We start from the raw sequence: 114898 nt of genomic DNA, 5'->3' as shown, positions 1-114898 counted from the left end.
CCTTCTCATCTATGCGTGGTGCATCCTGCTCGCCCTCGGCGCGACGGTCATCAACCAGGTCACCGTCGAGGCGCGCATCTTCATCTTCATCCTCCTTCTCGTCTGCTCCGCCGCGTTTGCTATGCGCCTGCATCTGTTTGAACCGGTGCTGCGCCACCATTACAATCCTAAGACGCACACCGACGAGCTCGTAACCCCGGACGACCCCGCCTTCCAGGAGGAGGAAGAGGCCGAGGAGCGCCAGCGCGCCGAGCATCGCGAGGAGATCCGCGAGGAAATCCACCGCATCCACACGCACCTTCACGACGACCAGTAGGGGCCCTCCCCCGGCCGTCAGACAAAGACAAGGAGCACGAACATGCCCAACGAACGCAGCTACGAGACCGCTTTGCGCCGCAGCAACGAGATCGCTGCCGACCTCGAGAAGAACCCGAGTGCCTATCGCATGCTCACCGGCGACCGTCCCACCGGCCGCCTTCACCTCGGCCATTACTTTGGTACCATCAAGCGCCGCGTCGAGCTGCAGAACATGGGCGTCAACACCGCTGTGCTCATTGCCGACTACCAGGTCATCACCGACCGCGACACCACCGAGCACATCCAAGACAACGTCTACAACATGGTTATGGACTATCTTGCCTGCGGCATCGACCCCAAGAAGACCATGATCTACGCGCACTCTGCGGTCCCGGCGTGCAACCAGCTCATGCTCCCCTTCCTCTCGCTCGTCTCTGAGGCGGAGCTCCAGCGCAACCCCACCGTCAAGGCGGAGATGGAGGCCTCGGGCCACGAGCTCACGGGCCTTCTGCTCACCTACCCGGTGCACCAGGCGTGCGACATCCTCTTCTGCAAGGGCAACGTCGTGCCGGTCGGCCGCGACCAGCTGCCGCACATCGAGCTCACCCGCCTTATCGCCCGCAAGTTCAACAACCGCTACGGCACGGTCTTCCCCGAGGTTGACGCCCTGCTTTCCGACACGCCGCTTCTGCCCGGCCTCGACGGCCGCAAGATGAGCAAGTCCTACGGCAACGCCATCTCCATCTCCATGACGGCCGAGGAGACCGCCAAGCGCATCAAGAAGAGCCAGACCGACCCCGAGCGCATGATCACCTTCGATCCCGAGGCGCGCCCCGGCGTGTCCGGCCTCCTCTCTACTGCTGCCATCTGCACCGGCCGCAGCGAAGTCGAGATTGCCGAGGAGATTGGCATGAGCGGCGCCGGCGCGCTCAAGAAGTACGTGACCGAGGCGGTCAACAGCTACTTTGAGCCCATCCGCGAGCGCCGTCGTCGCTTTGAACAGGACCTCGACTACGTCAAGGACGTCCTCCACGAGGGCAACCGCCGCGCCAACGAGATTGCCGAGGCAACGCTTAACGAGGTGCGCGAGGCCATGGGCATGGTGTACTAGCGCGCGCATCGCGTCGCCCGCCTGTCCTTGCGCGGCGATTTGCGCCGCCGCCGACGTTCTTTTCGAGCCCCACGAGATAGGAGAGCCATGTACCGCCTTATCGCCAGCGATATGGACGAGACCTTCCTCGGTGCCGGGCACCGCCTGCCCGAGGCCAACGTGCGCGCCCTTGCGCGCATGCGCGAGCTCGGCGTGCTCTTTGTGCCGTGCTCGGGCCGCCCCTACCAATCCATCGTGGCAAGCTTCTCGGGCGTGGACCCCGAGCTCATGCGCGACACCTATGTGATCTCCTACAACGGCGGCTTCGTCAACCGCTTCGACGAGGACGAGCCGATCATCTCCACCACGCTCGACCGCACCATCGCAGAGGGCATCTACTCCTTCGCCCTCGAACGCCGCCAGTGCGTGCACGCCTACACGCCGAGCGGGCGTATCCTCATCCAGTTTGCGCCCGAGTTTGAGCGCCAGAAGGTCGAGGGCATCGCCGGTGTGGAGTTTATCGACGATAGCTGGAGCGACCTTAGTTTTGCAGGCGACGAGCCCATCGTGAAGATGATTCTCATGGACCCCGACTTCTCCGTCGCAAAGCGCCTGGGCGCCGAGCTCGGCGAGCGCTTCGCGGGGGCTCCCCTCGACATCACCTACTCCTCCAACCGCTACGTCGAGTGCATGCCCGCCGGCGTGGACAAGGGCACGGGGCTTGCGCATCTTGCCCGCGTCCTCGGCATCGACATGGCCGACACCATCGGCGTCGGCGACTCAGCAAACGACCTCGCCATGATCCAGGCGGCGGGGCTCGGTGTGGGCGTGGCCAACGTCACCGACGACGTGCGCCCCTGGTGCGACCTCGTCCTCGATACCGATTGCGAGGCAGGCGCTTTCGAGGAGCTCGTGAGGCGCGTAATCGAGCCGGAGCACGCATAATCACAACAAGGTAACCGCAGGTTATCCATATTCCCTTAACTGCTTGTTGAACGGCGGTCATCCCAAGTGGACGGCCGCCGTTTTGCCTGGGACCTTTGATAGACTTGCCCGCGGTGCATCCGCACCATAGACACGAAACAGAAAGGTACCCCATGCTCAAGCGTTCACCCAAGATCGTGCTCGGCGCCATCGCGGCGTCCGCCCTTCTCACCGCCGGCCTCTCGCTCGGCACCCCCGCCACCGCCTTCGCCGCCGAGGGCGTCTGCACCATGGCGACCACCGCCGCGCTCAACCTCCGCGCCGACGCCTCCATGCAGGGCAAGGTTGTTGCCGTTATGCCCCAGGGCACCTCGGTCGAGGTCTACGGCATGAGCCGTGACGGCTGGTACCACGTCAACTACAACGGCACCGAGGGCTATTGCTACTACCGCTGGCTCAACTTCGAGGGCACGGCCGAGAGCACCGTCCACGACGGCAAGCAGACCGAGATGTTTGCCATCTGCCCGCTAAACGTCCGCAGCGAGGCCGATATGCACGGCAAGGTCATCGGCGTTCTCAACACCGATGAGGCCGTGGCGGTCACCCACAAGGAGAACCATTGGTTCCGCGTCGAGTACAAGGGCCAGACCGGCTACTGCTACGGCGAGTACCTCTCCTTCACCAAGGGCGGCTACGACGACCCCAACGACACCGCCGGTAAGAACGTCATGAACGACGAGGCATCCGACCCGGGCGACACCGTGGGCAAGAATGTCATGAACGATGAGGTTGCCGGCGGCACCTCGAGCACCATGAACAAGCTCACCACCACCGCTCCCCTTAACGTGCGCGCCGAGCCGCGCAACAGCGGTCGCCGCATCGGCGTGCTCGCCAAGGACACACAGGTGAGCCCACTCGACCAGTCCGCCGACGGCTGGGTGCTCATCGACTACAACGGCACCCAAGGTTGGGTCTACTCCGGCTACCTGAACTAACCGACACAGGCGCACCTATAACAACGAAAAGGCCCGTCGCATCTGCGGCGGGCCTTTTCGTATGCACCGTTGATCGCACAGAGGGGAGCGATGCGATATCAACTGGACAAGGGAGGTTCTTTCATCGCCTGGTACCCGCCCTGTCGTTGAGTTAACTTTAGCAAACTCTCTGTATGGGAGACGCTCGCCAGTGCGATTCACATCCTCTCCATAAGTTAGCCTTGGTTTACCTTATTACGGCATCAGGTAGGCGCCCGCCATGGCGATGGCGGACATGATTACGAGAAACCCGAGGGCAAAGGGCAGCACCGCTCCCAGAAGCTCGGCGTCCTTACCGCGCACGCGCACCGCGGCAAGCCCGATGGCGAGCGTTTGGGGCGAGAGCATCTTGCCCGCGGCCACACCGAGTGAGTTGAGCGCGACCGTCCAGACCTCGTTCATGCCAAGAGCGGCCGCGGCCTCGGCCTGAACCTGTCCAAACAGCATGCCCGAGCTTGTACCCGAGCCGGTAACGAAGGTACCCACCATGCCGATCCATGGCGCAAGCACCGGGTAAAGGCCACCGGCGACGGCGATACAAAACGCCGAGATGTCCGAGATCATACCGGCGTACCCCATGACCTTTGCGCAACCGAGCACCGAGAGCATGGTGGCCACCGTCGGCATCATCTGCCGGACCGTCGCCACAAGGACCTCCGCCATAACGCTCAGGGTCGCACCCTGGATACGGCCCCCTATAAGGGCGGCGATAAAGATCAGCACGCCCGGCGTGTTGACCCAGCTGAAGGAAAGCGTGCCCGGGTCTGCCCCGTTGTAGACGGTAACCGTCGAAGAGAGCGGGGCGAGGGCGGCGTTCACGGGCGCAACGAGCTTGGAGGTGCTCAGCAAAAGCACGAAGATCAGAATGAAGCACGACCAGGCGCGCAGGGCGGCTGCCAGTGTGAGCGCGGTCTCCCCTCCCGCGCCATCCGCTGATACAGCCTCGGTTTTCGGCGCGGCAAGCTGCATGCGATACGCCGCATCGAGTGTACCCGACTTCTCCGCACGCCGTGCGAGGGCGGCGGTCACGCCGAGCGAGCAGATGCTGCCCACCACGACGGTAAGCTCCGGGCCGACGAACGCGGCCACAAGGAGCGCCGGCACGGTGAAGGACACACCGGCTGCGAGCGCCACCAGCGAAACGCCGCGGAAGCGCGCGGCAAGCGACGGGGTGCCCGCATCGGGCTCCGCACCCTTGCCTGCAACGGCAACGATAAGAAACGGCGCGACGATAAAGAAGGGGGCAAGCTGGATCATCTGCGTGAATGCGAGCGAAGAAGCATCGAGCCCCACCAGGTCGGCAAGCGAGACCGTGGGGATGCCGATGGAGCCGTAGGGCGTGGGCACGCCGTTGGCGAGAAGGCACATGAGCACGGCGGGAAGGGGCGCGTAGCCGAGCGCGGCGAGCATGCCCGCAGGTATTGCCACCGCGGTGCCAAAGCCCGCCATTCCCTCCATAAAGCCGCCAAAGCACCAGGCAACGAGCAGTGCGAGGATGCGCCGGTCGCTTGAGATGGAGGTGATCATACGCGAGATGGTGTCCATGGCACCCGTGCGCACGCACAGGTTATAGGTGAAGACCGCCGCGATAATGACCACGACGATGGGCCAAAGCGCCATGAGAAAACCCTCGAGAGCCGCCGTGGCAACGTTATCCACGGGAAGGCCCCACCATGTCGCTGCCAGAAGGCATGCTATGACAAGCGACCCGGCAGCCGCGCGCCAAGCCGGCCATTTGAGCACGAGCAAGACGGCCACGAGCCAAAGAATCGGCGCGAGCGCAAGGATAAAGGACAGGACATCCATATAAGCTCCCAGATGAGAAGAGGCAAAAGACACCAGAAGGATACCGCACAATGACACCCGGGGGTGCGCCGCAGATTAGCCGGCAGATACTCCCGCTCGTTGTGCGGCTGGGCGCCTTATCGGTACCATCGCCTGCCCAATCGGTACAATCAAGATACCGTTTGGCACAATCGAGCGCGTATGAGGTGGAGCATATGGATCGCGAAGGGTTTTTCGAGCGCGTGTATACGATGGTGGAGCAGATTCCCCGCGGCATGGTCGCTACCTACGGCCAGATTGCGCGCCTCATCGGAGAACCGCGTCGCGCACGCTACGTAGGCTTTGCCCTGCACGCCAACCCGCGGCCGGGTATCGTCCCCTGCCATCGCGTCGTCTTCGCAGACGGAAGCCTCTGCGAGGGCTTTGCTTTCGGTGGCATCGATGTTCAGCGAGGCCTTCTTGAGGAGGAGGGCGTCCGCTTCACGCCCGCGGGCAAGGTCGACCTTGCCACTTGCCGCTGGCCGGCAGGCATCTGAGCGGAGGCTGTAAAGGACAGGGTGAAACCCTGTTGTCCCGATCGGCTCACGAGAGGCATGGCCTCTCTCCCCCGGGTATAATGTCGCGAAATTGCGAAACCTCATCCAAGGAGCAGTGCGACCTTGAATCCTTTGTCCAACATCCGTAAGCGCATCGCAGGCGACGCACCCTCTCGGAAGCGAGAGCAACGCTCTGCCGGCAACGGGCGTAGAAGCGCTGCGAACGCACCAGCGCGCCCGCGCCGCCGCGACGAGGCGCCCTACCTCGCCCGTCTTGCCAACCAATGGTGGACGCGCCTGCTTGAGTCCGTCTACCAGGGCTCGCTCAGCGAGCAGGAGGAGCTCTACGAGTCGCATAGCACCCGGCGCGACTACGTCTGGAACACCGTGGGCACGTCCGTCTGGGGCCTCACGTTCCCCTTCCTCACCGTGGTTGCCACGCAGCTCGCCGGCGTCGAGGAGGCGGGCATGTTCTCGATGGCCTTCATCGTGGGCACCCTCCTTATGATCGCTACCTACTACGGCGTGCGCAACTTCCAGGTCTCAGACCTCGACGAGGCGTGCGCCTTCTCCTCCTACCAGATTCACCGCTGGCTGGTGGCGATACTCGCGGGCGTGGCAGGTGTTGCCTACGTTTCCCTTCGCGGCTACGACGGCTACATGGCAACCATCTGCCTCGGCGTGTTCATCTACAAGCTCATCGACGGCGTGGCCGACGTCTACGAGGGCAGGCTCCAGCAGGCCGACAAACTCTACCTCGCCGGCATCTCGCAAACCGTGCGCTCCGCCGCTACGGTGGGCGCCTTCGCCCTCGCCCTCTTTGTGACGCGCAACCTCGGCGTGGCCTCGGTTGTGATGGCCATCGTCGCGGTGGCGAGCTTTGCGCTTCTTACCGCCCCGCTCGCCCTACTCGAGACCGAGAAGTCGCGGCCGCCGCACACCGACGAGGTCACACTCCTCTTCCGCCAGTGCTTCCCCCTGTTCTGCGCGCTTTTCCTCTTCAACCTCATCGAGAGCATCCCCAAGTTCGTGATGGAAGGCGCTCTTGCCTACGAGAACCAGCTCTACTTCAACGCTCTCTACTTCCCCGCGCAGGGAATCCTCCTCACGGTGGGCGCACTTTACAAGCCTCAGCTCCTGCGCCTGACGAGCATCTGGGCGAGCCCACGCCGGCGGCGTCGCTTCAATCTCATCGTCGCCGCAGTGATGGGCGTAATCGCCCTCATCACCATTGTCATGGCCCTCTTCATGCAGGGGCTGGGACTTCCTGTCATGAGCGTGCTCTACGGCGTGGACTTTGGGCGCTTTGCCGTGCTCGCGACCCTCATGGTCATCGCCGGCGGCGTGACGGCAGCCATCGACTTTCTCTACGCGGTGATCACTATCCTGCGCCGGCAGGAGGGCGTGATGAAACTCTATCTCATCGCAACGGCGGCCTCGCTCGCGCTCTCGCTTGTGCTCGTGAACCTCATCGGCCTCACCGGAGCCGTGGCGAGCTATCTTGGCACCATGGTGCTTCTGCTCGTGCTTCTTGTGCTCGAGTACATCCGCATCCAGCACGCCATCGCACGGGACCGCAACCCGTTTCTCGACCGCTAAGCGCGCGGCAGCAGCATGCCGGCGCGCTACTCGCCGCTCTTGATGGTTGCGTAAAACATCTCGCCGTCGTCGAGACGCATGACGCCCACGCGGCCCTGGCCCGCGCCCGCCGCGGCGGAGCAGTCGATGTCGATGCGGTCGGCCACGCCTCCCGTCGCCTCGCGGGCGCCCACATGCACGATGCGCCCCAGGCCCTCGGCGGTAACGCCGTCTGAATCGGGCAGGTCCGCATAGCGCGCGATGTAGATCGACGGCGTATGACCCGCCACCACCACAGGACCGCTCCCGTCCGCTCCGACAAGCCCGGTGGGCGCGCCCCAAAACTCAGCCCTCGTCCACAGGAGCGTCTCGGGGTCCTGCTGCTCCATCATCGCGCGCAGGACCTCCTCCGTGGCGGCAGCGGCGCCGGCGCCATCTGACACGTCCACCCCCGCGGTCGCCAGATAGGCGCGTGCCTCCAGCGCATCGATCCCGGCGTGAACGAGGATCCAGGTGCGCTCGTCGGTATGGACGATATCGAACAACGGCAGGGAGCCGATCCAGTCCAGCGTGTCGATAAACTCCTCGTGCGGAAGGCTATCGAGACCCGTCGCCGTGGTAAGGCCGCCGTTCAGCGACCAGGTGAAGCTGTCGAAATCCCCCGTCTCGTTGAGAACGTCGAGCAGCATGCGCTCGTGATTGCCCATAAGGACACGCGCGTTGGGAAGGCTTCTCACCAGTTTGACCACACCCATGGGGTCCGGCCCGCGATCGGTCATGTCGCCCAGCACATAGATGGTGTCGTCTGTCGAGGGCGACGCAAGCTCGAGCGCCTGGTCGAGTGCGCGTACGTGCCCGTGCGCATCAGAGGTAACAAAGATCGCCATGGGGCCTCCTTCCCATCCCCTCCATTATAAAGGCGCCCGCGCCGCATCGCTTGCGTTCTTATGGGGGTTGCGTTTCCGCCGCGTTAATCTGACTGCATTGGTCGGGATTGCGCGGCACCTGCGCATGCGCGCCGTCTACTATGCTATGGTACGACCCACAGCGTTTGACTTTAGGCGCGACCCCGCGGGGCAGCGCAAAGCGATTCAAGGAGCATCCGATATGGCGCGCGTTTACAACTTCTCCGCCGGCCCCTCGACACTTCCCGAAAGCATCCTCACCGAGGTTCAAGACGAGCTTCTCGACTACCGCGGTGCGGGCATGTCGGTCCTGGAGATGAGCCATCGCTCCGCCGCCTACACCGACATCATCGAGGATGCCGAGGCAACGCTTCGCCGCCTTATGGCTATCCCCGACAACTACCGCGTGCTCTTCCTCCAGGGCGGGGCTACCCTCCAGTTTGCCGGCATCCCCATGAACCTCATGCGTCGCGGGCGCGCGGGGTATCTGGTGACGGGGCTCTTCTCGCGCCTCGCCAAGGAAGAGGCCGAAAAGTACGGCGAGATCGAGGTGCTCGCCACGAGCGAGGCGAACGGCCACGACCGCATCCCCGACCTCGCACCGGTTGCCGAGCGCTGCCGCGAGACGGAACTCGACTACGTCTACATCTGCCAGAACAACACGATCTACGGCACGCAGTTCCACGAACTGCCTGATACCGGTGAGACGCCGCTTGTTGCCGACGTGTCGAGCTGCTTTCTAATGGAGCCCATCGACGTGAGCCGCTACGGGCTCATCTATGCCGGAGCGCAAAAGAACGGCGGCGTTGCGGGCGTGACCGTCATCATCGTGCGCGACGACCTTGTTGGCGACGGCCCTGCCAAGGCGTACTGCCCCTCTTATATGAGCTACCGGCGCCAGGCGGATGCGCGCTCGATGATGAACACGCCCAACACCTTTGGCATCTACCTCTCGGGCAAGGTCTTCCGCTGGGCGGAGGCCGAGGGCGGCCTTGCGGCGCTCGAGGCGCGCAACCGCAAGAAGGCGGCCATCCTCTACGACCTGCTCAACAAAAGCCACGTCTTCCGCTCGCACGCCGAGCCCGCGTCCCGCTCTATCGCCAACGTGACCTTCCGCTGTGCCACGACCGAGCTCGACGAGGCGTTCATCGCGGGCGCACGCGAACGCGGCATCGAGGGCGTGCGCGCCCACCGCTCCACGGGCGGCATGCGCGCGAGCATCTACAACGCCGTCACTCTTGAAGCCGTGGAGGCGCTCGCCGCCTACATGCGCGACTTTGAGAACGACCATCGATAGGAGATATCCATGCGCCACATCAAGACGATCGACGACATCACCAAAGACGGCGACGTCGAGTTCGGTGAGGGCTACGACTTTGTGGAGGACGCCGCCGACGCCGACGCCATTCTCATGCGCTCGACCGACCTGCACGGCTACGACCTGCCCGCCGGCATCCGCGCCATCGCGCGCTGCGGCGCGGGCGTCAACAACATTCCCATCGAGGAGTACGCTCGCCGCGGCGTGGTGGTGTTCAACTCGCCGGGCGCCAACGCCAACGCCGTCAAAGAGATGGTCCTCTGCATGATGATCCTCTCCAGCCGCGGCATCGTCCAGTCGATGCAGTGGGTGCGCGACAACGCCTGCGACCCCGACATCATGGCTGATGCCGAGAAGGCCAAGAAGGCCTTCGTCGGCCGCGAGCTCGCCGGCAAGCGCGTGGGTGTCATCGGCCTCGGCAACGTGGGCTCCAAAGTCGCCAACGCCTGCGTCAACCTCGGCATGGACGTCTATGGCTACGACCCCTTCATCTCCGTCGAGCACGCCTGGGAGCTCTCGCGCGACGTGCAGCGCGTGGGAACCCTGGAGGACCTCTGCCGCGGGTGCGACTATCTAACACTGCACGTACCCTCCAAGGCGGACACCATCGGCATGATCGGCGCCGAGCAACTCGCGCTTCTCGCCCCCGGGGCCATCCTCATCAACTTTGCGCGCGAGACCATCATTGACGAGGACGCGGTGGACACCGCGCTCCACAAGGGCGGGCTCGCGTGGTTTGCCACCGACTTTGCCACGCCCAAGACGGTGCTCATGCCCAACACCTTTATCACCACGCACTCCGGCGCCGGCACCGGCGAGGCGGAGGCGCTTTGCGCCGATATGGCCATCTCTGAGCTCAAGGACTACCTCGAAAACGGCAATATCGCCCACTCGGTCAACTACCCCGCCTGCTCGATGGGCAAGGCGCGCGCCGCAAGCCGCGTCGCCTGCCTGCACGCCAACGTGCCCAACATGATCGGTCAGATCACCGCCGTGCTCGCCAAGGACAACGCAAACGTGCAGCGCATGGTCAACGAGAGCGCCGGTGAGAACGCCTACACCATGTTCGATACCGACGAGCACCTCGACCAATCGACCATCGACGCCCTGAAGAAGATTCCCGCCGTCTACCGCGTGCGCGTAATCAAGTAAGGCAACGCGTAAGGCGCCGCGCAAGTAGCTGCTCTGCGCGCAAAGCGCCGGGCAGGGGTGGGTCATCGCCGCGTAAGGGATTGCGGCAAGGGACACAAGACCGCCGGCGCCACCTGCGCGGACGGTACAATAGGCGTACATGGGCCGGTGCGCCCCTGCACCGGCTCCACCATGCTGAAAGGATCACCATGAAGGTTTTGCCGTTCCCCTGCATCCGCCCGGTGCCCGAGCGGGCAGCCGAGGTGGCCGCGCTCCCCTACGACGTCTTCGACCGCGCCGAGGCTGCCGCCTACGTGGCCAACCACCCGTTGTCGTTTCTTGCTATCGACCGCCCCGAGACGCAGTTCGCCCCCGACGCGGACATGTACGCGCCCGAGGTCTACGCCCGTGGCGCCGAGCTTTTGCACGAGCGCATTGATGAAGGCGTCTACCAGGCAGACCCATCGATGAGCTACTACCTCTACGAGCTCACGCAAAACGGGCGCACACAGACGGGCGTCGTCGCCATCTGCTCGGTTGACGAATACGACAGCGGCATCATCAAGAAGCACGAGAACACGCGCGCCGAGAAGGAGCGCGACCGTATCGAGCATATCCGCGCGCTTGGCTGTCAGACCGGCCCCATCTTTCTCACCTACCGCGACGAGCCGGTGCTCTCGTTTATCCTCGCGCAGGTGAAGACCGGTCAGGCCCTGTACGACTTTACCGATGCGGAGGGTGTGCACCAACGCGTCTGGGAAGTGCGCCGCCCCGAGAGCGTTGAGGCCATACGCGAGATGTTCGCCCGCGTACCCTGCGCGTATATCGCCGACGGGCACCACCGCACCGCCTCCGCCATGCGCGTGGCGCACGAGATGCGCGCCGCTGCGCAGGAGGCGGGCACCTACACCGGCAAGGAGCCCTTCAACTACTTCCTGTCCGTCCTCTTCCCGGCAAGCGAGCTCACGATCCTCCCCTACAACCGTGTTGTGTCCGACCGCGCCGGCCTGAGCGTAGACGAGCTCATCGCCCGCATCCACGAGGCTGGTTTTACCGTTGAGCCATCGTCCGAGCCGGTCGAATCCACCGAGGTTGGCGTGATGGGCCTCTTCACGGCAGGGTCTTGGTACCGTCTCTCGTTCACGCCCGAACTCGCCTCTGCCGTTGCGCAGGCGGGACCGGTCGAGTCTCTGGACGTGTCGGTTCTGCAGGACCGCGTGCTCGGCCCCATCCTCGGCATCGGCGACCCGCGCGAGGACGCCCGCATCTCCTTTGTCGGCGGCATCCGCGGCACCGCCGAGCTTGAGCGCCGCGCAGGCGCAGACGGCGTTGCGTTCTCGATGTGCGCCACGACGATCGACCAGCTCCTCGCCGTGGCGGACGCCGGCCTTCTGATGCCGCCCAAGTCGACCTGGTTTGAACCCAAGCTGCGCAGCGGCCTTTTCATCCACCGCATCGCGCGCTGAGCCTCTAGGCTGCGCAGTTGCGCGCTTAGTTGCGCGGGTGCGCGCCAAGCTGCATCAAGTTTGAGACAAAGCAGTGGGCCCGGGATTGCCTCCCGGGCCCACTTTGTTGCGCCCCAGGCAAAAGTCGAGGTGGTGAACCCGCTTCTTAGTTTCATGCAAAAAGTGAGGTAGTGAACCCGCGAGGCGAATCTTGCAAGAATTGAGGTAGTGAACCCGATAATGCGTGATTTAGCACCTTTCTAGGCACCGGGTTCACTACTTCGATTTTTGCAGGCTCTCTACCAGTGCTTCTTCCAGTGGGTTTGCCCCCGTATTCATTACCGGGTTCACTACCTCATTTTTTGCAAAAAACGTAACAAGGGTTCACTACCTCAGTTTTTGCATGAAGCGCGGCGCCGGGGCCTCGAAGCGCGCAAGGCGGCTGGGCACAAACGAGCGCGCCGCTTTGTCTAGCGCCCAAAACAAGAAAACGGATCGGTCGAAAAGGGCCGGTCCTAAGACCGGCCCCGCAAAGGATCCTCTAACGCGCACGAATCAGCAGGCTACGCCACACCCTGGTTGGCGCTCTCGATGGCGGTGTTGGTGGACTGCACCGCGGTGTCGAGCGCCTCGTCCACATCGCCGCCGTTGAAGACAGACTGCAGCGCCGTCTGGAGGTCGGTGCGCAGCTGCGGAAGCTGCGAGCAAAGCGGGCCCGCGGTGATGTTATTCACCTTAGAGCTGCGCAGCTGCTCGGCGGAAACCTGGAGCTGCGGGTACTCGCCATACACCGCCGAGAGGGTCTCGGTCTCGTAGGCACCGTTGGAAATCGGGAAGTAGCCGGTGTCGCCCGCCCAGGTTGCCTGGACGTCCGGAGAGGTCGCGTAGGCGCAGAACTCCATCACGCCGCGTGCAACGTCCTCGGAAAGGCCGTCGGCGATGCAGAGGGCGCCGCCACCCGCGTAGATGCCCATAGCCTCAGTCCCCTCCTCGACCGGCAGAAAGCCGATGCTCACGTTGAACGAGCAAGCGTCGATGATCTGGCGCGCGGAGGCAGAGGTGTCGATGTAGATGGCGCACTGCTGCTGCGAGAAGCCGCTGATGGCGTCGTCGCCCGAGCTAAACGGGCTGAACTGCCCGGCGTCGTTCAGGGACTTGACCCAGTTGAAGATCACCGCCATCTGATCGCGGTAGGCGACCTCGGTGCAGCGCTCCTTGCGACCGTTCTCGTTGTTGACCACGTAGCCGCCCATGTTGGTGACCATCTGGTCGAGGGCATAGCCGTACGCGTAGAGGCCGACGGGCGTGACGTCACTCGATGCGGCAATGGCCTCGGCCGCAGCGGTGAGACCCTCGAACGTGGTCGGCAGCTCGGTCACGCCGGCAGCGTCGAGAACGTCCTGGTTGTAGTAGACGACCGGGCAGGAGCAGTTGAACGGCATGGCGTACATCGCGCCGTCGTAGGTGTAGAAGTTCACGGCCTGCTCGAGGAGGTCGGAATCGTCAAAGCTCTGGGCGGAAATGAGCTCGGAGACATTGGCAACGAGCCCGGAGTCGATCATGGCCTGGAGGTTCTGCTCGCCGATCTGCACAATCGCCGGTGCGCCCGCGCCGTTTGCCATGTTGAAGAAGCTACCGGTGGACTCGTCGTAGCTGCCCTGGTACTCGGAGCGCACCTCGAACTCGTCAGACTGCGCGTTGAAACCGTCGACGACCTTCTGAAGGGCGTCGCCGCGGCTGCCGTCCATGGAGTTCCAGAAGAGGATTACGGTCTTGCCGTCCTCGGTGGTCTCGGCGGCGGCGCCACCGCCACCGGAGCAACCGGCAAGGGCGGTGCCGGCGATGCCGAGGCCGGCGAGGGTCAGAAACGAGCGGCGGGTAAGGTTCTGCTGAATCATGGGGTTTCCTTTCGTGTTACCAACAATTGGGGTCCAAACCGGACTATCTACCGTGCGTATACGCACCGGGTAGCAAAAACGAGGCGCTGCACACCCGATAGCGGGCTCCGGGCGCAGCGAACGAGGCGCCGCAGGGCGCGGGGCAACGAGCCGCGCGACGCCGAGCGGACAGGCGCTACTTGAGCGCGCCCTTGGTCATGCCCTCCTGCAGGCGCTTCTGGCCAAAGAAGATGAGCAGGAGCGTGGGGATGGACGTGATCACGGCGCCGGCAGCCATCATGCCAAAGTCGGAGAGACCCTCGGAGCTGTTTAAGGTACGCAGGCCAATCTGCACCGTACGCGCCGTGTTGTTGGTGGTGGAGACGAGCGGCCACAGGTAGGCGTTCCACGTCACCAGGAAGAAGTAGATTGCAAGCGTCACCGTGGTGTTCATGACCATGGGCACCACCACACGGACGAAGAACTGGAAGCGGGAAAGCCCCGCCACGTCCGCTGCCTCCTTGAGCTCGGAGGGAATCTGCATCATGTTCTGCCGGTAGAGGAAGATGCCAAACGTGGTGGCCACGCCGGGCAGGATAAGACCAGCGTAGGTGTCGATGAGACCCATGGCGCGAATGGTCTGAAAGTTCGTGACCACGAGGACCTCGGCGGGAATCATCATGGTCGCCATGATGACGAGGAAGATGATGCGCTTACCGCCAAAGGGGATGAACACGAGCGCATAGGCAGCGAGCATGGAGAAGAGGATCTGCAGCGCCGTGCCGGCCACGCCCACGACCACGGAGTTGACGATGAACTGGGCGAAGGGCTGCGCCTCGAAGGCGTTCACGTAGTTGTCGAGAAACAGCGACGTGGGGATAAAGACGCCGTTGATGATGTCCTCGAGCGGGGTGAACGACAGCGAGATGGAAAACAGGATGGGAAAGCCAATCGCCACGGCAGCGATGGTCAAGACCGCGTAGGTCGCAACGAGCCCGGACTTACTCGTGCGCAGACCGGAGCCCGCCACACGACCGGACGATTTCTTGGAGAAGGGCATCATTGGTAGGTCACCTTGTCCTCGGTAAGCTTGGTCTGGATGTAGGAGATAACAAAGATCACCGCAAAGAGGATCACGCCTTGGGCGGACGCCGACCCGATGCGGAAGTTCACGAACGCATCGCGGTAGAGACGGTAGATGAGCAGCACCGTGGCGTTGTTGGGTCCGCCTTGCGTGAGCATGTCGATAAGGCCGAAGGACTGGAACGCACCGATGACGGTGATGGTCAGCACAAAGAACAGCGACGGCGAGATGAGCGGCACCGTGACCCGGCGGAGGCGATACCAGAACCCGCCGCCCACGATCTCGACGCTCTCGTAATACGAATCGTCGATGCTCTTGATCGCCCCGAGCAGGATGAGATAGGCCATGCCGATGTTCATCCAGATGGAGATGATCGAGACCGAGAGGAGCGCGACATTCTGGTCGATGAGCCAGCCGACGCCCTCGCCACCAAAGAACTCGATGATGCGGTTGAGTACGCCGGAGTTGGCGTTGAAGAGCAGATTCCAGAAGACGGCGGCCGCGGCGACCGAAATGCCCATCGTGGCCGAGAAGATCGTGCGGAAGACCCCCATGCCGGGCAGGTCCTGCGCAGTGAGCACGGCGAGCAAAAGCGCGATCACGATGGTCGCCGGTACCGTTAGGAGCACGTAGACGAGCGTATTGACAATCGCCTGGGTGTAGAGCGGATCGGTGAGGAGGGTGACAAAGTTATCGATGCCGATAAACTGCGTGAGGCCGCCCGCCGGCGTGGTGGCAAAAAGGCTCGTTATGATGGTGCGGCCGAACGGGTAGATGACAAAGATCGCAAAGATGGCGACCGAGGGGAGCAGGTACACCCAGCCGGCGAGGGTTCTTCGCTCGCCGGGCGCCTCGCGGGGCGGAACGGCCGTCGCAGCGGGCACGGCCTTGGGGGCGACAGAATGTTTAGACATGGCAGCCCCCTACTCCGCCGCTGCGGGCGCGGCCTCGATATGCGCCGCCGCAGCGGCGCCCGCGGCAGACGTGCTGCGCACACCGAGCTCGTCCAAGTCCTCGGCGGCGCGCAGGAGCGAACCGGTGTTCACGTCAAAGAAGTGCGCGTAGCGCGGGTCCAGGCTCACATGGAGCGTGGCGCCATCGGCGATGCGGTGCTGACCCTGCCAGCGAGCGGTAAAGAGGGTTCCCGCGACATCGAAGAAGATGAGGGTCTCGTTGCCCATCATCTCGGAGCTCACCACGGTGACCTCCGTGTCATGCACGCTCGTCGCCGTCGCCGGATACACCTGCTCGGGCCTAAAGCCGATCTTCCAGCGCTGCCCCATGGGAAGCTTTGCCCGGTCCGCCTCGGAGAGCGGGACCGTGAGGCCGCCGTTGAGAACCAAGCCTTCGGGCGCCACCTCGGCAACCGCCATATTCATCTGCGGCGTGCCGATGAAGGTCGCCACGAACTCGTTCGCCGGGTGGTTGTAGAGCTCGAGCGGCGTGCCCAGCTGCTGGATGCGCCCGGCCGAGAGCACCGCGATGCGGTCTCCCATGGTCATCGCCTCAACCTGGTCGTGCGTGACGTAGATGACCGTGAGGCCGAGCTGCTGCTGGAGACGGCGGATCTCAACGCGCATGGACGCACGGAGCTTAGCGTCGAGGTTGGAGAGCGGTTCGTCCATAAGGCAGAGCGGCGCGTGGCTGCAGACGCTGCGGGCGAGGGCCACGCGCTGGCGCTGACCGCCCGACAGCGCACGGGGCTTGCGGTCGAGGTAGTCGGTGAGGCCGAGTATCTCGGCAGCTTCGGCAAGGCGCTGCTCCTGCTCGGCCTTCGGCACCTTCTTGACGTCGAGACCGAAGAGGATGTTGTCGCGGACCGTGAGGTGCGGGTAGAGCGCGTAGCTCTGAAACACCATGGTGAGGTTGCGCTCGCGCGGCAGCATCTCGTTGGCGAGCTCGCCGTCCATGATGAGCTCACCGGAGGAAACGCCCTCGAGGCCGGCGATGATGCGCAGAAGCGTCGACTTGCCGCAGCCGGAGGGCCCGACGAGGATAAAGAACTCGCCCTCCTCTATCTCGAGGTTGATGCCCCCGAGCACCTCGGTCTTGCCGTCGTAGCTCTTCTTAAGGTCCTTGCATACGATTTTTGCCATTACCTAACTCCTTGCGAATGTGGGACGCCGCTGCGTGCGCCCGCTACGCCCGACGAGCGGGACTGAAACCGTAGAAATGCAGCGTGTTGAGGTCGTCCTCGCGGTCCGAGCCATGCTGGCCGTGGCCGTTGTCGGCAATGTGCACGCCGTGGTCGGGAAGCCACGCCACCAGGCGATCGTGAGCCGCCCAGGCGGCATCCGCAACGGAAGCAAGCTCGTCGAAAGCGGCGATGTGGCGGCGGAGCGCCTCGAGCGCGGGCTTGGACTCGGGATAGGTCGCGTGCATCACGTCGTCGAACTGCTGGTTATAGACCACGATGACATCGTGCTCGTCCGCCTCGATGAGCTCCTTGGCACGCTCGTTCACCTCTCCGTCGTAAGGCAGGATGTGCCGGTCGATGGCGCGATCGGAGAACAGGATGTCAAAACTCGAATCGGCGACGGCAACGAGCGCCACGCGCTTGCCGGCACGCACGAACGCATCGAAAAGGGAGTCCTGCGCAAGGACGTGCTTGTCGTAACACTCGATGCCGTGCACGTGCGGTGTGACGCCGGTAAACATGGTCCCAAAGCAGACGGGCGTGACCGAGGGAAGGACGGTGCGCACCGGCAGGGCGAGCGGCGCATGCGCAAGTACGGGCGCGTACCACGAGGTGTAGCGCTGATAGAGCCACATCGCCACCGCATCGGGGCAGAAGATAAGCGCGCGCTCGGCGCGATCGATACCCGAGGCGGTCATGAGGGCGTGCGGCAACGGGTAAGCTTCAGCGGCGGCCGCAGGCGCCTCGACACCCATGAGCGCCGCGATGGTGCCGGCGACCTGCGTCATTGAGCAGTCGTTGAGCATGATGCGATTCTCCTTTCACGGATTCGAACACTCGCCATGGTGAGGCTCGCGTGTCATACATCCGTAAAAGGTGCGTCATCGGTTGCCGGGAAACGGTAAGGGTTGCGCATGCGCCGAAGAGGGCAAAGCACGGGCAGCAGGACCGGTTTTCCTAGGCGAGCAGCGGAAAAGCAGCCGTAAGCAAACCGTAAAGAGCGCCGTGTCCCATGCACCCGGCGCCTTGCTTTATGTGCCTGGCACCGCGCCCCATGTGCTTGGCGCCACGTTTCATGCAAAAATCGAAGTAGTGAACCCGGGTAGTGAACCCGAGAAAGAACTCGCGAAAGAAGCGCAGATAGAAGGCCTGCAATAATTGAGGTAGTGAACCCGACGTCAAGAAAGGCGCCGAATCGCGCATTTTGGGGTTCACTACCTCAATTATTGCAAGATTCGCCTCGCGGGTTCACTACTTCGATTCTTGCATGAGGTGCCTCGCGGGTTCATTACCTCGGATTTTGCCTCGTGAAACAGCCAGCGTAAGACTGCGCTCGCCTAGAAGCCAACAAGCCCGAGCGCAAAGCCGCTCGCCACACCGACCGCAAGCAGCAGAAGAAGGATGACGAGGTTCTCGCGCGCGCTTCTGTTCGTACGGAACAGGACGAGAAAACCAGTCCCCGCGCCCACAAGCGTGCCGGCGATCATCGCGTTGAAGGAAAGCACGCCTTCGAGATAGAGCTGCGTTACGACCACACTCGCCGCGCAGTTGGGGATGAGGCCCACGAGCGCAGAGGCGATAACGGCAAGCGCCTCGTTACCGGCGAGAAACGCCGCGAGCGCGGGCTCGCCGACAGTCTCGAGCACCGCAACGAGCAACAGGGTAACGGCGTAGATGAAGATGGTCACCTGAACCGTATGGGAAAGGGCGCTACGCACGATAGCGAGTGCGCCGCCGTGATGATGGTGGTGCTCGTGCAACCCCTCCCCACCCTCATGGTCATGCGCATGCGCAGCCGTCGCAGAAACGGGGCGCGCATCGTCACCGGGCTCGAAGGAGGCGCGATCGGCGCCGTTCGGCTCCGCATCCTCACAGCCGCAGTGGTCGCGCTCGCAAAGACGGTGGATGTGGCCAGCGCCCTCCCCCGCCTCAGAAAGCTCGTCAATCAGATCGGGCGCGCCTGAGGAGGCCCCCGCCGCCTGTCCGAGCACCCCGCGGCGAAGCGCCTCGTGGGCGCGGGCGTTCTTGCGAAGCGCACGCAAACACGCGTCCACAGCAAGGCCAACCACCGCTGCGATAACGGCTTTCACGAGCAGAATCTGCACGACCGTAGCTGCATCTACCTGCTCGGCAACAAGCAGAGGAAGCATCTCGTCGGAAGTGGAGAGAAACACCGCCGCAAGCGTGCCCAGCGTGATGACGCGACCGGCGTAGAGCGTAGCACCCATGGCGGAAAAACCGCATTGCGGAACAATCCCCAGAACAGCACCGATGACCGGCCCCGCCGCGCCGGCGCGGCGCACCAGGGCACCAGCGCGGTCGCCCGCCATATGCTCGAGCGCCTCGAGGACGAGGTAGGTGATAAAGAGAAACGGCACCAACGAGAGCGTGTCCTCGATGCTGTGAAATACGATGTGCTCGATGAGCTCCATAGGAAGAAATCTCCTATCATGGTTGGATGTGTGGGGTTCATACCCTTCTTGCCGCGAGCGGTTGCACTGTGTGGCGGCGAAGGTATGGTACTACACGAGTTTCATATAGCAAACAATTCGCACGCCGCGCACACAGGACGCGCGACGCGCCGAGAGGAGAGATCCCTTGAAGGTCCAGGACGCACTCGACTACGCCAACTCCTATTACTTTCCCGAGCTCATCTTTGGCAGCGGCTACGAGGTCGTCGAGGCCGAGCGCCTGAAGGGCGAGGACGCCATGAAGACACTTGATACCGAGTGGCGCGCCGCCGAGGAGGAGCCCTTCTCCTATGACCTCGTGCGCGAACTCGGAGACCGCAACCGCGCCGTGTGCGACGCCATCGGCGAGTCGCGTCTGCGCAACCTCTCGAGCGGCTTTCTCTCGCGCGCTTTGTCAGATGAGGACCTCTGTGCGGGCATCGGCGCCCTGCAGAAGCGCTCCGCCGCCTCCGTCGCCCGCGAGGTGCGCGGCGACCGCAACGCCTATGCCGTAGCCTACGTGCGCAAACCCATCAAGGGTTGCGTGCTCGGCATCGATATCGAGACCACCGGCACCGCCCCCGAGCGCGGCTACATCTTAAACGTCGGCTGGGAGCTCATGGACCTCACGAGCGACGCCGTCCCGCGCGACGGCGAGGCGGAGTTCTTTGGCATTCCCGAGGACCCCTACAAGACCGCGGGCGTGCCCCTCGAGCACATCCACCACATCACGTGGGCGGACATCGAGGGCAAGACACCCTTCCGTGAGAGCAAAAAGCTCCAGGCAAAGCTTCTGCGCCTTATGAAGCGCTACCCCGTTATGGCACACAACGCCGCTTTTGAGGACTCGTGGTTCATGCTTCACCTCGACGGGTATGCCGAGGCGCGCCGCGCCGGTAAGATCGTGGTCGTCGACTCGCGCGACATCTGCCGAAAGCTCGACAGCGAGGTATCTTCGCTGCCCCGCGAGTCCGCCCCGGCGAGCCTCGAGAACTGGGCGCGCCGCCGCGGCACCCTCTCTCAGGACGAGGCGGAGCGCCATCTTGGTCTTGACGACACCGACCTTATGCTGCGTACCGTCCAAGCGGAGTTCAACCTCAAGAGCATGTTCGCAAAATAGCAGGCAGCGTGTGCGCTCATTGCACCGCAGCGGCGTTAGGGGGAGATAGTATGGCCGAGAGACGGACTCCGAGCACGCAAGGCGGAGGCACGCGCCCCCACATGAGGCGCGCCCCGGGAGCGGCGCCCTCCGCAAATCGCCACGCCGCCACCGCGCGGCGCAGCCCGAGTTCCGCAGCGCGCACGCAACCCCGGTGCGCTACAGCAAGTAGCGCCTCACGCGTGCAGGCACGGCGCCGCGCACCGCAGGCATCGGCACGGCGATCGTCGCGCGCCACCTGGCTTTTCGCGCTCGGCGCGCTCGCCCTCGCGGGAATCGCCCTCTGGGGTGTTATCTCTCTTGCGGGCGCCATCGTGGGCGGTATCACCAGCGCCGTCACCCCGAGCGCCGGCGACAGCGCCATCATCGAGGACTCCGCAGCAACAACAAGCGACATCGTCATCGGCCTCAACGGCGACGCCGATACCTTTGTGCTCGCCGGTGAGAACTACCTCGAGGCGGGCGCGCACGCCACCGACCCCGTCCACGGCATCTTGAACGATGCAATAGAGGTCACGGGCGACGTCGACGCATCGCGCGCGGGCGACTACACCGTCACCTACTCCGTTGCCGACCCCGACGGCGGCACGGCCACGGCCGAGCGCCACGTGCACGTGGTGGACGAGATGGACACCATGCAAACGGGCGTCCCTGTCCTCATGTACCACTACGTCTATACGCAAGACGCCCCGCCCGAGAACCTGAACGGCAACTACCTGCTCGACACCAAGCTTGCCGAGCAGCTGGCCTACCTCACCGAGAACGACTTCTACTTCCCCTCCTACCAGGAGGTCCGTGCCTACCTTGAGGGCACGCACAGCCTGCCCGCAAAAAGCATCGTGCTCACCTTTGACGATGGCGAGGCGGGCTTCCTCTCGCGCGGCATCGAGCTTCTGGAGGAGTACAAGGTCCCCGCGACCTCGTTCATCATCGCAAGCGAGGCAGACGCCGCGGATCGCGTCGTGGCGAACGCAAGCCCGTACGTGAGCTTCCAGTCGCATTCCTACAACATGCACCGCGCAGGCGGCACCATCGGCCACGGCGGCATCGTCTCTGCGCTCAGCCGAGAGGAGATTGCAGACGACCTCAAGCAGGCGCAGGCGGTGGTCGGCACGAGCGAGGCGCTCGCCTACCCCTATGGCGATGTGACCGATGACGCGCGCGCCGCTGTGGATGACGCGGGCATCCTCTGCGCCTTCACGACCGAGAACCGCTGGGCAGAGCCGGGTGACGACGTGCGGTCGCTCCCGCGCGTGCGCATCTCGGGCGAGTACACGATCGACGGCTACAAGTCCCTCGTGACAGAGTAGCCAACGCTCAATTGGGGACGGGTTCGTTTTGTGCACGTGACGCACAAAACGAACCCGTCCCCAATTGAGCGCACAAAACGACCCCGTCCCCAAACGCCACACGCGGCACGTGAAAACAAACGGTTACGGACCGCGCGTCTCACATGCGGGAGCGCGGCCTTTTGTTAGCATCTCCCCCATCGCACGAGTCCGACCGAACAAAGGAACCACCATGTCGATGAAGTTCAAGCGCCTGCTTCCCATCCCCAAGGACATCCGCGAGGAGATGCCGCTCTCCCCGGAGATAACGGCCAAGAAGGCCGCGTTCGACGCCGAGGTAGCGCGCATCTTCACCGGCGAGGACCCGCGCAAGGTCCTCATCATCGGCCCGTGCTCGGCAGATCGCGAGGACTCGGTTCTCGACTACATGGAGCGCCTCGCCGCCATCGCTGAGGAGGTGCGCGAGAAGATCGTTATCATCCCGCGCGTCTACACCAACAAGCCCCGCACCAAGGGCACGGGCTACAAGGGGCTTCTGCACAACCCCGACCCCGAGGCGCCGGACGATCTGCTCGAGGGCGTGAAAGCCATCCGCCGCATGCACCTGCGCGTCATCGAGGAGACGGGCATGTTCACCGCCGACGAGATGCTCTACCCCACCAACTTTCAGTACCTCATCGACCTTCTGTCCTACGTTGCCGTGGGTGCGCGCTCGGTCGAGAACCAGGAGCACCGCCTCGTCGCCTCCGGCGTGTCGGTACCTGTCGGCATGAAGAACCCCACCGCTGGATCCACGAGCGTCATGCTGAACTCCATCTACGCCGCCCAGGCGGAGCAGGCGTTCATCTACCGCAACTGGGAGGTCGAGACGCCGGGCAACCCGCTCACCCATGCGGTGCTCCGCGGCTACATCGGCCTCGACGGGCGTACCTACCCCAACTACCACTACGAGCATCTCGAGCGACTCGCCCAAAACTACACGGCGGACAAGTACGCCAACCCCGCCGTTATCGTGGACTGCAACCACGACAACTCCGGCAAGCGCCCGCTCGAGCAGCTTCGCATCTGCAAGGAGGTGCTCGACTCCTGCCGCCGCAACGATGCGATTCGAGGCCTGGTGAAGGGCTTTATGGTGGAGAGCTACCTCGAGGACGGCAACCAGGCGGTCGATGGCGGCGTCTGGGGCAAGTCGATCACCGACCCGTGCCTCGGTTGGGCAAAGACCGCGCAGCTCATCCTGGACCTCGCCGACCGCGCTTAAGACACGCCCGACCGCTCGGACATCAAGGCACTACCTGCGGCCTCGTCGCCATCGCCCAGCGCGATGCCGGCGAGGCCGCGCTCGGTAAGCGCACAGGCAAGCGAAACGACCTCGTCGATAGCGCGCGCATCACCGTCTTCCAGCCAGTCGCGCATGAGCGCGAGCATACCGCCCAGAACGAAGGCGAGGGCGGGCTCGCGGATATCGTCTGCGATGATGCCCGCAATGAGGCCGCGGTCCACGATCTGGCGCTCAAAGGGCGCGCGCAGGCGTTCGTAAAGCACCTCGGTGGGAACGTGCTCGAAAAATCCGCGCTCGCGCGCCATGTTCGCACTGAGGTTGCCCGCAAGCGCGTGGAAGAAGGCGCGCAGCATCTCGGGAGCGGCGTCGGTGCGGCCGTTCGCGGCGCAGGTACGCTCCACCTCATCGAGCACGCGCGCGGCAAAGTCCCAGGCGATAGCGTCCAACAACCCGGAGATGCTCCCATAGTGCTGATAAAACGTCTTACGGTCGACGTCTGCGCGCTGCGCGATTGCGCTCACGGTAATCTTGTCGAGCGGGCGCTCGGCAAGCAGCTGCTCAAACGCTTGGACAATGGCACGACGACTCCGCACCACGCGCCGGTCCTGCCTTATGGCGCCCCCTGCATCTGCACTCATCCGCATATCGCGTTCCTTTGTCCCATAATCCCCAAGTGGGGTCACTCCATTGCATAGACACCGTTAATTATTCCACAAGTGTTGTTTAATCTCTCTTTGGGTATTATCGCTGCCGAATCCTCATGAGAAGGGCAGCATCGTGCAAACCGTCTTCCATATCTTTCTGCGGGACCTCAAACGCATCCTCACAAATCCTGTCGCCATCGTCATCACCCTTGGGGTCTGCATCATCCCCTCGCTCTATGCGTGGACGAACATCCTCGCCAACTGGGACCCCTACGAGAACACCGCGACGGTGCCTATAGCCGTCGTCATTACGGACGAGGGGGCGGACGTCCCGGGGATGGGCGAGATGAACGCCGGCGCGATGGTGCGCGACCGCTTGAAGGAGAACCACCAACTCGGTTGGACCTTCGTAGATGATGAGGAAACAGCCAAGTACGACCTTTCAGCCGGGAAGTACTACGCCGCCTTTATCATCCCGCGCGACTTCACCCAGCGCCTCGCAGGCGTGCTTGAGGGCACGCCGGAGCCCGCGCACATCGACTACCTGGTCAACGAGAAGCTCAACGCCGTCGCGCCCAAGGTAACCGACACGGGCGCCACCACGCTTGAGAATGAGATCGCAAGCCAGTTTGTCTCCGTGGCGGGCGGCGCGGTGACCGAAAAACTCAAAGGGGCAGTCAACACGGCAGCTGACGAGGCGGACGACGCCAGGGGAACGGTCGAGCAGAGCCTCACGCAGAGCGCCTCGCTGCTGCGCGACCTTGCGGGCACGCTCGACAAGACCTCTGACACCATCGGAGCCTCACGCACGGCGGTCGCAGCGGCACGCGAAACAACGGGCGAGCTCGCCGGCACCGCATCCAACCTCAAAACCACGCTCTCAGGCGCCCTCGACGATCTGGGCCAAACCCGCTCCGCCGTACAAAGCACCGCGGGCTCACTCGCCGCGGCGCTCGGGAACGGCTCGGCGGCCATCGCGCGCATCTCGTCGACCGCTGCCTATGACATAGGCGAGCTTGCCGGAGACGCGGGTGCGGCGCAAGGGCAGGTTGACCGCGCTCTCGCGGAGCTTCGCGGCACGCTTACCACCCTCGAGAACCTGCTGCAGGCGCTCAAGAACGCCCGCGACGACGTGAAGGCGGCGGGCGCGGGCACCCAGGGAGGCCTCGGCGAGAAACTCGATGCGAGCATCGCCCAGCTGGACACCTTTATCAATACGCTTAAGGGCGAACTCGACCGACTCCAGGGCATCTCGGATAACCTCAAGGAGTCCGCCGACAGCGTGCGCGACCTTTCTACCACGGTCTCGGACGCCATCGGCACCGCGACCTCTGAGCTCGCTGGTTTGCAATCGAGCCTGCTTACCGACACGGCGCCCGCGCTCGCCTCCGGGCTTGACGCCTTTGCCGATGCGGGCGGCGACGTCGCAGGCGCGGCGGAGACGGTCTCCGCCCTGCTTTCCCAGGCGAACGGCACGCTCGAGGTGCTCGACGGGATGCTCGACGAGGCCAGCGGTGCGGTGGGCACCACCTCGGAGACGGTGGAAAGCGCTGCAGACGATATGGACCGGCTCGCCGCAGAGCTCGCCGCGCTCGGGTCGGTTCGAGACGCCGACGCCGTCGCGGACATCCTCAAGCTCGACCCTGCGACGGTGGGCACCTATGCCTCCTCACCTGTCAAGATGGCCGATGAGGCGGTCTTCCCCGTTGCTAACTACGGCTCCGGCGTCGCCCCCTTCTACACCAACCTCGCGCTTTGGGTCGGAGGGTTCGTACTCGTTGCAATCTACAAGCTCGAGGTGGACCCTGAGGGCATAGGGGTCATCGCCCCTTGGCAGAGCTTTCTCGGCAGGTGGCTTCTGCTCGCCGCACTCGGCCAGGTGCAGGCGCTCATCTGCTGCATCGGCGACATCGTACTCGGCATCCAATGCGTAGCGCCTGCTGCGTTTGTCTTTGCGGGCATGGTGGCGTCCGCTGTCTACGTGCTGTTCGTCTACGCCCTCGCGGTTGCGTTCAAGCACATCGGCAAGGCGCTCGCCGTGCTTATCGTGGTGCTCCAGATCCCCGGAGCATCCGGACTCTACCCCATTCAGATGCAACCCGGCTTTTTCCGCGCGCTCGGACCGTTGCTGCCCTTCACGTACGGCATCAACGCCATGCGCGAGGCGGTCGCCGGCTTCTACGACGGCTACTACCTCAAAAACCTCGCTATGTTGCTCGTCTTCATCATCCCCTCCGCAATCATTGGCATCGGCATCCGCCGCTACCTCCTCTCCGTAAACACCCTCTTTGACCGGCGCCTCGCCGCAACCGACCTCATGGTGGCAGAGCGCGAGGCCGCGGGCGCCGCCACAGCGCGCCCCATCGTCCTCGCCCGCGCGCTCCTCTCCTCCCCCGACCGCAGAAGCGCCGTACTCGCACGCACCCGACGGTTCCGCACAAGCTATCCCACACTCGTGCGCCGCGGACTTGTCGCGCTCGTTGCCGTTCCCCTAGCGCTCCTCGGCCTGCTGTTCATCCTGCCGGCTAAGTTTGCCCTCCTCATGTGCTGGATCGTCTCGCTCGTGGCGCTCTCGACCTACCTCATCGTTATCGAGTACCTAAAGGACCGCGCTGACGCCGTCGTCGCCGTCGCAGATAGTGAGAGAACACATGCCTTGGGTGCACACGCCCGGAAGGGAGGCGATGCTCGATGAAGGCCATTTGGCGCATCATCCGCCACGACGCACGCCAGGCGTCGCAAAACGCCATCATGCTCGTAGTTGTAATCGGCATGATCGTGGTGCCGTCGTTTTACGCCTGGTTCAACATCGCGGGGAGCTGGGACCCGTACGGCAACACGAAGAACCTCGAGGTCGCCGTCGCCAACAACGACCGCGGCTATGAGGGCGAGCTCGTACCGGTAAAGCTCGACTTGGGAGACCGCATCGTGGACCGGCTGCGCGCCTCAGAGAATATCGGGTATGTCACCACCACGGAGGAGGATGCGCGCGAGGGCGTGCGGTCGGGCGCCTACTACGCCGCCCTCATCATCCCCGAGGATTTCTCCGAGCGGCTGCTCACCGGCTTTTCCGCCGGCGCGGACGCCGCCGAGGTCACCTTCCTGCAGAACCAGAAGGCGAACGCCATCGCCGAGATTGTGACGGACAAGGCGGCAAACGCCGTGCGCGCCGACATCGACCAGAGCTTTGCCGCCGCCGTGACCGATGTGGGCGCGGGCGCACTCGACGAGCTTTCGAGCGCACTCGACGATAACGAGGTCGCCTCGGTCGCGGGCAGCCTCGACCAGGCCGTGGTGAGCGCTGGGGCGGCCCTGCGCGGCGCCGCGGGAGACGCCCGCTCCTATGCGGGGCTGCTCTCGTCCTGCGCGCAGCTGCTCGGCTCAGGCGGGGATGCGCTCGATGCCGCCGGAGACCCCGCCCTTACCGCCGCGCAGGCGCTCGACGGCACCGCAGCGGGCGTGCGCGACGTTGCGGACGCGCTCGCAGGCGCATCGAGCGCACTTGACGACGCCCTCGATGCCGGATCGTCTGCCATGGGCGACGTGTCCGCTGCCATCGATCGTGCCTTTACCGCCGCAGGTGCCCAGACAAAGGACCTCACCAGCGCGCTTACCCAGGCAAAGGCTATCGTGGACGAGGAGGCGGCGCAGGTGGGCGAGCTCTCCTCAGCACTCGACGCGCAAATCGCGCTTGCCCGCGAGCTTGCGGGCAAGGCGGAGGCGGGAAGCGCGCTTGCCGGCGCACTCAACCGCGTTGTGGGCGACCTCGAGAGCGTGAAGGCGCGCGTCGAGGGACTTAGCACCGAGCTCAGCGAGCTCTCCGGCACGCTCGAAAAGACCGCAGGCGACCTCGCGCAGGGGGCGACAGACGCGAGCACGGCGCACGAGGAGCTCGACGGCCTTGTCAGCGATGCCGCAGGCGGGCTCTCCGCACTCAGAGGCACGGCGACCCAAAACGCCATCTCATCCTTAGACGCCCTCGCCGCCGAGATCGACCGCGGAGCCACCGATGCGCAGACCCTCGCACAAAGCCTGAGCGCAACACTTGACGCTGTAGACAACGCCGCCACGTCTGCGTCCGATGCCGTCGCGGATGGCTCGAGCACGCTCACAAGCACGGCAGACGCCCTTGAGGCGGCGGCAGCGCAGCTGGACGAGCTACACGGACGCCTCTCGGACGCTCTTGCCTCTGAGGACGTCTCCCAAATCCGCCAGATCCTCTCCGCCGGACCGAGCAAGCTCGCCGCCTTCATGGCGTCCCCGGTTGTGCTCGATCGCACCGCGGTCTTTCCCGTCGAGAACAACGGGTCCGCCATGGCGCCGTTCTATACCACGCTCGCCATCTGGATCGGCGGCGTGGTCCTCGCGGCGCTTACCAAGATCGCGCCGAGCAGCAAAACCCGTACGGCGGCGGGCGCCTCGATCGGGCAGGCGTATGTGGGCCGCCTCGCCTTCTTCGCCGCCATCGGCCTCGCCCAAGCGTCGCTCATCTGCGCCGGCGACCTCTACTACCTTGGCGTGCAGTGCGCGCATCCGCTCCTGTTCTTTGCAACAGGCTGGCTCGCGTCGTTTGTCTTCGTGAACATCATCTTCGCGCTCACCGCGGCGTTTGGCGATGTGGGCAAGGCCATCGCCGTCGTGCTCATGGTCATCCAAGTCGCCGGTTCGGGCGGCACCTTCCCGCCCCAGATGCTCCCGGAGGCCTTCCAGGTCATCTACCGGTGGCTCCCCTTCGTGCACGCCGAGGACGCCTTCCGCGCGGCGATGTTTGGCATCTACGGAGGCGACTACGGACTCGCGATGGGCAGGCTCGCGGCTTACCTTGTTCCCGCTCTTGTCCTGGGCCTTATCCTGCGCCGGCACCTCGCCCGTGCGAACGGTTGGATCGAGCGCAGGCTCGAGGACACCCGCGTCATGTGAGTGCCCCAGAGCGCCCCGAGTACGCGCGCCCGCTACATACCAAAAAGCAGGTAGCCCAGGTAGAGCACCGTCTCACGCGCGATGAAGGGGAACTGTGTGGCAAGCGTTTGGTAGCGCGACGTTGGCGTGGGCGAGCTCGCCGCGTCGATTCCGGCATCGCACGCCATGCGGACCGAGCGGAGCATATGCGGAGGGTCGCTCACCACCAGCGCACTCTCAAGGTTGTACCGACGCATAATCTGGGCGGCGTTTGCGATGTTCTCGCTCGTGATGCGCGACGCCTCCTCGGTGAGGATGGCATCGGCGGGCACGCCGCGGGCAAGCGCGTAGCGACGCGCCGCCTCGGCCTCGCTGAGCTCGTCCTCTGGGCTTCTCGCGCCCGTGAAGATGATGGTGTCCACCATCCCCTCCCGATAGAGGCCGATCGCATGGTCGATGCGCGCGGCAAAGACCGGTGTGGGTTCGTCGCCCACAACCGCCGCACCGAGCACGATGGCCGTATCCGCCGGCCGCGTCTCGTCGACCATCCCAAACGCCCCGATGCGCACTGCCGTCACCAGAAAGACGGCAAGCACAAGCGCCGCCACCGCCGCGGCGGCAAGAAGGACGCGCCGGGCAAGACCTCGGCTCGAGATTGTGCTCTTTCCCGCCACGACCGCGCGCCCCGCTAGCGCTGAAGCAGGTAGCGGACCTCGTAGGGCTCGAGGTGGAGCGTGCCCGCGAGCTCGACGTCCTCGCCCGTAAGCAGATCGCAAAACGCACCCGCAAGCTCGCCTGCCGAGAAATCGAACGGCTCGGCCACGGCGTTTACCGCCACAAGGACTCGCTCGGCGGGACCCTCGGCAGACGCCTCGACCGCGCGCTCAAAGAGCAGCTGCTTGTTTTGGATCTGCACGTTCCGGTAGGCGCCGTAGCAAAGCGCCCGGGCGCCCGCACCTGCCGTGCGCGCCTGCACCAGTTGCTCGATATAGCCCGTAAGGTCGTTAGGCTCCGGGTGCTCGAAAGCGGGGCGAAGCGCCCAGTCGTCTCCGCCACCCTTGGTTCCCGTGGCACCCCACTCGCTGCCGTAGTAGAGGCACGGAATTCCCGGCATGCCAAAGAGCAAGCCGTAGGCGGGGCGGATGCACGCCGGGTCACTCAAGATGGACGCCAGACGCGTGACGTCGTGGTTGTCCGCAAAACTCAGCAGATGGAGCCCTCGGTAGATGCACCAGGGGTCGCCACCAAACTGGCGGTGCAGCGAATGGGCGATCTCAAACATGTTCTGGCTGTTGAAGCTCGAGTAGAGCCCCTTGTAGCACTCGTAGTTGGTGCAGGAGTCGAGCATGTCGGCGTTCACGAGCTGGCTGTAATCGCCATGAAGCGTCTCGCCGATGAGGACAAAGGTCACATCCCCCGCATGCTCGCCCGCAACGGGCGCGGCAGCGGGCATCTCGCCCGAGAGCTCACGGGCGACGCCGTGCAGACGGCGCAGGAAATCATGGTCGAGCGAGTAGGCCACATCGAGCCTGAGGCCGTCGATTGCAAACTCCCGGCGCCACGCGCGCACCACGTCGAGCAGGTAATCGACGACTGCAGGGTTTTTGAGGTTCAGCTTCACGAGGTCGTACACGCCCTCCCAGCCCTCGTACCAGAAACCGTCGCCAAACGCGGAGTCTCCGTCGAAGTTCAGGCAGAACCAGTCCTTATAGGGCGAGTCCCAGCGCCGCTCGCGCACATCGCGAAACGCCCAGAAGTCGCGCCCCACATGGTTAAAGACCGCATCGAGCACGACGCGGATACCGCGCGCGTGCAGCTCACGCACCACCTCGGAGAGGTCCTCGTTCGTACCGAGTCGGCAGTCGACGCGCGTGAGGTCGCGCGTGTCGTACCCGTGGACCGAGGACTCGAAGACCGGGTTCAGAAGGACGGCACCGACCCCGAGCTCTTCAAGGTAGTCCGCCCATTCCGCCACACGCCGGATACGCGGTACCACCACGCCGTCGTTCTCGTGCGGCGCACCGCAGAACCCCAAGGGAAAAATCTGGTAGAAGACGCTCTCGAAAGCCCACATAACGCAGCTCCTGTCCATGTTGACAAATCGTCATCTTGAACAGTATACCGCCTTAGGTGGCCTACGCGTCCTCCCCGTGGCGGGCCGCACCTGTGCCGGTCGTGCGCTTTGCGCGTCGCCGTGCCCCGTGAGCGTCACGGCGCACGCGTCCGCCAAAACTCAACCAGCCCTGGCGATGGAAGAACGCGATCTCGAGAGCAACGATCGCCGCGCACACCGCAACGACCGCGATATAGCCCCAGGGCACATCGAACAGCGCCATGTGCGGGAAGTTCATACCGTACCAGCCGGTGATAAAGGTAAGCGGCATGGCGATGGTCGTCACCACGGTGAGCCACTGCATAACGTTGTTCTGCCGGATATCGATGCTCTCCTGATAGAGCGCCTGAACCTGCAGGCAGTAGTCCTGCAGCGCCTCCAGGCGCGTGGAGAGGCGCTCCACCTGCCGTGCGAGCGCGGCGAGGCGCGGGCGCACGGCGGGATCGATAAGCCCTTCGCCCTCGTCGGCTAGCTCGCCCAAGATATCGGTAAGCCCTTGGTAGAATCCATCGAGGCCGAGCAGGCGGCGCGCGTCCTCGCGCATGAGCGAGCGGTTCACGCGCTCGCGGCCCTCTAGAATGAGCTCCTCGATGAGCTCGAAGTCCTCGCGCACGCGCGACAGCTTGGCGGGGTGATCGCGCAGAAGCAGCCGCACGAGCGCGACCAGGGCGCCGTGTGCACTTCCCACCGGCGCCTTCTCAGCTTGGAGCTGAGCGAGAAGCTCTGCGCAAGTCGAGCCATCCTCAACTAGCACAAGCTCGCCGGGAAGTACGATGAACGCGAACCGGCGCGCCTCGCGCTGCGGGCGCCGCGCCGTGGGAATGACGACAATGCCCGCCGCGCACGCCGCGTCGCGCTCGATATAGGACACGGCGGCATGCGGCAGCGACTCCAGCACCTCCACGGTAAGGGCGTCGGGAAAGCGCTCCGCCGCTTCCGCCGCGGAGACGAGCGTTACGCGCCCCGCCGCGTTTTGCGACCCAGCCGCCTGTGTGACAGAACCGGCCGCCAACACCTCCGAGCGCACCGACCAAACACGTTCCATGTCACCACCTCCCTGCGACTACCATACCCCGAACACGCCGGCAAATGACTACGCGCCGCTACGCGACGCCTCGGCGCGTGAGGAAAGCGCACGCCAGATCGAACCAGGGGCGCACGACCGCCTGTTCCGCCTCGTTATCCGTGCGCGTGTTGACGTTTGCCATCGAGAGGCCGTGCCCGCCCTGGTCAAAGACGTGCACCTCATGCGGCACGCCGGCGCGCGCCATGGCGGCGGCAAGGTCGTGCACCTGCACGATAGGACAGGTCTTGTCGTCGGCGGTTCCCCACACAAAGGTCGGCGCCATGGTACGGTCGACATGGCTCACCGGGGCAATCTCGGTCAGGCGCTCGTCATCGCCCTCACCGCCCGCGACCGCGCCGAGATAGTCCATCACCAAATCGCGCCCGGTCTTGCCGCCCGTCTTGGGAACGCGCAGGTCGATGCGTGGGTCGCGCAGCTGCTCGTCGCGCACCACGCGCAGATCGAGCAACGGATAGCAAAGCACCGCCGCATCGGGACGGATGGCATCGGGGCGCGCGCCGGCGAGCGCCGCAAAGGGACCGGACTTCCATCCGGCGGCGAGCGCCGCGCAGACAAAGCCGCCCGCTGAGAACCCGATGACGGCCACGCGCTCCGGGTCCACGCGCCAAGCGTCGGCGTTGGCACGCACCGTGGCGACCATCTTGGCAAGATCCGCCTCGGGATGGGGATAGGACACGTCGCCCGTTGAGGTTGTCACGTAGTCGAGCACAAACACCTGGTAGCCCCGGTCGAGAAACGCAAGCGCTACCGGCTCCTTCTCGTGCGACACCACGTGGTGAAATCCCCCGCCACCGCAGACCACCATGGCCGGACGCTTGGCGTCGGGTGCCGAGGTGAGCGCATCAGCCAAGTAGGCTCTATAGGTTGCAGGGTGCTCGGGCGTGGGCTCCTCGCCCCAGAGGGCATGCTCCTCGATGATCATAGCTGCTCCGTTTCTACCGACGATGAGGCGCCGGTGCGTTTTGCGATCTTCGCCTGTTATCCTACCGCATCGCTCCGACAACGAGCGGCGCGTATATTGCGCCGGGCTCCGGCGCCGTTCGCGGAAAACGGACACCTTTCGGAGAATTCGCATAAGAATCTCTTGACATATGAGCATACGTTCATATACTCATACTCAGATATATGAACACTTGTTCATACGTTAAAGAGTCGAAGGGAGCACCATGACTGCCGACGCCGAAACCTCCCCTGTCGCAGACGAGCCCTGCCTGCCCGACGAGGAGCTGCTCTACGACCTTGCCGACCTGTTCAAGGTCTTTTCCGACACCACCCGCATCAAGATTCTCTACGCGCTGTTTGACCAGCCGCGCGCCGTGGGCGATATCGCTGAGACCATCGGCGCCACGCAAAGCGCCGTCAGCCATCAGCTGCGCATCCTAAAGCAGGCGAGGCTCGTGCGCTTCGACCGCGACGGCCGCAGCATCATCTACTCACTTGCCGACGACCACGTCCACACCATGCTCGCCCAGGGCATGAACCACATCTGCGAGTAACAGCCACGCCCCAAAGGGCACCGAGGGAAAGGAACCCACCATGCGCAAGTCATTCAAACTCGACGAGATCGATTGCGCCAACTGCGCGCAGAAGCTCGAGGACGCCCTCAACAAGATCGACGGCGTCGAGAGCGCCCGCGTCAACTTCCTAACGCAAAAGCTCACGCTCACCGCCGCGGATGACGCGTTTGACGAGGTGCTCGAGAAGGTCGTCGCCCTCACCAGCAAGATCGAACCCGATTGCGAGATTGTCCGGTAAAAGCACGCGCGCGGGGCGTCCGCCATTTCTCGTCGCGAGTTCCGCAGCGCGAAGCGCGAGGACTGTTTGAGCAGCGAGAAATGGTGGGCGCCCCGCCGCAGGTTCGTCACAAACTAAGGAACCATCATGAACAAGAAGCAAATCAAATGGCGCAACCGCATCCTTATCGCCATCGCTCTCTTCTTCGCCGTCATGGTCACCGAGAAGACGGGCGCACTCGGGACCCTCTTTGGCGAGGCGGAGGTCTACGCCGCCTTTGCGCTCTACTTTGTGGCGTTCCTTATCGCCGGCCACGACGTCCTCGTAAAGGCGTGGAATAACATCCGGCGCGGGGACCCCTTTGACGAGGCCTTCCTTATGACGGTCGCGACTCTCGGCGCCTTTGCGACGATCCTCTTCCCCGAGACGGAGCCGCAGTCTGCTGAGGGCTGCGCGGTCATGCTCTTCTACCAGGTGGGCGAGCTCTTTCAGAGCTATGCCGTGGGCAAGAGCCGCAAGTCCATCGCCGATATGATGGACATCGCGCCCGATTACGCCAACATCGAGCAAGATGGCGAGCTTGTAGAGGTCGATCCGGACGAGGTCGCCGTGGGCGACGTCATCGTCGTCAAACCCGGCGAGCGCGTACCCATCGACGGCATCGTCGTAGAGGGCGTGAGCCAGCTCGACACCGCTGCGCTCACGGGCGAGAGCGTGCCGCGCCACGTGGAGGTGGGCGCAGACGTCATCTCCGGCTGCATCAACATGACGGGGCTTCTGCACGTCAAGACCACCAAGCCCTTCGGCGAGTCGACCGTGTCGCGCATCTTGGAGCTCGTGGAGAACGCGAGCGAGAAGAAGGCCAAGACCGAGAACTTCATCACGCGCTTCGCCCGCGTCTACACCCCCATCGTCACCATCTCTGCCGTGGTGCTCGCCATTGTACCGCCGCTCCTTGGGCTCGGCCCTTGGACCGACTGGGTGCTCCGCGGCCTCACGTTCCTTGTGGTCTCCTGCCCCTGCGCGCTCGTAATCTCGGTCCCGCTCAGCTTCTTCGGTGGCATCGGCGCCGCATCGCGCGAGGGCATCCTCGTCAAGGGCTCCAACTACCTCGAGCTTCTGTCCCACGTGGACACCGTGGTCTTTGACAAGACGGGAACCCTCACCTCGGGCACGTTCAACGTGGTCGCCGTGCACCCCGAGTCGGGCGTCGACGCCGATTACGTGCTCTCCATGGCGGCATATGCCGAGGCGTTCTCGGACCACCCCATCGCTGTGAGCGTGCGCGCCGCCTATTCAGGCGAGATCGACCAGGCGCGCATCACCGAGGCGCGCGAGGAGTCCGGGCACGGCGTCTCTGCCCGCGTGAACGAGCACGTCGTGGTAGTGGGCAACGACAAGCTCATGCGCGCCCATGGCGCGAACGCTCCCGACTGCGAGCTTACCGGCACCATCCTGCACGTGCTTATCGATAACACCTACGTGGGACACATCGTCATCGCCGACGTGGTGAAAGACGACGCCGCCCAGACCATCAGCGCACTCCACGCGGCGGGCGTCAAACGCTGCGTCATGCTCACCGGGGACCGCGAGGACGTGGCACGCGCCGTGGCCACGAAACTCAACATTGACGAGTTCCACGCCCAGCTCTTACCCGAGGACAAGGTCGCCCAGGTGGAGCGCCTGCTTGCCACCGAGCCCGAGGGCGGCAAGCTCGCCTTTGCGGGAGACGGCATCAACGACGCGCCCGTGCTCATGCGCGCCGACGTTGGCATCGCCATGGGCGCGATGGGCTCGGACGCCGCCATCGAGGCGGCAGACGTGGTCCTCATGGACGACAAACCGTCCAAGATCGCCAAGGCCATGCGCATCGCACGCCGCACCATGGCAATCGTGTGGCAGAACATCGTCTTTGCCATTGGCGTCAAGATCCTCATTCTCGTGCTTGCCGCCTTCGGCCTTGCCAACATGTGGCTCGCCGTCTTTGGCGACGTGGGCGTGGCGATGATTGCGATCCTGAACGCTATGCGCTGCCTGCATATCGAGAAATAAATCGTTCCCAAAGAAGGGCGGGAGGCCCTTCCCCTTGCGCTCAGCTCTGCGAGAAATCGCGCAACGGGAAGGGCCTCCCGCCCTCATGTGCTCGGCACCTATTCTTGCAATTAGAAGTGATTCTACGGCAGCTTGCAGACGTCGATCCATGCGACCGGGTGCGCGTAGCGCTCGAGCTCCTCGAGCGTGAGCCCGATGGCGCTGTTGGCGCTGCCGCAGGCCGGGTAGACTGTGTCAAAGCGGCGCAGGCTCTCGTCCAGGTACACGTCGCAACCGTCGTTCACGGCAAAGGGGCACACCCCACCCACGGCGTGGCCGATGAGCGGCTCCGCCTCCGCGGCCGAGAGCATCTTGGCCTTGGTGTGAAACTGCGCCTTGAACTTGGGGTTGTCGATGCGCGCGTCGCCGGCGGCCACGATGAGAGCCACGCGCTCTCCCACATGAAACGAGAGCGTCTTGGCGATGCGCTCGGGCTCGCAGCCCACGGCTGCTGCCGCCAGCTCCACCGTGGCGCTCGAGGTCTCAAACTCCAAAATGCGCTCCGCTATCCCCTGCTCGGCAAAGTAGGCCCTCACACGCTCGATTGCCATGGCAACCCCTTTCTCAACCAAATCTATCCGTTAGCAGATATAGCAGAACCCACGTGCCCGCGCGTGCGATAATCGGGTACGTAAGCAATCGGTTACCGAGAGGCACCCGGCAACCGCAGGGTCCGCACAGAAGGAGACACGCCTTATGGCCATCAGCTACGACGCATCGCGCGTTACCGTCGTCGACCACCCGCTCGTCCAGCATAAGCTCACCATCATGCGTGACAAGAACACGGGCACCAAGCAGTTCCGCGAGCTCGTGCGCGAGCTGGCTCTCTTTGAGGGTTACGAGGTCACGCGCGACTTCCCGCTCGCCGACCGTGAGGTCGAGACCCCCATCTGCCGCACGGTGGGCAAGGAGATCTCGGGCCGTAAGGTCGCGATCGTCCCCATCCTGCGCGCCGGCCTCGGCATGGTCGACGGTATGCTCGACCTCATCCCGTCCGCCCGCGTGGGCCACATCGGCATGGAGCGCGACGAGACCACGCACGAGCCGCGCGAGTACTACTTCAAGGTCCCGCACGACATCAACGAGCGCACCTCCATCATCGTCGACCCCATGCTCGCCACGGGTGGGTCAGCCATCGACGCCATCCACGCCCTCAAGGCCCGCGGCGCGCGCGACCTCAAGCTCGCCGTCCTTATCGCTGCGCCCGAGGGACTCGCCGCAGTGCTTGCCGACGACCCCGATATCCACATCTATACCTGCGCCATCGACGAGTGCCTGAACGAGAACGCCTACATCGTGCCCGGCCTTGGCGACGCGGGCGACCGCATCTTTGGCACCCTCTAGGCGCTACGTCACCGCGTGGTGCCCGGCGCGCGGCACATTTTCTGACAGGAGCAACTATGAAGCAGCTCATCCTCATTCGCCACGGTAAGCCCGAGCCCACCGGCACCGGTAAGCCCGACGCCCTGCGCGAGCTCACGCCCGCCGGTCGCGCCGCGCTCGCCGCGCCAACCGGTTTTGAGACTACCTTTACCGAGCTTCTGGCCGACGCCGAGGGGGCGGGCCTCGACCTTGCGCCCGAGGGCCAGTCCATCGCCCTGTGGACGAGCCCTGCCGTGCGCGCACACCAGACCGCGGACGAGGCCCGCGGCGCACTCGAGCGGCTCGGCCGCAGCGTGAGCGCCCCTGTTGAACACACCTCGCTCTGGGAGCAGGACGACGCCGCGTTTCTCGCCGAGCTCGCCCAGGCGCAGGCAACAAGCATCGTCGCCTGCGGACACATCCCCTTTATGAACCGCATCTGCACCTGGCTCACCGGCGAGGAGGTCGCCTTCACGCCAGGTGCAGCGGCCCTCATCGTCCTTCCTGACGAGGTGGCTGAGGGCGCAGCGGCCCTCATCTCCTTTATCGACGGTCCCGCCGTCTAGCTACGCGCTATAGGCAAGGTGCGCGTCGTCGATCACCTCAAGCGTCTGCGCGAGGTAGCGGCGCGCCCACCAGCGCGCGGCGGGCAGATTCTGGTCGAGGTAGTTTCCGCACTCCTCGGGCGCGGCGCCGGGGATGTCGCCCTCAAAATCCGCCACAAACTTGAAGAGCCCGCGCACGAGCGGCAACACCTCGCGAGAGGTTACCTCGCCAAAAACTACGAGGTAAAACCCCGTACGACATCCCATGGGACCAAAGTAGACCACGCGCGATGCCCACGCAGGGTCGTTGCGCACATAGGTGGCGCCCAAGTGCTCGATGGTATGCACCTCGGCCGTATTCATCACCGGCTCCCGGTTGGGGGCGACAAGGCGGATGTCAAAGGTCGTTACCACAGCGCCCGTCGCAGGGTCGCGATCGACGCGCGACACGTAGAGACCCGGCTCAAGGGTCAGATGATCGACGGTAAAGCTCGCAATCTTCTCCATGGGCGGTCCTTTCTCGAGTCAGGCGATTCTGGTCCTTGCTATGATAACGACTCGCACGGGAGGGGGCACTGCGAACCCCACCCGGCGCACACAGAAAGCCGACGGACGTTGCGCCGATTACTGGCAAGGGGAGGTCCGATGCAGGGGGAGCAGGCGAGGGCGGACGCGTCACGGGAGCGCATCGCGCTTTTTGACAACCTTAAAGGCGTACTCATCGCGCTCGTGGTCTTTGGGCACGTCATGCACCCCATCCATAACGACAATCCCGCGCTCAGCTGCGCCTTCGATATCATCTACCTCTTCCACATGCCGCTGTTCGTTCTGGTCTCCGGCCTCTTCGCCAAGGGCGCGTGGCGCGACGGCCGGCTCAACCTCAACCGTGTCATCTCGTTTGTCGTGCTCGGCCTCGCCTACCAGGCCGCACTGCTTGCGATAAACGGGGTGCTCCTCTCCCATCCCGGGCGCATGCTGCTCTTCACCTCGGCGCCGTGGTACCTCATCGCCATGAGCTGGTGGTACCTCGCCACGCCCGCTCTCGCCCATCTGGGCCCTAGGAGGGGCATGGCGCTCGCGACCGCGCTCTCCCTTGCTTGGGGCTGCGTCGACCTCTCCGACGGCTTTCTGGCCCTCAGCCGCACGTTCGCCTTCCTTCCATGCTTTGCCTTCGGCTACTACGCGCGCCCACAGAGTATCGAGCTTCTCAAGCAGCGCCCCGCGCTCTGGCTCGCCGTTGCCGCGGCGGGTGCCATCGCACTCGCGCGCGTCCTCGACGCCCATGCCTACGACGCGTTCTTCCCCTTGGTGTACGGCGACAACCCCTACACCGACCTTGCGCTCCTCGATGCGGTCGCACCCGCGGCGCGGCCGCTCGTGGCTCTTGCCGCGGGGTCGCTTCTCAAGCTCCTCACGCTCGCCGTGGCAGCTGTCTTCTCGCTCGCCGTCCTCAAACTCGTTCCGCGCGGCGCGTCGCGCCTCACCGCCCTCGGCCGGCGAACGCTGCCGGTCTACGTGCTCCACCGCCTCATCCGCGCGTGGCTCACCTTCCACACGAGCTTCTACGACATACCGCTGCTCCTCGCTCCCCTCCCGGGGTTTCTTGCCATCCTCGCCCTTAGCGCGGGAATAACGGCGCTCACGGCGCTCAAGCCGCTCGAGCGCCCGTTTACGCTCCTGCTCAAGCACTCCTGGATCGCTCCGCGGGGCGGGTGCTGAGCGCCGACGCTATGCCCATCCGGTGTAAAGCGGCACGGTCCGCGCCCTTTGCGCTACACTTTTCCGAGCTAGCGGCACGTCCGTGCCCACCGATCATCCGCTTTTGCTAAGGAGCCCCATGGACACGCTCTTTTACGATTTCATCAATCAGTTCGGCTACTTCGCCGTGGGCGCCCTCATCTTCATCGAGAACGTCTTCCCGCCCATCCCGAGCGAGGTCATCCTGCCACTCTCGGGCTTTTTCACCACCACGACCGATATGGTACTGCCGCTTGTTATCGCGTCTGCCACGGCGGGCTCGGTGCTCGGCGCCTACATCCTCTACGGCATCGGCTACGTGCTCTCACGCGAACGCCTCATGCGCTTCTTCGAGACGCGCCCCATGCGCCTGCTTGGCTTCAAGGGCACCGACATCGCCAGCGCCGTCGATTGGTTTGACCGCAAGGGCCAGGCGACGGTCCTCATCTGCCGCTGCATCCCCGTCGTGCGCAGCCTCATATCCATCCCCGCCGGCACCGCGCGCATGAACCCGGCAAAGTTCACGCTGTTCACGCTCGTGGGCTCCGCCGTGTGGAACACCATCCTCTGCTCGCTCGGCGCCGCCGCCGGCAGTGCCTGGATGCAGGTCTCCGAGCAGGCCGAGTGGATCTCTGACATCGTGAAGTACGTGATCATTGCGCTCGTTATCATCGTCGCGATCTTCTGGATCGTGAAGCGCATCATCCCCAACCTCAAGCGCGGCAATGGCGAAGACGACGGCCACCGCCCCACGCACCTGAAGTAACCGCCTCCGTGACCGAAGCCCCCTCGCACGCGACTGCGGCGCTCCTCTTTCGGGGCGATCCGGCGCACCCGGTGTCCGCACCCCCGCACGGAGCAGGGCATAGCGCATTTCTGTAGAAGAATCCGTATGTCTCTGACGTTTAGGGGACTCCTTTCGTCAGAAACATACGGATTCTTCCTTGCGTACGCGCGTTGGGGAGACGCCAATCGAAGGCCAATCAAACCACGGCGACGCGAGCACGGAAAGATTTGATCGGCGCTACCCCAGCAGCCCCAGCCGCTCGCAGGCCTTCCAGATGCCGTCGTCGTCCACGTCAGTCGTGACGAGCGAGGCACGGTCCTTGACGACGTCCCAAGCGTTTCCCATCGCCACGCTCGTCCCCACCGCATCGAACATGCTGAGGTCGTTCTCGCCGTCGCCAAAGGCAACGGCCTCCTCGGGAGAGAGCCCGTAGCGCTCAAGCGTTGCCGCGACACCAAAGGCCTTACCACCCTCGCGGGGCACCACGTCGCAGAACAGGTCGGTCCAGCGCGTGGCCGCAACGGAGGCGGTGCGGTCCAATAACACGCGCTCCTCCCCCGTCCCCACAAACGCGCAGAACTGGTAGACCGGCGCATCGAAGGCGCGGTCGATGTCGTCGGGCTCGTACACGAGGTTCGCCTGCTTGGCGGTCGCCTCCACGCGGGGCGTGAGCGCGTTCACAAAGGAGCGCTCGCGCTGGAGGACGAGCACGTCGTAGAGGCCGTCTTTCACCTGGTCCACAATGGTGCGCACGTCCGCCTCGTCGATGGGCAGGCTCCGGTAAACGCCCTCGCCGTCGTAGCAGAGCTGGCCGTTCAGCGTGACGTAAGCGTCAAAACCCTCCTGCAGCTCGCGGGGCAGCTGATAGGTAGGCCGGCCCGATGAGATAACGGTCTTGATGCCCCGCGCGCGCAGGCGCTTGAGCGCCTCGACCGTCGAGGTGGGCATGGTATGGGTCGTAAAACTCAGCAGCGTGCCGTCGATATCAAAAAACGCGGCCTTGATCATGGGGATTCCCTTCGTGCGACGCGGCAGTGCCCGTATGCTCTGCCGCTTGTTACGCGAGCTCAAGTGTACCATGCGCGCAAGTGCCCGCGCGGGCGTTACGCGTCCGCGCGCGTGATAGGATAGTCCCTACCGTAACGGAAAGGACCTTTGATGGCGATCTTACTGGGCTGCGACGGCCTGTCTCTTGACTACCCCACCAAGCAGGTGTTTCGCAATGTCACCCTCGGTGTTTCGGAGGGCGACCGCATAGGCATCGTCGGCAAGAACGGTGACGGCAAGTCAACGCTGCTCGCGCTGCTCGCCGGCACGGTCGAGCCCGACGCGGGACGCGTTACGCACCGGCGCGACGTGCGCGTGGGCCTTCTGGGGCAGCGTGACGCGCTCGATGCCGCCGACACGGTCCATCATGCGGTTGTGGGAGTTACCCCCGAGTACGAATGGGCCGCATCGCCCCGCGTGCGCTCGATCTTGGACGGCCTCATCTCCGACGTGCCCTGGGAGGCCCGTGTGGGCGAGCTCTCGGGCGGCCAGCGCCGCCGTGTGGACCTCGCGCGCCTGCTCATCGGCGACTGGGACGTCCTCATGCTCGACGAGCCCACCAACCATCTTGACATCCGTACCATCAACTGGCTCGCCGGCCACCTGAAGTCGCGCTGGCAACCAGGCGCCGGCGCGCTCCTTCTGGTCACGCACGACCGCTGGTTTCTCGACGAGGTGGCCGAGTCCATGTGGGAGGTTCACGACCAGCGGGTGGAACCGTTTGAGGGCGGCTACTCCGCCTACATCCTGCAGCGCGTGGAGCGCGACCGCCTAGCCGCCGTCGCCGAGGAGCGGCGCCGTAACATGGCGCGCAAGGAGCTCGCGTGGCTCAGCCGCGGGGCGCAAGCGCGCTCGACCAAGCCTAAGTTCCGCGTCGAGGCGGCGCGCGAGCTCATCGCCGACGTGCCCCCGCTGCGCGATGAGCTCGAGCTCAAGCGTCTTGCGGTAGCGCGCCTCGGTAAGCAGGTCATCGACGTAATCGATGTCACCGCAGGCTATCCCGAGGGCTCGGCGGACACCCCGTCGGGCACAGCGGCCACCTCGGGGGCACCCGTGCTTACCGATGTCACCTGGCTCATCGGCGCCGGTGACCGCTTTGGCCTCCTCGGCGAGAACGGCGCGGGCAAGTCGACGTTGATCGACGTCATCCAGGGCAAGCTCGCCCCCCTCTCGGGCCGCGTGAAAATCGGGCAGACGGTGCGCTTTGGCGTGCTCTCACAGCAGCTCGACGAGCTCACCCCCTACCTCGACAGCACGATCCGCGAGGTGCTCTCGACCTACAAACGCAGCTACGTTATCGACGGCAAGGAGACGAGTCCCGAGAAGCTCCTCGAGCGCCTGGGCTTCACCACGCAGCAGCTTTGGAGTCGCATCGGCGACCTCTCCGGCGGACAGCGCCGCCGCCTCATGCTTCTGCTCACCATCCTCTCGGAACCCAACGTCCTTATCCTGGACGAGCCGGGCAACGACCTCGACACCGATATGCTCGCCATCGTGGAGGACCTGCTCGACGGCTGGCCGGGGACGCTCATTCTCGTCACCCACGACCGCTACCTCATGGAGCGTGTGACCGACCAGCAGTACGCCATCATCGACGGGCACCTGCGCCATGTGCCGGGCGGGGTCGACGAGTACCTGCGGCTTGCGGAGGGCGGCCGCGCGTCGCGCCATGCCACCGACGCCGCTGCCGGGGCCGCTACCGGGACCCCATCGCCTGCGGCCGCTTCCCCTAAACACGCGGAGACCAGCGGCCTCACCAATGCGGAGCGCCAGCGCCTGCGCAAAGAGGCCGCATCGCTTGAGCGACGCATCGACACGGCGCGCAAGCGTGCCGAAGAGCTCGAAGCGGCCATGGCCACTATCGACCCCACCGACTATCAGGCGCTCCAAGACCAGCAGGCCAAGATCAGCGAGGCCCGCGCGGCGGTCGACGACCTCGAGACCCAATGGCTCGAGGTCTCCGAGCAACTCGAAGGCTAGCCTGCAGCTCAACCAGACCCAAACAAAACGGGCGACCCGCGTGATACGAATCGCCCGTTTGGAAGGAGACGTGCGCGCAGCGGCGCAGGAAAAGGCGCGCGCTGACCGGATAACACGCAGATAAAGCGCGAGCTACGAGAACATACCGGTGAGATAGTCGTTCAGGCGCTTGTCGTTGGGACGCTGGAAGATCTGGTCGGTCTCGCCGTACTCGACCATGTCGCCCATATAGAAGAACGCCGTGCGGTTGGACACGCGCGACGCCTGCTCCATGTTGTGCGTCACGATAACGATGGCGCGGTTCTCAACGATGGAGAGCATGAGGTCCTCGATGGCAAGCGTCGAGATGGGGTCGAGCGCCGAGCAGGGCTCGTCAAAGAGAATCACGTCCGGGCGCATGGCAAGCGTGCGGGCGATGCACAGACGCTGCTGCTGGCCGCCGGAAAGGGCGAAGGCGCTCTCGTCCAGCTTGTCCTTCACCTCGTCCCAAAGCGCGGCACCGCGCAGGCTCTCCTCCACAAGCTCGTCGAGGGCGTCCTTGTCGCGCAGGCCGTGGCGCTTGGGCGCAAAGGTGATGTTCTCGCGGATGGACTTGTGGAACGGGTTCGGCTGCTGGAACACCATGCCAATCGACTTGCGGAGCTCGTAGAGATTCTCGGTCGAGGTATTGATGTTGTGGTCACGGTAGATGATCTCGCCGGTCACGCGACAGCCGCGAATCTCGCGGTTCATGAGGTTGAGCGAGCGCAAAAAGGTCGACTTGCCGCAACCGGACGGGCCGATGAGGGCCGTGATCTCGCCGGTGTGGAACTTGAGCGAGGTGTCGTGCAGCGCATGATTGTCGCCGTAGTAGACGTTCACGTCATGGGTCTCGAGCATGACCTCGTTAGAGATCGCCCGGCCCGTCACGCGCGGCGTGCGCTCGCTTGTCTCGACGCTCGCGAGAAACTGATCGGTGTCGTTGGTCATTCTGCGGTCATCCTCCTCGCGAGGGCCTTGCCGGCGATACGGGAAAGCACGTTGAACAAAAGCACGCAGATCATAAGGACCGCGGCGGTACCCCAGACGATGTGCTGGGCCTCGGGCGAACCCTCGCCGTAGATTTTGTAGATGTGCACCGCGAGCGACTCACCGGGACGGAAGATGTTCCACGCGCATGTGGGGCTCGCAAAGTTGAGGGAGAAGAAGTTCAGGCGCGCGGGGCTCGACATGCCGGAGGTGAAGAGCAGGGCCGCCGCCTCGCCAAACACGCGGCCGGCGGAGAGCACCACGCCCGTGACGATAGCGGGCATAGCAGCCGGAATGAGGACGTGAAGGGTCGTCTCCCAGCGCGTGAGGCCCATCGCCAGGCACGCGTCGCGCTGGCTCGAGGGAACGTCCTCGAGCGCCTGGGTGATGACGCGGGTCAGAATGGGGATGTTGAACATCGTGAGCGCGATGGCGCCCGAGATGAGCGAGTAGCCCCACCCAAAGTTCACCGAGAACATAAGGAAGCCGAACATGCCGACCACGATCGACGGAAGACTCGAGAGCGTCTCGATGGCCGTCGAAGCAATCTTGGTGACGGGTCCGTCGGGCGCGTACTCCACGAGGAACACCGCGCCAAACAGCGAGATGGGCAGCGAGATGATGAGCGTCAGAATCAGCAGGTAGAACGAGTCGAACAGCTGATAGGCAATGCCGCCCTCGGTACCGTTGGAACGCGAGGCCTCGGTGAGGAAGCCCGGCTGGAAGATCATGCCGATACCCTGGAAGAGGATATAGACGACCATAGCCACGACGATCAGCATGACGATGGCAACGATCGCCGCGAGAATACCGGTCGCGAGCTTGTCGTTGCGCATGGAGCGGCGGATGCGGCCCTCCTGCTCGGGCGCGTGCGCGCCGGAGGTTGCCGTGGTGACAGACGTTGCGTTAGCCACGAGCCTTCGCCCCCTTTGCACCGATGAGGTGAATGATCATGATAAAGATGAGCGACATGCCCATAAGGAGCAGACCGAGCGTCCAGAGAGCATCGTTTTGCACGGAGCCCGTCGCATAAACCGCCATAGAGGTCGTGAGCGTGGTGGTGATGGTGGACGCGGAGTCGAGCAGACTCGTCGGCATGGTCTCCACGCCGCCGATGACCATGCGCACAGCGAGCGTCTCGCCAAAGGCGCGCGTCATGCCGAGGATGACCGCAGTCATGAGCGAAGGCGTGGCGGATTTAAGCACCACGTGCCAGATGGTCTGCCAGCGGGTATAGCCAAGCGCAAGCGAACCCTCACGGTAGCTCTGCGGCACGGCGCGCAGGGCGTCGATGGAAAGCGTGGTGATGGTCGGCAAGATCATGAGCGCAAGCACGATGGAGCCGGGGAGGATGCCGAGGCCGAGCTCGACGTTGAAGATCACGCGCACCGCGCGCACGATCACATGGAAGCCGATGAGGCCGAAGACGACCGAGGGGATGCCCACGAGAAGCTCGATGAGCGGCTGGAAGTACTTCTGACCAAACTTGGGCGAAATCTCGACCACGTAGATGGCGGCGCCGATGGCGATCGGCACGGCAATGACGGTCGAGAAGATCGTGACCGCAAACGAGGTGACGATAAGCGGCAGGGCACCGGTGAAGGGAAGACCGGTCTCCTCGTTGGTCATCGCGAGATTCCAGCGCGTGCTGGTGAAGAACTCTGCGATGGAAACGCCGTCCTTGAAGAAGGTGGAGAGGCCGCGCTGCGCAACCATGAAGATGAGCGCTACAACGACAAGTGTCACGAGCGCAACGCAGGCGCCCGTGACACTCAAGCCGACCTTCTCAAGGTTGCGTTTTGGCATTTGCTTTGCCATGGCGCACCTTTCGAACAGTTGTTACGTACAGGCGTAAGTCTCGGCGAAGTTCGATTACTTCTCGGTGACGTTGCCCTCGGCGTCCTTGACGACGGTCATCTGGGACACGGGGATGAAGCCCTGCTCCTCAACGAGCGAGCCCTGGACATCGTCAGAGAGCATGTACTCGAGGAAGGCCTTGGTGACCTCGTCGGCGTCCTCCTGGCAGTACATGTGCTCGGTCGCCCAGATGGGGAAGGAGTTGTCGGTGACGTTCTCGGAGGTGGGCTCGACGCCGCCGACCTTGATGGCCTTGAACTTGGTCTCGTCGAAGTGCGAGAAGTCGAGGTAGGAGATGGCGTTGTCGGTGCTGCCGAGCTGGGTCTGGACGTCGCCGGACTTGTCGAGCTCAGCCTCGCCCGCAAAGTCGGGCACGTCGGCGCCAAAGACGGCGGCCTCAAACGTGGCGCGGGTACCGGAGCCGGCCTTGCGGTTGAGGACGTGGATCTCGGCATCCTCGCCGCCGACCTCGCTCCAGTTGGTGATCTGGCCAGAGAAGATGCCGGCGAGCTGCTCGAGGGTGAGGTCGTCGACGGTGACGTTCAGGGAGACCACGGGGCCCATACCCACGACGGCGACCTCGTGATCGACGAGGGTCGCAGCCTGATCGGCCTCGAGCTTGGTCTCGGCGAAGACGTCGGAGTTACCGATGTTCACGGTGCCATCGGCCACGGCGGTAAGGCCGGTGCCCGAACCATTGCCGGAACCGGTGATGGAGACATCGGGGTTATCGTTCATGAACTGCTCGGCAGCGGCCTCAACGAGGGCCTGGAACGAGGAGGCGCCGTCATAGGTCACGGTGCCGGTGAGGGCGGCGTCGGCGGCGGTGGAGCCAGCGGGAGCGGTGGTGCCGCCGCAACCGGCGAGACCGAGGCCGGCGAAGGCAGCGAGGCCACCGGCGAGACCGAGGAACTGACGACGAGAGCAATCGAATGCGAGCATGGTTCTCCTTCCAAGAACACGAAATGCATCAGGCGGGGCGCCGCGGAGCTGTACCGCGGGGAGGGCGGCTCCATTGCCGCGGAATCATCCCCGTCTGAACTTCGGAAGGTAGAGTACGCCCGAAAAAAGAGGTGCGCAGGCTGCAATCGACAGCCATTACGCACCTCTTATCAAACGTTACCGCACCGCTACGGCGGGCTTACGGTGGGTTTACAAACGCACGGCACTCGTCAGCATCGGCTGACGAACCATGCGGCAATGCGGCGCTCGCCCGCCGCCGGGCCCAACACCCTACAGGTCAATCTCCTGCAGCTTTAGCAGCGCTAGAATGTAGATCTTGAGCGCCCGGCGCAGTGCCTCCTCGCTCGCACCCTCGTCGGGGCCGTGCATGGGGCCGACCCATGCAGGAGCGTTTGCCATGGGTTCTTCGGGGCCAAAGGACACCGCGCACGCAAAGTTGCGCGCATAGGTGCCGCCTCCCATGGAGAAGGGCTTGGCCTCCGTGTCGCCCGTCACATCGCGGTAGACGTTGATGAGCGCTTGGACCGCGGGATGCGAGACATCGACCGAGAAGGGAACCTTGGTGCTGATATCGGTGATGGTTGCGCCAAAACGACCCGCGAGCTCGGTAAGCGTCGCGGTGATCTCCTCGGCGGTGATGCTTGCCGGGCAGCGGCAGTCGAGCGACTGGGTGATGTGGCCGTCTGAGACAGCGACCACACCGGCGTTGGAGGTAAGTGGACCGAAGGCCTCGTCCGCACTCGCAATGCCCATCGCCTCGCCGGCGGTGTCGGCGTGGATGAGGGCAAGAAGCTCGAGGAAGCGCTCCTCGGCAGGCGCAAGAACGCCCTCGAGCTCGCGCAGGTAGCCCACGATGAGGCCGACGGCGTTGAGCGATCCCTCGGGCATTGCGGCGTGACCGCCGATGCCGTGCGCGACGATACGGGCGACACCCGGGCGAACGGCTTCGATCGCAAGGCGGTCCGCATTCGCGCACGGCGCGGGCAGCTCGGCGGCGTCGACGGCGACCTCGCAGATCGACTCGCTCGGAATGGCGTTCGTTGCCTCAGCGCCCGTCCAGCTGAGGATGCGCCCGTCCTCGATAGCACCGCTCACAAACGTCGCCCCAAAGAGGCCCTTCTCGGCATTGCAGAGCGGAAACTCCGCATCGGGCGTGAAGAGGAAAGCAGGATTGGCGTGATGCTCCAGGTAATGGTGGACGTCGGTCATGCCGACCTCTTCGTCGCACCCCAGAAGCGCGCGGAACGTGTAGCGGGGCGTGATGCCCTCGTGCTTAAAGAACGCACCGGCGTAAAGCGACAGGACCGCCGGCCCCTTGTCGTCAGAGACACCGCGGCCGATGAGCCAGCCCTCGCGGTGGCGCACGGTAAAGGGGTCACCCGTCCAACCGGGGCCTGCGGGCACCACGTCGATATGCGCGATGGTCGCAACCTGGGCGTCCTCGGCACCGGCAAGGTCGCCCCAGCCGATGTAGCCGTCGTCCTCGCCCGTCTCATAGCCAAGCTTATCGGCGATAGCGAGCGCATCGTCGAGTGCGGCGCGAACCTCGGGGCCAAACGGCGCACCGGACGCCGCCTTGCCCTCGTCTGCGACCGACGGATGGGCGACAAGCGTCTCGATGTCGGTGAGAACATCGTCCCAGACCTCATTGATATAGGCGTCTACCCTAGCCTCGAGCGTGCTGTCCATACCTATGATCTCCTCTCGCGAGATGAATTAGTCGTCCGCACTAGCTTACCCCACCGGAGACGCCGCGAACGCGGCATATAACACGAAGCGGTGCCTTGATACGGGGGCATCCGTTCGGCAGGAGTCTAGGGGGCCCAGGTTTAGGGGAGCAGCAGCGCTCGAAGCGCGTCGACACCCGAGCAGACGGCGTCAGCGCCCGCCGCCGCGAGGACGTCGGCCTCCCCTGCCCCAAAGGTCACGCACGCGCACGGCAGGCCCTCGGCATGAGCGCCGCGGACATCGTGCACCGTGTCGCCGATAAGCAGCGCCTCGGGCGCCGTGGCGCCGAGCGCAGAGAGGGCGTCGCGCACCGAGTCGGCTTTGGTGTGGCGCCCCGCCTCATCGTTCATGCCGATAATGGCCTCAAACTGCGTAAGACCGAGCTCGTGGGCCATCCACCGGGCGCGGTCCTCCTTGCGCGAGGTGGCGATGGCAAGCCGGCGCCCCGTCGAAAGGAGGGCATCGGCAAGTTCGGCCATACCGGGCATGACCGGCCAGTCTGCGGGCCCAAGCTCGTCAAAGACGGCGCGGTACTCGGCCGTGTAGGCCTCCGCCTCCCCTTGCGTGAGTCCGCAGGTGTCACGGAAGCAGTCGACGAGCGGCGGCCCGATAAAGCGCCTGAGGTCGCCCATCTCCTCTTGCGAGAAGCCGTGGGCGGAAAGCACACGCGTCACCGTGGAGATGACGGCGCCGCCCGTGTTGACGAGCGTTCCGTCGAAATCGAACAGCACCACCGGGCGTTTCGCAAAATCGAGTGCGGTCATGGCCCTTCCCTCAGCTTTCTTTTCTCTGTCATGTAAAAAGGCCCGCTGCCGGATGCAGCGGGCCTTGTGGTTACGCGATCAGGCGATGAGGACTACTCAGCGTCCTCGGCCTTCTCCTCCGGCTTGTCGAGCGGAGTAACCTCAATCTCGACGCCGAGGGTCTCGGCGGCGGACTTCATCGAGAGGCTGATGCGACGACGGTCGAGGTCGATCTCCATGACCTTGACCTGGACCTTAGCGCCCACATGGGTGACCTGGCTGGGCTGGTCGACGTGCTTGTTGGCCATCTCAGAGATGTGCACGAGGCCCTCGATGCCCTCACCGAGGTCAACGAACGCGCCGAACGGCACGAGCTTGGTGACGGTGCCCTCGACGATAGCGCCCACGGGGTACTTCTTGACGAGAGAGCGCCACGGATCCTCGGTGGTCTGCTTGAGGCCAAGCGAGATGCGCTCGCGGTTGAGATCGACGTCGAGAACCTCGACCTCGACCTCCTGGCCGACCTTGACGACCTCGGAGGGGTGGTTGACGTGGTTCCAAGAGAGCTCGGAGATGTGGATGAGGCCGTCGATGCCGCCCAGATCCACGAAGGCGCCGAAGTCCACGATGGAGGAAACGGTGCCCTTGAGGCGCATGCCGCTCTTGAGCTTGGAGAGGATCTCAGTGCGCTCGGCCTTGCGGGACTCCTCGAGCACCACGCGGCGGGAGAGCACGACGTTGTTGCGGTTGCGATCCATCTCGATGACGCGAGCCTCGATACGGGTGCCGAGGTAGGAGGTGAGGTCCTTCACGCGGCGAAGGTCAACGAGGGAGGCGGGCAGGAAGCCGCGCAGGCCGATGTCGAGGATAAGACCGCCCTTGACGACCTCGATAACCTCGCCCTCGACGTTCTCGCCGGAGTTGAACTTCTCCTCGATGCGGTTCCAAGCGCGCTCGTACTCGGCACGCTTCTTGGAGAGCACGAGACGGCCGTCCTTGTCCTCCTTCTGAAGGACAAGGGCCTCGATGGAATCGCCGAGGTTGACGATGTCGGCCGGGTTAGCGTCCTTGCGGATGGAGAGCTCGCGGACCGGGATGACGCCCTCGGACTTGAATCCGATGTCAACGAGGACTTCGTCCTTCTCGATCTTGACAACCGTGCCGCTGACAAGATCACCCTCATCGAAGTCGGTGATGGTACCGTCGATAAGGTTGTTCATCTCCTCTTCATTCACATCGTCAAGAGAGAAGATGGACGCGTTCTGAATCTCACTCAAAGGTGGACCCCTTTCGATGTACGGGGCCCCGACCGCTAGACCTACGACAAGCACCGATCGCTAAGACCGACACCCACCGCTTGGGAACACACTCGGGGGCCGACAGATACGGACGTGAGCCTCTAGAGAAACTCACGGCAATAAAGAATACGTTGTTGCAACCTGTTTTTCAAGAATGACTTGCGCATTTTTACAAGGGGTGCGAAAATTCGCGCATCCGCGCGGCGGACGGTCCGCATGGGGCGGCAAACGGTCACAGAGCCAAGGAGGTACCCGTGCTCAAAGCTGTCGCGTTTGATATGGACGACACACTCCTCAGCATCAATCTATCCGCGTTCATCGCCGTGTTCGCCAAAGACACGACCATGCTTCTTGCCGATATCAGCGGTAAGGGTGTTGTCGCCTGCGCCGCTGCCTACTCGACCGCGCTTCTCAACCTTAACAACAATGCGCGTGAGGACGATGACCGGCGGTCGAACCAGACGTTTTTGGACGACGAGGTGGAGAGCCGCCTTGGCGTGCCTATGACCGACCCCGTCATCGCCGACGTCTTCACCTACTACGAGCGCGAGGTCCTGCCCCAAAAGAACGACGGCATCATCGCCGCACGCCCCCGCGTCGGCGCACACGAGGCGCTCGAGGCCGTCCTTGAGCGGGGCCTGCGCGTCATGCTTCTCACCAATCCCAGCTTCAGCCGTGCCTGCATCGAGTGCCGCATGGGCTGGGGCGGCCTTGACGACGTGCCCTTTGAGCTCGTGACGCACGCAGGCAACTCCACCCGCTGCAAGCCGAGCCCCACCTATTATCTTGAGAGCCTCGAGAAGATCGGCCTCATGCCCGAAGAGGTCCTTATGGTGGGCAACGACGCCAAGCGCGACTTCCCCGACCCCTACTGCGGCATCCAGACCGCTTATGTGGGCGGCAGGCGCGTGGGCGACCGCGCGACGTGGTCGGGTACGATGGAGGAGTTCGCCCGCAACTTCGACGAGGTAGAGGAACGCTTTTACGAGCGCGATGCCACACCCAACGCATAGGCAAAGAACATAAGCGCCATCGTGGCGGCAACCAAAATGCCCGCCAGTATCGCGCAGCCCGAGCAACCGTCCCTGCATCCCGCACGGCCGTGAGGGCACTGCGCGCGTTGGTAGTCGTCGTGATACATCTGGGCAAAGGCGCCGTCGGTCGGCGTCAAGCGCCCGTTGCGGTCGATGTCGAGCTGGTTTGACACGACGACCTCCTCTGGCTCTTGGGTACTACCTCTCATCAAGCTTAGCGGTTTGACACGGGCTCGCGAGGGCGCGCGCGGCGAACGGTATAATGAGCGTGCGCCACAAGGCGCAACGCTACCAGCGAAGGGGAGCTTGCGGGACGGCAGGCTGAGAGGGGGCGCGCCCGCCCCGACCCGCATCACCTGCTATGGGTAATGCCAGCGAAGGGAGACGCACCATGACCGAAACATCAACCACCACCGAGACAACGCCTGTGCGCGCCGACGGCACCCCCTGCGTGACCCAGTTCGACTTCGCGCGCGCCGGCGTCATCACGCCTGCGATGCGCGCGGTAGCCGAGCGCGAGGGCCGCGACCCCGAATTCATCCGCGCAGGCGTCGCTGCCGGGCGCATCGCCATCCCCGCTAACATCCGCCACCTCGCCGGCTCGCTCAAGCCCGCCGGCGTGGGCGAGGGCCTCTCCACCAAGGTGAACGTAAACCTCGGCATCTCCGGCGACGTGGCAAACGCCGACGTAGAGTGGGAGAAGGTCGCCACCGCGGAGAAGTTTGGCGCCGATGCCATCATGGACCTCTCCAACTCCGGCAAGACCCGGTTCTTCCGCCAGGAACTCGTGGAGAAGACGCCGCTCATGGTGGGAACCGTCCCCATGTACGACGCCATCGGCTATATGGAAAAGCCGCTCGTCAAGCTCACGGCCGAGGACCTGCTCGAGACCGTGCGCGCACATGCCGAGGACGGCGTGGACTTCCTCACCATCCACTGCGGCATCAACCGCTCGGTCATCAAGACCTTCAAGGAGACCGGCCGCCTCATGAACATCGTCAGCCGCGGCGGCAGCCTGCTCTTTGGCTGGATGGAGGTCACCGGCAACGAGAACCCGTTCTTTGAGTACTACGACGAGGTCTTGAAAATCTGCCACGAGTTCGACGTCACCATCTCGCTCGGCGACTCCTGCCGCCCGGGCTGTCTCTTCGACGCCAACGATGCTGCGGAGACCGCCGAGATGATCGAGCTCGGCAAGCTCACCCGCCGCGCCTGGGACGCCGGCGTGCAGGTGATGATCGAGGGACCGGGCCACATGCCCATCAACGAGATCGAGGCAAATGTCCGCCTCGAGAAGAGCCTCTGCCACGGCGCCCCCTACTATGTGCTGGGCCCGCTTGTGACCGACATCGGCGTGGGCTACGACCACATCACCGCCGCCATCGGTGGAGCCATCTCGGCGTCTGCCGGTGCCGACTTCCTCTGCTACGTCACACCCGCCGAGCACCTGTGCCTGCCCGACGCCAAGGACGTGCTCGACGGCCTCATCGCCACGAAAATCGCCGCGCACGCCGCCGATATCGCCAAGGGCGTACCCGGCGCGCGCGACGTCGACGACCGCATGGGCGACGCACGCCGTCGCCTCGCCTGGGACGAGATGTGGCAGTACGCCCTCGACCCCGTGACGTCCAAGGCGCGCTACGAGGCCTCCCCCGCCTCCACCGAGGGAACGTGCACCATGTGCGGCAAGATGTGCGCCGTCCGCACCGTCAACAAGATCTTCGAGGGAACGACAATCGACCTGGACGCTGACTAACCCTCGTTCGCGCGCTTTGCGGCTTCGATACACGTAAGAAGGGAAATGAGGTCCACCATGCAGAGCAAGACCATCCCCGCCGTACTCTCCATCGCCGGGTCCGACTCTTCGGGCGGGGCGGGCATCCAGGCGGACATCAAGACCATCTCTGCCCACCATCTCTTTGCCGAGACGGCCATCACCGCGCTCACCGCGCAGAACACCTGCGGCGTGCGCGCCGTTCTCGACGCCACGCCCGAGTTCGTCGCGGCAGAGATCGACGCCGTGTTTGAGGATATCCCACCCGCGGCGGTGAAGATCGGCATGGTGTCGCAGGCGGCGATCATCGAAGCCATCGCAGAGCGCCTCGAGGCGTGGGGGGCAAAAAACATCGTGCTCGACCCCGTCATGATGGCGACCTCGGGGGCGCGCCTCATCAGTGAGGACGCCGTCGACGCCCTCGTGAACCGACTCTTCCCGCTTGCCACGGTCATCACGCCCAATATCCTTGAGGCCGAGGCGCTGGCCGGCGGAGATGTTCAGGTTTCCACGGCGCACGACCAAGAGGAGCTCGCCTGCGCGCTCGTGCGCCGCTTTGGCTGCGCCGTGCTCCTCAAGGGTGGCCACAACGTGAACGACGCCAATGACGTGCTCGCCGAGGTAACCTCAAACCCCGAGGATCGGCCGCGCACCACGTGGTTCCGCCATACGCGCATCGAGACCGAGAACACCCACGGCACCGGCTGCACGCTCTCCTCTGCCCTCGCGTGCGGGCTTGCCCAGGGGCTTCCCCTCGATGACGCCATCGACCAGGCAAAGGCCTATCTCACCGGCGCCCTCGCCGCCGGCCTCGACCTTGGTCACGGCAGCGGCCCCATGGACCACATGTGGCAGCTCGCCCCCAGCCGCATCGTTTCTTAAATGCAGCTTAATCATTAGCCGTACGGGCTCCTCTCGCGCTTAACCCCCTTGAGCGCGGGTAGAACAAGAGTATCCCCTGCCCCCAACCGGACAAGCGGTTGGGGGCTTTTTAGAAAAGGAGCCCACTATGAAGTGGTATGACGCCGATCACGATTACATCAACGACTACATCGACCAATGGAACCGCAGCGCCGGGCGCGCCAAAACCGGCATGATCATCCTCGGCATCCTGCTTGCCCTCTCAGGCTTCGCCGCCCTTGCCGCCCCCTTGAGCACCTACGCCTTTGTGCAAGGCGTCATCTCGCTCGTCCTCATCATGCACGGCGCCGGCCAGATTGCGACCTACGTGCAAACGCCCGAGTTCTTCCGCAACGGGGCGCAACTCGCTACGGGCATCTTGAACGCGCTGCTCGGCGTGCTGCTGTTCATGCTTCCCACCAGCGTCATGGCGGGCACCATCGTCTACCTGCTCGCGTTTCTTCTCATCATGACGGGGATCGAGCGCATCTCGTTCGCCAGGCAGATGCACTACTACCAGATTCCGGCGAGCTCCATGGGCACTGCAACGGGTGTTCTCAACATCATCCTGGGCATTGCCTTCATCTTCATGCCGCTTGTCTCGGGCCTCGTGCTCAGCTACATGCTCGCCGCCTACCTCGTTATGGGCGGCATCACGCTCGTGGTCGAGGGTATCTCCATCAAGAAGATCGACCGGTAGGCGCGCCCGCAGGCGTCAACGTCTCCAAACCCCGCTCAACGATGCCGCCCACGACGCGAGATACGCGTTGCGGGCGGCATCGTTTTCCGTTTTTTTCAGATATTCAATAAGCCCGTAATGAGGCAGGACTACAAATACTTGCGCCAGTCGTCCTCGTCCTCATCATCATCAGCGGCAGACGCTTCCTCTGCCTCGCGCACCTTAGCGGCGGCAGCAGCGGCCTCGGCAAACGACATCGCCGGCGCCTCGGGGAATTTGGCGAGCACGTGACGGAACTTGGCGAGGTTCTCGTCAAAACGCGTCTGCGGAACGGCAAAGATCACCTGCTTGACGCCCCAGTCTCCGCTCGCGAGCTCTTGGCGGAACATCTCGGCCACGCGCTCGGCATCCCAGCCGAACACCCCGCAACCGTAGGCGCCGAGCACGACCTTCTCGCGCCCAAGGTCATCCACAATCGCAAGCACGAGCCGGATACGGTCGCGCATAGCGCGCTCGAGCTGCTCGTCCGTCACGCGATACTCCTCGAGCGCCCGGCGGGCGTTAGGCGCCGCCGCCACGATTACGTCGGCATAGGCATGCATCTTCCCCCGCTCGAAGCGCACGGCGGGCACCACGAGCGCACGGTCACGGTAGAGCTCGCAGTTGATGTTGCGGCGGCGGTTCTCCTGGTACCAGTCACGCTGCTGTTCGAGGACGTTGAACAGGTACGACTCGGCGCAAAGTGCCTCCTCCTGCGCCCACGCGCCGCGAATGTAGCCACCGCCGGGATTCGTAAAGGAGGCAAAGTCGAGCAGCGCCAGATCGCAGAACTGCGCGTAGCCGCGGCCGTTCTCGAGCACAGCTGCAACGGAGTCCATATCGACGACTGAAACCGCGGGGAGCTCCGGGGACGGCGCCTCCTCAACCTCCCGCGGCACGGCAGCTTCATCTGCCTCAAGCGGCTCGATGGCCTCGTCAGCCTTTGCGGGCTCCACCTTCTCTGCAACCGGAGCCTTCTTTGGCTTGGGTGCGCCGTCGTAGCGCACCACACCGGCGAGCGAGCGCTCGATATCCTTTGCAAGGCGCGTCCGCACCTCGTCGGTATGCTGTTCGGCCGCGCGGGCGCGCGCCTCGCGCCGCGGATTCTGACCGCCCGACCTGCCGCGTCCAAATCTACGCTCTGCCATGGGAACACCTTTCTCCGGCTTTTTTGTTTGCAACCATCCTAGGGCAAACAGGCGCCCAAACCCCTGAGAAATCGGTGACCAACGGCAATGGAAACGACGCACGTAAACCACGCTGTCAAAGGCTTTTGACCGCCGCGAGCGACACAGAGACGGCGCACCGTCCTATGATGAAGCCGGAGCTCAATCCAAGTGCTCTACGCCATCTATCGGCGTAACCGAAACGGAGGAACGCATGGACATCGGCACGCGCATCCGCGAACATCGAGAGGCCGCCGGCATGAGCCAGACCAAGCTCGCAGGCACGTGCTTTGTGAGCCGCCAGACACTCAGCAACTGGGAACGCAACAAGACTCTTCCCGACATCGAGAGCCTCCGTCGCATGGCGGCGACATTTGAAACCACCGTAGATGCCCTCATTGGTGATGATGTGCCTGAGATCGTAGAGCGCATCGATGAGGACCGAACCGAACTCACGCACATTCTAAGGACGCGGATCATCATCGATGCCGTGTATTTGACGTGGGTCATTTGGAACTACCTGGCTCCCGAGCAAAACGAAGCGATTCTCCTTACTGGCCCTCTTGTGATGCTCGCCTTCGGATATTCCATCGGCCTCGGCAGATGTGAGACCATCATCGCCAAACGGCGTGGTCTTAACCCCACCCAACTCGCCGAAATCCTCGAGTTCGTCGCCCGCGATGAAAGCGGTTCCTGTATGATCAGTGCCCGCGCACTTAGACTTATCGCGCGCTATAGCAACGTCCTTGTATTCGCCACTCTCGCGCTCATCTATCTCACGCTCATCGCTTTTTCTGACAGTTTTACTGCTGGTCACGCCATCCTGGGAATCGTAGCATTCGCCCTCGCCTACATCTGCACGCGGCATGGGCCTGCAATCATGCGCAAGCTCAGAGAGTGACGCCGTCGCAGTGGATTGGGCACACGCTGCTCCATGCGCTTGCGTGCCCCTTCATCGGGGTCCACCGCTCAGAAGCTACGCTCAGTGGCTCCTCAAGCTCAGGAGATGCCGCTTGTGGCAAGATCCACAGCCTCCGCGATGTCGTCGGTGATATGCACGAGCTTGGGGTCGAGATCCGAGATCATGCCCTCGCCGCGCACCACATCGTCGATCCACTCGAAAAGACCCTGCCAGTACTCGGTCCCCACAAGCACCACCGGTGTGCGCGCCACCTTATGCGTCTGAACGAGGGTGAGCAGCTCAAAGAGCTCGTCGAGCGTACCGAAGCCGCCCGGAAAGACGATGGCGCCGTCGGAATACTTGACGAACATGGTCTTGCGAACGAAGAAGTAACGGAAGGTCATGCCGAGGTTGACCCAGCGATTGAGCTCCTGCTCGTGCGGGAGCTCGATACCAAGGCCAATCGAGGTGCCGTCCGCCTCGGCGGCTCCGCGGTTGGCCGCCTCCATGATGCCGGGCCCACCGCCGGTGATGGTGGCTACACCCCGCTCGGCAAGCAGCCGCCCCGCCTCGCGCGCCGCGGTATACATGGGATCCTCGGGTGCGGTACGGGCCGAGCCGAACACCACCACCGCCGGACCCACCTCGGCAAGCGCGCCAAAACCGTCCACAAACTCCGCCTGGATGCGGAGCACGCGCCACGGATCCATGTGCAGCCAGTCGGTCGACCTCTCACGAGCGAGCAGATTCGCATAGGTGTTGTCGGTCGGAATCATGCGACCGCGCATCATCACGGGACCGCGGTAATAGGTGCGATCGTCCTCGGCTGCCGTGCCGGACGATCCGGTATTATCAGCGTCGCGGTAGTCGTCCCGTACGTCGTCTTGGCTCATGGATCCTCCTATCGCGCGTTGCCGCACTCGTTAGCGGCAAACAGCAAGGCGTTTACCCCCTATGGTACCCAGCCCGCCGCCCCGTTCCGTAATGAACGCGCAAAGGTTCTCTTGACCCCGACGAGTTTTCGCAAGTAACCGCACATGGAAAAGATGTTTGGCAGACAGGCGCCGCGGCGTGCCCTACACTCAGGGTGAACGACCCGCCCATGAACACGCGAGGAGGACAGATGGCGACACACAAGATGTTTGAGACCGAGACCAGCGGCGACCGTCGCGTTCCGGCGTGCATCGCCGAGCGCGTGCGCGAGCACCGTCTGGCGGCCGGCATTAGTCAGGAGGCGCTCGCCGAGCTTTGCCACGTGTCTCGCCAGACGATTGGCAACTGGGAGTGCGGCCGCACCGTACCCGACGTCCTCATGCTCGCAAACCTCGCCGACGTCCTGGGCACCACGGCAAACGACATCTTGGGCTCCGATGCCCCGAGCGTCCGCCGCCGCGCGGCGGCGGCGCGCCGTGAGTTCGTATTGGTTTGCGGCATTATCTTGTCCATCCAACTCATCACCATGCTTCTAAACGGCTTCGCGGTTGGCACAAACGACCCCGATTGGGGTGGCGGCGCGGCCTTCTCCGCCTTCAGGCTGGGCGTCCTTGTCGTCGGCTGCCTTTGGATCACGAGCATCGCACGCCGCGAGGGGCTTCACACCATCCGCCAGATGATCGACTTCGCGAGCCTTGCCTCAGCGCATCCCGGCAGCCCAGGCGACCGTGCCCTGCGCTTTATCGGCCGATGGTTCTGGACGCTGCTACTCGGGCTCGCCGCGGCGATGTATGCCGTGGGCGGCGCGATCGCCGTTTTTGCGAGCAAGGCCGAGCCGACCGTCCTCATCGCGCCTGCCCTTATGTTTCTTGTAGTAGCAATCCCTTTCTCATGGGAGCGGAATCAGCGCAGAGTCATTCGTTGACCGCACATTAACGCTATTGGGATTTTCGTCAACGGCATCACTTTTTCGGTAAGCGGACGCCTTACGCAAGGCTTACCGGTTTTTGCCGCTAGCTTACACAACCCTTACCGTATCCCCTGAAAGGACACCCCCTTGCCCGTGATATAAGAAAGCTGGCTCCCTTTAAGGGCGACCGACTCCCGAAGGTGGGGAGCCGATCACCGGACCGAAAACCGGAACGCATCAGTCAACGGTCGATATGAAGGGGACCACCATGACGAACAAACGCCTAGCCGTTATGCTCGCCGCCGTGCTTGCCCTCCTCATCGGGGGAGGCGCCGTCTTCACACTCGCGCAGGGCAAAACGGCCCCGACGCCCACCACCACGGCTGCACCCGCAGCAGCCGAACCCAAGCTGCCCTATCCTGAGGGCGGTGGCACGCTCATCCTGCGCGTAAACCCCGAATTTGCCATCCATTACGACGCTCAGGGCAAGGTCGTGGGCGTTGACGAACTCAATGACGACGCACGCGCCATGGCGCTCGACCTCGCCTCTTACGAGGGGCAGGAGTGCCGTGCCGCCGTATCGGCCCTCATCGCTAAGATCAAAGACGCGGGCTACATTGTCGAAGAGGTCGAAAACGAGGGCGGCAACACCATCAACCTTGAAGTCGAGGACGGCTCTGCGCTGCCCGCAAGTGATTTTTTACGCAACATCGTGCACGATTCCCAGTCCTACGTGGTGAGCCAGAACCTCCGCGCCCCCATGGAGGTCACCGGTACGAGCAATTACGGCTGGACCGATTACGGCGACACCGATTACGGCCCCGATAACGACGGTGTTACCGACTACTATGACTCCGACTATGGCGCGCTGAACGACGGCGTGACCGACTACACCTCCGACTACGGCGAGTCCGTGGCGGCGACCACGACCGTGCCTTCGACCGGCGGCGGCTCGGGCGGTGCCGGTTCGGGCGGCGGCACGGGCGGCGCCAGCTCGGGCGGTGCCAGCTCCACCAGCAGCTCGGGTGGCGGCTCGACTGCAGCTGCGACGCCCGCTCCAGCGCCCGTTCAGACAACGCCCGCGCCAGCGCCGGCCCCGACGCCTGCGCCGGCTCCGGCTCCCGCCCCCAGCGGTGGTGGCGGCAACTCCGGCTACTCCGGCTACGATGACGGCGGTAACTCCGGTTATTCCAACTATGACGACGGCGGCAACTCCGGGTACTCCAGCTACGACGACTAACGCCCTATGAGCACGACCCTTGCGAACCCGCAGTATCGCCATGAGCTGAAATTCGGCATTCCGGCAGGCGAGGCGATCGTCATCTCACGCCGGCTCGGCGCGCTCCTCCCCCGGGACGGGCACGCCGGGCCGGACGGCCGCTACACGGTGCGGAGCCTCTACTTCGACACCCCCTTTGACGATGCCTTACGCGAGAAGCACGAGGGGGTAAGCACCCGCGCCAAATGGCGCCTGCGCACCTACGGAAATGACGTCGGTGCCAACGGATGCCCGATACACCTCGAGAAGAAGACGAAGCGAAACGGTCTCGGACAGAAGCACAAAGAGCCGCTCAACCTCGCGCAGGCGTATCTTCTTGCCGAAGGCGGCGTCATCGAGCCCGCCTTGCTCGAAGCGCTCTCCGACACAAACGATGCGCCGGGGACGGTGGGCATCGAGTTCTGTCAGCTCACAAAAAGTCGGCTGCTCGCGCCCAAGGCCGTCGTCATCTACGAACGCGAGGCCTTCCGCTACCGCGCGGGCAATGTCCGCGTCACCATCGATACCGCGGTGCGCGTTTGCGCCCGTCCCGACGCCTTCTTTGCCGAGAACCCCCTCATGATCCCCGCTGCGCCCGGCGAGGCGGTCGTGGAGGTTAAGTACGACGCCTACCTACCCGACTGGATCGCCGGCGCCGCGAGCACGTCGACCGCGCGGACGGCGTGGTCCAAATACGCGCTCGCACGCCGCTATGAGTAGCCGCCCCCAACCAGAAACGAGGACCCCATGGGCTTCAACGACATCTTCACTTCCGCATTCCTCGACCGCATGGACGCCGTGCCCATGCTCGACATGATCGTGGCGATGCTTCTCGCCTGCGCGCTCGGCCTGTTCATCTTTCTCATCTACCGCAAGACAACCACGGGCATCATGTACTCGACCACCTTTGGCGTGTGCCTCGTGGCGATCACCCTGGTGACGACGCTTGTCATCCTGGCGGTGTCGAGCAACGTCCTCCTTTCGCTCGGCATGGTGGGCGCCCTGTCCATCGTGCGCTTTCGCACGCCGGTGAAAGAGCCGCTCGACATCGTCTTTCTCTTCTGGAGCATCGCCACGGGCATCGTGCTCGCGGCAGGGCTTCTCTTCCTCGCCACATTCGGCTGCGTCTTCATCGGACTCGTGCTGCTGCTCCTCTCGGGTCGCGGCGGCGCGGACCGTCCCTACCTACTCGTGGTCCGCTGTGCGGACGGCAAGGCGGAACTCACCGTCGAGGGCCTCATCAAGGCGGGCACGCGCGCACAGAGCCTCAAGGCCAAGCAGGTGACGGGCGATGCCGTCGACCTTACCTACGAGGTGCGCCTCGCCGACGGCAAGACCGATATCGTCACGGATCTCAACGCCCTCGAAGAGGTCAGCGAGGCCCTGCTCGTCTCCTACAATGGCGACTACCAGGGATAGCGTCATGCGTCGCGAGCACGTCCTCGACGTCGTCTGCCTCGTCGCGCTCGCCGCGGGCATCGCCCTTGTGGCTGGCCTCTGGCTGGCGGGGCGCACGGGAGTCATCGAGCCCGAGCGCCATGACGACTACCTCGAGTGGCTTTTCACTACCGACCGCGTCCATGCGATCGATATACAGGTGGATGACTGGGACGGATTCGTCGCGGCAGCCGGAGCTGAGCAATACGTGCGCGCAGCGCTGACTATCGACGGGGAGCACTTCGCCAATGTGGGCCTGCGCGCCAAGGGCAACAACTCGCTCGGCCACGTGACAAAGCGCGGTCTGTCGCGCTTCAGCATGAAGGTGGAGTTCGACCATTACGACAGCGGACTCACCTACCACGGGCTCGACAAGCTGTCGCTCGACGCGTCCTTCCAGGACAACAGCTACCTCAAGACCTACGTAGCGCTCGGCCTCATGCGCGACATGGGCGTGCCCGCCCCGGCATCGAGCTTTGCCAACGTTACCGTCAACGGCGAGCCGCACGGTCTCTATCTCGCCGTCGAGGAGCCCGAAGACGCCTTCGCCCGGCGCCAATGGGGCGACGCCCACGGCGCGCTCTACAAACCCGACTACCGCTCGCTCGAGGATGAGAACGCCGACGTGGCGTTGCGCTATATCGGCAACGATCCCGCGCTCTATCCGGGCATCTTCGACCAAGCCCTCGTGCGTTCCGATGCGGGGGCGCAAGAGCGCCTGATAGATGCGCTGCGACACCTCAATGCGGGCGAGAACCTCGAGCAGGCGGTCGATGTGGACACGACGCTGCGCTACTTTGCCGCACAGGTCTTCTGCGCAAACCTCGACAGCTACCTGGGCTCGACCGGTCACAACTACCTGCTCTACGAACAGGACGGCCGCATAGCGATGCTCCCGTGGGACTATAACCTTGCCTTTGGGACCTATGCGCTTGGCCGCGCCGAGCTGCCCGATGAAGCAGGACCGTACGTGAACCTCCCCATCGATGAGCCGGCGGCAAGTGAGGTCATCTCCGAGCGCCCGCTCTTCTACCGTCTCATGGCCGACCCCGCTTACCGCGAGCGCTACCACGGCTACCTCAGCGAGTTGGTCGAGGGCATCGTGGACAGCGGGCGCCTCACGCAAACGATTGCGCAGGCGCGCGAGCTCATCGCGCCCTACGTGCAAAACGATGCCACCGCCTACGTCACCTATGAGGAGTTCCTCGAAGGCGTGAGCGCGCTCGAAACCTTCTGCCGCCTGCGCGCCGAGAGCATCAAAGGGCAGCTCGCAGGGACCATCCCCACCACGCAGGCGGGGCAGGCCGCGGCAGAGGAATCCCTTGTGGACGCGAGCGCGCTCGACCTCGCCGACCTCGGCGAGCTTGCCGACCTAGACGGGTAGCCGTTTCCCGGAAACGGTCTGGGCCTGCCCCCCCTGTCTGCCGTCCCTATTTTGCCGCGCCCTCGGAGGCGCAGGGAAGCTCCCCTGCCGTAATCAGGTCGCAGAACAGGCGGTAATCCGCCTCGTTTTGGTCCGCGTAAGCGTGGGCGAAGTCGGCGAGCGCGTCGGCAAATGCATCCTCCGCGGCGCGCAGTTCTTTCTTGGAAAGTCCGTAGCCCGTATACGCCGCGATGGCAACACCGTCGCCCGTGCGCGCGTGCGCGTGCGCAAGCGCCCAGGCGCAGAGGCGCGCCGTCGAATGCAACCCTTCCACGCCGATACCCTCGAGATCAATCGACCCCTTGCCGTTCCAGAGCTGTCGCACGTAGTAGTCGCGGTGCTCGCCGAGCGGGTTCTCGACGCTCGTCCAGCCTAGTAGAATGTCCGCCGTTGATTGGATCAGGCGCTGGCCCTCGACCACGCGCTCACCGGCGCTCGCAAACCCCGCGGGACGCCAGAAACGCTCCACAACCGAGGTCTGCGCCTCTTTGACCTGCATAACCAAGGGATCGTCGGCGTCCTTGCCCGCGAGCAGCACCGCCCATGCGCGCGTGCCGACGCTTCCCACGCCCACGACCTTTTGCGCCGCATCCTGGTAACGGTAGCGGTTGAGCAGAAAGCGCCGGTCGTAGGAGAGGCTGTCGAAGTAGCGGCGCATAAGAACCATGAGCGCGTGGGAGAGCTCCACGGTATCGCGGTAGCCGTGGTGCTCGGAGAGCGGCACGAGCTCGGGCGGACGCATCTCAAAGCGAAGCCTTCCGCCCTCGACGCGCGCAAGCTTCTCCACGGCACGAGCGCTGTTCTTGGAACGCGCCTTCTCCATGGCCCGACGAAGCGTCCGGCTCTCTTTGCCGCTCATCTCGTCCTCAAAGCGCGTGACCACCTCATCGAGGTCGAGGTGGGCATGCCATACATCGAGCTCCCCCATCTCGGCAAAGTCGGCCATCGCTCGCGCATAGGCCTTGGCGCAGGCGCGCACGGCAACGCGGCGGTCGTGGCGCGAGAAGCCGCGCGCGCGGCCGCAGATCTCGATGCTCGCCGCAAGACGGCAGACGTCCCACTCCCAGGGACCCGGCGCCGTCTCGTCGAAGTCGTTGATATCAAAGACCAGGTGGCGTGTGGGGCTCAAGAACATGCCGAAGTTGGCGATATGCGCGTCACCCACCGCCTGCACCTCGATGCCGGTGACGGGGCGCGTGGCAAGGTCGCTTGCCATGATGATCGCCGAGCCGCGGAAGAACGCAAAGGCAGAGGCGCTCATGCGGCCGTAGCGTATGGGGATGAGGTCCGCCACGCGCGTAGCAGACTGTTCCTCAAGCAGTGCGATGGCCGAAGCGCCGTCCTGACGGAGACCCCACGACGCGAGCGCCTCGATAGGGCAGCGTGAAGCCGCCAGTCTGCCGCGCGCCACGCGCTCCTCACGCGTCCCGCGGTCACGGCGATCGGGCGACACCCGTGGCACGGCGCCCATTAGTAATCCGCCGCCGCGGGCGAGTCCATCCAAGAGCGAACGAACTCCCCATAGGTACCCGCGATGATGGCCTCGCGCGCCTCGCGCATGAGGTTAAGCAGGAAGTAGATGTTGTGCATCGAGAGCAGGATGCCGCCGAGCATCTCATGCTGCGTGACCATGTGGCGGATGTGCGCACGGGTGTAGCCGCCCGTGCAGACCGGGCAGGTGCACTGAGGATCAATGGGGCCGAGGTCGCGCGCAAAACGGGCGTTGCGGAAGTTCAGGCGGCCCTCATGGCTAAAGGCAGACCCCATGCGCCCGGTACGCGTGGGCAGCACGCAGTCAAACATATCGATACCGCAGGCGACCCCGCGCACGAGCGTGGTGGGGTTGCCCACGCCCATAAGGTAGCGCGGCTTGGTGCGCGGCATGTACTCGGCAGCGAGCGGCTCGAGCGACTCGAACATGGTCTCGTGGTCCTCGCCCACCGAATAGCCACCGATGCCATAGCCCGGGAAGTCGCCCATCTCCTCCAGGCGCTCGAGCGAGCGTACGCGCAAATCAAGATGCATACCGCCCTGCACGATGCCAAAGAGCGCCTGGTCGGGACGCGTATGCGCCTTATAGCAGCGCTCCGCCCAGCGACTCGACAGGTCCATAGCACGCTCCACGTCGCGGCGCTCGGCAGGATAGCCGATGCACTGGTCGAGCTGCATGCAAATGTCGCTTCCCAGCTTCTGGGCGATGGCCATGTTGTCCTCAGGCGTCCAGAAGACGTGGCTGCCGTCGTAGTCGGTTGCAATGAAGCGCACGCCCTCGTTGGAAAGCTTGACCGCGTCGCCATGGCTGAAGACCTGGAATCCGCCCGAGTCCGTGAGGATCGGATGGTGCCAGTTCATGAACTTGTGCAGCCCGCCCGCCTCGGCAATAAGGTCGGCACCGGGGCGCATGGCCAGGTGATAGGTGTTGGAGAGCACAATCTGCGCGCCCAAGTCGCGCACCGTCTCCCACGGGATGCCCTTGACCGTGGCCTTGGTTCCCACAGGCATGAAGATGGGGGTCTCGATATCGCCGTGCGGCGTGTGAAGCACACCCGCGCGCGCATGGGTCAAAGGATCTTCGGCGATAACGTCGTAGCGGAAAAGCGACTGGTCCATGGGTTCCTCTCAAGATGGCAGGGTTGCCGCGTGCCGGCTTGCATCCTGCCGCTGGCCCGTTTACCGGTTTGATTGGCATTCCAGTATAGCGAGCTGGGTAGGATATGCCTATATGCACCTATCGCAACTACGGGCCGCCCACCCTCCGGGCGCGGCGCGACCCCGGAGGGGAGCAGGCATGGCAGAGCGCACCACCACGACCCTTGCATCGTGGAAAAAGACGGCGAAGGTTGTCATCAAGAAACTCGAGCGCAACAACATGGAGGGCTACTGGGCCGCATCGCGTGCAGACGCCATCGATATCGTCCGCTCCTGGCTCCACGACGGCGACTCGATCACCTGGGGCGGCAGTGAGACCTTCACCGAGTCGGGCATGAAGGCGGCCCTCGTTCGCGCGAGCACCTACCGCATGCTCGACCGTACGCGCGCGACCACCGCTGACGAGAAGCGCGCCATGTGGCAGGCGCGCACCACGGCGGACTGGTTCTTCATGAGCGCCAACGCCCTCACCTTAAACGGCGAGCTCGTGAACATCGACGGCAACTCCGACCGCTGCTCGCTTCTTCTGCACGGGCCCGAGCACGTGGTGGTGCTGGTAGGAATGAACAAGATCGTGGCAGACGTGGACGCCGGCATCAAACGCATCCACACCACCGTCTGCCCGCTCAACGCCGAGCGGCTTCACACGAGCACGCCCTGTGAGCTCACGGGCGCCTGCATCGACTGCCACGCACGCAAGTGCATGTGCTGCAACGTCGTGGTCACGCGCCATTCGCGCCACCCCGGCCGTATCAAGGTCGTCCTTATTGGCGAGGAACTCGGCTACTGAGCGCCGTTCTGCACAAGGGCGTTAGGGCTGAATCCAAGCCTCGCAAGCAAATCGGCATCAGTCTCGTCGCAGATGGAAAGGTACTCCGCGCAGTCTACGGCGCGGACCTTTGACTTGCGAAAGGCCGCTTCATCCCGCGTGATGATGAAATCCATGTCGTTCAGTTCCGCACAAGCACGAATGAGCCCGTCCTCAAAGTCCGGTTCATTGGACTCAAGCGACATGAGGCAGTCTTCTGTACTCGTGGGAGCAACTATCAGAAGGCCCATTAGGTGGTGCACCGCTGCACGCGCAGCAGGCTCCCCATATTGCTTGGACAGGACATAGTAGGCATCTTTGAGCGAGCCCGAGGTCACAAACCCCATGTCACCCTCGCTGCTGCAACGCCTGAGAACGAGGCAAGCCTCCTTTGACTGTGGGCGGGCAGGACACACCGCATCCAAAATGATGCTCGTATCAAGCAGGATGCGAAACCCATCCCGCCTACTCATATCTGCTCGCAATCACGTCTTTCATCTCTTGGTCAGAGAGCGTCGCTAGCCACGGGGACTCGGGAAGCGCCGAGCGGAACGCCATGAACGCGTCCCATGGGTCAGTGACCGGGGTATTTTGCGCAGTGTCTTCTACGACGGGAACAACGCCTGTGCGCGCGATGTTCTCCCATACGACTCGAATTACATCCGCTACTGAAAAACCCGCCGCACGAATAACCGCGTCCGCCCGCGCCCGCACCGCATCGTCCACCCTTCCGGACACAACCGATGTCGCCATACCGATCACTTCCCTTCTGTATACAAGTATACAGAAGGTGAATGGGAGCTATGTCCCCCATTTTGACAATGTCAAAGCCTTTTGACGCGACGCCGCAAGCTGCCGTGCGGCCTGGGGGTATGCTGAGGTCAGGCAATGCGGAACCTCAAATGCGAGGAGGCGCGCATGAACGTTGGACAACACATACGCGAGCACCGCGAAGCGGCAGGACTCCTACAGGACGACCTCGCAAAATCCTGCTACGTCAGCCGGTAAACCATCTCGAACTGGGAGCGCAAGCATACCGAAACGAGATTATGATGCTGACGGCCTTTGCCATCGTTTTCATGGTCGGAGGTTGGTTCCTGGGAAATCGGCACAAAAAGAAGCAGCAGCCATAATCGCACGGTTATAAAAGCAATCATGCGTTCATAGCAACGGTGCCCGCACCGCTTAAGAAGAGGCGGTACGGGCACCTAAACGCGCTATCTGCCGAAAAGGCCGCACGCTAATCGACTCCAGAATATGAACGCCGCTAGCACCTAAAGCCCGAGTGCCTCGGCAAACTCGGCAAGCGTGCCGGGGATGTCGATCTGCTGTGGGCAGACCGCGGCGCACGCACCGCAACCGATGCAGGCGCTCGGCTTCTTGTCGTCCGGGAGCGCCCCCACAAGCATGCTCGAGATAAAGTCGCCCTTGCCCGTGAGCTTCATCTGGTTGTACATGGACAGTAGCGTGGGGATGTCGAGACCCTGCGGGCAATGGCTTGTGCAATAGTGGCAAGCCGTGCAGGGCACCGTCCCCTGCCCGAGCATATCGGCGACAACCTCGGCAAGCGCGGCACGCTCGGCGTCGCTCAGCGGACGCTCCTCCTCAAAGGTGGCTATGTTTGCCTTCAGCTGATCCATATTGGACATACCAGAAAGCGTCACCACCACCTCGGGGATGTCCTGCAGGAAACGGAATGCCCATGCCACCGGCTCCTCGTCCGGGCGCGCCGCGGTAAGCTTGGCCGCGTTTGCCTCAGAGAGGTTGGCGAGCTTGCCGCCGCGCACGGGCTCCATGACCCACACGGGGATGTTCCACTTCTTCAGAAGCTCCACCTTGCCGCGCGCGTCCTGGAACTCCCAGTCGAGGTAGTTCAGTTGGATCTGGCAGAACTCCATGTCCTTACCGTACGCCTCGAGGAAGCGCTCCATCACCGGGATGGAGCCATGGGCAGAGAAGCCCAGATGCCGGATGCGCCCCGCCTCCTTCTGCTTCATGAGATAGTCATAGATGCCAAACTTGGGGTCGAGGTAGGCGTCGATGTTCATCTCGCACACGTTGTGGAAGAGATAGAAATCGAAGTAGTCAAGCCCCGTCTTCTCGAGCTGGCGCTCAAAGATCTCGGCCACCTTGTCCATGTTGGCAAGGTCGTAGCCCGGAAACTTGGTAGCCACGTAGAAGCTCTCACGCGGGTGACGGGCAAGAGCGCGGCCCATCACGAGCTCGGAGTTGCCGTTGTGGTAGCCCCACGCGGTATCGAAGTAATTGATGCCATGCTCAAGCGCATAGTCGACCATCTCCGTGGCGGCAGGCTCGTCAATCTTGCCGTCGTCGCCATCGATGACGGGCAGGCGCATCGCGCCAAAGCCCAGCGCCGAGAGCTTGAGGTCCTGAAAATCACGGTAAATCATGCGTGCCTCCCCAAATTGCATACGGTCGCAAACCGACGCCGGCGCCAGCCCAAAGCGTAGCTCGGGTTGACAAGGTCGGGTGCTCGCCCGCAGTGTATCTGTTGGAGCCGACTCCAAGGCAAGCAACATTTTCAACGTTATTACCAACGAATGCCATCGAGCGACAAGCTCGCTCAATGGCCTGATTCATCCAACCTTTGACCGCGCGAGCAAGTATCATGGAACCATTGAACATTCAGCCGCCGGCAGGGCGCTTTGGAGGATGCGATGGACGAGCAGAAGCACGTGGACGAGGAGCTGAACGATATGAACGATACGGTTGAGGAGACTGGCGCGGCTATTCCCGATTTCCTTAAGCGGGACCACTCCCTCGAAGCCAAGACCGTAACCACAGAGGGCGACGGTGCGGACGCCCCCGCCGATGAGGCAATCGATGCCGCCGGTTTGGCGAGCACCGAACCCACCACGCTGGCACCGGCGGACGTCGAAGCGGAGCACGCCGCCGAGGATGCCGAACACGGTGTGGCCGAGGTCGCTGCCGGAGCGATGAGCGCCGTCAGCTCCTTCTTCTCCGAGGGCGCGGGCGCCGTACGCGCTATGAGCGCCGCCAAGCGCGCCCACGCCGAGGCGCGCGAGCACCTCGAGGGGCTCGAGAAGACCATCGCCGACGAGGAGGACGAGCTCGCGCACCGTCGCGATATCGCCGAGCGCTACGAGGAGATTCTTACCGAAGAGCGCGCTCGCATCGCTGCCGCCGAGGAGAAGCGCGCCGCCGCCCAGGAGCAGCAGGCACAGATCCTGCAAGAGATCGACGCCCTCAAAGAAAAGCTCCAGACCATGAAGGACGAGGACGCGCAGACTGAGAAGCGCCTGAAGGCCGCCCTCGAGGCGGCGGAGGCCACCGAAACGAGCGCCCGCGAGCAGGGCTCGCGCCTTCAGCGCCGCCTCGACGACGCCAAGCACAACCTCGACAAGGCCCGTGCGGAGCAAGAGAGCGGCGTTGCTGCGGCAAAGGCCGCAGTGGAGAGCGCACAGGCGCGCCTCGACTCACTGAAGGCAGAGTTCACCGAGGTGCAGCGAAATCCCTCGGCCAACTCCGCCAACTACAGCGTGCGCGCCCAAGAACTTGAGCTCGACATTGCCGACGCCACCGATGCGCTGCGCCGCGCACAGGAGGATCTGCCCCGCGTGACCTCGGAAAATGAGCAGGCTATCGCGCAGGCCGAGCGGGCTCTCACCGAAAACGAGAAGCCTATCGAAGCCGCCAAGACTACGTTTAAGGAGGCGTCTGCCGCTGCGGACAAGGCGCGTGAGGCCTACCAGAGCGCTAAGGACGACGCTCAGGAGCGGCAGCGCGCCCTGAAGGGTCAGATTTCTGATCAGGAGAAGGCAAAACGCGCCCAGGAGCAGGTCGAGCAGGATGCCTCAGACGAGATCGCCGTCGCCGAAACCGTTATCGACGAGGCCGAGGATATCCACGCACACCCGGAGGTGACCGAGACCATAGCCGCGCGTCTGGAGGCGGACCGCGCCGAGCGCGACGAGTCGCTCGCTGAGGTCGAGTCGCTCGCCGCCGCCGAAAACGACGTGCGCGCGCAAACCCGCGGATCCCGCCTGCGCTTCGGCGCCGCGATCGCGGGCATCATCGTCGTCGTGATAATTGTGCTTGTGCTCGTCTTTGTCCTATAAGGACCCCGACGCCACCTTTACTGATAGTGGCCTCGGCAACGAAGGATATACAGCACGCCATCCTGAACGGTGTAGGTAAGCCTGTTGGCCTTATCTATGCGCACTGACTGATACCCTGCGAGGTTTCCCTTCAGCATCTCCGCTTTGCCCATTGGCTTTCCGTCGGAGCGTTCAATGCTCTTGATGAGAGCATTGATGCGACGAAGCGTCTTTCGGTCCTGCGACTGCCACCACAGATAGTCATCCCAAGCCTTTTCCGACCAAGACTTCTCCATGGCTATACCTCGATAAGCTCATGAGCCTCGGCTTTTCCAGCGCGCATCTCGGCGAAAATCTCATCCATCTCGCGGATGTACTCATCCTTTGTAGGGACTGGCACCTTCACCTCAAACGGAAAACCCCTATGAGCCACGAACTGCTTCATAAAGACCGTCATGGCACTTGTCGGAGAAATTCCAATGGCATCTGCCGTCGAGTCAAATTCAATCAATAGGTTTTTATCAAAACGACGCGTCACCGCAATGGTGTCTGATGCCATGTCCAGCTCCCTTCGGATGGCTGATAATAAGTACCTTTTTAACATTATATGCTTTCAGTTACTGTCAAATAATGATATTTCTATGCACATAGGGTAAGAAATTGATGCGCTATTGAATAGTCGGGATTTCTGCCTTGAAAGATTATCGTGAGTCCAAAACCAAGGGAGGCACCGCCTAAGCGGTGCCTCCCCGGCAAGTAACTATTACGGTGGACTCTCCTCCATTCCACTCCCGAAGGAACGGAACCCGTATGCTCTCCTGTGGGCTGCCCCTACGACCACGTCATCGGTCTCAACCCCATCTCACGCGGGGCGGACGTCGGGCCACCTTCACGAACCCACGGTACTTACACGACCTCGGTCTCGCAGGCGCCGTACCCACAGGCCCTAGCTATATCCTCTGTGCCCATGGGACTCACCTCCTCGTCCGGTCGCTTTCCTCTGGAGCGACTTCCTTTTCCGTCACTCCTCTTGTTCCCGAATAGCGGCCCTATATACCACATCTAACAGGAAAAATGGCGCTTGTCGCAAACGGTAGAAACATGCCGGCGAACGGATGCGGGCGAGCTAAGCGGACGCACTGAGCGCGAGAACGCCGGGACGGATGAACTACTCGATAAGCATCGCGTCGCCGAAGGAGAAGAAGCGGTAGCGCTCGCGCACCGCCGCGGCATAGGCGTCCATAACCTGCTCGCGTGTGGCAAAGGCCGACACGAGCATCATGAGCGTGGAGCGCGGCACGTGGAAGTTGGTGATGAGCGCATCCACCACGTGATAGGTCGACCCAGGCATGAGGTAGAGATTGGTCGTGGCGTCCGTGCGCACGACCACGTCTCCGCGCCCAAGGGTGTCGGCACTGTCGGCGCGGCCCTCGAAGCGGCGGGCGACCACGGGCGGCTCCGCAACAGGCGCCTCGGCATCAAAGGCGCTCTCGAGCGAGCGCACAGCCGTCGTACCCACGGCAATGACGCGGTGGCCCGCACGCTTGGCCTCGTGCACGGCGTCAATCACCTCGGCAGGCACGTGATAGCGCTCGGTGTGCATGACGTGCTCGGTGGGATCGTCCTCCTCCACCAGGCGGAACGTATCGATACCCACCTCGAGCTCGACCGCCACAAAGCGCGCACCCTTGTCCTCGATACGCTGCATGAGCTCGGGCGTGAAGTGAAGGCCGGCCGTGGGCGCCGCGGCGGAGTGCTCCTCCTTCATGGCGTAGACGGTCTGGTACTTCTCGGGGTCGCCCGCGTAGTCGGTGATGTAAGGCGGCAGCGGCACATGGCCCGCCGCATGAATCGCCTCATCGAGCGTACGCGGTGCACCGTCTGCGCCCTCCCCCTCCGGCGTGAAGCGCACCAGACGGCCTCCGCGGCTCTCGGGCACAAAGTCAATGACCTCGCCGGTAAGCACCACCGGCGCGCTCTCGGGGGCGTGCGCCCCGCCGGCGCGATACTCAATCACCGCACCGGGCTTAAGGCGCTTGCCCGGGTTGACCAGGCACTCCCACACATGCCCCATGGCGTCGACGTCCTCGCGGCGGCGCAACAGCAGCGTCTCGGCAACGCCGCCGGTGGGCTTGCGGCCGATGAGGCGCGCCGGCATGACGCGCGTCTTGTTGATGACAAGCACATCTCCCGGCTCGATGTAGTCGATGATGTCGAAGAAGTGCCGGTGCTCGACGCTGCCGCCATGCGCGAGGGGCACGGACTCCCCCGTCGTCGCAAGCGGCTCGCCGCGGTGAAGGACCAGCAGCCGGCACGAATCGCGCGGCTCGGCCGGAGCCTGGGCGATGAGCTCTGCGGGGAGGTTGTAATCGAAATCATCAGTGTGCATGGCGGACCCTTCCAAAAAAACGTATCAGCGCCCCATTATCACGCCCCGCGATGCCTCCGCGTCTCTGCGGAGGAAATCATCACGAAGTCGCCGTGGGAGGCGGGTGCGGCAGCGCGATGCGCATAGCACACGGGCTCAAAGGTGCTGCATCCGGTACCCCACACCCACGTGCGTCTGGATGAGCTTCGGGTGCGCCGCGTCGGGCTCGATCTTCTTGCGCAGCGTCGCCATGAACACGCGCAGGCTGGCGATATCGCTCTCCCATGAGGTGCCCCAGATCTCGCGCGTGATGAACGTGTGGGTGAGCACCTTGCCGGCGTTATGGGCGAGGAGCACCAAGAGCTTGTATTCGATCGGCGTGAGATGCAGTTCCGCACCGTCCAGATAGGCGCACCCCGCCGCGTAGTCGATGCGCAAGGGCCCGTTCTCGAACACGCTTTGCTGCGGGCCCTCGGCGGCGGCCATCTGCGTGCGCCGCATCCAGGCGCGCACGCGCGCCAGCAGCTCATCCACGGAGAACGGTTTGGTCAGGTAGTCGTCTGCGCCGGCGTCGAGCGCCTCGACCTTGTCGGCGTCCTCGGTGCGCGCCGATATCACGATGATGGGGACCGTCGACCATGTGCGAATCTTCTCGATGACCTCGACCCCGTCCCGGTCGGGAAGACCAAGGTCGAGCATGACGAGGTCCGGCGCGTGCGAGGCCGCCTGCATAATCGCCGCCTCGCCCGTCGCCGCCGTCTCAAAGCGGTAGTCGTGCATCTCGAGCGCGGTGGTGATGAGGCTCCGCACCGCGGCGTCGTCCTCGACCACCAAGATGAGCTGCGTTGAAGCGTTCCTATGCATGAACGGAGACCTCCTCCGCCGGAAGGGTGAATGTGAACACGGCGCCGTGGGGAACGTTGTCGCGCACCTCGATGGTACCCCCATGCGCCTCGGCGATCGAGCGACAGAGCGCCAGGCCGAGCCCGAAGCTGCGTGTCGCATCGGCCGGACGACGAGCAGCGGCCCCCGTCCGGAAACGATCGAAGATACGCTCCTTGTCCGCATCGGGAACGCCCGGACCGTCGTCGGCAACCGAGATGCGCACCATGTCGCCGACGCGCCGGGCGCTCACGGTGACGGTGGACCCCTCCGGGGTGTACTTGACGGCGTTCCCGATGAGGTTCACCAAAAGCTGCATCACCAGGCCCGCGTCCATGCGCGCGAACAGGAGCCCGTCGGTCGGCTCGATCACGATGCGGTGGCCGGCCGCTTGGCGCGCGAGATGCGCCGCGGCCTCAGCGAGCACATCATCCACGAGCTCCGAGGTGAGGTTGAGGCTGATGGAGCCGTCCTCGAAGCGCGTGACGGTGAGCAGGTTCTCCATCATGTCGATCAGCCAGAGGGCGTCGCGATGGATGTTGCCCGCCAGCTCGGCGCGCTTCTCGGGCGCGAGGCGGCCGCCCGCGTCGCGCAGGATCGCCGCCGAGCCCGAGATGGCCGTGAGCGGCGTGCGCAGGTCGTGTCCGATGGAGCGCAACAGATTGGCGCGGAGCTGCTCGTTGCGTGCGACGATGGCTGCCTCTTGGCGCTCGCGCGCCTCCTTCTCGCGCGCGAGCGCCAGCGCGCACTCGCCGATGATGGAGAGCATGATGGAGTTCTCGAACGCATCGAGCCCGCGCGGCCCCATGACGATCCCCACCACGCCGAACACCTGCTCCCCTGTGCGTACGGCGAGGTAGAGGCAGCGCGCATCGGCGAGCGTCGCGGTGGTGGCGCCGGCGCGTTTGTTGTTGGTGAGCGTCCAGACCGCCACGGCGCGCTCGTTTTCGTTCACGATCTGCCCGTGCGGATGGGCCCCGCCCACCTCCGCGTAGAGCGGCTCGCCGAGCGTCGCGCCGCAGACGGGGTAGAACACGATGTCGCGCGAGAGCAACTTGGTGAGCTGGTTCATGGCCACCTGCGCGATGTCCGCAAAACCGCTCTTCTGCTGCAGGAGCTGATTGGTCTCGAGCAGGACGCGCGTGCGGTAGGCCGTCTGAGCGGCCTGCCGGGCGTTTTGCGCGATGCGCCCCGTGAGCTCGGAGGCGATGAAGGCAGTGACGAACATGATGGCGAAGGTCACGAGATAGCTCTTGTCGAAAGACTGCAGCGAGTACAGCGGCGCCACGAAACAGTAGTTGTAGAGCATGACCGAGAGTACCGAGGAGAGCAGCGTGCAGATACGCCCCGTGGTGGTGATGGCCGTGAGCAGCGTGACCAGGATGTAGAGCGAGATGATGCTCGAATCGGCGAAACCGAGCCGGTGGAAGATGATGCCGATGCCCGTCGAGGAGGCGATGAGCGCGCAGGTGACGAGCACGTGGCGCAGCACATTCCGATCGCGCTCGGGAGCGCGACCGCGCGTAGCGGCGGGATGCCCCGAACCGACTGCGAGCTCCCGGTCCGGGATGATGTGGATATCGAGGTTGGGGGCGAGCGCGATGAGCCGATCGGTGAGCGAGGGGCGACCCAGCACGACCGATATCAGACCGCGCCGATCGCCGCTGCGGCCCATCACGATCTCGGACACGCCCGAGAGCCGGGCGAACTCCGCAATCTGGAACGCCACGTCGTCACCGTACACCGTCTCCACCGCAGCGCCCAGCTGCTCGGCGAGCGCCATGTTCTCGCGCAGGCGGTCTCGATCCGCGTCGGGCATGCCCTGGGTCAGCGGCGTCTCCACGAACAGCGCCGTGAGCTGGGCCGAAAGGGCGCGTGCCATGCGCGCCGCCGTGCGCACGATGCGCGGGTTGGCGGGCGAGGGGGAAACGCAGACGAGGATGTGCTCACTCGTGTGGTAGTCGCGGTTGTTGAGGACGCGTGCGGCCGCCGCAAGGCGCCCGGTGCGGTCCGCGCAGCGCCTGAGGGCAATCTCGCGCAAAGCGGTGAGGTTCTCCACCGTGAAGAAGTTCTCCTGGGCGCGGCGAGCCTGGTCCGCATGGTAGACGCGTCCCTCGCGCAGGCGCTCGAGAAGGTCCTCGGGCTCGATGTCCACGAGCTCCACATGGTCGGCGTCGTCGAAGACGCGATCGGGGATGCGCTCTCGCACGACGACGCCGGTGATGCTCGCCACCATGTCGTTCAGGCTCTCGATGTGCTGCACATTGACCGTGGTGTACACATCGATGCCCGCACGCAAGAGCTCCTCGACATCCTGGTAGCGCTTGGCGTGGCGGCTGCCCGGCGCGTTGGTGTGGGCGAGCTCGTCCACAAGCGCGAGCCGGGGCGCCCGGGCGAGCGTAGCGTCGAGGTCGAACTCCGCGAGCTCCATGGCGCCGTGGCGCACGAGACGCGGCTCGACCACCTCGAGCCCAGATAGCAGCGCCCGGGTCTCCGGACGGTCATGAGGCTCGACATAGCCCGCCACCACGTCCACCCCGCGGCGCCGGGCGGCCTGTGCCGCGCTGAGCATGGCGTAGGTCTTCCCCACACCCGCTGCGTACCCGAAAAAAATCTTGAGCTGACCGCGCCGTGAGGCCGATGCCTCCCCCTCGCCCATCCCGATCGCCTGGAGCAGGCGGTCGGGATCCGTGCGGCCGTCCCCTTCCCCGCGCATCGCGCGCCTCCCTTCCCCGTCGGAGCCCCCTGTGGGCAAGCTTTGGCAAGTATAGAGCACGATAACGCGTCTACCAGCATCTTTATGACATCTTAATGCGTCTGCGCGCAAGCTTAACGCCACCTTTATCGGGCACGCGGTGTACTTGGTGACACAGGGCGAGGAGCCCTGCGGACCGGCATGGAAAGAGGGCCGGCACGGCACGCGGGCCCGTTGGCGCCGCGCCGATGGAAAGGAGGGGCCATGGACCTGTTCATGGTGTGCGCGGGCGCCGTCAGCATCCTGCTGCCAGCCTACTGCACCTACCTCTTGGTCTGCGTGACCACCAAGACCGATCGCACCGATTCCAACAAGAGAGGTGACTATCTGTGAACGTCATCATCCAATGCGTTCTCTACCTTACCGTCCTCGTAGCTGCGGGCATCCCCTTGGGCGTGCTCATGGCCCGGGTCATGGACGGAAGGCGAACCGTTCTCACCCCCGTCATCCGCCCGGTGGAACACGGGGTCTACCGGATCCTTCGCGTCGACGAGACCGAGCAGATGGGGTGGAAGCGCTATCTCGCCTCCGTCCTCGCCTTCTCGGTTCTGGGCCTGGCGCTGCTCATCGCCTTGCAGATGGCGCAGGCGATTCTGCCCCTCAACCCCCAGCAGCTCGGGGGCGTTTCCTGGGACCTCGCGTTCAACACGGCCGCCTCGTTTCTGACCAACACCAACTGGCAGGCCTATTCCGGCGAGACCACCCTGTCCTACCTCACCCAGTTTTTGGGGCTCACGGTGCAGAACTTCGCCTCGCCGGCCGTGGGCATCGCCGTCATGTTCGCGCTCATCCGCGGGTTTCGCCAGGTGGGAGGCGAAGGGCTCGGCTCCTTCTGGGTCGACATCGTCCGCGTGACCCTGTACGTGCTCATCCCGCTCAACCTCGTCGTGGCCATCGCCCTCGCGGGCGGCGGCGTAGTGCAGAACCTCAAGGGGGCCGACTACGCCGAGCTCCTCGAGCCCGTCGCCGTCGTCGAGGACGGAGAGGGCGGCTACACCGTGCTCTACGGGGCCGAGATCTCGGGCGACACCGTGACCGTCGACGGCGAGGAGGTGCCCGGCGCCATCGTCGTCACCGAGCAGTTCCTGCCGCAGGGCCCGGCCGCGAGCCAGGTCGCCATCAAGCAGACCGGTTCCAACGGCGGCGGATTCTTCGGCGTGAACTCCGCGCACCCCTATGAGAACCCGAGCGCCTTCACCAACCTCATCGAGACGACGGGGCTGCTCGCCCTCGCCGTGGGCTGCTGCTTCACCTTCGGCATCGGCGTGGGCGACCGCCGTCAGGGCCGCGCCATCTTCGCCGCGATGTTCATCATGCTCGTCGTGTGCCTTGTCGTTGTCACGGTGAGTGAGCAGGCGGCCACCCCGCAGCTCGCGCAGGGCGGCGCAGTCGACGTGGGGGCCTCCACTATCCAGGCGGGCGGCAACATGGAGGGCAAGGAGGCGCGCTTCGGTATCGCGAGCTCGTCGGTGTGGACCGCCTTCACCACCGCCGCCTCCAACGGCGCGGTGAACTCCATGCTCGATTCCTACACGCCGCTCGGCGGCATGATCGCCACCCTGCAGATCGCCCTCGGCGAGGTCGTCTTCGGCGGCGTGGGGTCGGGGCTCTACGGCATGATCGGCTTCTGCATCCTCACCGTCTTCATCGCCGGGCTCATGGTGGGCCGCACCCCAGAGTTCCTGGGCAAGAAGATCGAGCCGCGCGAGATGAGGTGGGCCGTGGTGCTGTGCCTGGCGACCCCGTTCGCGATCCTGGTGTGCTCGGGCGTCGCTGCGCTCGTGTCCGGCGTGATCGACGCGCTCGGCAACCCCGGCGCCCACGGCTTCTCCGAGATGCTCTACGCCTTCGTGTCCTGCGGCGGCAACAACGGATCGGCCTTCGCCGGCTTCGGTGCGAACGAGCCCCTGTGGAACGTGATGCTCGGCATCGAGATGCTCGGCGCCCGCTTCGTGCCCATCGCCGCCGCCCTCGCCATCGCCGGGTCGCTCGCCGCCAAGCGCACGATCGCCACGACGGCGGGCACGCTTTCCACCACCGGACCGATGTTCGTGTTTTTGCTCATCCTCATCGTGCTGCTCATCGGCGCGCTGAGCTTCTTCCCGGCGCTCGCGCTGGGTCCCATCGCCGAATTCTTCCAGATGATCGCCTAGCGGGCGATAGCGCAAAGGAGGTTTGGACGCATGTCCAGAAACACCACGGGCTCGGCCCTCGCCGACCGTACCATGGTCGCGCGCGCGGTGCGCGACTCGTTTGTCAAGCTCAACCCTAAGACGCAGATCAAGAACCCCGTCATGTTCCTCGTGTGGGTGTCCTCGGTGGCCACCACGGCCCTCGCCGTCGTCTCGTTCACCGACCTCTTCGACACCGGGGCGGGCGCGGGCTACACCGCGGCCATCGCCTGCATCCTGTGGTTCACGGTGCTCTTCGCCAACTTCGCCGAGTCTATCGCCGAGGGTCGCGGCAAGGCGCAGGCAGACGCCCTGCGCGCCGCCAAGAAGGACGTCGAGGCGCACCGCATCGCCTCGGTCGAGGACCGCGACCGCTTCACCGTCGTCGCCGGCAGCGAGCTTAGGCGCGGCGACCTCGTCATCGTGCGCGCCGGCGAGCAGATCCCCGGCGACGGCGACGTCATCGAGGGTGCGGCCAGCGTGGACGAATCGGCTATCACCGGCGAATCCGCACCGGTGGTGCGCGAGGCGGGCGGCGACCGCTCGGCCGTGACCGGCGGCACCACGGTCCTCTCCGACTGGATCGTCGTCAAGATCTCCAACGACCCGGGCGAGAGCTTCCTCGACAAGATGATCTCCATGGTCGAGGGCGCCTCCCGCAAGAAGACCCCCAACGAGATCGCGCTCGAGATCTTCCTCATCGCCCTCACCGTCATCTTCATCCTCGTCACCGCCTCGCTCGCCAGCTACTCGCACCTGAGCGCCGCGCTCAACGGCATCGACGACCCCACGAGCGTCACGACCCTCATCGCGCTGCTCGTGTGCCTCGCCCCCACCACCATCGGCGCCCTGCTCTCGGCCATCGGCATCGCGGGCATGAGCCGCTTGAACCAGGCCAACGTGCTCGCCATGAGCGGCCGCGCCATCGAGGCGGCCGGCGATGTGGACATCCTCATGCTCGACAAGACCGGCACCATCACACTTGGCAACCGCCAGGCGTCCGCGTTCATCCCCGTGGACGGCACCGCCGACGACGAGCTCGCCGATGCCGCCCAGCTCTCATCGCTTGCCGACGAGACGCCCGAAGGCCGCTCGATCGTGGTGCTCGCCAAGGAGCAGTTCGGCCTGCGCGGGCGCACGCTCGAGGACAAGCACATGACTTTCATCCCCTTCACCGCCACCACGCGCATGTCGGGCGTCGACTTCGGGGACGACGAGATCCGCAAGGGCGCGGCGGACGCCGTGCGCGCCTGGGTCGAGGCGGCCGGCGGCACCTACTCCGACGCCTGCGCCCAGGTGGTCGACGAGATCGCCAAGAAGGGCGGCACGCCGCTCGTCGTCGCCAAGAACCATAAGGTCATGGGCGTCATCTACCTTAAGGACATCATCAAGCAGGGCGTGAAGGAGAAGTTCGCCGACCTGCGCCGCATGGGCATCAAGACCATCATGGTCACGGGCGACAACCCCCTCACCGCCGCCGCCATCGCCGCGGAGGCGGGCGTGGACGACTTCCTCGCCGAGGCGACCCCTGAGGGAAAGCTCGCCAAGATCCGCGCGTTCCAGGCCGAGGGGCACCTCGTCGCCATGACCGGCGACGGCACCAACGACGCCCCCGCCCTTGCCCAGGCGGATGTCGCCGTGGCCATGAATACCGGCACCCAGGCGGCCAAGGAGGCCGGCAACATGGTCGACCTAGATTCCAGCCCCACCAAGCTCATCGAGGTGGTACGCATCGGCAAGCAGCTGCTCATGACCCGCGGCTCGCTCACCACGTTCTCGGTGGCCAACGACCTCGCCAAGTACTTCGCCATCATCCCGGCGCTGTTCGCCCCCATCTACCCGGGCCTCGCGGCGCTCAACATCCTTTCGCTCGCCACGCCGCAGTCGGCGGTGCTCTCGGCCATCATCTACAACGCGCTCGTCATTATCGCCCTCATCCCCGCCGCCCTCAAGGGCGTGCGCTACCGCGAGGTCTCCTCGGGCGAGCTGCTCGCCCACAACCTCCTCGTCTGGGGCCTGGGAGGACTCGTGGCGCCGTTTGTGTTCATCAAGCTCATCGGCCAGCGCTTCGAGGACGAGCGCCATATGTGGGGCCGCATCCAGGACCTCTCCATCGTCGAGGGGGCCGACGGCGAGCTCGCGGTGTACGCCGCCCCCTCCAACAAGACACCCGCGTCCGACTACGACGACGAGGCGACCGTCGCGGTGTATGGCGCCTCCTACGAGCGGACCGTCGCGCGCCGCGTGGAGATGATCCGCGCCGCCAACCCCGACGCCGACCTCGACGCCATACCCGTCGACCTCGTCACGGGCTCGGGGTCGGGGCTCGACCCGCACATCTCGCGGGCGGCCGCCGCATACCAGGTGCCGCGCCTCGTCCAGGCGACCGGCAAGAGCGCGGAAGAGGTGCACCGCATCATCGACGCCGCGACCACGGGCAAGTTCCTCGGCGTCTTCGGCGAGGATGTGGTGAACGTCCTCGAGGTCAACCTCATGCTCGACGGCATCATGGACTACTAGGCCCCGCGCTGCCCCCGCCGCGCGCGGGGCGCGGGAGCGGCGCGGGGAAGCGCGCCGCGAGAGCGGAAGGGCCGCCCGCCGTCCCCGCGGGCGGCCCTTCTCGCCCCCGCACCGGCCCGTCACTCGGCAAGAGGCCGCCCGGCGCACGAGAGACCGCCCGCGCTCCCCTTTGCTAGCGCTTGCGGCGGCCGAGCCATTCGCGCACAAGCGCAAGCGCAACACTCACCAAAACAAGGGCGGCGAGCACATGAAACGCCGTATGCATGCCATCCATAAAGACGTCCGGCCTGCCCTCGACATAGCTCGTCACCGGATACCCAATCGAGCGCGACATGCCACCGTACAGAAGTGCCGAGCCCACCGTAATGCCGAGCGACTGCCCAAGGTAGCGCATGAGGTTGCCGAGCGACCCCACAAATCCGAGTGCGCCCTCGGGCGCGTGCCCCATGATGAGCGAGTTGTTGGGCGCCTGGAAGATGGAGCTGCCGAGCGAAGTGAACATGATGCAGGGGATGAGCACAAACAGCGGGGTATCGACGGCGACGCTCCCCATGATGACAAGGCCGCACAGGTAGATGGTCTGGCCCACCAGCGTCGGCCGCTCGCAGCCGACCTTATCGGACACCGCGCCCGAGATAGGACCGCAAATGGAATTCACCAAGGGATAGCAGGCCATGATGACACCTGAGAGCCCGATGGCGATGCCGCGCGCCTCCTGCAGGTAGTACGGGAAGATGAACGTATAGGCGCTCATGGCAAGGAAGATGATAACCATATTGACGAGGTCGATGGCAAAGCGTACATCGCGAAACACGCCGAGCGTCACGAGCGGTGATGCCACATGCCCCTCGACGGCAACGAACACGACGAGCAACACGCCCCCGACCACGAGCAGAAGCACGTTCACAGGCGTCACGCCGGTCTCCATGAGCGAGATCGCAAAGAAAAGCGAGAGTATCGCAGGTACGATCAGAAGCGTGCCCGCTGGATCGAAGGCGGCGCGCCGCTGGGGCGGACTGTTCTTGAGCACCTTGAGACCGATGAGAAACGACAGCACCCCGATGGGAATGTTGATGATGAAGATGAACTCCCAGGGAAGCACCGACACGATGAACCCGCCGAGCGTGGGGCCGCACATGGCGCCGAGCGCGGTGAACGTTGCCACGAGGCCGAGCGCGCGCCCACGGCTTGTGGGGAACGACTCGGTGATGATGCCCTGGTTGTTGGCAAGCGACGCGGCGCCGCCGAGGGACTGGACCGCCCGCGAGGCAACGAGCGTCGGAAAGGTGCTCGAAGCGGCGCAGAGCGCAGACCCCAGCGTGAAAAGGACCACACCCGCTTGGAATATGCGCACCTTGCCAAACATATCGCCCAGCCGCCCGAAGATAAGCAGCATCGCGCAGGTGACGATGCTGTAGATGCTCGTCACCCACTGGATGTCGGCCATACTGACGCCAAGCTCCCGCTGAAGCGACGGCAGCGCGACGTTGACGATGGTGCCGTCGAGAACCTCCATGAACGTCATGGCGAGTATCACAACAAGCGCGGCGCGCTCATGGTGCTTTTCCGTCAACGGATCTCCTCTCGGCTGCCGTTTGCCTGCACATGCCCGCTGCGGCGCTCGTCGCGCAGACGCGCACGGTCGAGGGCCGCCTCGGCAGCCGAGAAGCGGCAGCCACAATAGTTCTGTCGATACATGCCGAGTTCGCGCGAGCGACGCGTTGCCTCGGGGTACCAGGGGCGAAAGTCGCGTATGACCGGTGTCAGACCTCGGGCCTCGCAAAGCCGGACTAAAACGTCGTTGCAAGTCTCGAACAGCTGATAGGGAGACACCGCGAGCGTCGTCGCAACGTGCGTGAAGCCCTCTTCCTCTGCCACGCGGCACGCCTCGGCAAGCCGCAGCGCGTAGCAGGCGCGGCAGCGCGCCTCGCGACGGCGTGCCCCTATGGGCGCCACGGAGCTCTCCCATCGATCGTAGTCCTCGCGCGCCTCGATGAGCGGAATGTCCTGCGCGGCGCACCAGCGCCTGAGCTCGACAAGGCGACGCTCATGCTCTTCGGCGGGCTGGATATTGGGGTTTGTCCAGCAGATGGTGGGCTCAAACCCCTCGCCTACCAGCAGACGCACCGGCTCGAGGGAGCACGGCGCGCAGCAGGCGTGCAGCAAAAGACGCGTCATGCGCGAGCCTCCTCTCCCTCACCGAACAGGCGCACACCCCATGTCGTGTCCTCGCAGTACGCGATGGCGGGGTTGCGGCAGATGGTCCGCACATAATACCAATCCCCCGCACAGCCGCACAGATGTATCGCCGCGACGGCGCACCCGAGCACTGGAGTTCCAAAGGCAACGCCGATGATAAGCACAAGGGCCGTGACGACAACCGTTGGGGCGATAACGATCGTAAGATAGCGGCGCCTCGCGTAGACGATGCCCTCCGCGCAGGCAAAGAGCATGCCCGCGCTCCAGTTGGCGCCAAACGTCACGCGCGCACCCGACGGAGCGAGAAGCTTGAAAAACAAGGCGTGCACGAGCTCGTGCGCAAGCAACGCCACCATCGATGCCGCTACGAGCGCAACGAGCCACCCCAGCAGAAGTGCGGAGCTAAACGCGCAAGCGCCGAGCAGCCCGGCGAGTGCCGGGTCGAGAGCAGACGGCACGAAAACGCGCAGTGCAACGGCAAGCCCTGCGGTAGCGAGCGCCCCAGCACCGAAGGCAAGGGCGGATGCGCGCGAGATCCATCGCAAAAGAGCGCGGTCCTCAAAGGTTCGTATGTCGGCGATTTTTCTCATGTCCACCAGTGTACACGCGCAAGCGGCGAGCTGTGCGATAATGTGGGGCGACGGCGGGCTGGCGCCTGCGAGCGTTGCTCGCGCGCAAACCCCCGCCACCGGAAATCCCGACCCTCCGCATCCAAGGAGTTTCATCGTATGGCCCCTCACCTCACCAAAGACACGCGTCCCGTCTGGCCACACCGCGCCGTCGTCACCGCCGGCATGCCTTATGGCAACAAGAACCTGCACTTCGGCCACGTGGGCGGCGTCTTCATTCCGGCCGACTTCTTTGCGCGGTTCCTCCGCGATCGCATCGGCGAGAAGAACGTGCTCTTTGTCTCGGGCACCGACTGCTTTGGCTCCCCCATTATGGAGAGCTACCGCAAGCTCACCGAAGAAGGCACTTGCTGCGGCACCATCTCCGATTACGTGCGGGCCAACCACGATAAGCAAACCTCGACGCTCGAGGGCTACGACGTGGACTGCGACTTCTTTGGCGGCAGCGCCCTTGCGCCCGCGGCAAGCGTGCATGAGCAGATAACGGCCGAGGTCATTGCTCGCCTCCGCGATGCCGGCGTGCTCGAGAAACGCTCTACGCTCCAGTTTTACGACGCCAAGGCGGGACAGTTCCTAAACGGCCGCCAGGTGCTCGGTCACTGCCCCATCCAGGGCTGCAAGTCCGAGAAGGCGTACGCCGACGAGTGCGACCTGGGCCATCAGTTTGAGCCGGAGGAGCTCATCGCCCCCGTCTCCGCCCTGACCGGTGAGACGCCGGAGCTCCGCCCCGTCGACAACCTCTACTTTGACCTTCCCGCCTACCTTGACTACCTGCGCTCCTACACCGCAGAGCTGGAGGCGGACGACACGGTGCGCCCCGTGGTGGTAAAGACCATGGAGGAGTGGCTCGGCGAGCCCGTCCTCTTCATCCAGAACAAGTTCCGCGAGGCATTTGACGCCGTCGAGGCCAAGCTTCCCGCCCACACCGTGGTGGAGCCCGAGGGCAACAAGAGCTCCTTCACCGTCGTGTTCCCCTCTTGGCGCGAGCGCGACGAGGCGCACGGGGTGCTCTCCGCGGGCGGCGTGCGCTTCCGCTCCGGCAAGGCGCTCGTCCCCTTCCGCATCACCGGCAACATCGACTGGGGCGTGCCGGTGCCCGATACCTGCGGCTGCTCGGGCCTCACCTGCTGGGTATGGCCCGAGAGCCTCTGGGCGCCCATCAGCTTCACCCGCACCGCACTCGCCGAGGCGCCCGAGGGACGCTATGCGAGCACGGACTGGCACGACTGGTGGTGCAGCGAGGATTCGCACGCCTACCAGTTCATCGGGCAGGACAACATCTATTTCTACGGCGTCGCCCAGACGGCGCTGTGGGAAGCACTCGGCTGTGGCATGCGTCAGTCGACACTCGTCGCCAACTACCACGTCCTCTACATGGGTAAGAAGGCGAGCTCCTCGAGCAAAACCCCGCCGCCGCCCGCATCGGAACTCCTCGAGCACTACGACGCCGAGCAGCTGCGCGCCCACTTCCTGTCGCTCGGACTCGGTGAGAAGCCGGTGAGCTTCTCGCCCAAGGCCTACGACACGCGCGAGACCGGCAAGAACCCCGACGGCACGCCGCTTCTGGCACGCGACGACAAGCGCGTGATCGACCCTGTTCTGAAGGAGGGGGCGCTGCTCACGGGCGTCTTCAACCGCCTGGCGCGCTCGTGCTTCTATGGCGTGGCAGAAAAAGAGGGCGACCCGAGCTCGGTCCGAACGGGCTGCATTCCCGCAGGCGACGCCTCCCCCGCCGTTGTTGAGGCGGCAGAGCAGGCGATTCTCGCCTTTGAGCAGGACGTCCACCGCTTTGAGTTCCATCACGCGCTCGGTGTCTGTGACGCCTATCTCCGCGCTGCCAACAAGCGCTGGAGTGATGCGAGCAAGGCTGCCAAGGCGGCGCAGAAAGAGGACCAGGCCGCCGGCGACGCCCTCATGCACCAGGCCCTCGTCGATGCCTTTGCGGAGCTGCGCGTGGCGACCGTCCTCATGCACGCGACCGTCCCCCGCGGCTGCGAGCTCATCTGCGAGTACTTTGCCATCGACAGCGACGTCTTCTTCAGCTGGGAGCATATCTTCGATACGACCGACGAGCTCGTGCGCGCCCTCGGCGAGGAGCCGGGTACCCATCGCGTGAAGATGCTGCCCCCACGCTTTGACTTCTTCGCGTATAAGGCGTAAAAACGCCTCTCTACCGGGACCGCGCTAAAGCGCGCCTCCTGTTTAGTGGCATGCGGGCGAAGCCCGTCTGGAACAGCCGCCGTGCAGGGCGGCTGTTCCCTTATGCTCCCATGAATAAACCCTGCATCTGTTGGGGTATAGTTGCTGGGTTCGCCCCGCTTTGCCGAAACCTACCCGGCGCCGATGCGGGGCGCTTCGTCGTCTATCCGACCAAGGAGGTACCGCCCATGTCCGAACTTTCGATTCGCCGCGCGACCGATGCGGACATCGCCGCTGTCGAAGAGGTCCTGCTCGAAGGCAAGGCCGCCATTGCCGAGCTCGGCATATCCCAGTGGCAAAGCGCTGCCTATCCCAGTCGCGCCGATGTCGCGAACGACATCGCGGCAGGCTCCTGCTACGTTGCCGAGGACGGCACGGGCGAAGTACTCGGCACCATCTCCCTGTCCTTCGACGGCGATGAAACCTACGACGCGATCGAGGGTGCCTGGCTTACCGAGAGTACCAGCGCAAGCGCTCGCTACGGGACCATCCATCGCACCGCCGTCCGTCGCGCTGCTGCACGCCGCGGCGTCATGAGCGCGCTTTTCCGCGAGGCGGAGCACATCGCACAGGAGCACGGCGCAGAGAGTGTGCGCGCGGACACGCACCCCGGCAACGCCCCAATGCGCCGCCTTCTCGAGCGCATGGGCTTCAGCGAATGCGGTACCATCAGACTCATCCGCGACGACCCCGATCCGGAGCGCGTCGCATACGAGAAGCTCGTCTAGGGGAGGCATCGCGTGGCAACCCTTTATCTTATGCGTCACGGTCAGACCGAGTTCAACGTGCGCAAGCTCGTGCAGGGTCGCTGCGACTCCCCTCTCACCGCACTCGGCGAAACGCAGGCGCGCCGCGCCGCCGCATGGTACCGAGAGCATGGCGTGCGCCCCGTGCGCCTCGCCACCTCGCCCCTCGGCCGCGCACGTCGCACGCTCGATATCGTGATCGAAGAGAACCCCAGCTTCGAGCTGCTCCCTCGCACCGATGAGGACGGCCTTATGGAGCGCTGCTACGGCGTCTACGAGGGAAGACCCATGGACGAGTTCCCCGTCAGCCCCTGGGTACCGGGCAACGCGCTCGTCTCGTGTGGCGGTGATTCCGAGGAGAGCGCCCGCGAACGCGTGGTGGACGCCTTGCGTCGCCTTATGGACGAGGCGGCGGGCGGAGACGCGCTCGCCGTCGCGCATGGGTCGATTATCACGCTCTTCAAGACCACCATGGAGCCCTACGCCCGCTGCGACCAGGACGTGAAGCTCGCCAACTGCTGCATCCTCACCTTTGACTACGATCAGGCTACGCAAACGTTTGCCAACACGAGCATCGTCAACGTGGCCGAACCCGGTGCACTTGAGCGCTAGCGTCGCGATTTTGCAAGAATTGAGGTAGTGAACCCGGGTGGTGAACCCGAGAAAAAGGCGGCTAAAGAATCGCCGGTAGAGGGCCTGCAATAATAGAGGCAGTGAACCCAACACCGGGAAGGGCGCCGAATAGCGCCTTTTCGGGTTCACTACCTCGATTTCTGCATGAAGCGTTTATCCGGGTTCACTACCCCACATTTTGCATGAACTGCACCACGCCCGCGGCACGGCGCGGCGCGGCAAGGGATGACGCATCGGACGCGTCACACTACCGTCGTTTGCCGTGGCTGTTGCGCCAAATCTCACGACCGAGCATGAGAGCGAGCACGAGCGCCGAGGTGTAGCCCAAAAAGCCGATGACGGGGATGCCCATGATAACCGGCTCGATTTTTGCGTAGTACACAACCGACGAACCGATGAAGAGACCCGCGATAACGATCGACATCGACATGCGGTCCACGATGCCGCCCACGCGCTTGAGGACCTCTTCGGAGCCGATGACCTCGGTGTTGAACTTGAGCTGCCCGCGCGTGAGCATGCGCGACGCAAGGCCGATGTGCTCGGCCGCCTCGAGTGTCCCCTTGGCAGCACGGGCAGAGCTGCGAGCGAGGTCGCCCGCCATCTCGCGCGCCCGAGTGTAGGAACTCTTCTCGTTTTGGATGTGCGCGGTGATGATCTCGATCATGTTGACGTCGGGCATGTACTCGGTGAGCAGCCCCTCGAGCGTCACCATGCCGCGCGCGAACATAGTAACCACGCTCGGCAGCTCGACGTTGTTTTTCCTCGTGAGATTGATAAGCGAGGTCAAAAACTTGCCTATGTCCAGATCGCGCAGATCGAGGCTGCCGAAATCCTGGACGATAAAGTCAAGGTCAGAGAGGAACGCCGTATGATCGATTTCGGAGGAGTTGCCACGCGTTACCGCGAAGCGCATGAGCGAGTCCTTGAGCTTAGGCACGTCGTCCTCTGCAACGGAAAAGACGATGTCTTTCACGAGCCTGCGGTCGTGCGTCGACATGCGCCCCACCATGCCAAGGTCGATGAAGTAGATAACACCGTCACGCAGGATGATGTTGCCGGCATGCGGGTCGGCATGGAAGAAACCGTGATCGAGGACCTGCGTCGCATAGTCGTCGACGATGCGCGCACCTACCTCTTCGAGGTCGTATCCAGCGGCGACGAGCGCCTCGGGGTCAGCAATCGAAATGCCGTCCACGTAGTCCATCACCACGACGTGCTCGGTGCAGAGGTCCAGATAGGAGCGCGGGCACGAGACGCCGGGCGTTGAGACGTGGTACGCGTAGAACTCGTCGAGGTTGCGAGCCTCCATGAGGAAGTTCGTCACCTCGCGGAAGGACTGCCAGAGCTCCTCCACCACATCACGCAAGTCGATGAACTGATCGGTCTTCACGAAGCGTGAGATATGGCGCACAAGCGAGCGCATGATATCGATGTCCTGCGCCATGACCTGCTGAGCGCCGGGGCGCTGGACCTTGATGGCAACGTCCTCGCCGGTAATGAGGCGCGCCCGGTGCACCTGGGCAAGCGAAGCGCTGCCCAAGGGGTTGGGGTCGACCGCGTCGAAGATCTCGCCCAGCTTCTGGCCGTACTCCGCCTCAAGGCACTCGAGCACCACCTTGTACGGCACGGGGTCCACCTCGGTGCGCAGGCGACGGAGCTCGTCGCAGAAGCGCTGGGGCAGGATCTCGGAGCGGTTGGCGAGAATCTGCCCCATCTTGACGAACATCGGACCGAGCTCCTCGAGCATGCAACGCAGGCGCACCGGCGTGATGTTGTTCCAGACCTCGTACTTGCGTGCGATGTGGAAGATAGTGGCGATGCGGCGGCGCCGGCCGACCGGCGTCAGCTGGTACTTCTCGGCATCCGCCATGACCTCGGGCTCAGCGGGAACCGTGTCGACGGCGCGCTCGCGACGGCGCGCCGTGCGGCTCGGCACCGCCTCCTCTTCGCCCATGCCCTGCTCGAACTCCGGTTCCTCGGGAACGAGAGGCTCATGCGCTGCTGGATTGTCTGTGAGCCCTGTGTCTTTTGCCACGATGCGTTACGCTTCCGTGCTCTCGGCGTCCGTGTCTGCGGCGGCCGTCTCGGAAGCTGCCTTGTCGGCGGGCTCGTCGACCTCCACCTCGACGGTCACGGTCGCGTTGTCGGCAGAATCCACCAGGTCGCGTACGTGGGCGAGAAAGTCGATGCGCTCCGTCTTGGTCATGGGGCGCACGCGGGCCATGATGAGCTCATCCAAGATGCGCTCGGCAACGGTGGCGCCCTGTGCGCTCAAACGATCGGTCGCCTCGGAGAAGGCGCCGCCCGCCTGCTGGAAGATATCGGCCATGGACTTTCCAAAGTCGCTCTGGGCGGCGTCGTTGCGCACCTCGGAGCCCTTGGCGGCAAGGTCGTCGAAGACCTCCTTGCCCTTCTCGGCTGCCGTGGCGGCCACGCCGAGGCCGACGTTAACCATGTTGTTTACGATGTCCTCGAACTTCTGAGCCATGGTCTCACCTTTCTTACGGCAACAAACTCGCCCTTCTTCTACCCGCTTGCCCGCCATCTTAGTTGTCGGACATGGCGAAGGCGTTTTTCATCGAGAGGCTCGTGGTGAACAGTACGTTGGAGAGGAGCTTCTCGGTCTCTCGCTTCAAATCCTTTGCCATCCGCTCGTTGGCGTCCTTGAGCAGGTACGGAGCGGCCTCAGCCTCCAGATCGGCAATGGCTGCGTCGGTCTCGCGAAGCATCTGATGGCCGAGCGCTCCCACCTTTTCGGCGTAGCGCTCGATATGGGCGGAGTTCTCGCGGAAGCGAGCGTCGGCGAGTGCCGCGATCAAGCGGTTTGCCCAGTAGAAGCTCTCACTCGTCACGCGCTCAGTCGTGTTCTCCAGATACGCCGGCGCCTCATCCACGTTGGTGTAGAAGGGCACGAGCGCGTTGAAGACGTTTGAGCCAAACGCCATCCACTGGACGCCGCGGCAACTCTCGGGCTTATCGGGGCGAATCTGCAGCACCGCAAGCTGGCCGTTGCGGTTGATGCCGATGGGGCGGTAGAGGCCACGCGTCGCATCGGTGCCGAGCTTGCCGTACGGATCATAGGGCGTGCCCTGGTAATGGGCCGAGAGCACGTACTTCACATCCTCGATGGTGAGCTTGCGCTCCGGCACGCGGCACCAGGGGATGTTATCCGACTCAGGGCGCAACGTGGCCGCAGGGCCGTCCCACCTATCGCTCGGGTTGAGACAGCGCTGCATATACCAAGCGCGCGGGGTGTTGTAGACGTGATCGCTGTCCGAATGCGAGCCAAAAGCATCGCGCGGATTGAAGACATCTGTAACCTGCGAGGCGGAAGAGGCCTTTGCCGCAAAGCCCACACTACTCGAGGAGAGCGTGAGATCGAGGTGGTTTGCGGCCATCCAGCTGCGCAGGTCGGCGCTCGCCATATGCTCCTTATGCGCCCCCTCCGCGTCAGCGAGGTCGAAGGAGTCGATGCCAAGCTGGTTGGGCATGGTCACGTAGGCGTCGTCCGGCACGCGGCGGGCGATCCAGTGGTGACCGCCGACGGTCTCGAGCCACCAAATCTCGTCCACGTCAGAAAACGCGATGCCGTTCATCTCGTAGGTGCCGTAGCGCTCGAGCAGCTCGCCCAGGCGCTGGACGCCCTCGCGGGCGCTTCTGATGTAGGGCAGCACGAGGGTGACCATGTCCTCCTCGCCGATACCGCCCGGCACCTCGGGCTCAAAACCCTCCTCGCCCTCACGTCCGCGCGCAGGACGCAGCTCCACCAGAGGGTCTGCGCCAAGCACACGCTCGTTGCTCGTGATGGTCTCGGTCGCTGTCATCGCGACGTTTGCCTCGTTGATACCCGCAGCCGCCCAGATGCCGTGGCCAGGCAAGGCGTCAGGCACCGACATGTAGCGCATGGGGTTATCGGGAAGCTCGATGGTCACATGGGACGCCGTCGCCGTGTAGGTACGCGGCTGCTCTTCGGGCGAAACGACATGCATCTTTTTAGGCTCGAACTGTCCGCCCGGTGAGTCCTCATTGCGCGCGATGATAGTCGAGCCGTCAAAGCTCGCCGCCTTGCCAATCAGAATGGTGGTGCAGGCCATGGGCCATCCCTCCCGTCGTCTCGAAACCGTTTCTCAGCCATGGTAGCTCAAATGGATGGCAGCGGCGAGGCGGGCTGCACGGGCAACGCCGATCTGGCCCATAGCGGCTTTGGCTCTACGCCGGGGCCTCCACGCCCAGATGCTCGAGCGCGGCGAGCGTTGCCTGCCTACCCTGCGGCGTGCGAACGATAAGACCGCGCTGCAACAGGTACGGCTCATATACATCCTCGAGCGTCGCAGGATCCTCGCCGACCGCGCTTGCGAGCGTGGAGAGCCCGACCGCGCGACCGCGGTAGGTCTTGGCGAGCGTCTCTAGGATGCGGATATCCATCCAATCGAGGCCGAGCTCGTCGATCTCAAAGAACTCCAGCGCCTCACGCGCAATCGAGAGGTCAACCGATCCCGTTCCGCGCACCTGTGCGTAATCGCGCACGCGCTTGAGCAGGCGGTTGGCAAGACGCGGCGTGCCGCGCGAACGCGAGGCAATCTCGATCGCGGACTCCTCGTCCACCTCCACCCCCAAGATGGATGCAGAACGCAGAACAATCTGTGCAAGGTCGCGCACCGCATAGTAGTCGAGCCTAAATGAGATGCCAAAACGGTCGCGCAAGGGTCCCGTGAGCATGCCCGAGCGCGTCGTCGCGCCCACAAGGGTGAAATGCGGGATTTCGAGCCTAATGGAACGGGCGGCAGGACCCTTGCCAATCACGATATCGAGGGCGAAGTCCTCCATCGCGGGATAGAGAATCTCCTCCACCGAACGGTTCAGGCGATGAATCTCGTCAATAAAAAGCACGTCACCGGGTTGGAGATTAGTGAGGATGGCGGCGAGGTCCCCCGTGCGCTCGATGGCGGGGCCGGAGGTCGTCTTGATCTGGGCGCCGAGCTCGTTTGCCACCACAGTCGCGAGCGTCGTCTTACCGAGGCCGGGAGGGCCCGAGAAGATCACGTGATCGAGGCACTCGCCACGACTCTGCGCCGCCTCGATGAGGATGCGCAGGCTCTGCTTGATGTGATCCTGACCACAATAGTCGTCGAGCTTCTGAGGACGAAGCGAACGCTCCACATCCAGATCGTCGGAGGTGAGGTTGCCGGTCACGAAGCGGTCGCCGTGCACAGCACGCGCGGCAGGCGCCGGAGCGTCATCGAACAGATCGCGCGAGTCATCGGCTTCCCACATCATGCATCCATCCCTAAGCGCTTAAGCGAGGCGGCGAGGATATCCTCGACACGCATATCCTGACCATCATACCCTTCGAGCGCAAGATCGGTCTCCTGCGGGCTGAAGCCCATGGAAAGCAGCGCCGCACGCGCGTCCTCGATAGCCGTGCTCGCCGCCGCGTCGAGCGGCAGCTGCCCCGCGAGGGGAACGGCCGCACCGGAGAGGCTGCGGTCCTTGGCAAGCGTGCTCTTGAGCTCGAGTATCAGGCGCTGGGCGGTCTTCTTGCCCACACCCGGGACCGTAGCCATGCTCTTGGTATCCTCGGCCATGACGATGGTGTAGAGCTGGGCCACCGAGAACTTGGAGAGGACCGACAGCGCCATGCGCGGACCCACGCTTGACACGGCGATGAGCCGGTCGAACATGGTGCGTTCCTCCACCGTGGCAAATCCGTAGAGCGCCATCGCGTCGTTAGCGAGACGGAACCGCGTGTAGAGCCTGACCTCATCCCCCACCGCCGGCAGAGACGCTGCCGTGATGCCCGAGATGCCGAGCTCGAACCCCACGCCCGATACGTCCACCACCGCAACAGACGGGGTGGCCTCCAGAAGTATGCCGTGAACCTGAGAGATCATGAGTAGGGGTCACCTTTCTTCTGAACGTAGCCGCCGCCGGTGAGCTCGCCGGTGCGCACGAGGTGCGCATGGCAGATAGCGCATGCGAGGGCGTCTGCCGCGTGATCTGGCTTTGGGTCGTGGTCGAGGTGCAGAAGGCTGCGGACCATGAAAGTCACCTGCCGCTTGTCCGCCGCGCCGGTGCCCACCACGGCCTGCTTGATCTGCATGGGGGTATACTCCCCCACCGAGACCCCGGCAAGCGAGCAGGCGACGAGTGCCGCTCCGCGGGCGTGCGCGGTAGGGATAGCGGAGCGAACGTTCGCCCCGAAGTAGATGCCCTCGACGGCCGCGGCCTCGGGCCCGTAGCGTCCCACGACGCGCGCCAGATCGTCCACGATGACGCGGAGGCGCTGATCGAGTGCCTCGTCCGCCCCCGTATGGATGCAGCCGTAGGCCCGACAGCGGACCTCGCCGCCACGTTCCTCCACAATGCCCCATCCGGTGTTTGCCAGACCGGGGTCGATGCCCAATACGATCATACGCCTCCCCTCAGCGCTAGAACATTTGTTCTACTATAACACGCGCTTGGCAACAGGGGAAGGATGGGCTCAGTTCTGCGAAAAGAAGGTGAAGCCGTGGGGACGCCCGCCGGCGAAGGGCGGATTCTGACCGCCCTCGTCCGCCTCGAAGGCTTCACGCATGCGACGGAGCAGCTCGGACTCAACCTCGTCCTCGTCCATATCATCGACAGGCACGCCGAGCATGCCCGCGATAAGACCCACGATCTCGCCGCGGACGCGCCTGCCGTGCTCCTCCCCGAGCTCGAGGACGCGCTCGGACTCGGCGCTCACCAGCCCCGCACAGGTCAGAGGGTCTTCGCCGCCGCGCCCGGTATCCGACCATGCGAGCTGCGCGGGCCAGCGACGCTCGGGGAACGAGCGAGAGGAGACCATGGGGACAAGCGGAAGGCGCCGGCGCCACACCTCTCCAGCACGAACGATCATGAGCAGAAGTGCCACGGCATCTGGGGCGGTGGCGGCAAGCGGGATCTCGTCCTGAGAGAGGCCGTGGTCGACGTGCGCCTCGAGGACGCCGTCGATCTGCGCCGCCTCGAGCGGTGCCAACAGGCGCGCCATACGCTCGCGCCAGACGGGCGACTCGGGCGCACCGGCGATGGACGCCGCCAGGATGGACGCCATGCGGTCCTCGACCGCGTTCAGGGTGATCAGACGAGCGGGAATGGCGGACCCGGCGCGGCTGCGCGCGCGGGCCAAAAACTCGAGTGCTGTCAGATAGACGTCTCCAAAGGGAGCGACGGCGCCAAGATAGCCGGCGGCCGCCAGCGGCGCGGCAAGAGCGGCGTCGGTCTTGGTGATCGAGCTCACCGCCACGGCACCGAGTTCGATTGCCACATCCTCCAGGTAGAGCCCTTCGATACGCTCGCGCGCGAGGGCAAGGCCGAGCCCCGGGGCGTCACGATCGAGCAGGCGTGCGGCGTCGGCCGGCGCGCGCTCGATCAGACGGATACCCAGATTGGACGCCAACTCGCGCACACGGTCCGAACGCTCGTGCTCAGCACTCTCCTGAGCGGGGGTGAGCACCTGCGAGCGCTCGACAAAGAGCCCCGTAACGTTACGTGGGCCGAGCGCGTCGACGGCGAGAAGGGCGGTAAGCGAGCTGGGCAGGTCCCCGGTAAGCGCGACGACGACAGACGTTGACCCCAACGCATGCACGCTGTCGGCAAGGTGCAGGCGCAGCGCCTCCCAGAGCCACTCCTCCCGCTGGTAGCGGGGAAGCTCGTGAGCCTCAAGTGCGGGAAGCACCATGCCACGCTCAATATCCTGCACAAGCAGTGCCTCGCTAAAGCAGGGCGCTGCCGCAACCACGCGGCCGGCATCGTCCATGAAAAACGAACCGCCCGTGAAGGCCGCCTCGTCGTACCCGCCGATGGGCGCCATGCAGGCGAGCCAGACGCTCTTCTCCTTTGCGAGCGGCGCAAAGTGACCGTCCGCCACCGAGGCAACGCAGCTTGTCGACTCATCTCCCACGTCGAACGAACTCGCCTGCAAGAAGAGAACGAGGTCGCAACCGGGAGGCAGAATCTTAAGATCGTTCACGGCGTCAAACGTGACCGCCACGCGAAGTCCTTCGATATCAAATACCGGGGGCAGCCACAGGTCCTCGGCAGAACCCGCACGCCGCGCGGCGAACAGGCTGCGCAGGGGCACGACCCGGCCCTCCTTAAGGAGGAACACCTCGAATAGCGGGGTATGGTCGATGGCGATGGGTGCCGGGATGACCGCCTGAATGGAAAGGGCGTCCAGCCGAGCGGCGAGGCCGGTGAGAGAGCTGAGCAATGCGTGCTCGTAGTTTTTCGCTTCCAGAAGCGCGCCCGGCATCATGCCGCCAAAGAGCGGTACGGGCGTGCAGATAAGAGACGCCCCTTGGCTCGCGGCGAGCCGAGCCTGATCCTCGATACGGGCGCAGATGCCCTCGATGTCACCGAGTCGCATGTCGATTTGCGCCAGCGCGATTCTCATGACCCGCCTCTCCCCTCACGAAGCCATACCGCAGCGTCACCGGGTGCAGGGACGCCGGCACCCGGTTGCCGCAAAGGGCCGCCGTTGAGGCGACCCTTTGCGTTTCTCGTACCTACCAGTATACCGAGGACACCGATAGGGCGACTAGAACTCCTTGACCCAAAGGCCGTGGAGGTTGCAGTAAGCGTAGACGCGGCCCGACTTGACGCCGCCCGCAAAGAAGGTCGCCGGCGTCTGACCGGGCTTCAGGGCGTGCACTTCAAGACGACCGTCTGTATCGAGCGCGATCCACTCGATGTAGTGATCGGGATCCATGGGATGCGCGACCTCGCCCACCTGGACATGGATGATGTGACCGTCGCGCTGGAGCTCCACAGCGGGAACGTGCTTCTCCTTGGCAGCATCAACGGAATTAGCCTCAACGGGCTCGAACCCGTCGGGCGCACCGACACCCGCCTTGACCGCGGTAAAGAAGTTGCCGTTCGCGTCCTTAAAAAACACTGCCATGGGAGCTCTCCTCTCTTGGACCCTGTAGGGGCTGACCTATAATCCGAATTATTATGCCCCGCCCACGTGCGCTGTAGTCACCAAGCGTCGCACGCCGGGTGGACCTTGAGGCGAGAGGACGATTTCACATGAGATGGCTCGGCATCGACGGCGGCGGCACCAAGACCGCTTTCACGATCTATGACGAGGGCATGCACGCACTCGAGCGCTTTGAGCTCGGCACGTGTCACTACGCCCAGGCGGGCTTTGAGGGTATGGAGCGCGTGCTCGCCGAGGGCGTGGCCCGGGCAGCGGGCACGGGCCTTCTTGGTTCCGACTTTGGTATAGGCCTTGGCATCTGCGGCTATGGCGAGGGTGCGGAGGCCACGCGGCGCATACGCGAGGCCGTGGGCCGCGTGGCGGGCGAGCACCCCTTCGAGCTTGTGAACGACGTGGAGGCCGCTTGGGCGGCGGGTCTTGACCTTGCCGACGGCGTTGTCATCATTGCGGGCACGGGCTCTATCGCCTACGGCGCCTGCGCGGGGCGCGCCATGCGCTGCGGAGGTTGGGACTATGAGCTCGGGGACGAGGGTTCGGGCGGATGGCTCGGCAAGGAGCTGCTCTTTGCCTTCACCCGCGAGAGCGACGGGCGCGCGCCCGCCGGGGCGATTCTCGACCTGGTGCGCGAGGAGCTCGACCTTACTGACGACTTTGACCTCATCGCCTTCGCCCAAAAGCACATGGCCGAGCGCGGACGCATCGCCGCACTCGCCCCACTCGTTACCCGTGCCGCAGAGGCAGGAGACGCCTGCGCCCGCGACATCCTCGAGCGCGCCGCCCGCGAGGAGGCGGCGATGATCGATGCCGTCGTACGCGGCATCTTTGCCGAGGACGACTCCATCGTGCCCGTTACCTACATTGGCGGGACCTTCAAGGCAGGACGGTTCCTCTTAGACTCCCTTGAGCAGGCGCTACCCGAACGCTGCCGGCTCGTTGCGCCAGTACATGAACCGGATGTGGGCGCGTGTCTCTTGCTCCGCCGTCGGCTCGACAAAGCGGGCGCAGCGTAACGCTGCTAAACGCGCCCGCAACCCGCAAGTGTACGTGCCACGGAAAGGAACCGCTATGGCACCTGCCATCGATTTGAACGCGCCGTTTATCGACCATACCGAAGCGCTCGAACGCGCTGAGCAGGGCGTGAGCGCCCTCGAGTGCACACGGCGCGACCGCTGGTACCCGCTTTACCACATCGCTTCGGCGGGCGGATGGATCAACGATCCCAACGGCCTCTCCTACTTCCAGGGTCGCTGGCACGTGTTCTTCCAGCTCCATCCCTTTGGCACGCAGTGGGGCCCCATGCACTGGGGCCACGTCTCGAGCGCTGACCTCGTCACCTGGCGGCGCGAACCCGTGGCCCTCGCCCCGAGCATTGAGGCCGAGAACGCGGGCGTGTTCTCCGGCTCCGCCGTGGTGGACGCCAACGACACCCTCAACCTACTCTACACCGGACATCGCTGGCACAACGGACGCGACGACAGCGCGGGCAACCGTGAGGTGCAGTGCCTCGCGACCTCCCGCGACGGCGTGCGGTTCGAAAAGCACGGCGTCGTCATCGACAACCCCGAGGACCTCATTGACTTCCGCGATCCCAAAGTCTGGCGGCAGGACGGGCGCTGGTATCTGGTCCTCGGCCAGCGCTCGCGCGTGAACCGCGGCGAGATCGTCCTTTTCTCCTCCAACGATCTTGTGAACTGGCGGCGCGAGGGTATTCTCTACCGCCACCCCGATCCAAACGTCTACATGCTCGAATGCCCCGACTTCTTTCCCCTTACGGCGCCGGACGGCAAGACGCGCTGGGTGCTCTGCTTCTCGGCCATGGGCGCGAAGGCACAGGGCTACATGAATCGCAACCGCAACAACGCGGGCTACGTGGTGGGTACCTGGGAACCGGGGCGGACGTTTGAGCCTGAAGGCGCGTTCCATCTGTGGGACTGGGGCCAGAACTTCTACGCCCCGCAGAGCATGGCGGCGCCGGACGGCAGACGCCTTATGATTGGCTGGATGAGCCCTGCGGGCGCCTCGCCCATGCAAGATGACGGCTGGTGCGGGCAGCTCACCTTGCCGCGCGAGGTCTCGCTTGCGGCGGACGGCGCGCTCATCACCACGCCTGCACGCGAGCTCGAAGCGCTGCGCGAGGACACGGTCGACGTCGGCCCGGCAACGCTTGGTGCCAACGAGGACCTGACCGTGATCGAAGACGCCGAGGCTACAGAGATCGAGCTTTCGATTGACCTTGCAGCGTCTACTGCCGAGCGCGTCGGCCTCAAGGTCCACGCCACCGAGGACGGCGGGTATGTGTATGTTGCCTACGACGACCAGACGGGGCGGGTCGTTCTCGACCGCGGGGCGGTACGCCTCGGCGAGCGAGGCTATCGCGCCGCGCCGCGAGAAGGGCACGACTCTAACCTCGGTACGCTTAAGCTGCGCATATATATTGACCGCGGCTCAATAGAGGTGTATGTGGACGGTGGGCGCGCCGCCATGAGCGCCTACAGCTTCCCCACGCCCGGCCCGCGCGCGGTAAAGCTCTGCGCGGAGGGCGGCGCGCTTGCGGTGAGCTCGCTTCGCTGGCACCGGCTGCGCTCCATAGGGCTTGCGTAAAGGCGCACCTGTCGCCCGCCCGCCTGTGCAGGTGAGCCTGGTCTACTCCCAGGACACATTGCGTCGCATTTGTTTGCGCTCGGAGCGATGCCGCTTGTCTGACAGGCGACGCTCCCGCACGGCGCGGGGGACCTTCGTTTTGATGCGGTGCTTTGGGGGCTTTGCACGGCGCTCGAAGATGCGCTTGAGCTTCTCTAGACAGACGCGACGGTTTTGATGCTGGCTGCGCGACTCGCGAGAGGTGACCGCGATACCGGTGGGCACATGCACCATGCGCACCGCCGAGTCGGTGGTGTTCACACCCTGCCCGCCCGGCCCTTTGGCACGAAACACCTGGACCTCGCACTGCCGCGCGAGCTCATCATCCGTCAACGCGGCATAGCGGGCATACGTGCGCCAATCGGCGCCCTTACCGCCGTCCTTTCCGCTACCCATGAGCTCCCCCCTATACCAGCGCAAACACAAGCAGCACGGCGAGAAAGACCATATTCCAGCCGGTAAAGAGTGCAAGGTAGGAGCCCTTAGCACGGGGATGCACGAGCGCAAACTGCTTGTAGGAGATAAGACTCGCCATGGAGGCGATGAGCGTACCGAGCCCGCCCAAGTTGCAGCCGATGATAAGCTCGCGCCACGCGTCGGTGAAGCCCGAGAGCAGAATTGCCGCCGGCACGTTGGAGAGGACCTGACTCGCCACAACCGAGACGACGAGCTCGTTGCCCACGACCGCCTGAGCAATAAAGGCGTCGATGGCCTCGATACGTCCCATGTTGCCCACGAACACAAAGAACGCCACAAAAGTTGCAAGCAGGGCATAGTCGACATGGCGAAGTGCCGCCCTGTCGAAGACGATACCCACGGCGACGGCGGCAGCGACCGTCACCTGCCAGGGCAGCACGCGCGCCACCGAGGCGAGCGCCAGCGCAAAGAGCACGATCCAAGGTACCGTGCGCGCGAGCGGAACGCCCGCGTCCTCCCCATCGTCTGCAAGCACCGGCGCCGACGAGAGAGGCAGCGCATCTGGGGCGCGCCCAAACAGCACGATCGCGCCCACGAGCAGCACTAGGGCGGCGAGTGTGAAGGGGAGCATGAGGATGAGAAACTCCCCCAGAGGCATACGCGCGGCGGAATAGAGATACAGGTTCTGAGGGTTGCCCACAGGGGTCGCCATGCTGCCCAGGTTCGCTGCGATGGTCATCATCACCACGGTAAACGACGTGAGCCGCACCGACTTGAGATGCCCCAGCGCCAGCAGCGCAAGCGGCACGAACGTCACGAGAGCGACATCGTTGGTGATGAGCATGCTCGAGAAAAACGTAAGCAGCACAAGGGCGAGCGAAAGCGAGCGCGGCCCGTGCACTGCACGAAGCAGCGCGCGGCACGCCGCCCGAAAAACCCCAAGGCGCGTAAGGCCCGTCATGACGGTCATGAGGCTGAAAAGGAGCCCGAGCGTGCGCACGTCGACATAGGTGAGGTAGTGCGCATCGGGCGGAACCGCGGCGCATGACAGCACTGCGAGCGTACATGCGATGACGAGTACCGGATCGCGGCGCACGAACTCCCGTATATCCGGCCTGCGATGCACAATCTGCGGCATACCCTCTCCCCCTTGCGACGACCGAGCCCATGATGACCACAGGCGTTTGAGTATAGCGCGGACGACGCTTCAGGGGCTTTCAGCGCAATGGATTACTCCGAACCATTTGTGGTATAAAGATAGCGGTGGCGCAGCGCGCTACCTCCAAGCGCCGGGGGCAGTCCCCCGGCATTTTTTGTTTAGGGGGCGCAGACTTATGGCTCGCGAGCTTTCGATATTTGTCGACGAGAGTGGCGACCGCGAAGGAGCGTCGCGCTATTATCTCCTGACCCTTGTTTTCCATAATCAATCTGATTCGATACGAGAGAATATCGCCACGTATGAGCATAGCCTCCGCATAGCTGATCTTCCCAATATTCCTTTTCATTCTGAACCGCTGCTAAATGGTCACGGCCCTTATGAATCGCTTGAGCTGTCCGCCAGAAAAAAGCTACTCAACAGCTTTGGCGCCCTAGTTCGCTATCTCCCCTTCTCCTATCGAACCTTTGTATACCGCCGACAAGAATGCAGCGATCTTGCGCAGCTCACGGCGCGGATGAAGCGTGATATCTCCAGCCTGCTGTTTGACCATCTGGCGTTCTTCCAATCTTTTGATGACGTTAAGGTCTACTACGACAACGGACAAGACATCGTGAAGCAGGCACTCGACCAGTCCATCGGCTTTGTGCTCTCTAAGCATGCGGTTGAGCGGCGACGCACATCCATGACCGACTATCGGCTCGAGCAGGTCGCGGACTACCTCTGCACCATCGAGCTCGCGGCCGTCAAGTATGCTGCCAAGGAAGACGGCGCCACCTACGACAAGTTCTTTGGCGGCATCGGAGCTTTCAAACGCAACTGGCTCAAACAGGTGCGACGCAAACGGCTAGCATAAGACGCCACGCGTCCGAATGCTCATGCGCTACAGGGCAATAAGCGAGCCTATAGTCGACGCTGCGCTTCCCGCGTAAGCCGGAGCCGCCACGGCCTATGGGGCAAAGACCTCGTCAGCGGAGCGCCAAGGGCGCAGACGTGCCTCATCGGCCGCGGTATGTGCGTGCGCGGGAACCTCGTCCCACGCCACGTTGTAGCCCGCCCCGTGGGCGCAGAAGACCGAGTCCGGCGTGTTGGGAAGGTCGGCGACCGGATCGTAGGCGGTCTCCGCAATGACCTCGTCCGCATCGTGACACGGCCGGTAGCCCGCAAACTCAAGTGCCAGGCGCCCGTGGCCCCCTGTATAGGCGCTCACCTCGAGGGCATAGGAGCGCATCTTAGAAACCGGAGCGTACCCGCAAATCCGTGCTCGCTCGCCCGCGAGCTCGGGCGGATCGAACTCCGCCGCCATGCGCTGCACGTCCGCGAGGGCGCGCCCCACGTTATCCGCGGGGATGCTCAGCCTAAAGCGGTACCAGGGCTCGAGGAGCTCGCACGCACCCGCAGCGCGCGCCTCCATAAGCGCCTGACGGATGGCGCGGTAGGTCGCTTGGCGAAAGTCGCCGCCCTCGGTGTGCTTTAGATGGGCGCGTCCCGCCAAAAGCGTTATGCGCACATCGGTAAGCGGCGCGCCGGTAAGCACGCCGGCGTGATCGCGCTCGAGCACATGGGTCAGGATGAGGCGCTGCCAGTTACGGTCGAGGTCGTCCTCGGCCGCCCGCGACCCCGCCACCACGCCCGACCCGCGCGGCCCGGGCTCGATGAGGAGCTGCACCTCGGCGTAGTGGCGCAACGGCTCAAAGTGGCCAACGCCCCGCACCGGTGCGGTCACCGTTTCCCGATAGAGAATGCCGCCCTCGCCAAAGGTGACAGAAAGGCCAAAGCGCTCGCGGAGCGTCTCCTGCACAACCTCCTGCTGAACCGTCCCCATAAGCTGAACGTGCACCTCTTGGAGCTGCTCGTGCCATCTCACCGCCAGAAGCGGGTCCTCGTCCGCAAGCTCGCGAAGCGCCCGCACCACCGCGGTGACGTCCTCCTCACCCGGCAGAACCTGATAGGAGACGACGGGGACGAGCGCCGGGGCCTCCCCTTCCGCCTCGGCCCCGAGGGCGCTGCCGGGCATGACGTGCGTAAGGCCCGTTACCGCGCAGACGCATCCGGCCGCCACCTCGGGCACAATCTCAAATGCGTCCGCATCGTAGCGGCGCACCTGATCTACCTTCTCCTGCCAGGGCTCGCCGCGCTCTACGCCAGAAAGAACCATCTTGGCGCGCAGCGCGCCGCCGGTCACCTTGAGCCAAGCGAGGCGCTCGCCGCGCGGGCTGCGGCTCACGCGGTACACGCGGGCGGCAAACTCGCTCGGCCACGGGCGCTCGCGCACCAGGCTGGCGACGCCGTCCAGAAACGCATCGATGCCCGCACCCTTGAGCGCCGAACCAAAGAAACAGGGAAAGACAGCGCGCTCCGCAACAAGACGACGGACCGTGGAGGCGCCGAGCGCGCCGGTGTCGAGGTACTCGTCGAGCGCCGCCTCATCGAGTGCAGCCGCATCCTCAAGCGCCGTCGCATCGCCGTTCGCCGCACCGCCGCGTACCGCGCGCGCGAGCGCAGCACCGTCCACCAACGCAGCCGAGAGCCTCTCGCGCAGGCGCTTAAGCACCGCAGCAGGCTCCTCGTCAACCAAATCCATTTTGTTCACGAACACAAAGGCGGGCACGCCGTAGCGCTCGAGAAGCTCCCAGAGGGTCTCGGTGTGACCCTGCACACCGTCATTTGCCCCCACGACCATGATGGCGTAGTCGAGCGCCTGAAACGTCCGCTCCGCCTCTGCAGAAAAATCAACGTGCCCGGGCGTGTCGAGCAGCATGAGATGGGCGCCCGCATGGTCGAGCGCCGTCTGCTTGGAGAAGATGGTGATGCCCCGGGCGCGCTCCATCGCGTCGGTATCGAGGTGGGCGTCTCCGTGGTCGACCCTGCCCTGCCGCCGGATGGCGCCCGCATGGTAGAGCATCGCCTCGGCAAGCGTCGTCTTGCCGGCGTCTACATGGGCAACGAGGCCCACCACCGCGTTGATTGCGCTGCGAGCCTGCGCTTCGTTACGCATCCTTGCCAAAGAAGCGCTCGATCTCAATAGCCGCCGTCTCGGGACCGTCGGAGCCGTGGATGACGTTGGAGTTCACGTCGGTGGCAAAGTCGCCACGAATGGTGCCGGGGGCGGCGTCGAGCGGGTTGGTCGCACCCATGATGGTGCGCATCTTGCCAATGGCCCCGAGGCCGGAGACGACCATCTTCACCACCGGTCCGCTCGTCATGAACGCGACGAGGTCGCCAAAGAACGGCTTGTCGGCGAGGTGCGCATAGTGTTCACGCACCACGTCGGCGTCGAGCGTGGCCATATCGAGCCGCTCAATGACAAGGCCGGTGCGCTCGATGCGCGTGATGATCTCGCCGATCTTGCGGTCGCGCACGGCATCGGGCTTGATCATGATGTAGGTCTTCTCAATCTCGGCCACGGGAGCTCCTTTCGCCGGGGCAGCCGCTGCGGGCGGCGCCCGTTCATGTCCTTAATCCAGTATGGCATAACGCCTGCGGAGCGCCTATGCCCTGATGTCACCTGTAATGAGCCTAAGAGCTCAAGGAGCCCCTAGAGCGTGCCCATCTCCACGACGGGGGTGAGCTCGGCCAGGGCGGCCTCATCGTTGACAAGCCCCTCCTCCACCCGCGCGAACTGGACCTCGACCGCAGAGGGCGCCGTACCGCCGCGCGTCGTGCGCGCCGCCACCACGGCGTCGATGTCGAGCGCGTCGGTGATGTCGCTGTCAATCAGGTCGCTCGCTTGGCGGAACACCTCAAAGGGCAGCTCGGAGATGTCGACGCCGCGATGCTCGGCCTCAAGCACCAGATGTCCCACCACCGCGTGTGCCTCGCGGAACGGCATGCCGCGCTTGGCGAGGTAATCCGCCACGTCGGTCGCCGCCAGATGGCCGCGCGCCATGACCTGGCGCATCCTGTCGGCGTTGACCGTCCAGGTTCCCACCATCCCCTTCATGACGTTCAGGCAGGAGATGAGCGTGTGGGCGGCGTCGAGCGCGCCCTCCTTGTCCTCCTGAAGGTCCTTGTTGTACGCGAGCGGCAGGCCCTTCACGGTAACGAGCAGCTGGACCAAGTCGCCCACCACGCGCCCGGTCTTGCCGCGGATGAGCTCGGCAAAGTCCGGGTTCTTCTTCTGGGGCATGATCGACGAGCCCGTTGAGAAGGCGTCCGAGAGGGTGATGAAGCCAAACTCCTGGCTCGACCACAGCACGATCTCCTCAGAGAGGCGTGAGAGATGCACCGCCATGACGCTGCAGGCGTACTCAAGATCGAGTAAGAAATCGCGGTCAGAGACAGCGTCCATCGAGTTCTCGATCACGCGCGAGAACCCAAGTGTCCAGGCGGTCGCCTCGCGATCGAGCGGATAGCTCGTACCCGCAAGCGCCGCGGCGCCGAGCGGCGAGGCGTCCGCCGCGTCGAAGGCGGCCTCGAGCCTGCCGAAGTCGCGCGCGAACATCCAGGCGTAGGCGAGCAGGTGGTGCGCAAAGAGCACGGGCTGGGCGTGCTGGAGATGTGTCATGCCGGGCAGGACGGTGTCGCCGGCGTTGTGCGCGGCCTCTACCAGCGTTTTCCTGAGTGCGAGGTTTGCCTCCATGAGCTCTTTGGCGAGCGCCTTGGCGGCAAGGCGCGTGTCGGTCGCCACCTGGTCATTCCTGCTGCGACCGGTGTGCAGGCGCGCGCCCGCCCCGCCGATGCGGCGCGTGAGCTCAGCCTCGATCGACATATGGATGTCCTCGTCGTTGATATCGAAGGTGAAGTTCCCCGCATCGATGTCGTGCTCGATGTCGCGCAGGCCGCGCTCGATGGCGGCAGCATCATCGGACGTGATGATCCCCTGCTGGGCGAGCATGGTCGCATGCGCGATGCTCCCCGCAATATCCTGGCGGTAGAGCGCGCGGTCCACCGGCAGCGATGCACCAAACTCCTGTGTCGCCTCCGCTACGTTCTCCTCAAACCTTCCGCCCCAAAGCGCCATGTCAAACCTCCCATGGTTCCCGTTTGCACCGGCCAGTCCCTACCGGCGTCGTCATACTCGCCCGCTTCGTCCGCTCCCGCGCGCTGCGGCTTGTCCGCATCACGCGCAACCGGAAACAAGTCGATGTTCAAGTATACAAACGCGCCGCCGCATTGAGGCGACGGCGCGCGTATCTCGTGATGCAACCGGTGCCGAACGGCTCCGTCGACCCCTTACGCGAGACCCGAGCCCGGGCCCTGCATCCGCGACCAGGTGCGCGACTGCAGGCTGTGAAGCTCGATAAAGCCGGGCGCCGCCTCGTGCGGGAAGATATCGCCCTCGTCGTAGGTTGCGAGCGGCTTGGAGTAGAGGCTGTAGTCGCTGCGCACACCGTCCATAAAGATGCCGCCGCGGCAGAGCTTGAAGCGCACCTCGCCGGTGACGTACTTCTGCGTGTAGGCGTTGTACGCGTCGATGGCGTGACGGTTCTGCGAGTACCAGAGACCGCGGTAGACCGCGCTCGCCCACTCCACGTCGAGCTTCGCCTTCTCCTTCAGAGTCTCGTAGTCAAGGCAGAGCGTCTCGAGCGTCTTGTGCGCCTCGATGAGCAAAAGCGCGCCCGGGCACTCGTAGCACTCGCGGCTCTTGATGCCCACAACGCGGTCCTCAATCATATCGAGGCGGCCGTAACCGTTGCGGCCGGCAATCTCGTTCGCCTTGATGATGAGGTCGAGAAGCTCCATCTCCTCACCGTTGATGCTCGTGGGCACGCCTCCTGTAAAGCCGATGATGACGGTCTCGGGCTCGGCCGGGCAGTCCTCGGGAGCCGCGGTCATCGTCCAGATGTCATCGGGCGGGGTGTTCCAGGTGTCCTCGAGCACGCCGCACTCGATGGCGCGACCCCACAGGTTGTCGTCGATGGAGTAGGGCTTCTTCTTGGTGGTGGGCACAGGCACGTCGTGCGCGGCAGCCCACTCCATCTCGGACTCGCGAGAGGTCAGGTCCCACTCGCGCACCGGCGCGATGATGGTGAGATCGGGGTCGAGCGCGCGGATGGAGGTCTCAAAACGCACCTGGTCGTTGCCCTTGCCCGTGCAACCGTGCGCCACGTACTTGGCGCCGTATTTATGGGCGAGGTCCACGAGGTGCTTGGAGATGAGCGGACGCGAGAGCGCCGAGAGCAGCGGGTAGATGCCCTCGTACTTGCCGTTTGCCCAGACCGCCTTGGAGAGGAAGTCGCGCGCGTACTCGGCACGCATGTCCACGGCCTCGCTCGCAATCGCGCCCATGTCGAGCGCCTTCTGACGGATCCACTCGAGGTCCTTCTCGTCCTGGCCGACGTTGCCGCAGATGGCAATGACGTCGAGATTCTTCTCAACCTGCAGCCACTTGATGCACACCGACGTATCAAGACCGCCGGAATATGCAAGAACGACTTTCTCCTTCTCCATAGCGCCCTCCTGTGCTCGTAGTAATATACGCGAATTTGCATATTTGAGGATATACATAACGCTTGTGTGTATATTACACGATTACCTCGCAAAGTTCGCGAGTTTCTCCAATCGGGCACAAAGCAGGCGGTTTTATTTCCGGAAGATAAACGGAACGAGGCCTATGCAAGGCGCTCCCCAAACGAAAACGCACGCCTTTGCGTTGGGGTGCGGACACAGGCGTGCCTCCGTGGGCGGGCACGCGTTACAATCTCGAAAGGACCAAACCCACCAAGGAGAAACCGCATGCTTCCCTACACGCAGGACACCGACCTCGCCTCCATCCGCCTCATCGCGTGCGACATGGACCGCACGCTTCTTGCGGACGATAAGACGCAGCCGCCGCACATGGCAGAGCGCATCGACGCCCTCGCGCGCGCAGGCGTTGTCTTCTGTCCCGCGAGCGGGCGTCCCGGACCCACGCTTGTGGAGATGTTCTCTGAGCACGCCCGCGACATGGCCTTTATCGCCGACAACGGCGCCGCCATCACCTACCGCGGCGAGCTCATCTACAAGAGCCTCATCGCACCCGACCTCTACCACGAGCTTGCGCGCGCAACCATCGACCACAAGGCGGGCGTGCCTGTGCTCTGCGCCTTTAACCGCGCCTTCGTCCCCACCTTTGGCAAGCCCCACCACGACGCACTCTCGGTCTACTACCACGACATCGTCTACGTCGATGATCTCGGCACGGTCGATGTCGAGGCCAACAAGTTCACCATCTACGTCCCCACCAACGAGAGCAAGCGCCTCTTTGACGAGGTGTTCTCGCCCGCCTTTGGCGAGCGCCTATGCGTGGCGTGCGCGGGTGTGGAGTGGATCGATTTCATGAATCCCGGTGTCAACAAGGGCGCGGGGCTCGCGCACCTCTGCGAGCTTCTGGGCGTCGACCTTGCGCAGACCGCCTCGGTGGGCGACACCTACAACGACACCGAGATGCTCGATGCCGCGGGTCACAGCTTTATCGTTGCCAACGCCACGCCCGACATGCGCGCGCACGCCGACTTTGAGCTGCCGAGCAACAACGACCGCGGCGTCGCCGTCCTCATCGACGCCATCCTCGCGGCCAAGGGCATCGCCTAGCGCGAGCCCGCTCGAGGGCGCAGCCTAGGCCGCACGGCGCGCTGCAGCCACCGATGCGCGCCGGCGCTCGAGCACGCCGCCCGCTATGAGGAACGCAACGCCTATCACCGTGCACGCGGCGGCGTAGACAAACATGGCGTCGAGACCGAGCGTGTCCTGCAGCCTGCCGCCCAGGTAGTTGCCCGCCATGGAGCCAAAGCCCGAGGTCATAATCGCAATGAGGGTCTGGCCGAGCATGCCATCGGCCTCCTCACAGGTCTCGCCCACGTAATAGGTGAGAAGCGAGGTGAGCGTACCGAAGCTGAGGCCCTGGAAGGCAAGGCCCAAAAACACCACCGGCAACGACGGCGCGAACGAAATCAAAAGGTTCCGCGCAAGGTAGGCCACGGCCGCAACCATAAGCAGCGCACCCGTGCCAAAACGCCGACGCAGGCGCGGGACAAGCGCCATGAACGGCAGCTCGCTCATGGCATTCAAGAAGATGCCGATACCGTAGAGCGACACGTCGCCACCGAGCGAGGTGACGATGTTAATGAGGTAGGTCGACAGGCATGAGCTCGCCGAATAGGCAAAGCCAAAGCCCACGAGGATGAGCATGAGGAGCCGGTAGCGCGCAACGAAGGCGGCCACTCCCCTACCGCGTGCCGGCGCAGACGGGGCGGTCGGCGGCGTGCCTTCCGCCTCGCGGGGAGCGATAGGCGGCAGGGCATGCATAGATATAAGAAATGCCGCAGCAGAGATGACAAACACCGGAAGGAGCACCGCAGGCCCCAGCACGTTTACCCCTTGCCCTGCCAGGGCAGCGCATATCGCGTAACTTACCGAACCCATGCCGCGTGCGAGACCAAAGTTGATGGGCTTGCCGGCACGCAGGTAGTCAATCGCGATCTGCGAGGTAAGAGGTGATGAGATCATGATCGCGCCGTAGAGCAGAATGTAGGCGATCATAACCGCAGGAATGGGAAGCGGCACCACGATGATCGCCGCAAAGAGCACCTCCAGCGCGATGAACTCGACATCAAAAAGCCGGGCGACCTGGGCAAGCGAGAAGCGCGCCGCCACGCGCGAGAGCACCGGGCCAGCGAGAACAGAGAGGACGCACGCCGATGCCGTCACGATGCCGACCTGCGTGTTATCGAGTCCTCGATACTGCAACACCACCGTCACGAACGCACATGCGGCGCAGGTAGCTATGTAGTAGAAAAACTGCAGGGCGCCGTAGCGCAGCTGAAGCGATTGCATACCGTCCCCTCGGCATAATCAACTTGTCTATAGCAGAGCGGGTCGGTTACTTCCGCCCCGTCGCAGCATAGTGAACCTATCAGTACGTATATTCAAGCAATTCGCAAACTTGTCAGAACAAGTTGATAAAAGACCGAGCGACTGCAGGACCCTCGCCCTCTTATGAAACGCTTCTTCCCCTTGCGAGCAGGGCTCCGGATCCTTGTTCCGAGCCCTTGAGCCCTAGCCCCAAGCCCTTCCACCCGAGTGCCTTTGCCCCGAACCGCAACGATATGGGATACTCTTTCGCGGACTAGGCCAAGATACCGGCGACGGCACACCGAGGAGGACCCATGGGCAAGCAGACCGAGAACATCTACCGAGCATACCGCGCCATCCTCATGCGGGAGCTCGTTTGCGCCCTCGGCTGCACCGAGCCCATCGCCGTCGCCTACGCCGCCGCCCTCGCGCGCAAGACGCTTGGCTGCGAGCCGGAGCATCTGCGCGCCGGCTGCTCCGGCAACATCATCAAAAACGTGAAGAGCGTGACCGTACCCAACTCAGACGGCATGCACGGTATCGAGGCCGCGGCGACGCTGGGCGCCGTGGGTGGCAACGCCGAGAGTGCCCTCGAGGCGCTCGAGAGCGTGACCGAGCAGGACATCGCGCGCACGCGCGAGCTTCTCGCCGAGCCGGCGTATTGCACCGTCGAGCTCGTGGAGGACGTGCCCAACCTCTATATCGACGTGACGGCCACCGGCGGCGGCCACACGGCGCGCGTCGTCATCGCCGAGCACCATACCGACGTCGCCCTCGTCGAACTCGACGGCAAAACCGTGCACAGCGCCGGCGCTGCCTCCGCAGATGACGCCGTCGCGGACGCGCAAGTGACAAACGACCTGCTCACCATCGAGGGCATTCTCGACTTTGCCGACCGGGCCGACCTGGGCGCGGCGCGCACCGCGCTCGAGCGCCAGCTTGAGCTGAACGACGCCATCTCGCGCGAGGGTCTTGAGCACCCCTGGGGCGCCGAGGTGGGCCGGACGCTCCTTGCGCGTTTTGGCGAGAGCCACGCTGTGCGCGCCCGGGCGCGCGCCGCCGCAGGGTCCGACGCGCGCATGAACGGCTGCCCTAAGCCGGTTGTGATCAACTGCGGAAGTGGCAACCAGGGCATCACCTGCGCCCTGCCCGTATTGGAATATGCCGAGGCACTCGGCGTCGACCATGAGCGCCTGCTGCGCGCACTCGCCGTCTCCGACCTCACCGCCGTTCACCTCAAGAGTTACATCGGCAGCCTCTCGGCCTTTTGCGGCGTGGTGTGCGCCGCCGCGGGCGCCGGCGCCGCCATCTGCTGGATGGACGGGGGCACCTATGAGGAGGTTGCTGGCACCATCGTCAACACACTCGGCAACGTAGGCGGCATCGTCTGCGACGGCGCCAAGTCAAGCTGCGCCGCCAAGATCGCAACCGCGGTGGACGCCGCACTCGTGGGACTTGAAATGGCGCGCGCGGGGCATGGTTTCCACGCCGGCGAGGGCCTGGTGCGTGGCTCGCTCGAGGAGACCATCGCGAGTATGGGCTATGTGGGACGCGTTGGCATGAAGCCCACCGACGTCGAGATCCTGAACATCATGATTGGTAAAACCGACGTCACAGGCTGCTAGCGCCGCATATAAAACAGTTCCTCTCTACGGTAGAGCCGCTCATCCCATCATCTCGACCAACTGCCGATTAACGATGATTATTTGTCGATTATCGACAATTATCGGGCTTACAATTAATGTTGTGGAATCCAAGGGCAGTGGAGGTAGCCAACATGTCGCTCATCAACGAACGAAAGCCGGCACGCCAGAACATTAAGTTCACCTGCACCCTAGCGCGCATCGTTTTGCTACTCATGTTTGTTCTTCTCCTCGCCCCTATTGCCATCACCTTCTACATGGCTCTATATCCGACACCGGGAGTGTCCGTTGAACTTACAAAGGGCATCGGTGGTGTAGCGGAGGGTATCTTATTCGCCGGCATAACGGCGGTTGCGATGTTTATCGGACAGAATCTACTTGGAAGGGTTAGCCGTACGGGCGATCCATTTCGCCCAGAGAACACGCGCGACCTCAAGCTCATATCGTTTCTCGTACTGGGAGCAGGTATTGCCTCGGCGCCATTCGGCTTCCTCATTGCCCATCTCTTAGGCGGAGCCTATATTGGCACTATGGTGAACATCCCCGCGACCGCCTGCGGCTGCCTCATCCTCGCTACCTCTAAAGTATTCGAATACGGGTGCATCCTGCAGCAGCAAGATGATGGAACGATTTGAGGAGCCCATGATCGTCCTTCGTCTCGACCGGGTCCTCGCGGACCGCAAAATACGCTCGAAAGACTTGGCAGAGCGCGTAGGCCTTTCGGAGACGAACCTCTCGCGCATCAAGACCGGCAGAGTCGTTGCCGTTCGCTTCTCGACACTCGATGCCCTGTGCCGCGAACTCAACTGTAAGCCAGGAGATATTCTGGACTACGAACCAGACGAGGAGTAACGACACCCCAGCGATCACAACGCTACCAACTGGGCCGTCAGATGGTCGTGAGACAAGCGAAGCTGCTTCGCTACGCGACCTCACGTTAACGGCGGCTGTCCCTAAATCTCCTCAGCAGCCATCCGCACAAGAAGCCGATGGCGCCGGGCGCTAGCCCCGCCAGAAACGCCGCAAGGCCAACGGGCGCAATGTTTGCGATACCTAGCGCCGTTGACAAGCTGAAGGTTAGCAGCAGCGCCGCAACATACAGCAGTGCGCCGGCAAGCGGTGCAAACCAGCGAACGCGCCCAAGCTCTGCACACCATCCGATCAGGGCACAAATAATTGCCGCCGCACCGGGCAGCGTCAGATAATACGCAATGAGGGTGTACGCAAAGATGCCGCCGCCGGAAAACGGTAGACTCATCCAGAACCACAGGATGCACGCCAGCCAAAGAAGAAGATAGACGACGACTGCGGTCGATACCGCCTTGCCGGCACGCCCTAGCCACATCCTCATTCCGGACACCTCCCGCCCTGTCCGCCTTCACTGAGATGCTACCCGCCCAAATGCCGTGTGAACCGTGCAGGACAAAGAGCGCTATAGTGCAGCAGCAACCTTGGAAAGAGGCTTGATCTTCTTATCAAAAACACCGGCGAGGTTGATAGGGCTTCTGCTCCCACATCGCAGCCTTTCTCGCTGTTCGCGATTGCCGATGTGGTCAAATCACCCTGCGAGGGGGCGAACACGGAAGGCCACAGGCGGCGATGGCAGCAGCTGCGGACGCTCGTTACGCCATCCAACGCGCCAAAAGCCCCATTCTCCCCCGCCGGCGACCGTCCGAATCGCATCACCATACGTTCGCGGCTGTCTCCAGATGCCCTCTCAAAGGGTGATTTGACCATAGCACTGCACATGAAGCGCATAGGCACTCGTTTGCCCATCAAGATACGTCAGCAACCTGTAGGTTGGACTCTCTTCATCTCTAGCACCGAGGGCAGGAACCCACGCTGCTCATAGAAGCGGCGCGCATCTTCATTGCCCACAACAACCAACAGCTCCACTTGGCGAACCCCGTGCTCGAGGAAGACGCCGTCGGCCCAATCCATGAGTTTCGAGCCTATTCCCTGCCCTCTGTATTCCGGCTTTACCACCAACTCTTCGAGATAACCTCGGTCACCAACGATGTCCACCTTGCAAAACGCCACAATCCCGCCGCCCTGCTCGGCGACCGCAACAAAAGATTTGCCGGCAGCGATATCTTCGACGCACTCCTTTATCTGGTCTTCAACAGAAACAGAAGGGTAGCTACCTCTGAAATGTGCCGAGACCTCATTGTGGTGCCGCGCCAACTCGAGATAGAGCGGCTCAAGCAGGGGCATCTCAGTTCGATTGATAGTACGGAGCCGAACACTCATGGCGCCTCTCCAAACAACAGAACTACTCGCAGAATCACTCATGCCGACTTTTCTCCAAAGCAGGTTGCGCTCTCTCCTCCCAACGCAGATATCATATGTGATAGAAAACCGAACGTGATGAAGGAGGATCGCCATGGCGGTGTTTCGCTACGGAGAGGTTGAGACATCATGGCTCGCCTCGCGCGACCCTCGGCTCGGCGATGCCATCGAGCAGATAGGACCTGTCGAGCGCGAAATCGACCCCGACCTATTCTCCTCGGTCATACACCACATCATCGGCCAGCAGATCTCCACCAAGGCGCAGGCGACCATCTGGAGGCGCATGTGCGAACGCTTGGGCGAGGTCACGCCCGAGACGGTACTTGCCGCGGGTGAGGGCGAGCTGCAGGCACTCGGCATGACATTTCGCAAGGCGGGCTATCTCATGGAGTTCGCACGGCGGATCGAGACGGGCGCGTTCGACCTTGCGTCCGTCGCGCGCATGCCGGACGAGGAGGCCATCCGCGCCCTCGACGAGCTCCCGGGCATCGGCCGTTGGACCGCCGAGATGATTCTACTGTTCTGCCTCGAGCGCCCAAACGTGCTCTCGTGGGACGACTTGGCGATCCAGCGCGGTATGCGCATGCTCTACCACCATCGCTGCATCACGCCCGAGCTGTTCGCCAAGTACCGGCGGCGCTACAGCCCCTACGGCAGCACGGCGAGCCTGTACCTGTGGGCCATCGCCGGCGGGGCGATCCCCGGTATGCGCGACTGGGCGCCCAATAGAATGGCAAGCAAAAACAGGACCGGGGAGAAAACCGCGTGAAACGCTTAATACCGTCGTTGATCGAAAACTACCCCTCGCCCCTTGGCGAGTTAACGCTCGCGGCAGATACCGAAGGGCTCATTGGTGCATGGTTCGAGCGCCAGAAGCACTACGGCTCCGTCGGATCGGCAGGCATCGCCTTCGATATGAGCACGCACGCTGAAGGCCCATCGCAAACCCAGCTCTCCCCTAGGGATGTCTCTTCCGCCCGCCT

105 protein-coding genes, 1 pseudogene and 1 riboswitch (2 of these 107 running past the window's edge) are annotated in these 114898 nt (G+C 64.1%); of the genes and pseudogenes, 50 read left to right on the top strand and 56 right to left on the bottom strand.

The annotated features are described in order from the left end of the window. The 4 genes from B5F89_RS02730 to B5F89_RS02715 form a co-directional block, all read left to right on the top strand. Positions 1-316: the final stretch of an MraY family glycosyltransferase gene (locus B5F89_RS02730; RefSeq protein WP_087430280.1), read on the top strand. 923 nt of this gene lie to the left of the window's left edge; only the last 316 of its 1239 coding nucleotides appear in the window; its start codon lies beyond the left edge, outside the window; its stop codon occupies positions 314-316. A 42-nt stretch (positions 317-358) separates the two neighbouring features. Next, positions 359-1408 (top strand): tryptophan--tRNA ligase, encoded by a 1050-nt coding sequence (gene trpS / locus B5F89_RS02725; RefSeq protein WP_087430279.1) that lies wholly within the window; start codon positions 359-361, stop codon positions 1406-1408. Between the two features lie 87 nt (positions 1409-1495). Next, the gene (locus tag B5F89_RS02720) at positions 1496-2332 is read left to right on the top strand and encodes an HAD family hydrolase (protein WP_087430278.1); all 837 of its coding nucleotides are present in this window, start codon (positions 1496-1498) and stop codon (positions 2330-2332) included. 152 nt (positions 2333-2484) lie between these two features. Further along, a complete protein-coding gene (locus tag B5F89_RS02715) occupies positions 2485-3306 on the top strand; it encodes an SH3 domain-containing protein (RefSeq protein ID WP_087430277.1) in 822 nt (273 codons plus the stop codon). A 234-nt stretch (positions 3307-3540) separates the two neighbouring features. Here the strand turns inward: B5F89_RS02715 and B5F89_RS02710 are convergent, their stop codons facing one another. Then, on the bottom strand, positions 3541-5151 hold the full coding sequence (locus tag B5F89_RS02710; protein ID WP_087430276.1) for an L-lactate permease: 1611 nt from the start codon (positions 5149-5151) through the stop codon (positions 3541-3543). A gap of 194 nt (positions 5152-5345) precedes the next feature. On the opposite strand from B5F89_RS02710, the gene B5F89_RS02705 reads away from it, so the two are divergent. Together B5F89_RS02705 and B5F89_RS02700 are read left to right on the top strand one after the other, a co-directional pair. Next, on the top strand, positions 5346-5666 hold the full coding sequence (locus tag B5F89_RS02705) for an MGMT family protein (protein ID WP_087430275.1): 321 nt from the start codon (positions 5346-5348) through the stop codon (positions 5664-5666). Between the two features lie 123 nt (positions 5667-5789). Continuing rightward, a complete protein-coding gene (locus B5F89_RS02700; RefSeq protein WP_087430274.1) occupies positions 5790-7265 on the top strand; it encodes a lipopolysaccharide biosynthesis protein in 1476 nt (491 codons plus the stop codon). Positions 7266-7291: 26 nt separating this feature from the next. On the opposite strand, the gene B5F89_RS02695 is transcribed toward B5F89_RS02700, so the two are convergent. Continuing rightward, complete coding sequence (locus B5F89_RS02695; RefSeq protein WP_087430273.1) at positions 7292-8131, bottom strand: metallophosphoesterase; 840 nt, start codon at positions 8129-8131, stop codon at positions 7292-7294. Positions 8132-8351: 220 nt separating this feature from the next. Here B5F89_RS02695 and serC point away from each other — a divergent pair, with 220 nt between their 5' ends. From serC to B5F89_RS02680, 3 genes are all read left to right on the top strand, one after another. After that, complete coding sequence (gene serC, locus B5F89_RS02690) at positions 8352-9446, top strand: 3-phosphoserine/phosphohydroxythreonine transaminase (RefSeq protein ID WP_087430272.1); 1095 nt, start codon at positions 8352-8354, stop codon at positions 9444-9446. A 9-nt stretch (positions 9447-9455) separates the two neighbouring features. Next, complete coding sequence (locus B5F89_RS02685; RefSeq protein WP_087430271.1) at positions 9456-10619, top strand: phosphoglycerate dehydrogenase; 1164 nt, start codon at positions 9456-9458, stop codon at positions 10617-10619. 188 nt (positions 10620-10807) lie between these two features. Beyond that, positions 10808-12064, top strand: a complete 1257-nt coding sequence (locus B5F89_RS02680) for a DUF1015 domain-containing protein (protein WP_087430270.1) — start codon at positions 10808-10810, stop codon at positions 12062-12064. 542 nt (positions 12065-12606) lie between these two features. On the opposite strand, the gene B5F89_RS02675 is transcribed toward B5F89_RS02680, so the two are convergent. The 5 genes from B5F89_RS02675 to B5F89_RS02655 all read right to left on the bottom strand — a co-directional run bounded on the left by B5F89_RS02675 (position 12607) and on the right by B5F89_RS02655 (position 17947). Next, a complete protein-coding gene (locus B5F89_RS02675) occupies positions 12607-13941 on the bottom strand; it encodes an ABC transporter substrate-binding protein (protein ID WP_087430269.1) in 1335 nt (444 codons plus the stop codon). A 175-nt stretch (positions 13942-14116) separates the two neighbouring features. Next, positions 14117-14983, bottom strand: a complete 867-nt coding sequence (locus tag B5F89_RS02670; RefSeq protein WP_204230556.1) for a carbohydrate ABC transporter permease — start codon at positions 14981-14983, stop codon at positions 14117-14119. Further along, a complete protein-coding gene (locus B5F89_RS02665) occupies positions 14980-15918 on the bottom strand; it encodes a sugar ABC transporter permease (RefSeq protein WP_087430268.1) in 939 nt (312 codons plus the stop codon). The genes B5F89_RS02670 and B5F89_RS02665 overlap by 4 nt, the downstream gene beginning before the upstream one ends. 9 nt (positions 15919-15927) lie before the next feature. Then, positions 15928-17100, bottom strand: coding sequence for an ATP-binding cassette domain-containing protein (locus B5F89_RS10310; RefSeq protein WP_087430267.1), 1173 nt, complete (start codon positions 17098-17100; stop codon positions 15928-15930). A 43-nt stretch (positions 17101-17143) separates the two neighbouring features. Beyond that, positions 17144-17947 (bottom strand): hypothetical protein, encoded by an 804-nt coding sequence (locus B5F89_RS02655; protein ID WP_087430266.1) that lies wholly within the window; start codon positions 17945-17947, stop codon positions 17144-17146. Between the two features lie 199 nt (positions 17948-18146). Between B5F89_RS02655 and B5F89_RS10035 the strand changes: the two genes are divergently transcribed. Continuing rightward, the gene (locus B5F89_RS10035; protein ID WP_158098402.1) at positions 18147-18299 is read left to right on the top strand and encodes a hypothetical protein; all 153 of its coding nucleotides are present in this window, start codon (positions 18147-18149) and stop codon (positions 18297-18299) included. A gap of 179 nt (positions 18300-18478) precedes the next feature. Here B5F89_RS10035 and B5F89_RS02645 read toward each other — a convergent pair whose 3' ends face one another. Then, positions 18479-19573, bottom strand: coding sequence for a putative manganese transporter (locus B5F89_RS02645; RefSeq protein ID WP_087430264.1), 1095 nt, complete (start codon positions 19571-19573; stop codon positions 18479-18481). A 166-nt stretch (positions 19574-19739) separates the two neighbouring features. On the opposite strand from B5F89_RS02645, the gene B5F89_RS02640 reads away from it, so the two are divergent. The 3 genes from B5F89_RS02640 (at position 19740) to B5F89_RS02630 (ending at position 23300) form a co-directional block, all read left to right on the top strand. Continuing rightward, complete coding sequence (locus tag B5F89_RS02640; RefSeq protein WP_087430263.1) at positions 19740-20711, top strand: DNA polymerase III subunit epsilon; 972 nt, start codon at positions 19740-19742, stop codon at positions 20709-20711. Between the two features lie 221 nt (positions 20712-20932). Next, the gene (locus B5F89_RS02635) at positions 20933-22060 is read left to right on the top strand and encodes an immunoglobulin-like domain-containing protein (RefSeq protein ID WP_239286643.1); all 1128 of its coding nucleotides are present in this window, start codon (positions 20933-20935) and stop codon (positions 22058-22060) included. A 211-nt stretch (positions 22061-22271) separates the two neighbouring features. Then, entirely contained in the window at positions 22272-23300 is a 1029-nt protein-coding gene (locus tag B5F89_RS02630) for a 3-deoxy-7-phosphoheptulonate synthase (protein WP_087430261.1), read from the top strand. Here the strand turns inward: B5F89_RS02630 and B5F89_RS02625 are convergent. Then, positions 23297-23959, bottom strand: coding sequence for a TetR/AcrR family transcriptional regulator (locus tag B5F89_RS02625; protein WP_158098401.1), 663 nt, complete (start codon positions 23957-23959; stop codon positions 23297-23299). The two genes, B5F89_RS02630 and B5F89_RS02625, sit on opposite strands and share 4 nt — an antisense overlap. A 139-nt stretch (positions 23960-24098) precedes the next feature. Here B5F89_RS02625 and B5F89_RS02620 point away from each other — a divergent pair, with 139 nt between their 5' ends. After that, positions 24099-26660 carry a YhgE/Pip domain-containing protein gene (locus tag B5F89_RS02620; protein ID WP_087430259.1) on the top strand — a complete coding sequence of 854 codons (2562 nt, stop codon included), beginning with the start codon at positions 24099-24101 and terminating at the stop codon, positions 26658-26660. After that, positions 26657-28885 (top strand): YhgE/Pip domain-containing protein, encoded by a 2229-nt coding sequence (locus B5F89_RS02615; RefSeq protein ID WP_087430258.1) that lies wholly within the window; start codon positions 26657-26659, stop codon positions 28883-28885. The genes B5F89_RS02620 and B5F89_RS02615 overlap by 4 nt, the downstream gene beginning before the upstream one ends. Before the next feature lie 32 nt (positions 28886-28917). On the opposite strand, the gene B5F89_RS02610 is transcribed toward B5F89_RS02615, so the two are convergent. The 4 genes from B5F89_RS02610 to B5F89_RS02595 all read right to left on the bottom strand — a co-directional run bounded on the left by B5F89_RS02610 (position 28918) and on the right by B5F89_RS02595 (position 32986). Then, a complete protein-coding gene (locus B5F89_RS02610) occupies positions 28918-29538 on the bottom strand; it encodes a YdcF family protein (RefSeq protein WP_087430257.1) in 621 nt (206 codons plus the stop codon). A gap of 14 nt (positions 29539-29552) precedes the next feature. Further along, positions 29553-30938: an alpha-amylase family glycosyl hydrolase gene (locus B5F89_RS02605; protein WP_087430256.1), complete on the bottom strand. Its 1386-nt coding sequence runs from the start codon at positions 30936-30938 to the stop codon at positions 29553-29555. Between the two features lie 61 nt (positions 30939-30999). Further along, entirely contained in the window at positions 31000-32022 is a 1023-nt protein-coding gene (locus tag B5F89_RS02600) for a CorA family divalent cation transporter (RefSeq protein ID WP_087430255.1), read from the bottom strand. Between the two features lie 58 nt (positions 32023-32080). Next, entirely contained in the window at positions 32081-32986 is a 906-nt protein-coding gene (locus B5F89_RS02595) for an alpha/beta hydrolase (protein WP_087430254.1), read from the bottom strand. Between the two features lie 244 nt (positions 32987-33230). Between B5F89_RS02595 and B5F89_RS02590 the strand changes: the two genes are divergently transcribed. The 3 genes from B5F89_RS02590 to B5F89_RS02580 all read left to right on the top strand — a co-directional run bounded on the left by B5F89_RS02590 (position 33231) and on the right by B5F89_RS02580 (position 35850). Next, a complete protein-coding gene (locus tag B5F89_RS02590; protein ID WP_087430253.1) occupies positions 33231-33560 on the top strand; it encodes a metalloregulator ArsR/SmtB family transcription factor in 330 nt (109 codons plus the stop codon). A 40-nt stretch (positions 33561-33600) separates the two neighbouring features. Beyond that, positions 33601-33819, top strand: coding sequence for a cation transporter (locus B5F89_RS02585; RefSeq protein ID WP_087430252.1), 219 nt, complete (start codon positions 33601-33603; stop codon positions 33817-33819). 126 nt (positions 33820-33945) lie between these two features. Beyond that, entirely contained in the window at positions 33946-35850 is a 1905-nt protein-coding gene (locus B5F89_RS02580; protein WP_087430251.1) for a heavy metal translocating P-type ATPase, read from the top strand. A gap of 122 nt (positions 35851-35972) precedes the next feature. Here B5F89_RS02580 and B5F89_RS02575 read toward each other — a convergent pair whose 3' ends face one another. Then, positions 35973-36440 (bottom strand): YbaK/EbsC family protein, encoded by a 468-nt coding sequence (locus B5F89_RS02575; RefSeq protein WP_087430250.1) that lies wholly within the window; start codon positions 36438-36440, stop codon positions 35973-35975. 145 nt (positions 36441-36585) lie between these two features. Here B5F89_RS02575 and upp point away from each other — a divergent pair, with 145 nt between their 5' ends. Beyond that, positions 36586-37233: a uracil phosphoribosyltransferase gene (upp, locus tag B5F89_RS02570; RefSeq protein ID WP_087430249.1), complete on the top strand. Its 648-nt coding sequence runs from the start codon at positions 36586-36588 to the stop codon at positions 37231-37233. A gap of 56 nt (positions 37234-37289) precedes the next feature. Next, a complete protein-coding gene (locus B5F89_RS02565) occupies positions 37290-37817 on the top strand; it encodes a hypothetical protein (protein WP_087430248.1) in 528 nt (175 codons plus the stop codon). Here B5F89_RS02565 and B5F89_RS02560 read toward each other — a convergent pair whose 3' ends face one another. After that, positions 37818-38303, bottom strand: a complete 486-nt coding sequence (locus tag B5F89_RS02560) for an S-ribosylhomocysteine lyase (protein ID WP_087430247.1) — start codon at positions 38301-38303, stop codon at positions 37818-37820. Positions 38304-38441: 138 nt separating this feature from the next. Between B5F89_RS02560 and B5F89_RS02555 the strand changes: the two genes are divergently transcribed. Both B5F89_RS02555 and B5F89_RS02550 read left to right on the top strand, forming a co-directional pair. Next, a complete protein-coding gene (locus B5F89_RS02555) occupies positions 38442-39515 on the top strand; it encodes an acyltransferase family protein (RefSeq protein WP_087430246.1) in 1074 nt (357 codons plus the stop codon). Between the two features lie 118 nt (positions 39516-39633). Beyond that, positions 39634-40299, top strand: a complete 666-nt coding sequence (locus tag B5F89_RS02550) for a DedA family protein (RefSeq protein ID WP_087430245.1) — start codon at positions 39634-39636, stop codon at positions 40297-40299. A 258-nt stretch (positions 40300-40557) separates the two neighbouring features. On the opposite strand, the gene B5F89_RS02545 is transcribed toward B5F89_RS02550, so the two are convergent. Continuing rightward, the gene (locus B5F89_RS02545) at positions 40558-41328 is read right to left on the bottom strand and encodes a Cof-type HAD-IIB family hydrolase (protein ID WP_087430244.1); all 771 of its coding nucleotides are present in this window, start codon (positions 41326-41328) and stop codon (positions 40558-40560) included. A gap of 150 nt (positions 41329-41478) precedes the next feature. Here B5F89_RS02545 and B5F89_RS02540 point away from each other — a divergent pair, with 150 nt between their 5' ends. Next, on the top strand, positions 41479-43347 hold the full coding sequence (locus tag B5F89_RS02540; RefSeq protein WP_087430243.1) for an ABC-F family ATP-binding cassette domain-containing protein: 1869 nt from the start codon (positions 41479-41481) through the stop codon (positions 43345-43347). 132 nt (positions 43348-43479) lie between these two features. Here the strand turns inward: B5F89_RS02540 and pstB are convergent, their stop codons facing one another. The 7 genes from pstB to rpsA form a co-directional block, all read right to left on the bottom strand. Beyond that, positions 43480-44316, bottom strand: a complete 837-nt coding sequence (gene pstB, locus B5F89_RS02535; RefSeq protein WP_087430242.1) for a phosphate ABC transporter ATP-binding protein PstB — start codon at positions 44314-44316, stop codon at positions 43480-43482. Continuing rightward, positions 44313-45269 carry a phosphate ABC transporter permease PstA gene (gene pstA, locus B5F89_RS02530; RefSeq protein WP_239286642.1) on the bottom strand — a complete coding sequence of 319 codons (957 nt, stop codon included), beginning with the start codon at positions 45267-45269 and terminating at the stop codon, positions 44313-44315. The genes pstB and pstA overlap by 4 nt, the downstream gene beginning before the upstream one ends. After that, positions 45262-46173 (bottom strand): phosphate ABC transporter permease subunit PstC, encoded by a 912-nt coding sequence (pstC, locus tag B5F89_RS02525; protein ID WP_087430241.1) that lies wholly within the window; start codon positions 46171-46173, stop codon positions 45262-45264. Before pstC ends, pstA begins: the two co-directional genes overlap by 8 nt. A gap of 54 nt (positions 46174-46227) precedes the next feature. Beyond that, on the bottom strand, positions 46228-47154 hold the full coding sequence (locus tag B5F89_RS02520) for a phosphate ABC transporter substrate-binding protein (RefSeq protein WP_087430240.1): 927 nt from the start codon (positions 47152-47154) through the stop codon (positions 46228-46230). 291 nt (positions 47155-47445) lie between these two features. After that, positions 47446-48864, bottom strand: a complete 1419-nt coding sequence (locus B5F89_RS02515; protein ID WP_087430239.1) for a Sapep family Mn(2+)-dependent dipeptidase — start codon at positions 48862-48864, stop codon at positions 47446-47448. 140 nt (positions 48865-49004) lie between these two features. Then, complete coding sequence (locus B5F89_RS02510; protein WP_087430238.1) at positions 49005-49667, bottom strand: HAD hydrolase-like protein; 663 nt, start codon at positions 49665-49667, stop codon at positions 49005-49007. A gap of 92 nt (positions 49668-49759) precedes the next feature. Continuing rightward, positions 49760-50923: a 30S ribosomal protein S1 gene (gene rpsA / locus B5F89_RS02505; protein WP_087430237.1), complete on the bottom strand. Its 1164-nt coding sequence runs from the start codon at positions 50921-50923 to the stop codon at positions 49760-49762. Positions 50924-51198: 275 nt separating this feature from the next. Between rpsA and B5F89_RS02500 the strand changes: the two genes are divergently transcribed. Beyond that, entirely contained in the window at positions 51199-51957 is a 759-nt protein-coding gene (locus B5F89_RS02500; RefSeq protein ID WP_087430236.1) for an HAD family hydrolase, read from the top strand. Here B5F89_RS02500 and B5F89_RS02495 read toward each other — a convergent pair. Then, the gene (locus B5F89_RS02495) at positions 51927-52151 is read right to left on the bottom strand and encodes a hypothetical protein (RefSeq protein WP_087430235.1); all 225 of its coding nucleotides are present in this window, start codon (positions 52149-52151) and stop codon (positions 51927-51929) included. The two genes, B5F89_RS02500 and B5F89_RS02495, sit on opposite strands and share 31 nt — an antisense overlap. Before the next feature lie 115 nt (positions 52152-52266). Continuing rightward, a riboswitch (TPP riboswitch) is annotated at positions 52267-52379 on the top strand. On the opposite strand from B5F89_RS02495, the gene thiC reads away from it, so the two are divergent. The 3 genes from thiC to B5F89_RS02480 all read left to right on the top strand — a co-directional run bounded on the left by thiC (position 52370) and on the right by B5F89_RS02480 (position 55352). Next, positions 52370-53734 (top strand): phosphomethylpyrimidine synthase ThiC, encoded by a 1365-nt coding sequence (thiC, locus tag B5F89_RS02490; protein ID WP_087430345.1) that lies wholly within the window; start codon positions 52370-52372, stop codon positions 53732-53734. (Overlaps the previous riboswitch by 10 nt.) Positions 53735-53779: 45 nt before the next feature. Beyond that, complete coding sequence (thiD, locus tag B5F89_RS02485) at positions 53780-54634, top strand: bifunctional hydroxymethylpyrimidine kinase/phosphomethylpyrimidine kinase (RefSeq protein ID WP_239286641.1); 855 nt, start codon at positions 53780-53782, stop codon at positions 54632-54634. A gap of 127 nt (positions 54635-54761) precedes the next feature. Further along, entirely contained in the window at positions 54762-55352 is a 591-nt protein-coding gene (locus B5F89_RS02480) for a DUF308 domain-containing protein (RefSeq protein WP_087430234.1), read from the top strand. Positions 55353-55480: 128 nt separating this feature from the next. On the opposite strand, the gene B5F89_RS02475 is transcribed toward B5F89_RS02480, so the two are convergent. Beyond that, positions 55481-56518, bottom strand: coding sequence for a TIGR02452 family protein (locus B5F89_RS02475; protein WP_087430233.1), 1038 nt, complete (start codon positions 56516-56518; stop codon positions 55481-55483). A gap of 232 nt (positions 56519-56750) precedes the next feature. Here B5F89_RS02475 and B5F89_RS02470 point away from each other — a divergent pair, with 232 nt between their 5' ends. Further along, the gene (locus B5F89_RS02470) at positions 56751-57437 is read left to right on the top strand and encodes a helix-turn-helix transcriptional regulator (protein WP_087430232.1); all 687 of its coding nucleotides are present in this window, start codon (positions 56751-56753) and stop codon (positions 57435-57437) included. A gap of 98 nt (positions 57438-57535) precedes the next feature. On the opposite strand, the gene B5F89_RS02465 is transcribed toward B5F89_RS02470, so the two are convergent. Continuing rightward, complete coding sequence (locus tag B5F89_RS02465) at positions 57536-58228, bottom strand: TIGR00730 family Rossman fold protein (RefSeq protein WP_239286649.1); 693 nt, start codon at positions 58226-58228, stop codon at positions 57536-57538. Between the two features lie 332 nt (positions 58229-58560). Between B5F89_RS02465 and B5F89_RS02460 the strand changes: the two genes are divergently transcribed. From B5F89_RS02460 to B5F89_RS02440, 5 genes are all read left to right on the top strand, one after another. Then, positions 58561-59295, top strand: coding sequence for a helix-turn-helix transcriptional regulator (locus B5F89_RS02460; RefSeq protein WP_158098400.1), 735 nt, complete (start codon positions 58561-58563; stop codon positions 59293-59295). Positions 59296-59548: 253 nt separating this feature from the next. Then, on the top strand, positions 59549-60520 hold the full coding sequence (locus tag B5F89_RS10095) for a hypothetical protein (protein ID WP_158098399.1): 972 nt from the start codon (positions 59549-59551) through the stop codon (positions 60518-60520). Positions 60521-60526: 6 nt separating this feature from the next. Next, positions 60527-61258 carry a polyphosphate polymerase domain-containing protein gene (locus B5F89_RS02450; protein WP_087430229.1) on the top strand — a complete coding sequence of 244 codons (732 nt, stop codon included), beginning with the start codon at positions 60527-60529 and terminating at the stop codon, positions 61256-61258. 27 nt (positions 61259-61285) lie between these two features. Continuing rightward, entirely contained in the window at positions 61286-61957 is a 672-nt protein-coding gene (locus tag B5F89_RS02445) for a DUF4956 domain-containing protein (RefSeq protein ID WP_087430228.1), read from the top strand. 4 nt (positions 61958-61961) lie between these two features. After that, on the top strand, positions 61962-63359 hold the full coding sequence (locus B5F89_RS02440; protein ID WP_158098398.1) for a CotH kinase family protein: 1398 nt from the start codon (positions 61962-61964) through the stop codon (positions 63357-63359). A gap of 46 nt (positions 63360-63405) precedes the next feature. On the opposite strand, the gene B5F89_RS02435 is transcribed toward B5F89_RS02440, so the two are convergent. Both B5F89_RS02435 and tgt read right to left on the bottom strand, forming a co-directional pair. Beyond that, positions 63406-64869: a DUF2252 domain-containing protein gene (locus B5F89_RS02435; protein WP_087430226.1), complete on the bottom strand. Its 1464-nt coding sequence runs from the start codon at positions 64867-64869 to the stop codon at positions 63406-63408. Continuing rightward, complete coding sequence (tgt, locus tag B5F89_RS02430) at positions 64869-66008, bottom strand: tRNA guanosine(34) transglycosylase Tgt (protein ID WP_087430225.1); 1140 nt, start codon at positions 66006-66008, stop codon at positions 64869-64871. Before tgt ends, B5F89_RS02435 begins: the two co-directional genes overlap by 1 nt. Before the next feature lie 178 nt (positions 66009-66186). Here tgt and B5F89_RS02425 point away from each other — a divergent pair, with 178 nt between their 5' ends. Then, positions 66187-66837 carry a lactate utilization protein gene (locus tag B5F89_RS02425; RefSeq protein ID WP_087430224.1) on the top strand — a complete coding sequence of 217 codons (651 nt, stop codon included), beginning with the start codon at positions 66187-66189 and terminating at the stop codon, positions 66835-66837. Here the strand turns inward: B5F89_RS02425 and B5F89_RS02420 are convergent. From B5F89_RS02420 to B5F89_RS02410, 3 genes are all read right to left on the bottom strand, one after another. Beyond that, positions 66831-67328, bottom strand: a complete 498-nt coding sequence (locus B5F89_RS02420; protein WP_143758321.1) for a PIN domain-containing protein — start codon at positions 67326-67328, stop codon at positions 66831-66833. The two genes, B5F89_RS02425 and B5F89_RS02420, sit on opposite strands and share 7 nt — an antisense overlap. Then, the gene (locus B5F89_RS02415) at positions 67321-67608 is read right to left on the bottom strand and encodes a type II toxin-antitoxin system RelB/DinJ family antitoxin (protein WP_087430223.1); all 288 of its coding nucleotides are present in this window, start codon (positions 67606-67608) and stop codon (positions 67321-67323) included. The genes B5F89_RS02420 and B5F89_RS02415 overlap by 8 nt, the downstream gene beginning before the upstream one ends. 521 nt (positions 67609-68129) lie before the next feature. Continuing rightward, entirely contained in the window at positions 68130-69266 is a 1137-nt protein-coding gene (locus tag B5F89_RS02410; RefSeq protein WP_087430222.1) for an aldo/keto reductase, read from the bottom strand. Positions 69267-69533: 267 nt separating this feature from the next. On the opposite strand from B5F89_RS02410, the gene B5F89_RS02405 reads away from it, so the two are divergent. Next, the gene (locus B5F89_RS02405; protein WP_087430221.1) at positions 69534-70955 is read left to right on the top strand and encodes a hypothetical protein; all 1422 of its coding nucleotides are present in this window, start codon (positions 69534-69536) and stop codon (positions 70953-70955) included. A gap of 17 nt (positions 70956-70972) precedes the next feature. On the opposite strand, the gene B5F89_RS02400 is transcribed toward B5F89_RS02405, so the two are convergent. From B5F89_RS02400 to B5F89_RS02380, 5 genes are all read right to left on the bottom strand, one after another. Beyond that, complete coding sequence (locus B5F89_RS02400; protein ID WP_087430220.1) at positions 70973-71230, bottom strand: Txe/YoeB family addiction module toxin; 258 nt, start codon at positions 71228-71230, stop codon at positions 70973-70975. Positions 71231-71232: 2 nt separating this feature from the next. Beyond that, positions 71233-71493 carry a type II toxin-antitoxin system RelB/DinJ family antitoxin gene (locus B5F89_RS02395; protein ID WP_158098397.1) on the bottom strand — a complete coding sequence of 87 codons (261 nt, stop codon included), beginning with the start codon at positions 71491-71493 and terminating at the stop codon, positions 71233-71235. A 609-nt stretch (positions 71494-72102) separates the two neighbouring features. Further along, entirely contained in the window at positions 72103-73323 is a 1221-nt protein-coding gene (queA, locus tag B5F89_RS02390; RefSeq protein WP_087430218.1) for a tRNA preQ1(34) S-adenosylmethionine ribosyltransferase-isomerase QueA, read from the bottom strand. A 135-nt stretch (positions 73324-73458) separates the two neighbouring features. Next, entirely contained in the window at positions 73459-74166 is a 708-nt protein-coding gene (locus tag B5F89_RS02385; protein WP_087430217.1) for a response regulator transcription factor, read from the bottom strand. After that, positions 74159-76900, bottom strand: coding sequence for a sensor histidine kinase KdpD (locus B5F89_RS02380; RefSeq protein ID WP_087430216.1), 2742 nt, complete (start codon positions 76898-76900; stop codon positions 74159-74161). The genes B5F89_RS02385 and B5F89_RS02380 overlap by 8 nt, the downstream gene beginning before the upstream one ends. A gap of 243 nt (positions 76901-77143) precedes the next feature. Here B5F89_RS02380 and B5F89_RS10280 point away from each other — a divergent pair, with 243 nt between their 5' ends. From B5F89_RS10280 to kdpB, 3 genes are read left to right on the top strand one after another with little or no spacing between them, the layout of a single operon-like run. Continuing rightward, positions 77144-77272, top strand: a complete 129-nt coding sequence (locus tag B5F89_RS10280) for a hypothetical protein (protein ID WP_255375150.1) — start codon at positions 77144-77146, stop codon at positions 77270-77272. Next, complete coding sequence (gene kdpA, locus B5F89_RS02375; RefSeq protein ID WP_087430215.1) at positions 77269-79092, top strand: potassium-transporting ATPase subunit KdpA; 1824 nt, start codon at positions 77269-77271, stop codon at positions 79090-79092. Before B5F89_RS10280 ends, kdpA begins: the two co-directional genes overlap by 4 nt. A 30-nt stretch (positions 79093-79122) precedes the next feature. Next, the gene (gene kdpB / locus B5F89_RS02370) at positions 79123-81630 is read left to right on the top strand and encodes a potassium-transporting ATPase subunit KdpB (protein ID WP_087430214.1); all 2508 of its coding nucleotides are present in this window, start codon (positions 79123-79125) and stop codon (positions 81628-81630) included. Between the two features lie 172 nt (positions 81631-81802). Here the strand turns inward: kdpB and B5F89_RS02365 are convergent, their stop codons facing one another. Genes B5F89_RS02365 through B5F89_RS02355 form a run of 3 tightly spaced genes read right to left on the bottom strand, consistent with a single transcriptional unit; the run spans position 81803 to position 84419 of the window. Further along, complete coding sequence (locus tag B5F89_RS02365) at positions 81803-83203, bottom strand: MFS transporter (RefSeq protein ID WP_239286640.1); 1401 nt, start codon at positions 83201-83203, stop codon at positions 81803-81805. Next, positions 83200-83808, bottom strand: coding sequence for an epoxyqueuosine reductase QueH (locus tag B5F89_RS02360; protein ID WP_087430213.1), 609 nt, complete (start codon positions 83806-83808; stop codon positions 83200-83202). The genes B5F89_RS02365 and B5F89_RS02360 overlap by 4 nt, the downstream gene beginning before the upstream one ends. Then, the gene (locus B5F89_RS02355) at positions 83805-84419 is read right to left on the bottom strand and encodes a DUF3267 domain-containing protein (RefSeq protein WP_158098396.1); all 615 of its coding nucleotides are present in this window, start codon (positions 84417-84419) and stop codon (positions 83805-83807) included. The genes B5F89_RS02360 and B5F89_RS02355 overlap by 4 nt, the downstream gene beginning before the upstream one ends. A gap of 138 nt (positions 84420-84557) precedes the next feature. On the opposite strand from B5F89_RS02355, the gene B5F89_RS02350 reads away from it, so the two are divergent. From B5F89_RS02350 to B5F89_RS02340, 3 genes are all read left to right on the top strand, one after another. Continuing rightward, the gene (locus tag B5F89_RS02350; RefSeq protein ID WP_087430211.1) at positions 84558-86618 is read left to right on the top strand and encodes a class I tRNA ligase family protein; all 2061 of its coding nucleotides are present in this window, start codon (positions 84558-84560) and stop codon (positions 86616-86618) included. 227 nt (positions 86619-86845) lie between these two features. Further along, positions 86846-87385, top strand: coding sequence for a GNAT family N-acetyltransferase (locus B5F89_RS02345; RefSeq protein WP_087430210.1), 540 nt, complete (start codon positions 86846-86848; stop codon positions 87383-87385). Between the two features lie 12 nt (positions 87386-87397). Then, positions 87398-88015 (top strand): histidine phosphatase family protein, encoded by a 618-nt coding sequence (locus tag B5F89_RS02340; RefSeq protein WP_087430209.1) that lies wholly within the window; start codon positions 87398-87400, stop codon positions 88013-88015. 268 nt (positions 88016-88283) lie between these two features. Here the strand turns inward: B5F89_RS02340 and B5F89_RS02335 are convergent, their stop codons facing one another. From B5F89_RS02335 to B5F89_RS02300, 8 genes are all read right to left on the bottom strand, one after another. Continuing rightward, positions 88284-89990, bottom strand: a complete 1707-nt coding sequence (locus tag B5F89_RS02335; RefSeq protein ID WP_087430342.1) for a lipopolysaccharide core heptose(II) kinase RfaY — start codon at positions 89988-89990, stop codon at positions 88284-88286. 87 nt (positions 89991-90077) lie between these two features. After that, positions 90078-90524 carry a hypothetical protein gene (locus B5F89_RS02330; protein WP_087430208.1) on the bottom strand — a complete coding sequence of 149 codons (447 nt, stop codon included), beginning with the start codon at positions 90522-90524 and terminating at the stop codon, positions 90078-90080. Between the two features lie 58 nt (positions 90525-90582). Further along, a complete protein-coding gene (locus B5F89_RS02325; protein WP_087430207.1) occupies positions 90583-92130 on the bottom strand; it encodes a C69 family dipeptidase in 1548 nt (515 codons plus the stop codon). 115 nt (positions 92131-92245) lie between these two features. After that, a complete protein-coding gene (ruvB, locus tag B5F89_RS02320; protein ID WP_087430206.1) occupies positions 92246-93310 on the bottom strand; it encodes a Holliday junction branch migration DNA helicase RuvB in 1065 nt (354 codons plus the stop codon). Next, positions 93310-93927: a Holliday junction branch migration protein RuvA gene (ruvA, locus tag B5F89_RS02315; RefSeq protein WP_087430205.1), complete on the bottom strand. Its 618-nt coding sequence runs from the start codon at positions 93925-93927 to the stop codon at positions 93310-93312. The genes ruvB and ruvA overlap by 1 nt, the downstream gene beginning before the upstream one ends. Continuing rightward, positions 93924-94448, bottom strand: coding sequence for a crossover junction endodeoxyribonuclease RuvC (gene ruvC / locus B5F89_RS02310; RefSeq protein ID WP_087430204.1), 525 nt, complete (start codon positions 94446-94448; stop codon positions 93924-93926). Before ruvC ends, ruvA begins: the two co-directional genes overlap by 4 nt. 69 nt (positions 94449-94517) lie before the next feature. Beyond that, complete coding sequence (locus tag B5F89_RS02305; protein WP_087430203.1) at positions 94518-96449, bottom strand: hypothetical protein; 1932 nt, start codon at positions 96447-96449, stop codon at positions 94518-94520. 144 nt (positions 96450-96593) lie between these two features. Next, a complete protein-coding gene (locus B5F89_RS02300; protein ID WP_087430202.1) occupies positions 96594-96956 on the bottom strand; it encodes a desulfoferrodoxin family protein in 363 nt (120 codons plus the stop codon). A gap of 128 nt (positions 96957-97084) precedes the next feature. Between B5F89_RS02300 and B5F89_RS02295 the strand changes: the two genes are divergently transcribed. After that, positions 97085-98005, top strand: coding sequence for a BadF/BadG/BcrA/BcrD ATPase family protein (locus B5F89_RS02295; protein WP_087430201.1), 921 nt, complete (start codon positions 97085-97087; stop codon positions 98003-98005). 55 nt (positions 98006-98060) lie between these two features. Next, positions 98061-99596, top strand: a complete 1536-nt coding sequence (locus tag B5F89_RS02290) for a glycoside hydrolase family 32 protein (protein WP_087430200.1) — start codon at positions 98061-98063, stop codon at positions 99594-99596. Positions 99597-99638: 42 nt separating this feature from the next. Here the strand turns inward: B5F89_RS02290 and B5F89_RS02285 are convergent. Next, positions 99639-99935, bottom strand: a pseudogene (locus B5F89_RS02285) (peptide chain release factor-like protein); the annotation flags it as partial. 106 nt (positions 99936-100041) lie between these two features. Further along, positions 100042-101190, bottom strand: a complete 1149-nt coding sequence (locus tag B5F89_RS02280; RefSeq protein WP_087430198.1) for an SLC13 family permease — start codon at positions 101188-101190, stop codon at positions 100042-100044. A 196-nt stretch (positions 101191-101386) separates the two neighbouring features. Between B5F89_RS02280 and B5F89_RS02275 the strand changes: the two genes are divergently transcribed. Then, the gene (locus B5F89_RS02275; RefSeq protein WP_087430197.1) at positions 101387-102064 is read left to right on the top strand and encodes a DUF3800 domain-containing protein; all 678 of its coding nucleotides are present in this window, start codon (positions 101387-101389) and stop codon (positions 102062-102064) included. 93 nt (positions 102065-102157) lie between these two features. On the opposite strand, the gene B5F89_RS02270 is transcribed toward B5F89_RS02275, so the two are convergent. The 4 genes from B5F89_RS02270 to B5F89_RS02255 all read right to left on the bottom strand — a co-directional run bounded on the left by B5F89_RS02270 (position 102158) and on the right by B5F89_RS02255 (position 107601). Beyond that, on the bottom strand, positions 102158-104206 hold the full coding sequence (locus B5F89_RS02270; RefSeq protein WP_087430196.1) for a TetM/TetW/TetO/TetS family tetracycline resistance ribosomal protection protein: 2049 nt from the start codon (positions 104204-104206) through the stop codon (positions 102158-102160). Continuing rightward, positions 104199-104615 (bottom strand): nucleoside-diphosphate kinase, encoded by a 417-nt coding sequence (gene ndk / locus B5F89_RS02265; protein ID WP_087430195.1) that lies wholly within the window; start codon positions 104613-104615, stop codon positions 104199-104201. The genes B5F89_RS02270 and ndk overlap by 8 nt, the downstream gene beginning before the upstream one ends. Positions 104616-104746: 131 nt before the next feature. Next, positions 104747-106171 (bottom strand): argininosuccinate lyase, encoded by a 1425-nt coding sequence (gene argH, locus B5F89_RS02260; RefSeq protein WP_087430194.1) that lies wholly within the window; start codon positions 106169-106171, stop codon positions 104747-104749. Between the two features lie 212 nt (positions 106172-106383). Continuing rightward, positions 106384-107601 (bottom strand): argininosuccinate synthase, encoded by a 1218-nt coding sequence (locus B5F89_RS02255; RefSeq protein ID WP_087430193.1) that lies wholly within the window; start codon positions 107599-107601, stop codon positions 106384-106386. A 285-nt stretch (positions 107602-107886) separates the two neighbouring features. Here B5F89_RS02255 and B5F89_RS02250 point away from each other — a divergent pair, with 285 nt between their 5' ends. Next, a complete protein-coding gene (locus tag B5F89_RS02250; protein ID WP_087430192.1) occupies positions 107887-108723 on the top strand; it encodes an HAD family hydrolase in 837 nt (278 codons plus the stop codon). 24 nt (positions 108724-108747) lie between these two features. Here B5F89_RS02250 and B5F89_RS02245 read toward each other — a convergent pair whose 3' ends face one another. Beyond that, the gene (locus B5F89_RS02245) at positions 108748-109965 is read right to left on the bottom strand and encodes an MFS transporter (RefSeq protein WP_087430191.1); all 1218 of its coding nucleotides are present in this window, start codon (positions 109963-109965) and stop codon (positions 108748-108750) included. Positions 109966-110297: 332 nt separating this feature from the next. Here B5F89_RS02245 and B5F89_RS02240 point away from each other — a divergent pair, with 332 nt between their 5' ends. From B5F89_RS02240 to B5F89_RS02230, 3 genes are all read left to right on the top strand, one after another. Further along, positions 110298-111608: an L-serine ammonia-lyase, iron-sulfur-dependent, subunit alpha gene (locus tag B5F89_RS02240; protein WP_087430190.1), complete on the top strand. Its 1311-nt coding sequence runs from the start codon at positions 110298-110300 to the stop codon at positions 111606-111608. Between the two features lie 152 nt (positions 111609-111760). Beyond that, on the top strand, positions 111761-112261 hold the full coding sequence (locus B5F89_RS02235; RefSeq protein ID WP_158098395.1) for a DUF2975 domain-containing protein: 501 nt from the start codon (positions 111761-111763) through the stop codon (positions 112259-112261). Between the two features lie 7 nt (positions 112262-112268). After that, positions 112269-112478, top strand: coding sequence for a helix-turn-helix transcriptional regulator (locus B5F89_RS02230; protein ID WP_087430188.1), 210 nt, complete (start codon positions 112269-112271; stop codon positions 112476-112478). An 85-nt stretch (positions 112479-112563) separates the two neighbouring features. On the opposite strand, the gene B5F89_RS02225 is transcribed toward B5F89_RS02230, so the two are convergent. Both B5F89_RS02225 and B5F89_RS02220 read right to left on the bottom strand, forming a co-directional pair. Beyond that, positions 112564-112977, bottom strand: coding sequence for a hypothetical protein (locus tag B5F89_RS02225; protein ID WP_087430187.1), 414 nt, complete (start codon positions 112975-112977; stop codon positions 112564-112566). Between the two features lie 434 nt (positions 112978-113411). Next, on the bottom strand, positions 113412-113876 hold the full coding sequence (locus B5F89_RS02220; RefSeq protein ID WP_158098394.1) for a GNAT family N-acetyltransferase: 465 nt from the start codon (positions 113874-113876) through the stop codon (positions 113412-113414). 133 nt (positions 113877-114009) lie between these two features. Here B5F89_RS02220 and B5F89_RS02215 point away from each other — a divergent pair, with 133 nt between their 5' ends. Together B5F89_RS02215 and B5F89_RS10305 are read left to right on the top strand one after the other, a co-directional pair. Next, positions 114010-114684 carry a DNA-3-methyladenine glycosylase gene (locus B5F89_RS02215; RefSeq protein ID WP_087430185.1) on the top strand — a complete coding sequence of 225 codons (675 nt, stop codon included), beginning with the start codon at positions 114010-114012 and terminating at the stop codon, positions 114682-114684. After that, positions 114681-114898 carry the 5' end (the start) of a methylated-DNA--[protein]-cysteine S-methyltransferase gene (locus B5F89_RS10305; RefSeq protein ID WP_275532085.1) on the top strand. The gene runs 412 nt beyond the window's last position, so 218 of the gene's 630 nt are visible here — the first part of the coding sequence; the start codon lies at positions 114681-114683; its stop codon lies off the right edge, out of view. The genes B5F89_RS02215 and B5F89_RS10305 overlap by 4 nt, the downstream gene beginning before the upstream one ends.

This window comes from Collinsella sp. An307 (genome assembly GCF_002161805.1).
Taxonomy (GTDB): domain Bacteria; phylum Actinomycetota; class Coriobacteriia; order Coriobacteriales; family Coriobacteriaceae; genus Coprousia.
The sequence above is the reverse complement of the archived record's forward strand: the minus strand, read 5'-3'. Positions and strand labels throughout refer to the sequence as shown.

Coding starts and splice junctions, on each gene's coding strand:
- B5F89_RS02240 (WP_087430190.1), top strand. CDS start 110,298: ATGGGCAAGCAGACCGAGAACATCTACCGAGCATACCGCGCCATCCTC.
- thiC (WP_087430345.1), top strand. CDS start 52,370: ATGACCGAAACATCAACCACCACCGAGACAACGCCTGTGCGCGCCGAC.
- B5F89_RS02605 (WP_087430256.1), bottom strand. CDS start 30,938: ATGTGGGCTTTCGAGAGCGTCTTCTACCAGATTTTTCCCTTGGGGTTC.
- B5F89_RS02295 (WP_087430201.1), top strand. CDS start 97,085: ATGAGATGGCTCGGCATCGACGGCGGCGGCACCAAGACCGCTTTCACG.
- B5F89_RS02410 (WP_087430222.1), bottom strand. CDS start 69,266: ATGATTTACCGTGATTTTCAGGACCTCAAGCTCTCGGCGCTGGGCTTT.
- B5F89_RS02625 (WP_158098401.1), bottom strand. CDS start 23,959: ATGAGTGCAGATGCAGGGGGCGCCATAAGGCAGGACCGGCGCGTGGTG.
- B5F89_RS02615 (WP_087430258.1), top strand. CDS start 26,657: ATGAAGGCCATTTGGCGCATCATCCGCCACGACGCACGCCAGGCGTCG.
- B5F89_RS02645 (WP_087430264.1), bottom strand. CDS start 19,573: ATGGAGCTCATCGAGCACATCGTATTTCACAGCATCGAGGACACGCTC.
- B5F89_RS02600 (WP_087430255.1), bottom strand. CDS start 32,022: ATGGAACGTGTTTGGTCGGTGCGCTCGGAGGTGTTGGCGGCCGGTTCT.
- B5F89_RS02225 (WP_087430187.1), bottom strand. CDS start 112,977: ATGAGGATGTGGCTAGGGCGTGCCGGCAAGGCGGTATCGACCGCAGTC.
- B5F89_RS02325 (WP_087430207.1), bottom strand. CDS start 92,130: ATGGCCTGCACCACCATTCTGATTGGCAAGGCGGCGAGCTTTGACGGC.
- B5F89_RS02685 (WP_087430271.1), top strand. CDS start 9,456: ATGCGCCACATCAAGACGATCGACGACATCACCAAAGACGGCGACGTC.
- B5F89_RS02245 (WP_087430191.1), bottom strand. CDS start 109,965: ATGCAATCGCTTCAGCTGCGCTACGGCGCCCTGCAGTTTTTCTACTAC.
- ruvC (WP_087430204.1), bottom strand. CDS start 94,448: ATGATCGTATTGGGCATCGACCCCGGTCTGGCAAACACCGGATGGGGC.
- B5F89_RS02300 (WP_087430202.1), bottom strand. CDS start 96,956: ATGGCAGTGTTTTTTAAGGACGCGAACGGCAACTTCTTTACCGCGGTC.
- B5F89_RS02360 (WP_087430213.1), bottom strand. CDS start 83,808: ATGACGCGTCTTTTGCTGCACGCCTGCTGCGCGCCGTGCTCCCTCGAG.
- B5F89_RS02470 (WP_087430232.1), top strand. CDS start 56,751: ATGGACATCGGCACGCGCATCCGCGAACATCGAGAGGCCGCCGGCATG.
- B5F89_RS02545 (WP_087430244.1), bottom strand. CDS start 41,328: ATGATCAAGGCCGCGTTTTTTGATATCGACGGCACGCTGCTGAGTTTT.
- B5F89_RS02250 (WP_087430192.1), top strand. CDS start 107,887: ATGCTTCCCTACACGCAGGACACCGACCTCGCCTCCATCCGCCTCATC.
- tgt (WP_087430225.1), bottom strand. CDS start 66,008: ATGGACCAGTCGCTTTTCCGCTACGACGTTATCGCCGAAGATCCTTTG.
- upp (WP_087430249.1), top strand. CDS start 36,586: ATGGCCATCAGCTACGACGCATCGCGCGTTACCGTCGTCGACCACCCG.
- B5F89_RS10310 (WP_087430267.1), bottom strand. CDS start 17,100: ATGGCAAAAATCGTATGCAAGGACCTTAAGAAGAGCTACGACGGCAAG.
- B5F89_RS02590 (WP_087430253.1), top strand. CDS start 33,231: ATGACTGCCGACGCCGAAACCTCCCCTGTCGCAGACGAGCCCTGCCTG.
- B5F89_RS02290 (WP_087430200.1), top strand. CDS start 98,061: ATGGCACCTGCCATCGATTTGAACGCGCCGTTTATCGACCATACCGAA.
- B5F89_RS02425 (WP_087430224.1), top strand. CDS start 66,187: ATGGCAGAGCGCACCACCACGACCCTTGCATCGTGGAAAAAGACGGCG.
- B5F89_RS02705 (WP_087430275.1), top strand. CDS start 5,346: ATGGATCGCGAAGGGTTTTTCGAGCGCGTGTATACGATGGTGGAGCAG.
- trpS (WP_087430279.1), top strand. CDS start 359: ATGCCCAACGAACGCAGCTACGAGACCGCTTTGCGCCGCAGCAACGAG.
- B5F89_RS02475 (WP_087430233.1), bottom strand. CDS start 56,518: ATGGCAGAGCGTAGATTTGGACGCGGCAGGTCGGGCGGTCAGAATCCG.
- B5F89_RS02230 (WP_087430188.1), top strand. CDS start 112,269: ATGATCGTCCTTCGTCTCGACCGGGTCCTCGCGGACCGCAAAATACGC.
- B5F89_RS02350 (WP_087430211.1), top strand. CDS start 84,558: ATGGCCCCTCACCTCACCAAAGACACGCGTCCCGTCTGGCCACACCGC.
- pstB (WP_087430242.1), bottom strand. CDS start 44,316: ATGACCAACGACACCGATCAGTTTCTCGCGAGCGTCGAGACAAGCGAG.
- B5F89_RS02445 (WP_087430228.1), top strand. CDS start 61,286: ATGGGCTTCAACGACATCTTCACTTCCGCATTCCTCGACCGCATGGAC.
- B5F89_RS02510 (WP_087430238.1), bottom strand. CDS start 49,667: ATGACCGCACTCGATTTTGCGAAACGCCCGGTGGTGCTGTTCGATTTC.
- B5F89_RS02235 (WP_158098395.1), top strand. CDS start 111,761: ATGTCGCTCATCAACGAACGAAAGCCGGCACGCCAGAACATTAAGTTC.
- B5F89_RS02220 (WP_158098394.1), bottom strand. CDS start 113,876: ATGAGTGTTCGGCTCCGTACTATCAATCGAACTGAGATGCCCCTGCTT.
- B5F89_RS10095 (WP_158098399.1), top strand. CDS start 59,549: ATGACGAACAAACGCCTAGCCGTTATGCTCGCCGCCGTGCTTGCCCTC.
- queA (WP_087430218.1), bottom strand. CDS start 73,323: ATGCACACTGATGATTTCGATTACAACCTCCCCGCAGAGCTCATCGCC.
- B5F89_RS02520 (WP_087430240.1), bottom strand. CDS start 47,154: ATGCTCGCATTCGATTGCTCTCGTCGTCAGTTCCTCGGTCTCGCCGGT.
- B5F89_RS02575 (WP_087430250.1), bottom strand. CDS start 36,440: ATGGCAATCGAGCGTGTGAGGGCCTACTTTGCCGAGCAGGGGATAGCG.
- B5F89_RS02480 (WP_087430234.1), top strand. CDS start 54,762: ATGAAGTGGTATGACGCCGATCACGATTACATCAACGACTACATCGAC.
- B5F89_RS02270 (WP_087430196.1), bottom strand. CDS start 104,206: ATGCGTAACGAAGCGCAGGCTCGCAGCGCAATCAACGCGGTGGTGGGC.
- B5F89_RS02460 (WP_158098400.1), top strand. CDS start 58,561: ATGGCGACACACAAGATGTTTGAGACCGAGACCAGCGGCGACCGTCGC.
- B5F89_RS02465 (WP_239286649.1), bottom strand. CDS start 58,228: ATGATGCGCGGTCGCATGATTCCGACCGACAACACCTATGCGAATCTG.
- B5F89_RS02715 (WP_087430277.1), top strand. CDS start 2,485: ATGCTCAAGCGTTCACCCAAGATCGTGCTCGGCGCCATCGCGGCGTCC.
- B5F89_RS02565 (WP_087430248.1), top strand. CDS start 37,290: ATGAAGCAGCTCATCCTCATTCGCCACGGTAAGCCCGAGCCCACCGGC.
- B5F89_RS02420 (WP_143758321.1), bottom strand. CDS start 67,328: ATGAGTAGGCGGGATGGGTTTCGCATCCTGCTTGATACGAGCATCATT.
- B5F89_RS02385 (WP_087430217.1), bottom strand. CDS start 74,166: ATGCATAGGAACGCTTCAACGCAGCTCATCTTGGTGGTCGAGGACGAC.
- thiD (WP_239286641.1), top strand. CDS start 53,780: ATGAGGTCCACCATGCAGAGCAAGACCATCCCCGCCGTACTCTCCATC.
- ruvA (WP_087430205.1), bottom strand. CDS start 93,927: ATGATCTCTCAGGTTCACGGCATACTTCTGGAGGCCACCCCGTCTGTT.
- B5F89_RS02665 (WP_087430268.1), bottom strand. CDS start 15,918: ATGTCTAAACATTCTGTCGCCCCCAAGGCCGTGCCCGCTGCGACGGCC.
- B5F89_RS02710 (WP_087430276.1), bottom strand. CDS start 5,151: ATGGATGTCCTGTCCTTTATCCTTGCGCTCGCGCCGATTCTTTGGCTC.
- B5F89_RS02450 (WP_087430229.1), top strand. CDS start 60,527: ATGAGCACGACCCTTGCGAACCCGCAGTATCGCCATGAGCTGAAATTC.
- B5F89_RS02595 (WP_087430254.1), bottom strand. CDS start 32,986: ATGATCATCGAGGAGCATGCCCTCTGGGGCGAGGAGCCCACGCCCGAG.
- B5F89_RS02305 (WP_087430203.1), bottom strand. CDS start 96,449: ATGAGAATCGCGCTGGCGCAAATCGACATGCGACTCGGTGACATCGAG.
- ruvB (WP_087430206.1), bottom strand. CDS start 93,310: ATGTGGGAAGCCGATGACTCGCGCGATCTGTTCGATGACGCTCCGGCG.
- B5F89_RS02400 (WP_087430220.1), bottom strand. CDS start 71,230: ATGGAGAAGTCTTGGTCGGAAAAGGCTTGGGATGACTATCTGTGGTGG.
- B5F89_RS02675 (WP_087430269.1), bottom strand. CDS start 13,941: ATGATTCAGCAGAACCTTACCCGCCGCTCGTTTCTGACCCTCGCCGGC.
- B5F89_RS02275 (WP_087430197.1), top strand. CDS start 101,387: ATGGCTCGCGAGCTTTCGATATTTGTCGACGAGAGTGGCGACCGCGAA.
- B5F89_RS02585 (WP_087430252.1), top strand. CDS start 33,601: ATGCGCAAGTCATTCAAACTCGACGAGATCGATTGCGCCAACTGCGCG.
- B5F89_RS02435 (WP_087430226.1), bottom strand. CDS start 64,869: ATGGGCGCCGTGCCACGGGTGTCGCCCGATCGCCGTGACCGCGGGACG.
- B5F89_RS02630 (WP_087430261.1), top strand. CDS start 22,272: ATGTCGATGAAGTTCAAGCGCCTGCTTCCCATCCCCAAGGACATCCGC.
- B5F89_RS02405 (WP_087430221.1), top strand. CDS start 69,534: ATGGACGAGCAGAAGCACGTGGACGAGGAGCTGAACGATATGAACGAT.
- kdpB (WP_087430214.1), top strand. CDS start 79,123: ATGTCCAGAAACACCACGGGCTCGGCCCTCGCCGACCGTACCATGGTC.
- B5F89_RS02355 (WP_158098396.1), bottom strand. CDS start 84,419: ATGAGAAAAATCGCCGACATACGAACCTTTGAGGACCGCGCTCTTTTG.
- B5F89_RS02515 (WP_087430239.1), bottom strand. CDS start 48,864: ATGGACAGCACGCTCGAGGCTAGGGTAGACGCCTATATCAATGAGGTC.
- B5F89_RS02440 (WP_158098398.1), top strand. CDS start 61,962: ATGCGTCGCGAGCACGTCCTCGACGTCGTCTGCCTCGTCGCGCTCGCC.
- B5F89_RS02345 (WP_087430210.1), top strand. CDS start 86,846: ATGTCCGAACTTTCGATTCGCCGCGCGACCGATGCGGACATCGCCGCT.
- B5F89_RS02215 (WP_087430185.1), top strand. CDS start 114,010: ATGGCGGTGTTTCGCTACGGAGAGGTTGAGACATCATGGCTCGCCTCG.
- B5F89_RS02555 (WP_087430246.1), top strand. CDS start 38,442: ATGCAGGGGGAGCAGGCGAGGGCGGACGCGTCACGGGAGCGCATCGCG.
- B5F89_RS02395 (WP_158098397.1), bottom strand. CDS start 71,493: ATGGCATCAGACACCATTGCGGTGACGCGTCGTTTTGATAAAAACCTA.
- B5F89_RS10280 (WP_255375150.1), top strand. CDS start 77,144: ATGGACCTGTTCATGGTGTGCGCGGGCGCCGTCAGCATCCTGCTGCCA.
- B5F89_RS02380 (WP_087430216.1), bottom strand. CDS start 76,900: ATGCGCGGGGAAGGGGACGGCCGCACGGATCCCGACCGCCTGCTCCAG.
- B5F89_RS02550 (WP_087430245.1), top strand. CDS start 39,634: ATGGACACGCTCTTTTACGATTTCATCAATCAGTTCGGCTACTTCGCC.
- B5F89_RS02720 (WP_087430278.1), top strand. CDS start 1,496: ATGTACCGCCTTATCGCCAGCGATATGGACGAGACCTTCCTCGGTGCC.
- B5F89_RS02255 (WP_087430193.1), bottom strand. CDS start 107,601: ATGGAGAAGGAGAAAGTCGTTCTTGCATATTCCGGCGGTCTTGATACG.
- B5F89_RS02580 (WP_087430251.1), top strand. CDS start 33,946: ATGAACAAGAAGCAAATCAAATGGCGCAACCGCATCCTTATCGCCATC.
- B5F89_RS02670 (WP_204230556.1), bottom strand. CDS start 14,983: ATGATGCCCTTCTCCAAGAAATCGTCCGGTCGTGTGGCGGGCTCCGGT.
- B5F89_RS02680 (WP_087430270.1), top strand. CDS start 10,808: ATGAAGGTTTTGCCGTTCCCCTGCATCCGCCCGGTGCCCGAGCGGGCA.
- B5F89_RS02330 (WP_087430208.1), bottom strand. CDS start 90,524: ATGGCTCAGAAGTTCGAGGACATCGTAAACAACATGGTTAACGTCGGC.
- B5F89_RS02415 (WP_087430223.1), bottom strand. CDS start 67,608: ATGGCGACATCGGTTGTGTCCGGAAGGGTGGACGATGCGGTGCGGGCG.
- B5F89_RS02560 (WP_087430247.1), bottom strand. CDS start 38,303: ATGGAGAAGATTGCGAGCTTTACCGTCGATCATCTGACCCTTGAGCCG.
- B5F89_RS02655 (WP_087430266.1), bottom strand. CDS start 17,947: ATGCTCAACGACTGCTCAATGACGCAGGTCGCCGGCACCATCGCGGCG.
- B5F89_RS02695 (WP_087430273.1), bottom strand. CDS start 8,131: ATGGCGATCTTTGTTACCTCTGATGCGCACGGGCACGTACGCGCACTC.
- B5F89_RS02335 (WP_087430342.1), bottom strand. CDS start 89,990: ATGGGCGAAGAGGAGGCGGTGCCGAGCCGCACGGCGCGCCGTCGCGAG.
- B5F89_RS02540 (WP_087430243.1), top strand. CDS start 41,479: ATGGCGATCTTACTGGGCTGCGACGGCCTGTCTCTTGACTACCCCACC.
- pstC (WP_087430241.1), bottom strand. CDS start 46,173: ATGGCAAAGCAAATGCCAAAACGCAACCTTGAGAAGGTCGGCTTGAGT.
- argH (WP_087430194.1), bottom strand. CDS start 106,171: ATGGCGCTTTGGGGCGGAAGGTTTGAGGAGAACGTAGCGGAGGCGACA.
- serC (WP_087430272.1), top strand. CDS start 8,352: ATGGCGCGCGTTTACAACTTCTCCGCCGGCCCCTCGACACTTCCCGAA.
- B5F89_RS02280 (WP_087430198.1), bottom strand. CDS start 101,190: ATGCCGCAGATTGTGCATCGCAGGCCGGATATACGGGAGTTCGTGCGC.